Origin of the sequence: Fictibacillus barbaricus, assembly GCF_014635025.1 — a bacterium.
Classification (GTDB): Bacteria; Bacillota; Bacilli; order Bacillales; family Fictibacillaceae; genus Fictibacillus; species Fictibacillus barbaricus.
Genome location: NZ_BMCE01000004.1, coordinates 57672 through 152292 on the forward strand (window position 1 = coordinate 57672; position 94621 = coordinate 152292).

The 94621-nt window shown below is 38.2% G+C and carries 70 protein-coding genes and 5 pseudogenes (1 of these 75 running past the window's edge); 16 read left to right on the forward strand and 59 right to left on the reverse strand.

The features are described from left to right. From IEV52_RS19685 to IEV52_RS22415, 5 genes and pseudogenes are all read right to left on the reverse strand, one after another. Positions 1–215, reverse strand: partial view of an MOSC domain-containing protein gene (locus tag IEV52_RS19685; RefSeq protein ID WP_229754391.1) — the 5' end (the start) only. Its footprint begins 586 nt before the window's first position; the window shows 215 of its 801 coding nt (coding positions 1–215); the start codon lies at positions 213–215; its stop codon lies beyond the left edge, outside the window. 160 nt (positions 216–375) lie between these two features. Continuing rightward, positions 376–963, reverse strand: a complete 588-nt coding sequence (locus IEV52_RS19690) for an RNA polymerase sigma factor (RefSeq protein ID WP_229754392.1) — start codon at positions 961–963, stop codon at positions 376–378. 13 nt (positions 964–976) lie between these two features. After that, positions 977–1153 carry an aspartyl-phosphate phosphatase Spo0E family protein gene (locus IEV52_RS19695; RefSeq protein WP_188404296.1) on the reverse strand — a complete coding sequence of 59 codons (177 nt, stop codon included), beginning with the start codon at positions 1151–1153 and terminating at the stop codon, positions 977–979. Between the two features lie 36 nt (positions 1154–1189). Beyond that, positions 1190–1813 (reverse strand): NAD(P)-dependent oxidoreductase, encoded by a 624-nt coding sequence (locus IEV52_RS19700; protein ID WP_188404297.1) that lies wholly within the window; start codon positions 1811–1813, stop codon positions 1190–1192. A 395-nt stretch (positions 1814–2208) separates the two neighbouring features. Then, positions 2209–2304, reverse strand: a pseudogene (locus IEV52_RS22415) (nucleoside hydrolase); the annotation flags it as partial. A gap of 336 nt (positions 2305–2640) precedes the next feature. On the opposite strand from IEV52_RS22415, the gene IEV52_RS19705 reads away from it, so the two are divergent. After that, on the forward strand, positions 2641–3510 hold the full coding sequence (locus tag IEV52_RS19705; protein ID WP_188404298.1) for a L,D-transpeptidase: 870 nt from the start codon (positions 2641–2643) through the stop codon (positions 3508–3510). A gap of 247 nt (positions 3511–3757) precedes the next feature. On the opposite strand, the gene IEV52_RS19710 is transcribed toward IEV52_RS19705, so the two are convergent. The 5 genes from IEV52_RS19710 to IEV52_RS19730 form a co-directional block, all read right to left on the reverse strand. Continuing rightward, complete coding sequence (locus tag IEV52_RS19710; protein WP_188404299.1) at positions 3758–4972, reverse strand: MFS transporter; 1215 nt, start codon at positions 4970–4972, stop codon at positions 3758–3760. 198 nt (positions 4973–5170) lie between these two features. After that, on the reverse strand, positions 5171–6079 hold the full coding sequence (locus tag IEV52_RS19715) for an EamA family transporter (RefSeq protein WP_188404300.1): 909 nt from the start codon (positions 6077–6079) through the stop codon (positions 5171–5173). 76 nt (positions 6080–6155) lie between these two features. Then, the gene (locus IEV52_RS19720; protein WP_188404301.1) at positions 6156–7160 is read right to left on the reverse strand and encodes an SLAC1 anion channel family protein; all 1005 of its coding nucleotides are present in this window, start codon (positions 7158–7160) and stop codon (positions 6156–6158) included. A 213-nt stretch (positions 7161–7373) separates the two neighbouring features. Further along, positions 7374–8291, reverse strand: coding sequence for a LysR family transcriptional regulator (locus IEV52_RS19725; protein WP_188404302.1), 918 nt, complete (start codon positions 8289–8291; stop codon positions 7374–7376). A 235-nt stretch (positions 8292–8526) separates the two neighbouring features. Beyond that, on the reverse strand, positions 8527–8817 hold the full coding sequence (locus tag IEV52_RS19730; protein WP_188404303.1) for a HesB/YadR/YfhF family protein: 291 nt from the start codon (positions 8815–8817) through the stop codon (positions 8527–8529). A 243-nt stretch (positions 8818–9060) separates the two neighbouring features. Between IEV52_RS19730 and IEV52_RS19735 the strand changes: the two genes are divergently transcribed. Together IEV52_RS19735 and IEV52_RS19740 are read left to right on the forward strand one after the other, a co-directional pair. Beyond that, complete coding sequence (locus tag IEV52_RS19735) at positions 9061–10662, forward strand: spore germination protein (protein ID WP_188404304.1); 1602 nt, start codon at positions 9061–9063, stop codon at positions 10660–10662. Between the two features lie 40 nt (positions 10663–10702). After that, positions 10703–11863, forward strand: coding sequence for a Ger(x)C family spore germination protein (locus IEV52_RS19740; RefSeq protein WP_188404305.1), 1161 nt, complete (start codon positions 10703–10705; stop codon positions 11861–11863). Here IEV52_RS19740 and IEV52_RS19745 read toward each other — a convergent pair. Beyond that, positions 11853–12950, reverse strand: coding sequence for a GerAB/ArcD/ProY family transporter (locus IEV52_RS19745; protein ID WP_188404306.1), 1098 nt, complete (start codon positions 12948–12950; stop codon positions 11853–11855). The two genes, IEV52_RS19740 and IEV52_RS19745, sit on opposite strands and share 11 nt — an antisense overlap. A gap of 167 nt (positions 12951–13117) precedes the next feature. Here IEV52_RS19745 and IEV52_RS19750 point away from each other — a divergent pair, with 167 nt between their 5' ends. Further along, complete coding sequence (locus tag IEV52_RS19750) at positions 13118–13429, forward strand: iron-sulfur cluster biosynthesis family protein (protein ID WP_188404307.1); 312 nt, start codon at positions 13118–13120, stop codon at positions 13427–13429. Positions 13430–13545: 116 nt separating this feature from the next. On the opposite strand, the gene fumC is transcribed toward IEV52_RS19750, so the two are convergent. From fumC to IEV52_RS19785, 7 genes are all read right to left on the reverse strand, one after another. After that, positions 13546–14931, reverse strand: coding sequence for a class II fumarate hydratase (gene fumC / locus IEV52_RS19755; RefSeq protein WP_268234793.1), 1386 nt, complete (start codon positions 14929–14931; stop codon positions 13546–13548). A gap of 379 nt (positions 14932–15310) precedes the next feature. After that, positions 15311–16666 (reverse strand): N-acetylglucosamine-specific PTS transporter subunit IIBC, encoded by a 1356-nt coding sequence (nagE, locus tag IEV52_RS19760; protein ID WP_188404308.1) that lies wholly within the window; start codon positions 16664–16666, stop codon positions 15311–15313. Positions 16667–17193: 527 nt separating this feature from the next. Next, positions 17194–18600, reverse strand: coding sequence for a polysaccharide deacetylase family protein (locus tag IEV52_RS19765; protein ID WP_188404309.1), 1407 nt, complete (start codon positions 18598–18600; stop codon positions 17194–17196). A gap of 366 nt (positions 18601–18966) precedes the next feature. Continuing rightward, entirely contained in the window at positions 18967–19734 is a 768-nt protein-coding gene (locus IEV52_RS19770; RefSeq protein ID WP_188404310.1) for a pirin family protein, read from the reverse strand. Between the two features lie 18 nt (positions 19735–19752). Further along, on the reverse strand, positions 19753–20130 hold the full coding sequence (locus IEV52_RS19775) for a DoxX family protein (protein WP_188404364.1): 378 nt from the start codon (positions 20128–20130) through the stop codon (positions 19753–19755). 111 nt (positions 20131–20241) lie between these two features. Continuing rightward, positions 20242–21312, reverse strand: a complete 1071-nt coding sequence (locus tag IEV52_RS19780) for a nuclear transport factor 2 family protein (RefSeq protein WP_188404311.1) — start codon at positions 21310–21312, stop codon at positions 20242–20244. Between the two features lie 255 nt (positions 21313–21567). Further along, positions 21568–21966 (reverse strand): MarR family winged helix-turn-helix transcriptional regulator, encoded by a 399-nt coding sequence (locus IEV52_RS19785; RefSeq protein ID WP_188404365.1) that lies wholly within the window; start codon positions 21964–21966, stop codon positions 21568–21570. A 534-nt stretch (positions 21967–22500) separates the two neighbouring features. Here IEV52_RS19785 and IEV52_RS19790 point away from each other — a divergent pair. Next, positions 22501–26823 (forward strand): S8 family serine peptidase, encoded by a 4323-nt coding sequence (locus tag IEV52_RS19790; protein ID WP_188404312.1) that lies wholly within the window; start codon positions 22501–22503, stop codon positions 26821–26823. Between the two features lie 188 nt (positions 26824–27011). Here IEV52_RS19790 and IEV52_RS19795 read toward each other — a convergent pair whose 3' ends face one another. The 9 genes and pseudogenes from IEV52_RS19795 to IEV52_RS22420 all read right to left on the reverse strand — a co-directional run. After that, a complete protein-coding gene (locus IEV52_RS19795) occupies positions 27012–28901 on the reverse strand; it encodes a serine hydrolase (RefSeq protein ID WP_188404313.1) in 1890 nt (629 codons plus the stop codon). Positions 28902–29249: 348 nt separating this feature from the next. Beyond that, positions 29250–29951 (reverse strand): ABC transporter permease, encoded by a 702-nt coding sequence (locus IEV52_RS19800; RefSeq protein WP_188404314.1) that lies wholly within the window; start codon positions 29949–29951, stop codon positions 29250–29252. Then, positions 29944–30867, reverse strand: a complete 924-nt coding sequence (locus tag IEV52_RS19805; protein ID WP_188404315.1) for an ABC transporter ATP-binding protein — start codon at positions 30865–30867, stop codon at positions 29944–29946. The genes IEV52_RS19800 and IEV52_RS19805 overlap by 8 nt, the downstream gene beginning before the upstream one ends. 134 nt (positions 30868–31001) lie before the next feature. After that, positions 31002–31958, reverse strand: coding sequence for a sensor histidine kinase (locus IEV52_RS19810; RefSeq protein ID WP_188404316.1), 957 nt, complete (start codon positions 31956–31958; stop codon positions 31002–31004). Between the two features lie 4 nt (positions 31959–31962). After that, positions 31963–32655, reverse strand: coding sequence for a response regulator transcription factor (locus tag IEV52_RS19815; protein WP_188404317.1), 693 nt, complete (start codon positions 32653–32655; stop codon positions 31963–31965). A gap of 491 nt (positions 32656–33146) precedes the next feature. Next, positions 33147–33602, reverse strand: coding sequence for a hypothetical protein (locus tag IEV52_RS19820; RefSeq protein WP_188404318.1), 456 nt, complete (start codon positions 33600–33602; stop codon positions 33147–33149). 204 nt (positions 33603–33806) lie between these two features. Then, positions 33807–35009 carry a serine hydrolase domain-containing protein gene (locus IEV52_RS19825; protein ID WP_229754394.1) on the reverse strand — a complete coding sequence of 401 codons (1203 nt, stop codon included), beginning with the start codon at positions 35007–35009 and terminating at the stop codon, positions 33807–33809. Between the two features lie 237 nt (positions 35010–35246). Beyond that, positions 35247–36443: pseudogene (locus tag IEV52_RS19830) on the reverse strand (erythromycin esterase family protein); the annotation flags it as partial. A 66-nt stretch (positions 36444–36509) separates the two neighbouring features. Further along, positions 36510–37553: pseudogene (locus tag IEV52_RS22420) on the reverse strand (serine hydrolase domain-containing protein); the annotation flags it as partial. Between the two features lie 584 nt (positions 37554–38137). On the opposite strand from IEV52_RS22420, the gene IEV52_RS19835 reads away from it, so the two are divergent. Then, the gene (locus tag IEV52_RS19835) at positions 38138–39568 is read left to right on the forward strand and encodes an aldehyde dehydrogenase family protein (RefSeq protein WP_188404319.1); all 1431 of its coding nucleotides are present in this window, start codon (positions 38138–38140) and stop codon (positions 39566–39568) included. A gap of 1 nt (position 39569) precedes the next feature. Next, on the forward strand, positions 39570–41237 hold the full coding sequence (locus tag IEV52_RS19840) for an acetolactate synthase large subunit (RefSeq protein WP_229754395.1): 1668 nt from the start codon (positions 39570–39572) through the stop codon (positions 41235–41237). Positions 41238–41338: 101 nt separating this feature from the next. Here the strand turns inward: IEV52_RS19840 and IEV52_RS19845 are convergent, their stop codons facing one another. The 5 genes from IEV52_RS19845 to IEV52_RS19865 form a co-directional block, all read right to left on the reverse strand. Next, the gene (locus IEV52_RS19845; RefSeq protein ID WP_188404321.1) at positions 41339–42421 is read right to left on the reverse strand and encodes a nuclear transport factor 2 family protein; all 1083 of its coding nucleotides are present in this window, start codon (positions 42419–42421) and stop codon (positions 41339–41341) included. A gap of 402 nt (positions 42422–42823) precedes the next feature. Then, a complete protein-coding gene (locus IEV52_RS19850; protein ID WP_188404322.1) occupies positions 42824–42949 on the reverse strand; it encodes an FbpB family small basic protein in 126 nt (41 codons plus the stop codon). A gap of 411 nt (positions 42950–43360) precedes the next feature. Next, positions 43361–43966 (reverse strand): NAD(P)H:quinone oxidoreductase type IV, encoded by a 606-nt coding sequence (gene wrbA, locus IEV52_RS19855; RefSeq protein WP_188404323.1) that lies wholly within the window; start codon positions 43964–43966, stop codon positions 43361–43363. Between the two features lie 145 nt (positions 43967–44111). Continuing rightward, positions 44112–45179, reverse strand: coding sequence for a nuclear transport factor 2 family protein (locus IEV52_RS19860; protein ID WP_188404324.1), 1068 nt, complete (start codon positions 45177–45179; stop codon positions 44112–44114). A 235-nt stretch (positions 45180–45414) separates the two neighbouring features. Then, positions 45415–46074, reverse strand: coding sequence for a DJ-1/PfpI family protein (locus IEV52_RS19865; RefSeq protein WP_188404325.1), 660 nt, complete (start codon positions 46072–46074; stop codon positions 45415–45417). Positions 46075–46519: 445 nt separating this feature from the next. Between IEV52_RS19865 and IEV52_RS19870 the strand changes: the two genes are divergently transcribed. The 4 genes from IEV52_RS19870 to IEV52_RS19885 all read left to right on the forward strand — a co-directional run bounded on the left by IEV52_RS19870 (position 46520) and on the right by IEV52_RS19885 (position 51608). Beyond that, positions 46520–47215: a response regulator transcription factor gene (locus IEV52_RS19870; protein ID WP_188404326.1), complete on the forward strand. Its 696-nt coding sequence runs from the start codon at positions 46520–46522 to the stop codon at positions 47213–47215. Next, complete coding sequence (locus IEV52_RS19875; RefSeq protein ID WP_188404368.1) at positions 47205–48209, forward strand: sensor histidine kinase; 1005 nt, start codon at positions 47205–47207, stop codon at positions 48207–48209. The genes IEV52_RS19870 and IEV52_RS19875 overlap by 11 nt, the downstream gene beginning before the upstream one ends. A gap of 136 nt (positions 48210–48345) precedes the next feature. Continuing rightward, positions 48346–49029, forward strand: coding sequence for an ABC transporter ATP-binding protein (locus tag IEV52_RS19880; protein ID WP_188404327.1), 684 nt, complete (start codon positions 48346–48348; stop codon positions 49027–49029). Beyond that, a complete protein-coding gene (locus IEV52_RS19885; protein ID WP_188404328.1) occupies positions 49026–51608 on the forward strand; it encodes an FtsX-like permease family protein in 2583 nt (860 codons plus the stop codon). The genes IEV52_RS19880 and IEV52_RS19885 overlap by 4 nt, the downstream gene beginning before the upstream one ends. 247 nt (positions 51609–51855) lie before the next feature. On the opposite strand, the gene IEV52_RS19890 is transcribed toward IEV52_RS19885, so the two are convergent. Beyond that, entirely contained in the window at positions 51856–55836 is a 3981-nt protein-coding gene (locus tag IEV52_RS19890) for a S8 family serine peptidase (protein ID WP_188404329.1), read from the reverse strand. Between the two features lie 667 nt (positions 55837–56503). Between IEV52_RS19890 and IEV52_RS19895 the strand changes: the two genes are divergently transcribed. Both IEV52_RS19895 and IEV52_RS19900 read left to right on the forward strand, forming a co-directional pair. Beyond that, entirely contained in the window at positions 56504–57355 is an 852-nt protein-coding gene (locus IEV52_RS19895; RefSeq protein WP_229754396.1) for an endonuclease/exonuclease/phosphatase family protein, read from the forward strand. Between the two features lie 995 nt (positions 57356–58350). Further along, complete coding sequence (locus IEV52_RS19900) at positions 58351–61977, forward strand: S8 family peptidase (RefSeq protein ID WP_188404330.1); 3627 nt, start codon at positions 58351–58353, stop codon at positions 61975–61977. 378 nt (positions 61978–62355) lie between these two features. Here the strand turns inward: IEV52_RS19900 and IEV52_RS19905 are convergent, their stop codons facing one another. From IEV52_RS19905 to mntA, 12 genes are all read right to left on the reverse strand, one after another. Beyond that, a complete protein-coding gene (locus IEV52_RS19905; RefSeq protein ID WP_188404331.1) occupies positions 62356–63648 on the reverse strand; it encodes an MFS transporter in 1293 nt (430 codons plus the stop codon). Between the two features lie 76 nt (positions 63649–63724). Next, entirely contained in the window at positions 63725–64984 is a 1260-nt protein-coding gene (locus tag IEV52_RS19910; RefSeq protein ID WP_188404332.1) for an N-carbamyl-l-glutamate amidohydrolase ErtE, read from the reverse strand. 28 nt (positions 64985–65012) lie between these two features. Then, positions 65013–66416, reverse strand: coding sequence for a dihydroorotase (locus tag IEV52_RS19915; protein WP_188404333.1), 1404 nt, complete (start codon positions 66414–66416; stop codon positions 65013–65015). 25 nt (positions 66417–66441) lie between these two features. Continuing rightward, positions 66442–67509 (reverse strand): YeiH family protein, encoded by a 1068-nt coding sequence (locus IEV52_RS19920; protein ID WP_188404334.1) that lies wholly within the window; start codon positions 67507–67509, stop codon positions 66442–66444. A gap of 42 nt (positions 67510–67551) precedes the next feature. Then, a complete protein-coding gene (locus IEV52_RS19925; RefSeq protein ID WP_188404335.1) occupies positions 67552–68130 on the reverse strand; it encodes a UbiX family flavin prenyltransferase in 579 nt (192 codons plus the stop codon). Between the two features lie 85 nt (positions 68131–68215). Next, the gene (locus tag IEV52_RS19930) at positions 68216–68935 is read right to left on the reverse strand and encodes a cyclase family protein (protein WP_188404336.1); all 720 of its coding nucleotides are present in this window, start codon (positions 68933–68935) and stop codon (positions 68216–68218) included. Between the two features lie 40 nt (positions 68936–68975). Beyond that, positions 68976–69716: an SDR family NAD(P)-dependent oxidoreductase gene (locus tag IEV52_RS19935; protein ID WP_188404337.1), complete on the reverse strand. Its 741-nt coding sequence runs from the start codon at positions 69714–69716 to the stop codon at positions 68976–68978. A gap of 311 nt (positions 69717–70027) precedes the next feature. Then, a complete protein-coding gene (locus tag IEV52_RS19940) occupies positions 70028–71431 on the reverse strand; it encodes a UbiD family decarboxylase (protein WP_188404338.1) in 1404 nt (467 codons plus the stop codon). A 35-nt stretch (positions 71432–71466) separates the two neighbouring features. Next, positions 71467–72228: an IclR family transcriptional regulator gene (locus IEV52_RS19945; RefSeq protein ID WP_188404339.1), complete on the reverse strand. Its 762-nt coding sequence runs from the start codon at positions 72226–72228 to the stop codon at positions 71467–71469. A gap of 24 nt (positions 72229–72252) precedes the next feature. Further along, the gene (locus IEV52_RS19950) at positions 72253–72987 is read right to left on the reverse strand and encodes a cyclase family protein (RefSeq protein ID WP_188404340.1); all 735 of its coding nucleotides are present in this window, start codon (positions 72985–72987) and stop codon (positions 72253–72255) included. 813 nt (positions 72988–73800) lie between these two features. Beyond that, positions 73801–74208, reverse strand: a complete 408-nt coding sequence (gene hepT, locus IEV52_RS19955) for a type VII toxin-antitoxin system HepT family RNase toxin (protein ID WP_188404341.1) — start codon at positions 74206–74208, stop codon at positions 73801–73803. Further along, positions 74198–74602, reverse strand: a complete 405-nt coding sequence (gene mntA, locus IEV52_RS19960; RefSeq protein WP_188404342.1) for a type VII toxin-antitoxin system MntA family adenylyltransferase antitoxin — start codon at positions 74600–74602, stop codon at positions 74198–74200. The genes hepT and mntA overlap by 11 nt, the downstream gene beginning before the upstream one ends. A gap of 367 nt (positions 74603–74969) precedes the next feature. On the opposite strand from mntA, the gene IEV52_RS22860 reads away from it, so the two are divergent. Next, entirely contained in the window at positions 74970–75131 is a 162-nt protein-coding gene (locus IEV52_RS22860) for a hypothetical protein (protein WP_188404343.1), read from the forward strand. Between the two features lie 48 nt (positions 75132–75179). On the opposite strand, the gene IEV52_RS19970 is transcribed toward IEV52_RS22860, so the two are convergent. The 7 genes and pseudogenes from IEV52_RS19970 to IEV52_RS20000 form a co-directional block, all read right to left on the reverse strand. Continuing rightward, the gene (locus tag IEV52_RS19970) at positions 75180–75347 is read right to left on the reverse strand and encodes a hypothetical protein (RefSeq protein ID WP_188404344.1); all 168 of its coding nucleotides are present in this window, start codon (positions 75345–75347) and stop codon (positions 75180–75182) included. A gap of 374 nt (positions 75348–75721) precedes the next feature. After that, positions 75722–76678, reverse strand: a pseudogene (locus IEV52_RS19975) (nucleoside hydrolase). Positions 76679–77105: 427 nt separating this feature from the next. After that, positions 77106–78065, reverse strand: coding sequence for a mannose-6-phosphate isomerase, class I (gene manA / locus IEV52_RS19980; protein ID WP_188404345.1), 960 nt, complete (start codon positions 78063–78065; stop codon positions 77106–77108). Between the two features lie 109 nt (positions 78066–78174). Further along, positions 78175–79320, reverse strand: a complete 1146-nt coding sequence (locus tag IEV52_RS19985) for a glycerate kinase (RefSeq protein WP_188404346.1) — start codon at positions 79318–79320, stop codon at positions 78175–78177. A gap of 55 nt (positions 79321–79375) precedes the next feature. Further along, positions 79376–81976, reverse strand: a complete 2601-nt coding sequence (gene mngB / locus IEV52_RS19990; RefSeq protein WP_188404347.1) for a mannosylglycerate hydrolase — start codon at positions 81974–81976, stop codon at positions 79376–79378. A gap of 16 nt (positions 81977–81992) precedes the next feature. Further along, positions 81993–83912: a PTS 2-O-a-mannosyl-D-glycerate transporter subunit IIABC gene (gene mngA, locus IEV52_RS19995; RefSeq protein WP_188404348.1), complete on the reverse strand. Its 1920-nt coding sequence runs from the start codon at positions 83910–83912 to the stop codon at positions 81993–81995. A 128-nt stretch (positions 83913–84040) separates the two neighbouring features. After that, a complete protein-coding gene (locus IEV52_RS20000) occupies positions 84041–84319 on the reverse strand; it encodes a MurR/RpiR family transcriptional regulator (protein ID WP_188404349.1) in 279 nt (92 codons plus the stop codon). Between the two features lie 137 nt (positions 84320–84456). Here IEV52_RS20000 and IEV52_RS20005 point away from each other — a divergent pair, with 137 nt between their 5' ends. Both IEV52_RS20005 and IEV52_RS20010 read left to right on the forward strand, forming a co-directional pair. After that, complete coding sequence (locus IEV52_RS20005; protein ID WP_188404350.1) at positions 84457–84783, forward strand: hypothetical protein; 327 nt, start codon at positions 84457–84459, stop codon at positions 84781–84783. A 318-nt stretch (positions 84784–85101) separates the two neighbouring features. Continuing rightward, positions 85102–85266: a hypothetical protein gene (locus IEV52_RS20010; RefSeq protein WP_188404351.1), complete on the forward strand. Its 165-nt coding sequence runs from the start codon at positions 85102–85104 to the stop codon at positions 85264–85266. 459 nt (positions 85267–85725) lie between these two features. Here the strand turns inward: IEV52_RS20010 and IEV52_RS20015 are convergent, their stop codons facing one another. The 7 genes and pseudogenes from IEV52_RS20015 to IEV52_RS20045 form a co-directional block, all read right to left on the reverse strand. After that, positions 85726–86883, reverse strand: coding sequence for a M20 peptidase aminoacylase family protein (locus IEV52_RS20015; RefSeq protein WP_188404352.1), 1158 nt, complete (start codon positions 86881–86883; stop codon positions 85726–85728). Between the two features lie 22 nt (positions 86884–86905). Continuing rightward, positions 86906–87721 (reverse strand): GNAT family N-acetyltransferase, encoded by an 816-nt coding sequence (locus IEV52_RS20020; RefSeq protein WP_188404353.1) that lies wholly within the window; start codon positions 87719–87721, stop codon positions 86906–86908. Further along, positions 87699–88052 carry a hypothetical protein gene (locus IEV52_RS20025; protein WP_188404354.1) on the reverse strand — a complete coding sequence of 118 codons (354 nt, stop codon included), beginning with the start codon at positions 88050–88052 and terminating at the stop codon, positions 87699–87701. The genes IEV52_RS20020 and IEV52_RS20025 overlap by 23 nt, the downstream gene beginning before the upstream one ends. 36 nt (positions 88053–88088) lie before the next feature. Beyond that, positions 88089–89219, reverse strand: a complete 1131-nt coding sequence (menC, locus tag IEV52_RS20030; RefSeq protein WP_188404355.1) for an o-succinylbenzoate synthase — start codon at positions 89217–89219, stop codon at positions 88089–88091. A gap of 324 nt (positions 89220–89543) precedes the next feature. Beyond that, the gene (locus IEV52_RS20035) at positions 89544–90404 is read right to left on the reverse strand and encodes a MurR/RpiR family transcriptional regulator (RefSeq protein WP_188404356.1); all 861 of its coding nucleotides are present in this window, start codon (positions 90402–90404) and stop codon (positions 89544–89546) included. Positions 90405–90622: 218 nt separating this feature from the next. After that, positions 90623–91570: a thioredoxin-disulfide reductase gene (trxB, locus tag IEV52_RS20040; protein WP_188404357.1), complete on the reverse strand. Its 948-nt coding sequence runs from the start codon at positions 91568–91570 to the stop codon at positions 90623–90625. Between the two features lie 221 nt (positions 91571–91791). Beyond that, positions 91792–91982: pseudogene (locus tag IEV52_RS20045) on the reverse strand (YbxH family protein). Between the last annotated feature and the right edge of the window lie 2639 nt (positions 91983–94621).

The following is a 94621-nucleotide window of genomic DNA, read 5'->3' on the forward strand; positions in this document are numbered from 1 at the left end:
ACCTTTGGTGGTTCAACAAAATTCGCTCGGTATTGAAACATGTTTGGCCATTTTAGGGGATTCTTTGCGTTCGCAAGCATACCGGTTGCCTGGTCGATAACACCGTAAGCTCGGTCTCCCAACAAACCATTCTTCGTTAGATCACTTGCATTCAGTTCTTCTCCCATCATGGATTTAACTGGATATCTCCATAACGATACAACCTTAGCTCGCATAATCGATCCCCTCTCTTAGGAAAAGAATTCATTTAAGTCTAATCTTAAAGTAGAACTTATAAATAATTCTATGATAAACATAATGATTCATCAATATTATAAAATTTATACTAACAATAGATTTAGTCTATAATTAGCTCAATAATAATCATTAAAGATATTATCTTCCTTTCAAGTATTTTTTTGACCTGTACAACCGCACCTTAACGTTGGCGACGGAAATATTTAATATTTCAGCGATTTCCTTAAGTGAATATCCATAGTAATATTTTAACAGGATTAAGTTTCGTTCTTCCTCGCTAATATTCATAAAAAGATCATTCAGATCTAAAGATACGGCAAGATTACTATCCACTTTCTTTATGAATTCTAACTTTTGATTATCTAGTGGGACGGTATACTTCTTCGCCCGGATAAATTCAATGGAAACATATACTGTTATTTTTTTGATCCATACTTTAAAATGGTGTGGCTCGTTTAAAGTATGTAAATAACAAAAGGCACGATATGCTGTTTCCTGAACGATATCTTCTGCGTCCTCTTTGTTTCGTACATATCTGTAAGCGACATTAAAAAGTAGCCGTTCATGTTTTTTGATTAACTCTGAAAAGGCAATTTCATTTCCTTTCTGAGCTTGTTCGACTAAGTTACTAATGAAAATTCCCCTTTCTCCGCAGTTCATTCTAGATAAGATCGTCTTTTGTATACATATTTTTACGGTTTCACTTATATAAAAAAGTTTAATCATACAAAATAGGGTTTTATTTGACTGATTTTGAATCATCTATTTTTGACTTTTGTATCTCAAGGATGAGAAGATCTAGTTCTTGACTAATTTTTACAATTCTTGGATCAGAGAAACTGTTGATTTTTTTGCTCACTTGATCTAGTTTTTTCTTCAGTCTTGAAATTTTTCGATCAATTATTGGTTGTCTCATCAACATACCTTCTTACTTTGGATTAATTCTTATTGTTTAGTATGCAATACCTACACAAGTATTAATGAAGGTTTTAGATATGGTCTGCTTATATGCGAAATCTGCAGTATCCATAAAAGATATACACGTTCCATTAACCGGCAAAAAATTCTGTTCTACACGATACTCTAAAGATTCTGCTTCATTTACTAACTTAGTTGGACAAACTATTGTCCAGTCTAGATTCGACAACTTTAGATAGCTGTATACCTTATGGTGTTCTTCTGCAGCTCTTGTCGATTTACGTATGGTTCGGTGGGATTGATAACGTAATTTTTGGGATTGGGAATTCTCTTGTAATATTCCCGCCGTTCCTATAGTAATAAATCTTTTTATGTTGAAATAATCCATATATTTAGTAATGAGAGGAATCGATTCAGATAATGTATTACTCCCATCAGTGCTTAATGAACTGATAACCACATCCATACCTTCCATCGCTTCTTTAAGATTTGATTCATTCAAGACATTACCTTCGTAGACCAGGAGGTTGTAGTGTTGGATACCTATCTTTTTTGAATCCCTAACGAATGCCCTCACTATATTCCCACCCTCTAATGCCTTCATTACGATGTGAATCCCTACTCTGCCTGTAGCACCTAGCACTAAGATTTTATTCATGGAAATATCGTCCCCTTTTTTTAAATAGCAACTTTACTTAAGATAGTAATCTTTACGAATAGCAGTATCAATGCAATATTTTCAATAATAATGATAATAAATATCTATTTACAATATTTTCATATGTAAAAAAACCTGCTCTAATATGGTTTTTTGCATCTAGTTTCTTTTGAATTCAGCTCATCTGTTCTGCTTAATTTGGTTAAAATTTCTGATCTAAACTTATCAAGGTTAATGCCTATAGCTATTGAATGCATCACAAATTCCTCAGAGTGATATCTAAGGCCAAGACTTGTACGATTCCTTCTTATGATGTAGGCTACATAGGAATCTCCGTAAAAGTTGTTGGCCTCAGAAACAGAAGTGTTTAATCGCTCCTTCGAAAACAAGAATATCTTTTTCCCCGCTATATTTAAATCATTGACATTCTTTATAACCTTTTCTATTGAAATATTCCCATAATCCGCTACTATACCTATCAGTTCTATATCTTAAATCAGAGCTAAGACATTCCCAAATACGCAAAAAAAATAACTTTATCTTCATTACTTCCCTCCCTCAGATGCTACGTGTAAATGTTTATGATTAAAAAAAGTAAAACTCCCCAAATATTCATAAAGGTAAAAAATATTATTTTGATAGATATTTCTTATCATTTTAATAGAAACAATTGCATTGATTAATCATTATTGTGAAATTATAATTTGTTTGTAACTTGAATTTTTTAGGAGGTGAATGGATAGAAAGATTGGAAGTAAGTTTTTTGGATTTTGATATTAAGCTTAAATTGCTATTTATATAGAGAAATACTATGGGGGGATATTAACTTGAAAACAAAGGTAATGATTTTATTATGTATTTCAATGTACGTGTTAGTATTTAACTCACAACCGGTTAGAGGAGATCTGCTCGAGAAAAAAGAGAATGTAAAAGTTGAGGTTGTGAAAAAGACATCTTCTATAACTTTAGAGAATGGAATAAAACAAAAAACTATCCCAAATCTTGAACAGAAACAAAAACAAAGTAATATGGAAAAAAACGTGTCAACTTCTGTGGTTCCTCAAGCAACCCCAAAAGTTACAAGCGGAGTGGTATATGCAAAGACCACTTCTGCGGTTTATGGAATTCCTAAATATTCTACAGTAGAAATTCTTTCAGACAGAGGCAACGGAAAGTATTACTATATCAAATATAAGGGTAAGACGTACTACGTTACAAAGCGCTATTTGTCCATTCCGCCAAATCCTAAAACAGATAAATCCATAATGACGAACGAGCAAGTAATCGCTTACATTAAATCAAGGAAGGTTACTTCTAAAACAAATTTTATCATTTTTACTGATATTAACAGGCAGAAAACGTATTTTATTCAGAAAAACAGCTCAGGAGCGTATAAAGTTATTAAAACCACATTAAGCGCTACCGGAAACAATGTTACTCCTACTATAAGGGGACAGTTTGCAATCCAGTCTAAGCGGACACACTTGAATAAAAAGGGTTCTGCGATTAATGCGATGTATGCCATGAAGATTACAGGAGCTTATTATTATCATAGTGTACTCACTAATAAATACGATAAGATCATCAATAATACGGTCGGAAGAAGAGCTTCACACGGTTGTATTAGAAACCCGATGGATGTTGCTAAATGGGCATATCAAACCATTCCAATCGGAACCACAGTATTAATCGTATAGAGATACCATCAAGGGAAGACAAGCTGTCTTCTCTTTTTTCTTTATACATGTGTATATCCTATGAAAAAGAAGCAACCCCTCTATCCAAGGTTACTTCAAATAATCTCTTACTAATTTTCTCAAAATAGACTTCGGCAAAAACATTGATGGTCATAGATCGTAAAGCGCTCTACTGTACGGATTATATTAAGTGTTCTTTTCATATAGAAGATACCTCTAGAAATATACCTTCAGATCTTTTGAATAATCAAGAATCTAATTTTTTACTTATCGTTATTGGGCTTCTTTTTCCTGAGAAGCTTAGATACAGGCTGAAGACCAAAACTGCTGCTCCAAATACATTAGGTGCATTTATGCTAAATCCATATAAAGTACCTGCAACTGCTGGTCCAAATATATTACCGAGGCTCATGTAAGCGTTGTTCATACCTGCTACGAACCCTTGCTCAGCTTCTCCTACTGATTTAGAAAGTAATGTATTGATCGCAGGTCTCATCATAGAAGTAAAACTAAAGAATAGTACAGTCAGCACTAGGATGTAATAAAAGTTTCCTGAAAAGAGCATGAGTATTAAAGATAAAGCAGAAAGTAATAACGTCAAATTAATCAAGGATTTTTCACCAAAATGTTTAAATAAAGTTCCCATGAGAGTCATTTGGATAAAGCTTCCGATAAGAGCACCGACTGTAATCATTATAGAAATTTCTCTAGTCGTATAATTGTATTTCTCATCAACAAACATAGGGAAAATTGCTTCAAAATTGGCAAGTCCAAACGTCATCGAGAACACGAGTACTAACAAAATGAAATAAGGAGCTCTAATTGATCTGCCAAATTGGATTATAACACTTTCCATATTTCGGTTTGCTTCTTTCGCAGATAATTGTTTTTCTTTGGTTAATGACTCAGGCAGAAGAACCATTGAACTTATGACGGCTATTGCAGCAACCACAGCTGATACATATAATGGGGTGCGTAGTCCAAATTCAGCTAGAAAACCGCCAAATCCCGGTCCAATGGCAAAACCAAGAGACATTGAAGCGGCCATGAGGCTCAAACCTTTTCCCCTGTTCTCCGCTGTTGTAATATCCGCTACATATGCCAACATTGAAGGAATCATTGCTGCAGCTCCGATACCAATTATTAATCTGGAAATAAAAAGGAGGGATACATGTCCTGCAAGAGCAAAAATGAAATTCGAAATTGCAAATAATAGTAGACCTACAATTATCATGATTTTCCGCCCATACTTATCTGACATTCTCCCTGCAATAGGTGAAAATATGAATTGGGTTAAACCGAATGCAGCAACTAGATATCCTGCCGTTTGTCCTCCTGCGTTAAATTCCTTTAAAAAGTCAGGAAGGATAGGAAAAATCAATCCAAATCCCATCATGGCTATAAACATATTAAACATCAGTAAAAAAAATCTTGATTGTTTCATCAAATACTTACTCCTCATTTCTTTTGTTAAGTACTAAAAATCAAACCCAAGGTTATTTCAAAGAGCATAGACAATCTACATATTGAAAAAAGAGGATTTAGGAATCCTCTTTGGGTAAACATCTTTTAATTTTAAATTTTTGAACAACAACAAGAATACACTTATATCCTGGGTAAATAAATAAATGTTGAAATAACACTTTTTATTCAATCTAAATCATCCCTTGGACACTGGTATATTCACCCTGCTCTTTAAACCTTCACTAATAAAGATCCCTACAAGTATTAAAAGAACACCTAACCATCTCATCCATGTAACCTCTTCTTTGAGAATAATTAGCGCGAAGAATACGGTAGTAGGTAGTTCTATGGAACCTAGGATACCTGCCATTCTTCCTCCGATTCGAGGTATAGAAATAAGCATGAACAGTAATGGAACAACTTGTCCAAAGACTGCCATTATTAACCCCCATTTAATAAACCTGGCCTCCGTTAAAATACCCGAAGTGAGATATGTGGGTGGGTATAAAATATGGATAACGATCGCAGCCACGGTTAAAGTGATAGCAGCCCTTAATAAAGAAGAGGAATCGTCGCTTATATATTCAGGCAGATATAAACTAAGTGCGAAAAGAACCGCAGCGAGTAGTCCCAACCCGATAGCATTTAACGGAATGTTTGAAAGGTCAATACCAATTAACTCTACTGCGAAGATTGTCCCAATGAAGATGAAGAGGATACCAATCCATTTTTCAAACGAGGGCATTTTCTTCTTAATAATGATATCAATGACAGTGATAATCCATGAGAACTGGAACAACAGTATGATGCTTAACGATACAGGGATCATCGTTAGAGACTGAAAGTAAAAAAATATAGCGGAAGCCCCTGTTACACCTGTTCCTATTAAATACATCCATTCCCTGCCATGAGGAGACCTAAGTTTATTAATTTTGGGAAGAACCAATAGCCAAATGATGATAAGACCGAATCCGTATTGTACGTTTGTAAGGTCTTGTATGAGATATCCATCTTTAAATAAATAATTAACGATTGTTGCTGTAAGCCCTAGAAAAATTGCTGCTAATAACATCATTGCCTTGTATGTTAATGTAGATTGCATCATTTCTATCACATCCTTCTAACTTGGAGTTGAAATAACAAAAATAGGAGCATCCCACTGATGCCCCTACTAACAAACCCTATCCCTTTAACAGTTCACCTCTAAAGAGGTAAGTCAACGTACGAACGAAGATGACTGCTAGAACGATTGTGAGTACGATCAGTGAGATCGCGGCTATTGCTTTAAGCGGCCAAGTATTTACGTAGTTGGCATATTTGAAGGCAGCATTCACAACGGCAGCCATAGGAAAACTTACGGCCCACCAAGATGCACCGAACGGAAGGCCTTTCTTGAATACTTGACCAAAAAGGATGATTGCTAAGAAAAGACCGAAATAGAACAGGATCGAAGCGAACATATCCACACCTTTAATAATGTTTGTATAAGATAAGAAACCTACACCAAAAGGTGCGATTAATACCATCAAGGATGGTGTCATTTTATCTGGTAGCGGATCATGATGCATCAACCTTGAGAAAATCAAAGTAAAGAACACTAATGCAAGGATCCCCCCTACCGCGAAACCAAAAAGGTTAATCTCATTTACCCATGAAAAAGGCATTGTACCACCAGCTACAGCTATATCTAAGGTACCTACACCAGGAATCAACCAGGCAGGTGTAGCATGATGTATGTCTTGCTTATGAACCAATAACCGGTGTACGATGATACACGCTAGAATAATGGTAGCTATAGTACCTATAATCCATACGATCTCAGACAATCCTTTATGATATGGTGCTAAAACTGAAGAAAGTAAAAGTATTGCGATCGTGATCGTACCAAAGAAGTTTCCGACAATCGGGTTGTTAAATTCCTCACGTACTTTATGAGGAAACTTGATCCATTTGGTGATATAAGACACAGCCAGAATGATAAATACGATAATTGCAATTGCTCCAATTAACTCACCAACGATGGAGTAGGTTCCAAACATTTCATGAGACCATCTCCATGCAAGTGCGAGTCCTGATAACCCCATAACGGATCCAAATAAGTTGACAGGCAAGAATTGTAGAGAACTCGTCTTCTTCATCTCTAACGTTTCACCTATAGGTTGAACATTGCTTGCTCGTTTACTCATTTTCTCCACTCCTTACTTTATCTCATATCGATACCACTCTCTTTATATTGTCCAAAATATTGTATCGAGTATGTAATTGAATTATAAATCGCATCGTATCATTGAACAATATTATCTTTTCGATAATAACAATAGATGTTTTCTATTAAAATCGAAAATAAAACCCCTCAACGATGTAATACTGTCGTTGAGGGGATACACTTAACTCCATTATTATAATTGCGAACAATTTATTGGTTCTTCCAATTCCATGCTTTTTATGTGATCAGTTAATAAGGATATAAAGCGCTGTGCTGCAAAACTAATGTATTTATCCTTATGATAGACAATCCCTACTTGACGGCAGATTGTAGGGTTTTGTATTCTAATCACTTTGAGTTTGGAGGTATCGTTCAAACTTAATAGCGTTTTTGAGAGGATTGTTGCACCTGCACCTGCTCGGACAAGGCTGATGATCGAATCCACCGTATTGGTTTCGATCCGTGGCTTGAGCTTAAATCCTATCGAATTGCACGTAACATCAACTAATTTTCGACACTGATGATTCTGCGGGAACATAACAATTGAATTTTGGTTGATTTCTTCAAAATCGATCGAATCTTTAGCAGCAAGAGGGTGATCTTGAGATACAGCAAGATAGAATTCTTCTCTATATAGCGGGATCGTTGAGACCCTCTCATCTTCATTTAAAGGTAAGATTGTAACGGCTAAATCGATTTCATTCTTTAAAACCCTTTCAAAGAGATCGTCAAGTCCGACCAGTCTAATCTTTATCTCAGGATAAAGATGATGAAAATCTAAAAGTTGTAGGGATACCAGTTGGTTTATTTCACCGGGTAGAGCACCTATAGAAAGATTCCCTCTCTCAATACTTTGAAGTTCCCTTATTTTCTCGGATGCACCTTTTAAATTACTGAATATTTTAGCTACTTGTTCACGTAAAACGTTCCCCGCTTCAGTAATTGCGATTCTCTTCCCTACTCGGTCGAATAACGGCATTCCGATTTCATCTTCGAGAGCCTTAATCTGGTGACTAAGTGTAGGTTGAGTTATTCCAAGTTTTTCAGCCGCTCTCGTGAAATGAAGTTCTTCACAAATCGCCATAAAATATTCTAATTGCCTAAACTCCATGAAATTCACCCACTTATATATAGACGTTATATATCAAAACGGAAAATACAATTCTTTTTACTAATGTTATTGTATCACTTTTGTTTTTGAATTATTTAGATTATCTATAATAAATGTTCATTTTTATTCAGGTATTTATAAACAAAAAGAAGTGATCTTCTCTTTATGAGAAGATTACTTCTTTTTTCATGTTCATCGTCTGCCTTACTTTACATTCAAACATCATGGGTGCTTGTCATTTAGAATAATAAAAACTTAGAGTACCGTCTCCTTGATCAATATCTACTTTAAGGTCATGTTGATCAAAAAACCAAAGATCTTTATTTTCTATAAAAAAAGTAATCCCATCTTTATCTAAAGACGTTGCCACGTCTTGTGCAGTTTCTTTTGTAACACCTAGTGAAAATCCACTCTGAACTGGACTGTTTCCTCCGTATCTAACGAAAAACCTAAAGGTATCTCCTTTTTCTGCATCCATCTCATCGTTGAACCAATTTAGAGCATTATCGGTTACTTCTAATTTCATTTTCTTTTACCCCCTAACATAATCATGATGCAATGTATAAGTTTTACTATTTTAAGTTAAAGTATTACATCTAAATTAAGGTTTTTTAGATTGTGTCATATTTTTATTCTAAGTAAGAAGATTTCATCCATCAATGCTGTTTATTCTATTGGAATAATAGTTTTTATCTATTGTCTGATTCGAATATTAATAAGAAAAATAGGTGACTATAACCTTTATCAGGCTGGAAAAGGAGAATAAAACATGTCACGAAATCGATTCAGCCGATTTTTTCAAAAAAGGAAAGAACCAAGAAACATTGACCCCCTTCAAGTGAAAAATGATTCTCTAGGAATCAAAGGCCTTTTAAGTTCAGAGCTTACTGTAAATACAACTTTGTTCAAAGATACCTTTCAAAATTGTAGTGACATCGTTCACCGCGAGCTCTTGCTAGGAACAGAAGGGGTTGTAAGGGCACAGATTATTTGGATGGATGGCCTGGTAGACAAATATGCTATAAATGATAATATTGTAAATCCATTACTCCAAGAATATCGTTTACTTCAACCTAATGATGTAAAAAATCCTCATGAAATTTTCTCCAGGATAAAGGATAACCTTTTGAGTGTGTCTGAAATCAAGGAGCAAAATCGTTTTGAGGATATCATACTTTCCGTTTTGAGCGGGGAAACAGCAATCCTTATCGATGGTGTCCCTTTATGTATAATCGCGAGTACAAAAGGTGGAGAAATACGCCCGGTTTCTGAACCTGCTACAGAATCCGTTGTTAGGGGACCCAGACAAGGATTCACTGAAAATTTAAGGACCAATACATCACTCGTTCGAAGAATCATAAAGACTACCGACCTTAAGATGGAAAAACTCATTTCTGGTGAAAAGACCAAAACAAACATTGTAATTTCTTATATTGAGGGTGTGGCAGACGAAAAAGTAATAGATGAAGTAAAGGATCGTATTAATAAAATAAAGGTGGACTCTATCATCGAAAGTGCCTATGTAGAGGAACTAATAGAAGATCACCCCTTCTCTCCCTTCCCACAGATCGCACATACGGAAAGACCTGATAAGGCAGCAGCTGAATTACTGGAAGGTAGAGTTGTGATCTTTGTTGAAGGGAGCCCTTTCGTTCTAATCGTTCCGAGTGTTTTTGTTCAATTTCTTCAATCAAGTGAAGACTATTATGAACGGTATTTATTCTCGTTCGCTGTTCGGGTAGTTCGTTATTTCGTGTTTTTGGTTGCCCTTGTTCTTCCTTCTGCGTATATAGCGATAACGACCTACCATCAAGAGATGTTACCAACCTCCTTACTGATCAGTGTGGCGGGAGCACATGAGGGGGTACCGTTCCCTTCATTTATAGAAGCGCTTATGATGGAACTTACGTTTGAGGCTTTACGTGAAGCCGGTGTTCGACTCCCTAAACCAGTTGGTCAAGCAATCAGTATTGTTGGAGCACTAGTTATTGGTGAAGCAGCGGTAACTGCGGGTATTGTTTCACCACCGATGGTCATCGTGGTTGCTATTACAGCTATTGCCTCTTTTGCTATTCCTGCTTTTAACATTGCGATCAGTGTGAGAATGCTAAGGTTCCCGTTGATGATGATTGCGGCTATTCTCGGGTTCTATGGGATTATGTTAGGCCTAATGGCAATGCTCATACATCTATGTTCAATGCGATCATTTGGGGTACCCTACTTTACGCCAGTCGCTCCATTCAGTTTGAGTGGGATGAAGGATACGATAATTCGTGCTCCCTGGTGGCTGATGAAAAAAAGGCCGGAACTGATAAGTCCTAAAAATAAAAAAAGACAGGAGACACCTAGACCAGATTCTTCTAATAAATAATCGGTTTTTAAAAGTAATGGTTGTTCTATCTGGAGGATTTATGAAGAATAAAATAATCTTGAATATGTTGGCTTTTGTAATTTTGTTCACTACGACTGGTTGCTGGGACCAGCATGAGGTCGATGAATTGGCCATTGTTATAGGATTAGGTGTAGACAAAGTATCTGGGAATAATCCTGTTCAAATTACTGCACAAATCGCTAATCCAGCATCTGCAGTTAAAACGGAATCAACTACAGGGAAACCCTATGTAGTTATGACAGCTAAGGGAAAAACCGTTTTGGATGCGGTACAGAACTTTACAAAAGAATCGCCTAGAAAAATATTTCTTTCTCATAATTATGTCGTCGTTTTCGGGGAGGAGATGGCACGAAATGGTATTGAAGGAGTTCTTGACTATTTTGAAAGAGATCCTTTATTCCGTCGAACTTCTTGGGTCCTCGTGACAAACAAAACCGGAAAGGAAGTCATGGAAACGGAGATTCCCTTACAAAAATTCCCTGCTATAGGAATAAAGAACATGATCAAACAGAGTAAGGACGAATCGCTTGCCAAAGTCATTAATTGGGAGGACTTTATAAGTACATTTGAAAACAGACCGACTTGTGCAGTTGCAACAAGGATTGACATAACAGAAAACAAAGCTACAAAAAAATTAGAAATAAATGGAACAGCTCTTTTTTATAAAGATAAACTCAAAGGATTTTTAAACGCTCACGAAAGTGAGGGGCTGTTATGGGCACTAGGTGAAATAAATATAGCAAAAGCAGGTGTGAACTGTCCAAACAACAATAAAGGTAGTGTAATGTTTCAAGTCCAGGAGACAAAACATTCAATCAATCCTTACTATAAAGAAGATAAGTTACTTGTAGATCTCAATGTTCAAACTGAGTCTACCATCGCTGAGATTAACAAATGTAAAAACTTAAACATATCAGATCAACAAATTCTAAATCAATTGGAGAGGATGCAAGAAAAAGCTTTAGAGAAACAAATCAAGGATTCAATAAAAAAAATACAGGGCCTCGGGACTGATCCTCTAGAATTCGGGGAGGCTTTTCGTAAAAAGGACCCACAGAAATGGAAACTGATTAAAGATGACTGGACGTCTCATTTTAAGGAATTAAAAGTCAATATTCAAGTTGACAGCAAAGTCAAGTTCACTGGTACAAAATCAGAGCCAGTTATTATCAATGACTGATTTTCTGATCTCCTTTTCTCTTTTTCACCTTTGCTAGTATCAATAAAAACAACGGTATACCAAACATAACAATGGGCAGTGCAATTCTTTGCGTTATATAAACTGGATATAATATGTCAGACATAACAACACTTTGTGGCAACAAGGAGATCAGAAAGACAACAGGTGCGTTTATCCAAATCAACCTTCTCCAGTTCTTCACGTTAAAAAATTGTGCTGCCCCATAAGTTGCCGCAAAGAAAATGAGGGCTAACCTCATAAATACACTTGTAAGCCATACAACAATAAAGATAACATCAACGTTCTGTATAAAATCCAAAACTGAAATGACACGGATTAATCTAAAATACGGATACCACATATGTGAAGGCAAAAAGGGACTGAAGGTAGCAATTACAATTAGAGTTGCCAACGCTACGACTATCGACGGAATTGCTGTGCCCCACAACGCAGCCTTTAACCCATCTTTCGGTTTACTTAAAAATGCGATCAACATGAAAACCACGAAGTTCTGGCCAACAAATCCTGCTGTCGGTATGGCTCCCTTTAAAATAGCTGCTGTACCGGTCTCTTCAAATACAGGTGACAGTTTGCTTATATCCATATTGTTAATATTTAAAATAAATGTTACTAGAATACTGATTATGATGATAGGACCGATAAACTCGCTACACCTTCCGATAATCTCGATACCATGATAAGTCGCAAAGACCACGATTAAAAGCATACCGATTATAATAACAAATGTAGGCGTTTGGGGCATCGTTAACTTCATCAGTTCAGAAAACTCACGAAGTATTACCCCGTTCACTGTGTACCACTGTGCAAAATATAGCAGTAGTACAAGTTTTCCAAGTTTTTTTCCTAACAACAACTGCGTATATTCTACGAAGGTCATTTTCGGAAACATCTGACTAAGTTTAACTGCTACATAAACAATCAACAGACTGAAAGCTCCACCGATTAAAACTGATATCCAAGCATCCTGTCTGGAGATAGAAATGGTTTGTCTAATAGTAAGCATCAATGTTACACCAAGAGCGTGTGTGGTTAGTATCCAAAAGATTTGAACATTTGACAGTTTCATCTAAAAACCCTCTCCAGATTGTGCAAATTAAGTATAGGAGGAATAGTGTCCTCATATTAGTTTTGACAGAGAGTGGTATAGATAAACTCCTGAACAAATAATGTTTAAAGCGTGAGCACGTTAATGATTAATACTAGTAAAGAATTAACATGAAGGAGTGCAGAGATTTGAATATCAAAATTACAGATTCAGCAAGAGAGGCAATGAAAGGAGTCAAACCTGACCAGTTGATTCAATTATCGTTAGACAGGGGGAGTTGCGACATTGTTAATAATATTTACGAAATGAAAGTTATCCCACTCCGGCCTGTTAAGAATTACGAAAAAATTTTAAATGTAGATGATTTTAAACTCTTGATTGATGAAGATTTTGAAGAAGTTTATCAGCATGAACTTATGATTGATCATGTAGGGGGGTCTTTTGTTTTTAAGAACAAAAATCAAATTTTTAACAATAAAATTAAGATTAGATTTCTGTAAAAAGCGTTCCCTTTTCATCAAAAATCCTAGTACTATGTGTTTAATATTATTAAATATTATAATTAAAATTAGGACAACTTCAAACGATTCTGAAGTCGTCCTCTTTTGAAGAAATACTATTCGACCATCTTCTCTGGTCTAACATACATCTCAAACTGCTCTTCAGTTAACAGTTTGCTCTTAACAGCAGCCTCTTTTAATGTAATGTTTTCATCAAAAGCTTTCTTCGCGATTTCAGCCGCTTTCTCATACCCAATATGTGGATTTAGTGCTGTTACTAGCATTAATGATTCATTTAAGTACTTTTTAATTACTTCTTCATTAGCAGTAATTCCGGTTGCACAATGTTTATTAAAGGAAAGGATTGCATCAGTGAGTAACCCCACAGACTGCAAAAACGAATGAATGATCACTGGCTTAAAAACATTAAGTTGAAAATTACCTTGACTCGCTGCAAATCCGACTGTTGCATCATTTCCCATCACTTGGCAAACAACCATTGTTAAAGCCTCACTCTGCGTTGGGTTCACTTTTCCTGGCATGATCGAACTTCCTGGTTCGTTTGAAGGAATCATGATCTCCCCGATCCCACAACGGGGACCACTAGCTAACCACCTCACATCGTTAGCTATTTTCATCAAGTCCCCTGCTAATGCTTTTATAGCACCATGGGTATATACGATCTGATCATGGCTACTAAGCGCATGGAACTTATTGTTTGCTGATAAAAAGCGTATCCCAGTGGATCTACTTATTTCTTCCGCTACGATCTCACCAAATAGAGGGTGGGCATTCAGCCCCGTCCCAACAGCTGTCCCACCGATCGCCAACTCTTTCATTGTGTTCGTGCTGGCTTGAATCATCGAATAAGTTTTCTCGAGCATTGAAGACCAACCGCTGATTTCTTGACCTAGCGTTAGCGGTGTTGCGTCCTGTAAATGGGTACGGCCGATTTTGATCAGGTCTTTGAACTCATTCGTCTTCATTTGCAAGGTTTCCTTTAGCTCATTGATGACAGGTAATAAAGCTTCTTCTACAGCTAATACAGCTGCAATATGCATTGCGGTGGGAAATGTGTCGTTAGAACTTTGAGAACGATTAACATCATCGTTTGGATGGAGTTTTTCATGACTACCCTTTTTTTTAAGAAGCATATTCCCTCTATTTGCAATGACTTCGTTCATGTTCATGTTTGTTTGGGTCCCGCTTCCGGTCTGCCAAACCACTAGAGGAAATTGATCGTCCCATTTTCCTTCAAGGATTTCTTCAGTTACTTCTATAATTACACTCGCTCTCTCTTCAGATATTACCCCAAGACTCAAGTTCGCCTTTGCCGCAGCACGTTTAACATATGCGAGAGCTCTAATGAGTCCGATGGGCATCATTTCTGTTCCGATCTTAAAATTAATTAGGCTTCTCTGTGTTTGCGGTCCCCACATCTTGTCGCTAGGAATATGCACTTCACCCATCGTGTCTCGTTCAGTTCGATATGAATTATCCAATTAAACTCCTCCTGCTCAGATAGAATGTCTTATAGTGTTAATGTGCTCATTTCCCAAAAAACAAAACTAGGCTTGCTTGATCGTTAATTCATTAGTGTCTACCCTTCTAAAAGAGTAATATATACATCTCCCAAAAGTATTTGCTATATACCTTTACTCCTTCCACTGTTTAAAGTTGCAGTGAAAACCGATGTATCAATTTGAGAATTAAACTCTTGTTTCATGCAATTGTGCATTTTTTATTCTGATTAGATACCAAGAAAAGCAGCGCACCATTTGTAATAGGGTTTTCACAGTCAAAATAGGACCTGATTTGAACTTTAATTTGATGAGAAAGAGATGATACCAATACGGTACCATCTCTGTAATGTTTCGTTTTTTACAATTTCTTAAGGTCATTCGCCAAACTCTCTACCTTAGTCCCTACGACAACCTGAAGATCGGTGTTGTTCAGCTTGATGACGCCTCTTGCTCCTAATCGCTTCAGCTGTGCCTCGTCTACGTCTTTCGTATCCTTTACTTTCAGTCGAAGACGCGTCACACAGTTGTCAATGTTGAGAAGGTTCTCTTTTCCGCCTAACGCGTTTAGATATTGAGCAGCCAATCCGTCGTTTTGTACTTCATTCGCTTCAGCCTTTTCTACTGCTGTATCATCTTCACGGCCAGGTGTTTTAATATCAAACTTCTTGATCACAAAGTAGAAAATGATGAAATAAACAATTGCATAACCTACACCGACTACAGCCAGCAGTCCTGGCTTTTGGGCGATTCCAAAGTTAAGGAAATAATCGAGTGCCCCTGCCGAGAAACCGAATCCGTGATGAATATCAAGCGCTGTTGTAAGGGCTAATGATATTCCGGTTAACACCGCGTGAATCCCATAAAGTACCGGTGCGATGAACATGAACAGGAATTCGATCGGTTCTGTAATCCCCGTTAGGAAAGAAGTGAATCCAAGACCTATCAGCATTCCTGTAACGGTTTTTCTTTTTTCTTTCTTAGCAGCGGCAATCATGGCAACCGCCGCGGCTGGAAGACCGAACATCATCACCGGGAAGAAACCAGTCATGAAGGTTCCAGCAGTAGGGTCCCCAGCGAAGAATCGGTTCAAGTCACCAGTTGCCCCGTTGTACTCGCCAAATACGAACCAAACTAAACTGTTTATTACGTGATGAAGCCCTAGCGGAATGAGCATACGGTTTAAGAATCCATAAATGCCTGCGCCAACTGCTCCGGCTCCTGTAATCCATTGTCCTAAGTTATTGATTCCTTCTTGAATCGGTGGCCAGATGTATCCGAACACACCTGCCAGTATTAACATAGCGAGTGAGGTGATGATCGGAACGAAACGTCTTCCTGCAAAGAATCCTAACCATTCAGGAAGCTTGATATCATGAAAGCGGTTGTATAAAAGTCCAGCCACAATCCCGGCGATGATTCCCCCAAGGATTGCCATGTTGATGTCTTTATCGATGGCGACTGTACCTTTTGTCAATACAAGGTACCCGATCGCTCCGGCTAATCCGGCTGCGCCGTTATTGTCTTTTGCAAGACCGATCGCAATCCCGATGGCAAACAACAGGGCCAGGTTAGCAAAGATGGCGTCACCAGCCGCTGCTATGAATGGAATGTCTAATAAATCCTTTTGTCCAAGGCGAAGCAATAAGGCTGCTGCCGGAAGAACAGCGATTGGCAGCATCAGTGCTTTACCGATACGTTGTAAGAATCCTAACATGTTCAAAACTCCTTTTACTTCTGATTTTGATAGTACACAGAAAAATATCTCCCGATAACGGGAACAATTGTAGCTAGTATATAGTAAATGAAGATGGCGGCTACGATTAAGTATAAAGGTACCCAACCATTCATTAGAATGTAAATCAAGTCAACGGGACAGTTTACAAAGACAGTATCCACCCGAAGAAGCAAGAGAATTGTAAATGCGTTTACTAAATGTTCATTACTTTCCTCAAGAATTTTCCTGCAAGTTCTGGAACATGTGTCCCATGTTTACGGACCGAGACCATACTTGTACGATTAATCGTGGACAGCCCCTGTAAATTTACACCCCTACCACATTTACCTCCTCATTGTATTTGTAATCGCTTACAATAACTTACAAATACATCTTAAAGTTATTAAGCATCGACATCAATATCAAAGTTTCTATACAAATGATACATGAGGTAAATCATTGGTTAAAATTGGAATTTAATGTTTAAAGTAAAAGTACTTAACTAATGTTAAGTACTTTTTAAATAATCACTGATATGCTTTTGTGTTTAACAAAGTATCAAGTGTTACTACTTGAAAACCTTTTTTCTGGAGTCCCGTGATGATAGATGGAAGTGCTCTTAAAGTCTCCGCTTTATCTTCATCTGAATGAAAGAGGATTATATCCCCATTGCGAACATTCGTTAAAACATTCTGACTGATATTATGACTTTCTTTTTGAGACCAGTCTAGGGTATCTATCGACCAGAGTACGATCTTTAGACCTTGTTCCTGAGAAGTCGTGATGACATGTCTATTGGTCGCACCATAAGGCGGACGGAATAATGCAGGGCTTTTTCCTATAACCTCTTCGATTGCCACATTGGTCATCCTTAAATCATTTGTTATTTCACCCTTACCCTGTTTACTCAAATCGTTGTGATAGAAACTATGACTGAGGACCAGGTTTCCGGCTTGAAAGGCGGTCTTAACAACATCCTGGTTCTGGCGGACTTTTTCTCCGACAAAAAAGAAACTGCCTCTAACCTGGTACTTCTTTAGGATGTCGATAATTCCTGGAGTGATTTTTCTGTCCGGGCCATCATCAAATGTCAATGCTACCATTTTTTGATTCGGACCATTTAAAATAACCCTTCCCTCATAATCTCTTGCAAGCGTTTTCATCTGTTCCCGAGACTTTAACATATTAGCCCAGGCGGTTCCCGACAACTTTTTTGATGTACCTTTAATATCTAATATATACTTTTCCACTAACTTAGGCGGTACAGTTTTTTCTTGGTTCTCCACTTTGCGATAAATAGAGATGTGATCTACTTTCCCAGTACGTTCAGGAACGATAAACTTTAATTCGATACCATCTTGTAGTCTGTATCCATAGATCAATTCGTTGTTCACGTTTCTACTATATTCAGGTTTTCCTATTGAAGAAGTTATGTCTCCAAAGGTTAATGTTCCAAGCTCCTTGTTATAGGAACGAATATCAAAAATCTCCCCATCTCCGGAATAGCCAAATGTGATGGTTCTATTTGAATAATTTTCGTAAAAATATTCCTTGTAACGATCTGTTTTTGAGGGATCTCCCCATTTGTTATGGACCTCTTTAATATGGTCTGATAGCTTGAAATCACTATCAGGGACCATACCTTTTGAAGCAAGATCCAAGATTCGTCTTATTAATCTAATATTTTTATGATCTTTGTCTTTTTTTATTTCTTTCTCTTTTTCTTTTTCTTTCTCTTTTTCTTCAGATACTTTTGTCTCCTTGCTTAGGGGCACTATTTCTTCTACCTCTCGATTGCAAGCAGTTAACAAAACCGTTAGAAGTAATAAAAAGAAAAACCGGTTTGGACCTTTCATATTAAGTCCTTCTATACTTGTATTTTTAAAAAAAGAACGTATTCTTCCCATAGCACCAGGTAAAATGATTTTGTTCATGAAATGTTTTCCCCTTTATTAAAATAGCTCCTTTACTAAAGATGGTAATCTTAACGAACCGTGGCATCAATATCATATTTTCAATCATAATCATTATTTACATCTATTACCATGTGGTCCCTATACATAAAAAGAACCACCTCATGGGTGGTTTTTTAAGATATCATTCCTTACTAATAATGAAGGATCTGTTAATATTAAATGATTATCTAAATCACTTTTTCAAATCTTCTTTTATTTTACCCTGATAAAGATTTTGATTACTGATTTTAACAGTAAATGCACAGTAATAGGAGAAGGCGACTTGAGTAGAGTCACCTTCTCACCAAAACTAGGTATACTCCAGAAAATGTTAAATGCAAGCTCTTATTTTTGATAGAGAGGATACTCTACGACTGTTGGAACTTCAATAATTACAATTCGCATTCCATCTTTATTACTTTTAAATAAAATTTCAGAGTCCATATCCGCATCGACTACGATAAAATCTTTATGTGCCATTCTTGTTTCTTGATCATTTTTGACATCAACAAGTGAACCATCCCCACGGATCACCAATGCTGCGATGCTGTGGTGGGCTGGAAGGTTATAAAGGTACTTCTTGCCCGGCTCCTGGGTAATGTCAAACATCTTAACTTCAGTCACTAACGTTATTGGGGAGTTGTCGCCTATAACTGTCTTCACCCCATTGCCATTCTCTAATTTATAAGGAAAATCTTCATGTTCAAATTGATGATAAGTTGGTTTCATTCTTATGCTTTCTTTAAGGTTAGGCTCGAACCAGATTTGAAAGCCTTCAACATCTTTACCAAATGATTCCTCTTCATGCTCTATCCCAGTTCCTGTTTGCATGACCTGTGCGCCTCCAGGTCCGACGACACTTCTTGTGCCTAGTGTATCCTTGTGTGCTACGTTTCCATTAATCATATACGACATGATTTCAAAAGCCCTATGGGGATGCTGGGGGACAAGACCCCCAGTTTCTGAGAAACCCCATGCCCAATAAAACAATGGTCCTACTCGTTTCACAGCTGTTTCCTCATGAGGAAATGCTATCGGTTTCAGTTCTGTGATTTTCCCCCCGTCAAATTGTCCTCTTCCTTGTTGTTCTTCTGAAAAAATAGTAATTTTCATGTGTCTTCCTCCTAAAAGTTAAAGTGTATAAATTCCCGGTCCAATTAAAGCTAATCCTATAGCGATCGCAATCAAAATCAAATTGTACTCAAAGCCGTTTGCCTTCATCCAGCCGTTCTTACCATGAACCGTGATGATAGCCCCCAACATGATGATGACAATAAGTGCCGCACCGTAAGGTAGACCCCAGCCGAGTACAAACAATAAGCCTCCTACGATCTCTGCTAAACCAATCAGGAAGGCCATGAAGAGACCTGGTTTAACATTGATGGAATGAAGCCATCCGCCTGTGGCCTTCAATCCATATCCACCGAACCAACCAAACCATTTTTGTGTCCCATGCCCAATCAACGTCAATCCAACAATCACTCGGATAATCAATAATCCCCATGCCATACTCATTATAAATCCCTCCAATTTATTTAATATTTTATCTTTATTTTAAAAATCTTTAATTAAAGATATTATTTAAAAAAATATTATGCCTACACAATAAATTTACTCTAATTACTTAACAGGAGCTGTAAAGAATTTCTCGTACTCATATAAATCTAGCGGGATATCATTTACTTTACGAATTTTTCCGTCTTCGATCTCAAAGTGTAAAATGACTGGAGGTACAACTTTTGCCTCAGAATCCCATTTACGATCCATGCGGATATATTCTTGAACAAAGACTTCTGTAGAGCTTGCAGCCATTGATTCGATTTCTAGCTTATACTTCGTACCTGCTTTTTCCATCAGCTTCCCACGGAATTGCATGAACCCGTCCCAGCCTTTGTAAGTCCCTGCCATATCGCTTTTTCCAGGAATAAAGAACTCAAAATCTTTATGGATCATCTTTTTCATGCCTTCAAGATCTCCAGCCCAAAATTTGTTGTAGAAACTTTGAATCAATTGCTCATTCTTTTTAGAATAGGCTCCTTTAGTACTAGGGTTGCCTTGATACACTGAAGTTTTCTTACTATTAAGGGCTTTTAATGCAACTTTGGATTCTTTCACTGGTGGTGTCCAGTATTCATCATACGTATAAAGATCTTGTGGAATCGTCCATGCTTCTGAGACTTTCCCGTTCTTGATGTTGTACTTCATCATAAAATGTTGTTCAAACATTCGTTCTGGATCGTGTTTACGGTTGAACTTTACAATCTCTCTCGTAAAAGCGACATCTTCCCCTACCGCAAGTTGCGGAACTTCCATGCTAAATTTTCCACCATTGTAGGCCATGATGTTCGACATGAATTGTTGGAGTCCATCTACTCCCCAGTACTCCCCTGCATTTAGCCCTTTACCCGGTACATGCATGATAAAATCACTGGTGATGTGTTTTGAAATTGCTTCCATATCTCCACTTAGGAATGCTGCATAGAAATCTTGAATCAATTTTGCGTTTTGCTTAGTCACCTTTGATTGATTAGTGAACTGTACGGATTCGATTGAAAGAGTCTCCGTTGTTCTGTTGGCTTCCGCTAAAACAACGTCCTTTTCTTTTGGTAATACTTGTGACCCGATCCCAACCAATCCTGCTGCCATTGCAAGCGAAACTGTCATAGCTTTAATACGGTCTTCTTTTCTCATAATTATCTCCTCCAAATTTCTCTTAATAAAATATTTTTTTCTCTGGGTTTATTTGTTACCTCGTCTAGAAAGGGGAAACTTTACGGTTGGACCCTTGGGATACCACCGGCATCATATCATTCATTCCTTTAGTCAGATTCTATAATTAACTTAATTTTATATTTCTTAAATTTAAGATATTTATCAAAAATTTTTTGTTTTATTTTCTTACTTTATGATCTTAGTATCTTTAAATTAAGATTTCTCAAAAAGTTTTTACGAAATTTTTGATGCTTCAATTCCTAGTTTTTTCATCAGAGCAATTGCAATCATCTTTTCTTCATTTGTGAGTCCATGCATAGCATCATGGATTGCTTTAGCGTGATCGGGAAAAATTTTCTTAATAAGTTCCTTCCCATTTTCAGTAATATCCGCATATGTTACTCGGCGATCTTCCACAGAAGGCGTTCGCTTGAGGTATCCCTTTTTTTCTAGTTTATCGATGTTATACGTAATGCTGCCACTTGTAATTAATATCTTATTACCTATCTCTTGAAATGGCATCTTTCCCTTTTGATAGAGCAGCTCCAGAACGGCGAATTCGGTACCAGACATCTTATATTTCTTTATATCCTTTGCTGTACATTCCATTAATTCTTTATGGGCTCTGGACATGACCACGAACAATTTCAAAGACAAATCGTGATCATTAGGAAGGTTATTATCTGATGTCAATTTATTGCCCTCCTCCTTTCTAAAATATATTAATTATAACTTTAATTTTCAAATTTTTTTCTTATATAATTCCTCCTTTTATGTTGCCTCAGCAATCGAATAACTATAATTCATATAGATATTTACACTAGCTGATTCTAAAAATTATATCTTAAAATTAAATATCTTAAATTAAAGATAAATTACTTTTGTTTTTTTGTCAACGATTATTTTAAAACTTAGTGGATTATTTTGATTTCCTTATTTACTCTCACCATACGTCCCCCTTAGGCTTCAAATATTTAAGGAATGAACAGTTCATCTATATAGATTGTATCTATGATTGTAATAGAAAACCACATATTGTTAAATATTCGGAACAGTAATAATATTGTGTAGGTTTATATTCTCGCTGAGAAGGAGGTCAAAAGGTTTCACTATTTTTGAATTAACTAGTTAAATCACAAAAATTAAATAAGTGAGAGGAGTTTTAAGGTGAAGAAAAAAAGTAAAACAAGTCGCCAGTTCACTAATTATGCTTTAACAGGAATACTACTGACCAGCGTGATCTTCCCAAGTACAGCTGTTCCTCAAAAAATCTCTGCGATAGAGGGAAATTTATCAGGCAGGACATCAAAAATCATCATTGAAATGGATGATAATCCAATCATCAAGGCTGTTCCTGAACTCGAAAGCAGCATTCAATCTGCTGGAACAATACATAAATATAAGGAACATAAACAGGTCCTAAGAGAAAAGCAGCAAAAATTATTGAACAGTATAGAAGAAAACGGTATTCAACATAGCAAAGCTAAAGATCACACTCTTCTCTTTAACGGGATCTCTTTAGAAGTACCGTCTGATAAAGTCAACGAGCTTAAATCACTTCCAGGCGTCAAGGCAGTTCACACGGATCAAAAATTTCAAGCGAATCTTGCAGATAGTGTCCCATTGATTGGCGCTCCTGAAGTGTGGTCCCGAAAGGATCAAGCGCAGCAAAATATTACCGGAAAAGGTGTCACAATTGCGGTCATTGACTCTGGTGTCGACTATACTCATCCTGATCTTGGCGGAAAATTAGGACCAGGGAATAAAGTTGTTGGTGGATATGATTTCGTAAATAATGATACTGATCCGATGGATGATAATGGCCACGGTACTCATGTTGCTGGAATCGCTGTGGGTAAAGGAGGAGTTACTGGTGTTGCTCCAGATGCTAATATTACAGCCTACAAAGTTCTCGATGATTGGGGATATGGATATATGTCCGATATTCTTTCAGCAATCGAGGCTTCCGTTTCACCTGATAATCCTCATCGTGCTGACGTAGTTAACATGAGTCTCGGGGGATCTGGAGACGGTAATGATCCTATTTCCAAAGCCGCCCAAAACGCTGTAGATGCCGGAATCGTTGTAGTCGCTGCCGCAGGTAATAGCGGACCTTCACACGGAACAGTGAATGCCCCTGCTTTGGCAGAAGGTGTGCTTTCTGTAGGAGCAAGCACGAGTGGGGTTATAGTTCCTGCTGCTTCTATGGTCTCACCGGTAAAAATGGATCTGGACCCCTCCCACATCTTTTACTCCGCAAATCCACCTGGTACTCCATTTTCAGCTGAAGTAGTTGATGCTGGTGAGGGATGGCCGGATGTTTATGAGGGGCTCGATGTGAAAGGAAAGATTGTTCTTGTTCAAGGAGGTTTAGATCAGGGCATTGAAAAAGCAATGGCAGCCCAAGAAAAAGGGGCTGTTGCTGTTTTATTCTATGAACCAACACCATTGCTACCCCCGATCGGTCCTGGAGCGAACGATGCTGAGAGTCTTCTTCGTCAAGAAGAAAAGGAACATCAATTTAAGGCAGGTTATTTTGATGGTCGTTTAGAATCGTTACTAGCTATGGATATCGCTAGAGAAACCGCAGAAGAAGTGAAGGCACAGCTTGAGAAAGGGGCTGTACAAGTAAAAATAAGCGGGACTCCGATAACTGACACAGTGGCAAATTTCAGTTCAAGAGGGACAGTTGATTATAAGATTGGAACAGACCTTGTGGCACCTGGTGTTGAAATTAAGTCAACTACTCCTAAATGGCTGGATGAAGGTGGTTATTACAGACTCAGCGGGACGAGCATGGCAGCTCCTCACGCCGCTGGTGCAGCCGCGTTGCTTCGACAGCTGCATCCAACTTGGGACTCAACCGACATTACAAGTGCGTTATCCATAACAGCTAAACAGGTTCCTTCACACGATGTCATTGATCAGGCAGCAGGAAGACTTGATCTTGAAGCTGCAGCAAGAACAAATATTATTTCTTCAAAGAGTGGTTTATCTTTCGGATTGGCTGATTTAAAAGAAGAAATGATCAATGAGACATCAACCTTCACTTTAAGCAACAAAGGAAACAAAACCATTGATCTTGATTTATCTGTTAAGAAAGGTAAGCAAACACAGGCAAATGTATCGATTCGTCCGTCTTCTGTATCAATCAAGCCGGGTGAACATGTAGATATCACAGTTGATCTCGCACATGTTACCCCTTCAACTGATACAGATATAACAGGATGGATTGTAGGCCAAGCAGAAGGTGAACCGAATTTAAGCATTCCGTATCATTTGGCAGTTCGGCATTTCCAGGTTACTGTCACACCAGATCCGACCGAATCAGATACAGAGGCGTTTATTTACAGCCCTGTTGATCTAAGTGATGTTCCAAATATGAATGTTATAACACCAAAAGGCAAATCTATTAGTGTTACTCCAGTCGCAGATAAGAGCAGATGGTTTAGAGCTCCGATTGATGTAGAGGAAAAAGGAATTTACAAGGTGGTAGTAAGTTCAACTGTTAAAAATTCCTCCAGTGGAAAAGATGTTTTAATAAATGGAACAGCTAATTTTCAAGCCATCTCTTCTGAGAAAGGCGGAGAGTCTTGGAAGAAGGTGGGTCCTTTATCTAATGCTGGGTATATGAACTTGGATCCTAATAGTTCAAATAATATGATGGTTCTTGACTCAGATGCACCTTCCATTTTTCAAACAGATGATGGGGCAAAAACGTGGGAAGAAAACAGAAATATCCCTGTTGATAATGGTTTACCTGTTGAAATGGTTGCCGATCCAACAAATAAAAAGAAATTGTATGTAATCATAAAAGGAGAACCTAATATAGGAACGTATAAAGGAAAAATCCTAACTAGCGATAACAACGGAAAGAGTTGGGAATTGGTCCCATTCCCACTGGATGTTGAGTTACAAGACATCGAAATTAGCAAGGATGGTAAAACATTAATAACCGTTACACAAGATAATGAGAATTCTGATTACCGTGCGTACATCAGCTTTAATAAAGGGGAAAGTTGGGAATTAATCCAAGTTGGGAAGAACAACATTTCTAATGTACATCTAAAAGGAAATGATTTATATTTAGGCACGCTAGAAGGTCTCAGCGTCATTAGAGATCTTTATTCCAGCAAGATGGATGTTAAAAAGTTGTTTACCCCACCTAATTATTTTGTAAACAGTGTTGTAAGCGATGATCATGTAATCGTTGCTAAAGCACCTATAGACGGAATTTATTTGTCAAAAGATAACGGTCAAAACTGGGAAAAAGCAGATCTTCCATTCAGATACCCATCAAGAGTAGAAATTATAGAAGGAAACATTTATGTTGGGGCACATGATGCTACGGGTGTGTGGGTAAGTAAAGATCAAGGAGAGACTTGGAAAGTATGGAAAGGAGCGTTTAGTCAACCTGTTGATATACTGGACATAGCGAAAGATCCAAAATCTTCCTCTGTTTTTGTCTCCAATTTTGGAGCAGGTATCTATAAAACACAAGACCAAGGAGAATCGTATAAAAGAATCGGAATTCCAGGGGCCAATGTGTATGATCTGGAAATGATTTATGATAAGAATAATAAAAGCAAACTGCTGGCAGGGACTGCAGTAGGTACTTACAGTACCGGAATCCCAACAAACAAAGATATTAATCCTTCCATATTAGAATGGGGACAAGCTGAAGCTGAGGGTGGAGGGATTGGAGTAGGTATTCTTCATATTGCAACTTCTCCCATTAATAAGAACTTAGCCTTTAAGATACGTGAAATCGGTGGAGCTTTTGTTATCTCTAAAAGTACAGATGGAGGAATCACGTGGGAAGAGAAAACAGCTGGAGCGCAGCTGGCGAACTCCATGAGCATCCACCAGGCTGATCCAAATCAAGTTTTTGTATCTTATTCATATATGGTTTATTTGACCGGTAAATTACAAAATGGCTTGATGATTAGTACTGATGGTGGCGACACATGGAAAAAAGTTAAAACCTCAGAACGGTTTACTGTTTTGAAGGGTGATCCTAGTGATCCTAACCGTCTTTGGGCTGGTAGTCCTAATGGTTTATTTTTATCAACCGATAAAGGAATTACGTTTAAAAAGGTTCAAAACGTACCAGTAAATGCTATTGAAATCTCGGCTCAAAATCCAAAACAAATATTCATAGCTGGTAAAGAATTATATTATAGTACAGATGGGGCTAATACTATAAAAAAAGGAAGCTACGAAAGTTTGGGTATCTATGTAACTGATATTCAATCAACACCAAGTAACCCTAACGTTGTATATGCATCTACAGGTAAGTTTTATCAGGCTGGTTTATTACAAGGCGGCCATGGTGTAGTGAGAAGTACTGATGGCGGAAAAACATGGCACAATTTCTCAGTCGGACTAGATAATAAAGATACGACATCTCTGGTTCTGTCCCCTGACCAAGATTATTTGTTCGTCGGGACAGACGGTGGAAGTGTCCATCGTATTAAGATAAAGAATTAAAAAAATTCATTAAAAACACCTATTCCCCTATTCTTAGAATAGGGGAAACTTTTTGTTTATATGTCTGTATATGAGTACACCAAAATAGATTTTCGATATTAGATAGATTCGATCGAACACAGAAAAACCTTTATAATTCAAGGTTTTTTCTGTGTTTCTAGAATGTTATATGAAAATTATCATAACACTTAAAAGAATGTTCCAATTAAATTCCAGAAAATAAGATTTGGGATAAAGATCAATCCTACAATGTTAAGTACAGCATAAACAAATGATGACCCTCGACCGATCAATTTTTCTCTTCTTAGTGCATTGTGAAGGCGGATCAACCATACGTTCAAAAGGAATCCTGCAATAGGAAGTATTATAGCCAACCACAAGGATGGTGCGTCGCTACTGCCATAGTTCAGTTCCTGGAACCAAAGGATCAATAAAAAGTAAGCGGTATAAAGAAAATTCGAAAGCCATGATTTTTTTCGAAATTTAGTTACCAATGGGTTGATTGTCTGTTTTCTTAACTTGCGCACAATCCCGGTTATCGGATATAAGAACACCGATAAAAGAGGGATAAGGACAAGGATTAGGAAAACACTGAGCTTAAAGATAGCGTGGTTACTCCATGACACTTTTTCATAAGCCATCATCGTTAACGAGCTTAGTGTGAAATGAGTATCTCCATCTGGCGTTTTATAAAAATAGATGGTATCAGGTCCGTTTTCCTCTGCAAATAGGTTGGTTTCTTCCTCAAGAAAAATCATCTTCTTCCCTGACAGTGTAAGTTCTATCTTCCCATCATCAATCACATTTACTTTTGACATGGGTTGTTGCAAGAGAGCGATAAGTTTACCTTCTTGATGATGGACATAACGAGTAGAACGATAACCTCCTTCTATTTTATCTTCTAAATCGCTTTTCTTGGTCACCTTTGGACCAAGTTGATGTTCATAAGATTGAGGATAAAAGTCTTTGTGAAATTGGTTAAAGAAATCTGTAAATAATAGTCTCCCCTTGTCACTATTGGTAGAGATGAATATCCCTAACTTTTCGTCTGGGATCAGATAGAGATTTGCCCGAAACCCTTCTAATGTTCCACCATGCATGATGGGCTGGTGTTGGTCCCTCGGCATATCTTCAAAAAAGTTATAGGAGAACCCAGCAATTCTTGGATGGATCGTAAAATGACGTTTCTGCATAAACTTAGATGTTTCTTCGTTCATCAAAACATTTTTGTATTCACCAGACTGCAAGTGCGCCATCATATAATTTGCCATATCTGGTGCAGTAGAAAACGCGGAACCAGCCGGTCTTAAATTGATTTCTTTCGCTTGTTGTTCCACAAATTTACCATCTTTAGCTGCATAGCTTCTGACTGGATTCTTCGGAATAGTTAAAGTTGTGTTTTTCATGTGTAGAGGATCGAAAATATGCTTCTGCATGTATTCCTCATAAGATTGACCTGTAACGTCCTCAATAATTAAACCTAGTAAAGCATACCCATAGTTATTATAACTAGAATCCACACCTGGCTTTTCGATCATTTTAGGCAGGGATTTATGAACGTACTCTCTTAGAGAAATATCTTTTTCACCACTGACAAAGTAGTATAATGTCTCATCAAAACCCGCAGTATGTGTAAGGAGATGATGGACCGTAATGGTATTACCATCCTTTCCTTTTATTTCGATATCTTTTAAATATTTATTGATATCTTCGTTCACATCGACTTTGCCTTGCTCCACTAGTTGCATAATGGCAGTAGCGGTCATGGTTTTTGTAATGGAACCTATTCTAAATGGCATACTCTCTGGGTCTACAGGTGTTTTTTTCTCAACATCTGAATATCCATATCCTTTTGTGAACAGGATTTTACCGTCTTTAACAACAGAAATGGCCACTCCTGGAACGGGGTACTTCTTCATGTTCTTTTCAATTTTTTCATCGACATACTTTTCTAGCCGCTTCGAATCGTTGATATTAAGATTTTGTTGTTCATTGGCATGTGCAATTTCATGAGTTGACATAAAAAACATACCTACCAATAGTAATGGTCCTAATATTTTTTTCAATTTATTTATCAAGATAGCTCCCCCTGTGTTTAGATAAATTCAGTACTTTAAAGTTTTTAGGTGAATGGATAATAGCTTATTGAACTCTAAGATCAAAGAAGTAACTCACTATAAATATCATTGTAAGTTTTTATTTTTTCTTTTTTCTTACTCAATTCTTAATTATTTCTTAAGAAAATTCTTATTAAGCCCATTTATCGAATACGTTTATTGTTTGCATTTATGACATATTAAAACAACTACAATTCGAAGTGGCGAACTTTTTTCACCAATCTAAAATCCTGGAAATCCACATATAGGTCCGTTTGAAAACATTGCAAGAAAAGGACGACCGAGCTTACTCTCGGTCGTCTCATCTAATCACTTAATCAAGTCTACATTTTCAACGTTCTTAATGGAAATATACGCAATGACTAACCCCACTGCTGCAAGTATTACTGGTATAATAATAATTGAGTTTAGTGAAAAACCATTTATTTGACTTCCGAATACCGACACGATCAATAACGAGGTTATAATGGTTGCTGGTACTGAATACTTCCTCATGCCGATGTAAAGCGGGATTAAACTCATGCAGCTAGCTGCTATAGTATTCATAAAAACACTTAAAGAATGTTTTAAGAGAACAGATAATGTTAAATCATTTGGAACTACATGCAAGAAACTATTAAATACAAAATAGACAACGTTAATAAAAACGTTCGACAAAATGATATTGATAAACGTAAAGCCCATTACGATGAGGAGCTTAGCAAAAATTAGCTTCTTGCGGTTGATCGGATACATGAAGAGCACTGTGATAGACTTGGTTTTGAATTCATCTATTACAAAACGTGAAAGAAGTACGGAAGCAAACACAATAAAAGTCACTCTGGCTAATGTATCCATCATAGGCAATAATTCTGAATAACTTTGCGCCGGGGATTGGGTTTCTCCTTCAAATGTCTGCCCCCACGTCACCAAGCACATAAATGCTGCGATTATGAGGTAGATAATAAGAGCAGTTCGGAAATATCCTCTGATTTTAAACTTTTTCATTTCTAATCCGATTAATTTAAGCATGAATACCACCTCCGTTTAGTAAGGATAAGAAATAATCTTCTAAAGAACTACGTTTCGTTTGGATGGATTCAATGTTAACATCGTTTAAAACTAAGGCTTTCGTAATTTCACTCTGAGAGATTTGAGTATCATATATCCGAATGAATTGTTCGTCGATTACTTTGAAATTATTAATGCTTAAATGATGCTCCAAAACATAAGCAATTCTCTTGCAATCGTTTGACATCACTTCTATATATTCCATGTTTTGATCTGTAATTTCATCCATGGATACTTCCTTAATTAATTTTCCATGGTTAATTACGCCAATGGTATCGGCAATCAATTCGATTTCTCCAAGAATATGGCTGGATATGAATATGGTAATACCGAACTCTTTGCAGAGCATTTTAAATAAATCCCGAAGCTCTTTGATTCCAAGAGGGTCTAGTCCATTGATCGGCTCATCCAGGATGAGAAGTTCAGGTTTGGTTGATATGGCTCGTGCGATGCCTAATCGTTGTTTCATCCCGAGGGAAAAGTCCTTAACTGCTTTTCCCTCTATACCTTTTAAGTTGACTAGGTTCAAAGCTTCGTCAATAGCATTTTTGTCATGGTACCCCATATATTCACAATGGAGTTCCAGATTCTCTCTAGCTGTCAACTTATCATAAAAGATGGGATATTCAATGATCAATCCCATTCTTCCTAATACTTGGAAGGATGTGTTGGTCAGTTTTTCGCCAAATAGTTCGATCTCGCCTTGTGTTGGTTTCACAAGGTTCGAGATCATCTTCATGATCGTGGTTTTACCAGCTCCATTGGGACCTAAGAAACCATAAATTTCACCCTTTCTTATATTCAAGCTGACATTGGATACCAATTCTTTCCCTTGTATCGTTTTAGTTAGGTGATTCGTTCTCAAAATGTATGTCATAACTTGCCTTCTCCTATCGTATTTGATAGTTTTCATTTTAAACGGTGAAATTCTCATTTTTCTTAATCAAATCTTACATGTTCCTTAAGTTCAAAAAGCTTATAGAGATTAACACCCTCTATAAGCTTCTGAACTCAAGATATACCATGATCCTTTTTATAAATTACTTTTTTTAGTGTAAGAGAGAATACTGTCTTAACATGGGGTTTACTATCTATACTAATCGTTCCACCTAGTTTCTCTACTAGTCTTTTCGTTATCGTCAGGCCGAGTCCGCTGCCCTGATATGATTTATTTCTTGAATCTTCAAGGGTATAGATCCTTTCAAACACCCGGTTCTTATGCAATTCGCTGATTCCTTTTCCTCGGTCATAAACATCAATATAGATCTTTTTGTGATCACTTTTCACAGAAAGTCCAAGTACTTTTCCGTCCCCACCGTGCTGTATGGCATTTGAAAGTAAGTTCGTTAAAATCCGGTCAAGAGCTTCCTCGTTTGCCCACGCATAAATAGGTTCTTCCGGAATGTCAATATTCACTTCAAATCCTTTACCGTTTAAAATATCGTAGAATTCCAACATGTTTTTTCGGCATACTTCATTTATCTGAACTCTGCTGAGCGGAATATCTTTATCACCCGATTCCAGCTTCGCCAAGTCAAAAAACTTATTAATAAGCTCTAATACCTCGTTTGTTTTATTATTTACTTTCGAAAGTAGTAACATTCTTTCTTCTCTCTTCATGTCTGGCTCTAGATTTATTATCTCGATATACCCAAGGATTACAGTTAATGGTGTTTTTAAATCGTGTGATATATTTGAAAGCATCTTCTTTATTGAATCTTCCATCTTATTGTAATCTGCCATCATTTTTTGGTTTCGATTGAGTAACCGGTTAATTTCGTTTAGGATGGTTATCAGCTCTTTGTCACCCGTCATCAACAACAGCTTTTCCATCGTATTTTCTGTTACGATTTTGCCTAATTTCTCATGTAATTGTTGAAGGTGTCTGCTACGAGTTTGATTCCGTTTGTTTTGAAGATAAATGATAATTAATAAAATCCCTACTATCAAGAGCAAGGCGATATTCATATGATCATCCCTCCCATTTGTAACCAATCCCCCACAATGTCTTTATATATCGGGGGTTAGAAGGATCATCCTCTATTTTTTCCCTCAATCTACGAATATGAACATTAATCACGTTCTCGTCTCCGTAATATTCGTTATTCCAAATGAAGTTATAAATTTGGGCTTTTGTATACACCCTGTTTGGGTGACTAACAAACAGCTTCAAGATATCAAACTCTTTAGAAGTTAGATTGATCTCTATATCGTTTTTGCTCAGTGAAAAGTTAGCCAAATCAATTTTCAGTTTACCGATTACGAGGGGGTGTTCGACTTTCTGTTCAGGTGTCGAATATTTAGTCGCTCGTCTGATAGCGGCTTTAACTCTAGCTGAAAGCTCAATGACTGAGAAGGGTTTCGCGATGTAATCATCTGCTCCGAACCCCAACCCCAATGCTTTATCTACATCACTGTCCTTAGCTGACATGATCAGTATAGGCACCGAGCTTCTTTCTCTTATGAACTTGATCACATCCATACCGTCTAGTTTAGGCATCATGATGTCTACGATTACAATATCAAATGAATCCGTATTAAACGCAGTAAGTCCTTCTTCACCATTAAACGCAGTGGTTACAATAAAACCGTCCTTTGTTAAGCTACTCTGAACCATTTCACTTATCGAGATATCATCTTCAATTAATAATATTTTATGTGGCATAATTTCCTCACACTCAATAATGTATTTTTTGTTTCTCGAAATAGATAATGTTATGCAGTATAGGTAACATCAGTATCCCTTAACCGGTGGTTAAAGAAAAAACAGTCCCTTTGTAGGGAACTGTCTTTATGGGGTGGCCGGTCTTTAGTTGCTATCCCTTTGATGGACCAAACTCATAATATAGATTTGCACATAGTTTAAAAAACATTCCCATAAGTTGGCGAACATTCGCCTTATATATGTTAAGGTGGAATATTACTGCTTTTTACATCACCTACAAGTTCATAGTAACCTATTGAGATAATAGTTCAATATAGCTTTTTTTATCATAATAATAGATTATTTCTATAGCCTTAAAACTTTTTGTCCATTCAGTCCCCTTACCTATTTAATTTAATTGAACATATACACTGTTTACTAAACAGAGCTACCCTGTCCTCCACTGCATCCGTAACAGAATTAAAAATGAAGTTAATCGAATCATAATAAGGTTAAATGCCATCAGCTTTTACAATTTGATAATCTGTTGGCTTGAGAACAGAGTTCTTAAGAGTAAGGTTTATTTTGTAATCCTTATTTTCACGCTTTACGGTAACCACTGCATGGGTTGTCACTTTTTTCTTTTTCTTTGTTAAACCGAAGAATTCACTCTTGTATTTTGCTTTAACCGTAACACTTTTAATTGAGCCGCTATCTTGTGATGCTTCATTGGCAAGTTGTTCTAACGTTTTTGTATCCACCGGTTGGTTCGCTATTGTCGCTTTGGATGCAAACCTTTCTTGAGCTTCTTGATAATCCTCATTTTCCAGGTCTGAGTAATATTGTTTGACAAACTCATCTGCCCCCTCTGCTGAACCAGTTGAAACAAAACCGCAACCCGCAAGTAAACTACCTACAATAAAGATCAAAGCGAGCCCGGAGTATAATTTTCCGTTTTGTTTAGTCATTCCCTTTCACCTCTCGATGCTATATTTCAGTCTTGTTATTGCATTTATGATTCCTATATGAACAATGTATAGGCCGATGGTTTCTTGAGCTCAAAACACTGGTTCAAACTTTGTTTTTTACAAATGCTTCTTAAACCATTTAAAGTAGCCTCATTCTTAAGTTGAACTAATAAGAATGAGGCTTCTAGAATTGCTTTTTATCAATTACCTGGAGAGGGGTGCATAGCTAAATTCTGCTATTAGTGCACTCATTTCAGCCATGGAAGAAAAGTCAGGATCCATGTTGCTTACGTTTGAATAAACCGTCATTACATGCCTACCATCTCTACTCCCTCCTGCCCAAGAGGTCGCTCCAGGAAATCCTCCTCCGTGTCCCCAATAGGGCTCTCCATTCTTAAATCGAACTTCTGCTATACCAAGACCCCAGTTTACGTCTGCAGCCTCTCCTTTAGTAGCTTCCACAGTGTTAAACATCTGTTTCATTTGTTCAGGTTGGAGAAGCACACCTCTAAGCAACAAAGAATAAAACCTATTTAGATCCCGGGTGGAAGAGATCATCTCCCCAGACGCACCAGCCATGGATGGGTTTGTGTTCGTAACATCCACCAATGTCTTCTTATCTTTTAGTTGATAATAACCACGTGCGTGATTTTTACCTTTAAAAGATGTGGAAGTACCAGGTAAGTACGTGTCATGCATTCTAAGAGGCTTTAAGATTCGATTTTCAATTTCTTTTGCATAGGGTTTGCCTGTTGCCTCTTCAATGATCATTCCTAACAGAAGATAGCCCGTACTTGAATATGACCAAGCTTCTCCAGGTTTATTTACCGGTTTATGCGATAGACCTATCTTGATTAAATCAGATGTTTTGTAAACTTTAAGTCTGTCTTTAAGAAACTGTTTATCGGTTTTATCGGTAGTAATATCTTTTTCGTAATCAGCGATACCGCTAGTATGATTAAGCAATTGTCTGATCGTAATTTTATTACCATCAAAACCGTTGCCTTTCACTCTCCCTGGAAGCCATTTGTTTACTGAGTCATCCAAATTCATCCTACCTTCGCCTACAAGCTGTAAGATAACTGTAGCGACAAAAGTCTTTGTAATGCTTCCAATCCTAAATTGAAAATCCTGCTTCATAGGATTTTGAGTCGTTAAATTGGCTACTCCTGCTACACTGGTTTTGAGCTCACCATGATCCCAGGCTTGAGCAATAAAACCAGGTGCTCCAGCCTTAACGCCCTCTTTCAAAGCATCTTCTACAAGAGCCCATTTTTGTGGTTGCTGCGCACTAGCCTTAAACGGTTGTTCTGCACTAACTTTAGGTGCATTCACGCTATTTACGGAAAGTCCTACAATGAGTGTTGTCGCAATCGTACTGTAAGTTAAGAAATTTTTTGTTTTCATCTCTTATTTTCATCTCCATTTCATCTCTATAGGAGAATTGCTATAATCCTTGAACTACTTCCAATTTAGAGCGGAATAGACCTTATAGCTGCCTGCAAGAGCAGTTATTGCTAAGGCTGAAAAAGCTATTGTTATTATAAATTTTTTCTTCATTATTTTTCTCCAATGTACATGTCCTTGATACATGCTACTGTTCCATAGACCTTGTTAAATCAGTTCCACTAAATGATTATTCACTTATCGATTTAGTTGAGAAGGGCTTACCTTTTGAATTTGGACGAGTATGTCAAACGTTTCGCCCAATGAAATATCAACCATAGTGGGAATGCCAGGCCCAACAGTATTTACTCCTGCAAAGATTGGATGTTGTTCGTTTAACCACGTTTTCGTCTCACCCTTAGCTTTACGTAAATCTACAAAAAATTGATCATCACTGACTTTTCCAAGGGTGTAGTTAAAACTATTTGGATCAGATGAATTTACGGTTCCGTGTGGGCCAAATTCACCTTTCGTGTTATTCACGTTATATTGGCCTTCATACACGGATGTACCGATAGAAACATATTTATCACCATAATGTTCTACCAAATGTTGCCCAGCTACTTTCGGGTATACAAAAGGTATCATATTCGTCTTCGAAATGTGTCCATTATGACCCCATACAATGGTTTTTCCTAACTTTTCTTCGGTCCACTTCGCATTTTCATACATAGCAATATCATGTTTCAAATAATGATCGGATGGTTTTTCAGGAAGCGGTGAAGCCATTGTCGTAAACTGCTCAATTACACGAGCGTTTTGCTGGATCCAAACGAACTCTTTCGATTCTCCATTCAGTTTTTCTTTATTTTGTTCTAATAATGCACTGATTTGTTTGGCATCAGAAATGAATTTGTCTTGATCTTCCTGAGGCAGATTAATGAAAGTGTTAAAATCCTTTGTTGCCGGGATAAGATCTTTCATCTTTTCATTCAAGCTAGGTACAAGCTCAGGGCTATATTTTTTCACATAGTCTGTTATCGTGTTGTAAACATCCTCGTTTACCGTTATCATATCCATCCCAATGACGCGTACTTTCTTTTCATGGTCCGCATTATAGTCACGAATCCATTCCAACATACCTACTATCTCTTTCGTATTAAATGCCGGAGAGAGATGTTCACTTGGATTCCCTTCCCCAGTAAGTACATAATGATCAAGTTTTAAAGCTTTGTCCCATCCCTCTTCTAAAACCAGGTTGGTAAAGCCCATTTCGGTTACTAAATATTCAACAAATCGATGTTTCATTGTAAAAATTTCATGGGCTCCGTGCATTGCCTCACCCAAACCTACGATAGAAGCTGATCCTACCATATCCTGAAGTGGTTTAAGGTCATTAAGTGAAGAATTCGGTTCTGTTGTTTTTAATGATTTTGCATGATTCTCTAACCATTTCACATATGCTTGATCGTTATCAATTAGATGAGTTATTTCATTTGCCATCTTCATAACTTCATTTTCAGGTCTTTCTTGATTTGTCAGCATGATCACTTGCATATCATCTTTTTGATTTACGCCGTTGTAGCTAAGAAATCCTGGAATATGTCCGTTGTGCCATTTCCAGTCGGAGGATAGCTTAAACTGCTTCCCGTCTCCCCACCCATAACCGTAATTGGATAAATTTGGAGTGAACATCTTATCGAGTGATTTTTGGGAGATAAGTTCTCCAGACAAGAGCGCTTTGTCAAACTTATATAGATCTCCAACAGTTGAATACATTCCACCTGTCGGACCGAAGTAAGACATGTCGATGTCCCCTAGTTCCCAACCAGACCCAACGGCATGATTAGATTGTACGGGTTCATTGATATCAACTCCAGAGCGATCCATATCTAAAGGTTTAAAGAAATATTCGTTAACGTAGTTATCGTATGTTGTATGGGATACTCGTTCTAGAATGTATCCCAGTAAAGCATATCCTGCGTTTGAATAGCTAAATTTGGTTCCAGGTTCCGATATTAACTTCATTTTAGAGATTTGATCAACGAGTTCTTCATGAGAGACATATTTTGTTGCTTTCTCCGGATCTTTCAATAATTCTTCATCTAAATATTCACCAAGCCCTCCAGTATGCGATAGTAAATGATGAATCGTAATTTTTTCCCCGGAAGGGAAGTCTGGAACATATTTATTGATCGGGTCATCAAGCTTTAGCTTACCTTGTTCAGCTAGTTGCATGATGGCAACAGCAGTGAATGATTTTGTGATAGAACCGATGCGGAAGATAGTATCATCATTGTTTTGAGCATTGGTTTCAAAATTTGATTTTCCATATCCCTGTTTAAAGATGGTTTTCCCTTCTTTGGCTACTAGGATTGAGCCGTTGAACTTGTTCTCTTTCAAATATTGGTCTATCTGTTTAGCGAGTTGATTTTTATTAATATTTATAGGAGCTTTGACTGACACTTCTGTTTTTGGAGCTGCATTCACATACGTCCCGGCTAATGCAGTTAGAGAAATCGCAGAAGCCGCGACTGCCATAACAAATTTATTTTTATTCTTCATAATAACCTCCTGGAGTACTTAATTTTTTTGATCATTCATTTTGTTCTAAATGCTAAATCTTAATATCAAAAATCTTAATCTAAAGATATAAGATAAATTTTTGATGTGCCTTTTCTTAGTAACACCAACTTGTAACCTAAAATATCGATGGGTTATTTCTCCTACATTCTTTAGTTCCTGCTGACATCACCTCTCCCTTATTGGATACTTTTATTGTAAATACTTAAATTCACTTTTTTCTTAACAGTTCCTTACATGTTTCTTAAGTTTCTATCAGAAGTCTATTAATGAAAGAATTTTTGAATGAAAAAAGTTCATTTTTATATAGGTATCTCTAAAGCGTTCATGCTAAAGGCTGGTAGACATAAAAAACACTTATTAGAACATATTAAAGATATTGGAATGCTCGACGAAAGATTAACTGGTTTTAGGCAAAATTAAGATTCTTTTTTGGTCAGAGTAGGACGTTACCTTAGGCATTCAAGTAAGTGGTTGGGTTAAAAACTAAGGACATGCCTTTTAGATGTAAAGTCTAGCTTGATCTAACTCTCTCTCAAAAGTGATTTAGATAAAGGAGATTGGATATGCATACAAAACACCTCTGGATAGATGGTAAATGGGTAGAGACTCAGCGATATGAACCAATAATTTCACCTTTCTCAGGGGAAAAAATTGCTATGATTGCTCAAGCCTCTGTAGAGGATGCAGAAAAAGCGATTGTATCTGCTCAAAATGCTTTTGGACAGTTTAAAAAAGTACCAGCACATAAGCGATCGGAAATCCTAGATAAATTCGTTTCCCTTCTCTATCAACGCAAAGAAGAAGCAGCAAAGATTATTGCTAATGAAGCGGCAAAACCTATTAAGATCGCACGCTCAGAAATCGATCGAACCATTCAGACCTATCGATTCTCCGCTGAAGAAGCGAAACGGATGTATGGAGAAAGAATACCCATGGATGCGGCAGTAGGAGGAGAAGAACGAGTCGGGTTTACGATGCGGTTTCCTATTGGGGTAATATCTGCAATTACCCCCTTTAACTTCCCATTTAACTTGGTCGCTCATAAAGTAGGGCCAGCTATCGCAGCAGGGAATACCATTGTATTGAAACCGGCTGAATCCACCCCATTGAGCGGTCTTTTTCTTGGTGAATTATTTCAAGAAGCAGGCTTACCTGATGGTGTACTCAATATCATTACTGGATTGGGGCCAGAGTTAGGCCCTACTTTAACAGCTCATCCCTATGTTAAGAAGATAACATTTACAGGCAGCCCCGAAGTAGGCAAACAAATTATTGGAAATGCAGGCTTTCGAAAGGTGACCCTTGAATTAGGATCGAATTCTGCCTTAATTATTGATGATGGCATCGATATAGAGAAGATTATCAAACGAATAATAGAAGGTGCTTTCTCGAATGTCGGACAAGTGTGCATCTCCATCCAAAGGATATATGTTCATCGTTCTTTATATAAAAAGTTTCTCGAATTCATGATTCATCAGACAAGAAACCTGGTAACGGGTTCACCCTTGGATGAGAATACAGAAGTTACGGCAGTTATCAGTAAAAAATCGATCGACCGTATTGCCTTATGGCTGGCTGAAGCGGTGGAATTAGGAGCAAATCTTGAATATGGCGGGACCATCGAAGGACAGGTGATGACTCCTGCGATATTGACCAATGTTCCACATCAAGCAAAAATCATACAGCAAGAAGTATTCGGTCCAGTAGTGAGTATTTTGCCATTTGACCACTTAGAAGAAGCAGTTGGATTAATAAACGATTCGCGTTTTGGTCTACAGGCAGGCGTTTATACTAATGATGTGAATCATGCCTTTTATTGTATCAACCATTTAGAAACAGGTGGAGTTCTCATTAACGATATCCCAACCTTCCGATTAGATCATATGCCCTATGGGGGTATAAAAGACAGTGGTATCGGACGAGAAGGAGTAAAATATGCCATAAATGAAATGACAATAGAGAAGTTTGTGAGCTTCCATTGGAATACATTGTGAGGTGAAAGATTTGAAAACAACAGACGTTATGGTTAAATGTTTAGAAAATGAAGGAGTAAAATATATATTTGGAATTCCTGGTGAAGAAAATATTGACCTGATCCATTCCTTATCCTTTTCAGATAAGATTCAATTCGTGGCTGTTCGACATGAACAGGGTGCTGCATTCATGGCTGATGTTTACGGACGGTTGACGGGAAAAGCTGGTGTTTGTTTGGCTACATTAGGACCAGGTGCCACAAACCTGATTACTGGGATAGGGGATGCGAACTTAGACCGTGCACCTTTAGTCGCAATCACCGGCCAAGCAGGTTTGGAACGAATGCATAAGGAATCCCATCAATACATAGATGTGGTAGCCATGTTTACACCTGTAACAAAATGGTCCATTCAGGTTAAACGCCCTGAAACCATTCCTGAGATTGTTCGCAAAGCCTTCAAACTAGCGGAGATGGAGAAACCTGGAGCTGTCCATATTGAACTGCCTGAAGATATAGCTGCTGATGATATAGAGGATACCATTCTCCCGACGACGGCTTTGCCTAAATCCGTGCCCACAGTCGATAACATGGAAAAGGCAATTGAACTCATTCAACAAAGTAAAAAACCGTTCATTATTGCTGGCAACGGGGTTATAAGACAAGAAGCGGCAGTATCTCTACAAAAATTTGCTGAATCGATTAACGTTCCGGTTGCACACACATTTATGGCTAAGGGCGTCCTCCCTCCGGATCATCCTCTTAATATGTATACAGTAGGATTGCAAATGAAGGATTTTGTATTATGCGGTATTCATGAAGCGGACTTGATCATTGCTGTTGGTTATGACTTTATCGAATATTTACCGATGTACTGGAATGAAACAGATCCAAAACAGATTGTTCACATCGATACTCAGGCAGCAGAGGTAGATCTGCATTATCCAGTTGCTTCTGAGTTGGTAGGAGATATCCGATCAACTTTAGAATACTTGACTCAGAATCATAAAGGTACCAAAGGTTGGATGCCTGGCGATGAATTACATCAAAAACTCAAAGAAGAATTAGCAGGCATCAACAAGGAACCGGAGCCTAGAATAACCTCTGACACTACTAAAATAAAGATAAAGACGGTATTGAATCAGTTACAAAAAATCGTGAAAGACAACACAATAGTCATCTCTGATGTGGGTGCACATAAGATGTGGATAGCGAGGAATTACCAGCCTAAACTCCCTAACCGTGTCATTATTTCTAATGGATTTGCCTCGATGGGAATCGCACTTCCAGGAGCAATAGGTGCAAAGTTCGCTTGCCCCGATGACCCTGTGGTATGTATCATGGGTGACGGTGGGTTCTTGATGAATGGAGCAGAGATTGAAACGGCTAAACGGCTCGGATTAGCTTTTACAATCATTGTTCTTAGTGATTCCAAATATGGATTGATTGACTGGAAACTTAAAAATCGTTTTAATGAGAGCTTTGGAATTGATTTTCAAAATCCTGATCTGATTCGTTTGGCAGAAAGCTTTGGCATTGCTGGCATGCGAGTTAATCATCCTTCCGAACTGGAAAGTATCTTAACAAAAGCAGTAAACATGAATGAAGTGGTACTGGTTGAGATCCCTATAGATAATAAAGAAAATTTAAAGTTAAGCAAACATCTAGGAAAACATATCTGCAGACAATAAGTGAAATTTTGTAGTTTTATTTCTAAAGAATAACAAAAGAAAAAACTCCCGATGGGGAGTTTTTTTGTGGCCTAGATATATTTCTTAATAATTAGTTTGTTTTATCTTTTAGGTGATGTAAAGAACGTTTCATATTCGTATAGATTGACTGGAATGTCATTTACTCGTGTTATCTTTCCATTACGGATTTCAAAATGTAAAATTACTGGTGGTACAACCCTAGGAACCGGATCCCATTTTCTATTCATCCGGATATATTCTCTGACAAATACATCATTTTTACTTGCTGCTATTGAATCTATTTCTAATTTATACCTGCCACCCGCGATCTTCATCAGCTTATCACGGAACTGAAGATACCCATCAAAACCTTTATAGCTCCCTGCTAGGTTGCTCTTCCCTGGAACATAAAAAATAAAGTCTTTAGCAAAGTATTTTTTCAGTCCTTCTAGATCACCCTGCCAAAATGTGTTATAAAAATTGAGGACCAAATCACGATTGGTTTTAGAAGAGGCATTATTTACAACCCTATCTGAGATACCTTGTGCTCCTCCCTGAGGTTTCTTAATTCTAGCCTGATTCGGCGCTTTACTAGAAGGAGTCCAATATGCATCATACAAGTATAGATCTTCTGGGATAGTCCACGCTTCGGAAACTTTTCCATTCTTAATTCGGTATTCCATAAAGAAACGCAGATTAAACAAATTGTTAGGGTCATGCTTTCTGTTTATTTGTACGGCTTCTCGAGTAAAAACAACATCCTTGTTTATAGAAAGTACGGGTACTTGCATACTAAACTTTCCACCATTGTAATTCAGGATGTTTTTATAAAATTTCTGAAAGCCTTCAACACCCCAATATTCTCCTGCATTTTTTCCTCTTCCTGGTACGTGCATGATGAAATCAGGGGTTAAAAATTTAGATGCCCCCTCTACATCTCCCTTGCTAAAGGCTGCATAGAAGTCTTGCATCATTTCGGCAGTTTGGGTTGACCCCGTCTGATTCTTGTTTGCGACATTTAGAGGTTTCGGTGTTGATTCATTTGTTGATTGTGGTGTTGGGTTTGTTCGTTCTTGTTCAGCTTCTCTATTTCCATTACCATTCAAATTACACCCAGTTACTGAGAGTATAAGTGCTATCGCGCAGGATAATAAAGCAGATTTCTTAAAAGTTCTTCTGTTCAAATGGTGTTCCTCCTATTTTTATTAAAATTAAACTTTCTATAGTATCGTCCCCATCCCGTTCCAATTTATGAGTGTAAAAATCCACCTGCTGTCTAAAACAAATTAATGGATACTAAATTGTCTTAATCATATTAATCAACGGAAATTTCAATCGATTCGGCTTCGGCCCCATCATCTTAGACAGCATAAAAAAAGCAGCCCTATCATAGATAGGACTGCTTACAGTTTTGTTTCTTTTAAATTATTGGATGCTTGGTTTGATTATAACTCATTGTCAGACCTCAGGGTACATAGACTGGTTTTCCCATCCTGACTAAGGGAATGGCCTGTTTTCATATAGCTAGTGAATTATTTCTAAATTGTTTAAGTTATATTAAAGTGAAAAATTAAATCTTTTGATCATCATTTAGACAAGTGCTTGGTCTCTAATCGTTTTTCAATTCTCTCCAGTAACTGTTTATCCTGAAGCATTTCCTGCTTATTTTCTAACACCAATTCCTTAAAGGATAGAACCTTTTTCTTTCCCATTTTTTCACCTTTCTTTCCTTCCAAAATATGATTTTAAGGAAATTGATAATGGGATGGGAATTGAATCATTTTCAATTTCACTTTCCCGTCTGAGAAAAGTATAAATTTCGCCTCATTTTTTATCCCGGTTAATTTTCGATACAACAACTCTGCCTTAAATATTTTGGACTTATTATTACTGTTCTTTATATAAGGTAGAAGTAACTTCTTTTGTGTTATTCATGAGTTTAATTCTAATAGTTAAAACTGTCATTTCTCTTAATAAATTCTTACTTGTTTCTTAAGGTTAAGTGTAATGTAAAGTAGGACTTTCTAAAATTCACATGTAAATAAAAAAGCAGCCCTATCACAGATAGAGCTGCTCTAACTAGTCATTTTTCTTATAAATAATGAATGTTTGATTCCATTATTTTATAACCCTTGTTTAACCCAACCTGCAACAGTGACCGTACGTTTCGCTTGATGTTTTACTGCGTCTTTTACATCCTCTTTCATACCATCTTGCCCTGTAGTAACACTAGTACCATAAGGGTTTCCGCCTGCAGTAAATGTAACTTGATCTGTGTAACCAGGAGCAGCAATGATTGCCCCCCAATGATACATCATCGTGTAGAAGTTCAGAATTGTTGCTTCTTGTCCACCATGAGGATTTCCGGCACTGGACATTGCACTTACAACTTTATTCGCAAGTTTACCTTGGAACCAAAGTCCACCTGTAGTATCCAAGAATTGTTTCATTTGTCCAGGCATGTTCCCATAGCGCGTCGGGATACTGAAGATTAATGCGTCTGCTTCAACCAAATCATCTAGGGTTACTTCAGGCACGTCCTTTGTTGCTTCTACATGAGCCTTCCATGCTGGATTGCTCTCGATCGCCGCTGCTGGAGCAAGTTCTGGTACTTTTAAGATTTTAACTTCAGCACCAATCTCTTTTGCACCTTCTGCAGCCCACTGTGCAAGTTGATAATTCGTTCCTGTAGAACTGTAATAGATAATATTGAGTTTAACATTTGCCATTTTTTTGTCTCCTTTTTTATGATCTTTGTTTATATTTTGTAATACGGCTCTAATGCATACATTTTGATCAAAACAAGTTATAGATAAATTATTTTTATATTAAGCTTTTTAAATTTAAGATATTTTACAAAAAAATTCCCTAATCTTACTTAACTGGCGCTGTAAAGAATTTCTCATATTCATAAAGATCTAGCGGGATATCATTTACTTTACGAATTTTTCCGTCTTTGATCTCAAAGTGTAAAATGACTGAAGGTACAACTTTTGCCTCAGAATCCCACTTACGGTCCATGCGGATATATTCTTGAACAAATACTTCTTTGGAGCTTGCTGCCATAGACTCGATTTCTAGCTTATACTTTGTACCTGCTTTTTCCATCAGTTTGTTACGGAATTGCATGAACCCGTCCCAGCCTTTGTACGTCCCCGCCATATCACTTTTTCCAGGAATAAAGAACTCAAAATCTTTATGGATCATCTTTTTCATGCCTTCAAGATCCCCGGCCCAAAATTTGTTATAGAAACTCTGGATCAATTGCTCATTCTTTTTAGAGTAGGCTCCTTTAGTACTAGGGTTGCCCTGATACACTGAAGTTTTCTCACTATTAAGGGCTTTTAATGCAACTTTGGATTCTTTCACTGGTGGTGTCCAGTATTCATCATACGTATAAAGATCTTGTGGAATCGTCCATGCTTCTGAGACTTTTCCGTTCTTAATGTTGTACTTCATCATAAAATGTTGTTCAAACATACGTTCAGGATCGTGTTTACGGTTGAATTTTACAATCTCTCTGGTAAAAGCGACATCTTCACTTACTGCAAGTTGCGGAACTTCCATACTGAATTTCCCACCATTATAAGCCATGATGTTAGAAGTGAATTGTTTGAACCCTTCCACTCCCCAGTATTCGCCTGCATTAACTCCATTACCTGGTACGTGCATGATGAAGTCACTCGAGATGAATTTCGTTGCTGCTTCTATATCTCCACGAAGGAAAGCTGCATAGAAATCTTGGATCAATTTTGCGTTCTGTTGAGTCACCTTTGATTGATTACTGAACTGTACAGTATCAATTTTAAAACTCTCAGCACCGTTTGTGGCTGCGGAAACTACGCTTTGTTCTTTTGGGAACACTTGTGATCCGACACCTACCAACCCTGTTGCTACAGCAAGGGAAAGAACCATACTTTTTTTAACACTTGTTTTCTTCATTTTTATTTCCTCCCAATTTATCTTTTATTAAAGAATCTTAAAATTAATTATCTTTAATTTAAGATAAATATACCTGACCTTCTTATTACTGTCAACAATAAATATCAAAATAACGAAAGAATTATTAAGAGGTATTTGTACTTCTAATGTAAAAGGTCACCCAGTGTAATGTTTATTTTATTCCTTAGACTCAAATTCCAATAGTATGAAGGTGTCACACTCTTTTGTTTATCATTTATTTAAAATCAGAATCCTGTTTTGCAAGTTCTTCTATTACCCCTCTTAAGTGTTCTACTAATGGAGCCGGTGCTTTTTTAGGCGAACCTGTATCGAAAGGTGGTTGAGGATCGTATTCCAAAATAAGCTGAGATGCTTTGGCGATGTCTTCTCCTTTTTCCCAAGCGACTAATTGGAGTGCCATATCTATTCCTGAAGAGACACCTGCTGCTGTTACGATTTTTCCTTCGCGAACGACCCTTTCTTCAGTTGAAATTGATCCGAGTGAATTGAGTAATTCAAATGATCCCCAATGGCTTGTTGCTTTAACTCCATTTAGTAAACCTGCTTTGCTTAATATCAATGAACCGTTACAAACACTCGTTGACCACTTTGTAGTCTCATGAATTTTGATAATCCAATTCAACGTTTCTTCGTCATTCATTGGAACCTTATAGTTAGGCGGCTTACAGCCAGGTACAACTAAAATATCAGCGGAATCAACTTCGGAAAAGCTGTAATCAGCATGCAGATAGCCCATGTGTGAGTCTAGCTTAATCAACCCCTTTTTCTTAGCTACGAACTTAACTTCACTGTCCTGTACTGAAGCAAATACTTCGTAGGGCCCAATTGCATCCAATGCTGTGATTCCATCATAGAGCAAGATAGCGACTTTCATTCTGATCTCTCCAATACTATTTTTTATGTTACTTATTTAATTCTAGTAACATTAAATAAATTGTATATCAACCTTCTTAGTTATAGTTAAACTTGTTTGACATATCTGTGAAGTATCAATTTTCCATTAGTTTTGTTAATATTTCTCTTCGTTTATTAATATTTCTTTCTCCAAGGTAATTTCTTTGTAGTAATAACAGAATTTCATCTTCATTTTTTCACAATACTTGTACATTCCATCATCAGAAACTTGAAGCAATTGAAGCAGTGAAAGGACAAACTCTACGCTTCGAAAAAAATAAAGAAGACAAATCTTCATTATTAAAACCGATACTTAAATGATCAGTGTTTTTCTAGCCAACCTATTTGAATTTTTGATAAAAAATATTGGATAAAATATGATAAAAACGTACGAATAGAAAATTACCGACGTTAGGATGTTACATATGAAGATATTACTTGTAGAAGATGATAAAACAATCGCATCGGGGTTAGAATATTCCTTGCAAAAGGATGACTATGAAACGATTCTTTGTTATAGTGCCGAATCGGCGAAAAAGGTACTATACGAAAATTTAGATGAAATCGATTTATGTTTGTTTGATTTATCACTTCCTGATGGCAGTGGCTACGATTTATGTGAGCTAGTTAAAAAGCACAGTGACAAACCCGTCATCTTTCTAACAGCATTTGATGATGAAGTGAATGTTGTCATGGGTCTCGATATGGGAGCTGATGATTACATAACAAAGCCGTTCCGTGTTCGTGAGCTGCTTTCAAGAATTAAGTCAGTCCTACGTCGCTATAACAAGCAAATGCAGACAAAACCGATTATTGAGATTGATGATATTCGTATCAATACACTAGAAGGTAAGGTCTATAAAAAGGGTGAGGAAGTGCCAGTGACGGCTTTAGAGTACAGATTATTTCTGATATTCGCCAACCATATTGGACAAGTACTGACGAGAAATCAGTTATTAGAAAGAATTTGGGATATAGCTGGTGATTTTGTCAATGATAATACGCTGACTGTCTATATAAAGAGGTTAAGAGAAAAGCTAGAGGATGATCCGCAGAATCCAACTGTCATCAAGACAGTACGTGGGCTGGGTTACAAAGTTGGTGAAAAACGTGCTACGTAATCGAGAAATTCAAATCCTATTGGCAATCCTTTTCACTATCAGTTTCGGAGCAACAGCATTAACTGCGGCTATCCTTTCCTATCAAGCGGGGGTAGTAATTATTATCACTTCTGTATTATTAATTGGTTGTACTCTAACTTTTACTGCCTGGCGGTATCGAGAAATTGAAAAGCTTTCTAGTTATTTATTGCGCATTAGTAGTGGTGATTATACCCTTGATGTCCGTGATAACTATGAAGGTGAGCTTAGTTTTTTAAAAACTAACATATATAAAGTAACTATACAGCTTTCTGAACACAGCTCCCTGCTACAACGTGACAAAGTAAAGTTAACCAATGCTATATCTGATATATCTCATCAGCTAAAAACCCCTTTAACGTCAATGATGGTGATGGCTGATTTATTAAACGATACAAAGCTGAATGAATCGAAAAGGTTGGAATTCACCCATAATATTCGCGTTCAATTAGAGAGGATCGAATGGCTAGTTTCTTCTTTACTAAAGCTATCGAAAATTGACGTTGGAACAGTGCCATTCAAAAAAGATAAGGTTGTCGTTAACAAATTGATTAAAAAAGCCGTACAACCTGTTTTGATTCCACTGGATATCAAACAACAATCTTTGATAATAACCGGAGAGGAAAATGTATCGTTTCAAGGAGATCTCGAATGGACGGTTGAAGCAATCATTAACATTTTAAAAAACTGTGTGGAGCATACCCAGGAAGGTGGAGAGATCTCTATATCTTATTCAGAAAATGCATTATTTACAGTTATAACTGTTAGGGATAACGGCAAAGGGATTTCAAAGAAAGATCTTCCGTATATATTCAAACGTTTTTATAAGGGAGAAAATGCTGACCAGAACAGTGTCGGAATTGGTCTTGCAATAGCGTATAGCATTATTACTAGTCAAAATGGAGACATCGAGGTGATTAGTGAAAAAGATAGAGGGACACAGTTTAAGATTAAGTTCTATAAACAGGTGATTTAAAGATTTTTTTAATGAAGATTTGCTGGTCTACTTAACCCCCCCTTTACCTTAAGTGACTAAACTGTCACTTTGGAGTCACTTTATAGTCATTTTAGGCAGATATACTGAACCCAACATCAATTATGGAGGTTTTCAAATGGATATTTTAAAAATAGTGAATCTGTCAAAAGTCTATGGTAATGGGGAAACAGCAGTAAAAGCGCTTGATAACGTTTCGTTTTCCGTTAAAAAGGGAGAATTTGTTGTGATTATCGGTCCATCTGGTTCTGGAAAGTCAACTCTACTCCACTTACTCGGTGGGGTCGATCGACCGACAAGTGGAAAGGTTCTTGTCGATAACACAGATATTTATCAGTTAAATGAAACACAACTGGCGATCTTTAGACGAAGGCAAATAGGTTTAATTTATCAATTTTATAACCTGATTCCTATTTTATCTGTTGAAGAAAACATTACGTTGCCTATACTGCTGGATGAGCACAAGGTAGATAAGAAACAGTTCGAGGATATCATTAGAATCTTAGGCTTGCAAAAACGGTTAAATCACTTACCGAATCAACTATCTGGAGGACAACAACAACGAGTTTCGATTGGAAGAGCTCTCATAAACAATCCGGCCATTATACTCGCGGACGAGCCTACTGGTAACTTAGATAGTAAAAATAGCAGTGAAATTATGGAGCTATTAAAAATGTTTAACAAAACGTTTAACCAGACGCTCATTGTAATTACCCACGATGAAAGAATTGCTTTGCAAGCGGATCGAGTCATTGCTATTGAAGATGGAAGGATCGCCAAGGATGAGGTGATTCGCGCATGAACATCATTTATAAACTAACAGTAAGACATTTGAAAGAGAACAAGAGAAGAACACTTGTTACGATTATTGGCGTCATAATATCGGTCGCTATGGTGACATCTGTTGCAACACTAGGAGTTTCTTTTCTTGATCTGATGAAAAGACAAACGATCGAAAATGACGGAGAATGGCATATCCAATACTTGGATGTCAACAAAGACCAGATAGAAGCGATCGAAAAGGACAAAGAAACTAAGAGACTAATAATTTCAAACGATCGTGGTTATGCCTTATTAAAAAATTCTAAAAATGAAAACAAACCTTATTTATTCATAAAGGAATTCAATGAACATGGTTTTAAGAATTTTCCGATTGAATTAAGTAAGGGACGTCTACCACAGTCACAAAATGAAGTAATCATCTCTGAAGAGATCACAAGTGATGCAGATGTTGATTACGTGATTGGCGACAAAATAAAAATGGATATCGGGGAACGGTTTTTAGTTGGTAATGAACAACCACTATTTCAAAATGAACCGCTTCAGAAGAATGAGGATAAACAAACCGAAATACTTAAAGTGGAAACGACTGAAACCTATAAGGTTGTAGGAATTATCAAACGTCCGACATGGGAACCAACTTGGTCACCTGGCTATACGGTTATCAGCTTTATGGATGAAAAAATGTTGGACGAAACTGATTCCGTAGATGCATCCGTTGTTTTAAACAATGTGAATGACTCTTTGTACCAGCATGCAGAAACTTTTAAGAATCAATATGATATTAAAAAAGTTCTTTTTAACGATAACCTCCTCCGGTACTATGGTGTAACAGATAATAATAGACTAAGGACAACATTCTTTTCCTTAGCAGGAATTATTTTAGGCATTATTATCACTGGTTCGGTTTCCTTAATTTATAATGCCTTTGCAATCAGTGTTTCAGAACGTTCGAAACACTTCGGGATGCTCTCGAGTATAGGAGCTACGAAAAATCAGAAACGAAATTCCGTTTTTTTTGAAGGAGCCATAATTGGTGCAATTAGCATCCCTGTTGGTATTATTGCAGGAATTGTTGGTATGACTGTTACCTTTTGGTTTATTAACTCCTTTATAGAAGGAGCACTAGGCGTGACAGAGAAGCTACAGGTAATTGTCACACCAATTTCGATCTTAGTAGCATCGTTTATTTCAATCCTGACAATATTCATTTCAACGTACCTACCAGCCCGAAAAGCATCGAAGGTATCAGCAATTGATGCGATTCGTCAAACACAAGATGTCAAACTATCAGGTAAAATCGTAAAGACCTCAAAACTGATTCGTAAATTATTTGGGATAGAAGCAGAGATTGGTTTAAAAAACTTGAAAAGAAACAAGAGAAGATATCAAGCTACTATCTTTTCACTGGTCATCAGCATTGTTCTTTTCTTATCGGTAACTTTCTTTATATCAAATCTAACGAAATCAATGGAGCTATCCCATGAACGAGTTAATTTTGATATTCGAGTCTCTAGTAATAGTGAAAATTCAGACGAGCTTAAATCGATTGCAAAATCTAAATATGTAACTGAATCTATTGTTGTTAAACACCTACCGTTAAATACTTGGATTGATGAGTCAATGATCGCTGAAGGTTTGCATGAACAAATAAAGATTGATAAAAATATATTAAAAGATGGGAAATACCCTTATCTCATCTATTTATATGGACTAGATGAGAAAAGCTTTCAGGACTACGCGAAAGAGGTTGGAGCTGATTTAGAGAAACTAGAAAATCCAGACAATCCAACAGCGATTATTATCGATAAGGTTTCCTATGAAGAGCCCAATACGAATAGGTTTATTGAAACGAAGACTATAAATACAGAACCGGGTCTTATGATCGATTTGTATGCAATGAATTATGACACCGAAGAGCAGGTATTTTTAGACAAAGTAAAGATTGGTGCATTAACAGATCGAGTCCCCATGGGTATTGACACATCAGAAATCGGTGGTCTAGATGTTATTGTTACCGAAAGAACGATGGATACATTGATTAAAGAGCAAGACGAAGGTGATGTATCAGCAAATCTGTTTATGAATAGCTCGGATCCAATGGCAACGCAAGAAGAGATTGAAGATCTAAAGCAATCCGATTTGTATGTGCATAATGTATACCAGAATAGACAAAAGGTCCGACAGCTAGTGATGTTGATGTCTGTGTTCACCTATGGTTTTATCGCATTGATTACATCGATTTCAATAGCCAATATTATCAATACGATCTCAACCAGTATTTCTCTCCGTAAGCGTGAATTCGCTATGCTGAAGTCAGTTGGTATGACGCCAAAGGGGTTTAATAAAATGATCAATTACGAGAGCATCTTCTATGGAATGAAGGCCCTATTTTATGGGCTTCCAATAAGTATAGCAATGATGGGGCTGATCTACTGGTCTCTAAGAAACACTTTTGAATATGGATTCGCTCTCCCTTGGATGGGTATCATTTATGCTATAATTGCGATCTTCATTCTAGTGAGCTCAACGATGCTATATTCGATCAGGAAGGTTAAGAACGAAAACATTATTGATGCTTTGAAGCAAGAGAATATTTAGATTTTCCAAAAAAGAAAGATGCATCACTAATTGATGCTCATCTTTCTTTTTTTACTTCATTTAACTTAAAAATGAGCCCCTCTTAGGATTAAGATCATAATGAATATAGATGAAGGTAAACTGTCCTTAGTAATCGATTATGTCGGTCCTATATACCACTAAACTGCTCTTTAGTGCAAAAAGAAAAGCTGCCTGATGTAGCAGCTTCTCCTTTACTTTTATATTGGCTGCTGTTAAACGCAACGTTTTACCTGTTTTGATATTTTGCGAGTTTAAATATTTGAGGTATTGAAGTCACAGTAAATTGGGCTGTCACTTGGATTGATTTTGCCGTTTGATTACCTGCTTTATCTTTCGCCACTACTTTAAGAGTATTTACTCCTTTATCAAGCATCACCCGTACAGAAAAGGTGCCATCTTTGTAAATCTTTGCTTTTGTTCCATTCACTCTCACTGAAAGCAAATTTGCATCATTTACCTTACCAGTGACGGTTGTTGTTTCGCGTTTTATCTTTTCGTGATTTTTAGGGCTTCCAATCGACAATTGCGGCTTGGTTCGGTCGAGTGTAATTTTCACTGTAGTTGAAGGTGCGGTTGTACCGTTTGAAGTAGCAGTTGCAGTAAGCACATTTTCTTTTTCTTGAAGAGTAATAGGAATTAAAAAAGTACCATCTGCTTTTGCCTTTCCTTTTGCCACAACTCTACCTTTGTTCTGAATATTCACCATAACATTTGGTGTTGTATTTCCTTTTACGGATACATTTGCTTTGTTTGTAAAACTCCCGTCAACCGGAGATGTTATAGCTGGTATTTTTGTTTCATAATCCAAAACAGAACGAATCATAACGTTACCGATCCGGTAAGATACTTTAGACCATACCCCTTTGAAATAGGAATAGGAATGACCTGTAAACTTTGAGTCTAGATCCAGATTAATAAATGGAGCCAACGAAAAATCATTGGTCTGCGTATATCCAATGTAAAAATCACCTTTTACCGTAATTTTAAAATCTGCTAAGTCGGCCATGAGCCAATTGCCATCTGCATCAACTGTTAGATCTATCGGACCCGCGATGATTTTTCCTGGATACCCATGAGCCCCCGTTGCATCATATATAGTAACCTTGATTTTTTCCCCTTTTCCTAGCCCACTCTCGAACTTGAAAAGGCTCCCTTTTAGCTTCGCTGTTTGTATTCCTTTTGGTAGTGACATCTTCACAGCAAAACCGCTGCCTCTCACATCCATGGCAGTAGCACTTTCTACCGTACCATCATCGTATCTGATTTCCCCAGGATATCCGACAAACGGTGTCAGTCGGAGATTTTGTTCGATATTCTTGTTACCTTCGATGGTAACCGTACAATCCATATCTTTATAATTCTGTCCATAGACATGAAGAGTGTACGTTCCTTTATACGCTCGGATCGTAAATCTCCCTTTAGCATCCGTTAGAACCGGATTGACCGAAGCGTCTTCGATTAAAGATACAGTTGCGTAGGAGATAGGTTTCCCGGTTGCCTTGTTCAAAACTTGACCACTTACAGTCCCTTTTGGTAATTGTTCCAATTTAAAATCTAGAGTAATTGCTTTATCTTTTTGAATTTTAATCTTCTTATCCGCTGAGCGATATCCGTATGACTCTGCCCGAAGTGTAAAAGTACCAGCATCATGTTTCAATGAAAAACTTCCGTCATCAGTATTCGTCATAGCAGAGCGTCTGGTTTCTAAAACCGTTACTCTGGCTCCTCCTGGCAACGTATAAGCATTAGTTGGTGGTGGACTTGAAGATGTTGGAGCGAGAAGGTTTTCCATTCTAATAGTCTGAAGTTTATTCAATGATTTAGTGGGATTCAAACGTTTATTAATGTTTAATGATGGTAAAGGATTGGAATCCAGAGATATTTCATCGATATACCAACCAATAAACCGTCTATTTTCCGTTGTATAATGGAAACCAATAAAGATTTTCCTTCCTTTATAAGCAGATAAATCAACGCCACCATCAACCCACTGGTCAGCATTCCAGCCTTTATAGTTTGCGATAGGTGACCAGTTCTGCAGATCAGTGGAAACGACTACTATAGCATCTTCAGCAAAGTCTAAAGCATCTATATCGTAAAATTGTTTAAAGTGTAGAAAAGTTGGTTTGTTCGGAACATGTACTGGAGGCATCACCAAAGTAGCATGCTCTGGCTTATAAAGACCCTCGGGATTATGCCCTGTAAAATATGCCCTAGTCGGTTTTGTATTTGGATTCTCAGCTGTTTCCCATCTCCAAGAGTTATTTTCTCCGTAAGAATACCAGCCTTTTGGAGTGGATTCAAAATCCTGTTTATATCCAATAGTAATTGCAGGACTAGGCTTTACCTTATAGCTACTCGTTTTTGTACTGTTGCTTGCTGCATCCGTAAAGATCCAGTGATAATCGATACCGGATGGCTTTACATCTGTATATGGGATGATTACTTGGTATGTCCCACCACGGTAGTTTCCTGAGAGTTGCTTCGCACTAATTGTTTTCCAATTTAGAGTACCTGGTTCCCGGTAGAACAACTCTGCTTTTGCCATTCTTATATCATCTTGTGCTGTAATAATAATCTGGAGTGGAGCACCGACAAAACTTTCAGCTTCCTCCGGCTTATGAAATGATGGTTTTTCTTCATCTATACCTGTAACCTGCACTTGGCCTTTAACTTCACCTACACCACTTTGAGCTGCTAGAACTCCTCGGTATGCATCTACTAATCCATAACCATAACCATTGTTAGGTACCTTGGGATACTTGTCATCAGTAAGCGGCTGAGCCGTATCAATCAAAATCTTCTCAATCTCTTCATTTGTAAGTGAAGGGTTTGCTTGCTTCATTAAAACAGCAACTGCGGTTATATGCGGACTGGACATTGAAGTTCCGTTCCAACCCGATTCATATTTTCCTCCAGGAACGGAAGAACGAATATTAACACCTGGCGCAGATATTTCGGGTTTCATTGTGCCATATGGGGAAGGACCTCTCGAAGAAAAGTAGCCCAGATGGTCATTGCTATCCGTTGCAGCAGAAGAGAAAGATTCAGGATAGTTGGCCGGCACATCAATAGACCCATCGCCCACTATACCGTCATTACCCGCTGCGAAAACAGGGAAAATATCTGCTGCTTTCCAGGCTTTAACCATGGGACGGAACCATTCGTCAAGGCCAGCACCACTGCCCCAAGAGTTGTTTACAGCATCCGGTGCTTTCTCAGGATGGGGGTTGCCTTTGGCATCTTTTGGTGCAAGTATCCATTCTCCTGCTGTTAAAAGGGTTTTCATATCCGAACCATTTGGACCAAGTGCTCTAACCGTGATCCATTTTGCTCCCGGGGCCACACCAATTTGATTGGAACTGTTCGGCTCAGCTCCAACCATGGTCCCCATCGTATGAGTGCCATGTCCAACATCGTCAAAAGGTGTTGATTTTCCATCAACCGCGTCAAACCAGTTAAACGTATGGGTCGGGTGTTTAGGATCAGCAGGATTGTACCCTCGATATTTATCTTTCAATGCAGGATGATCCCATTGTACGCCAGTATCGATATTGGCAATAATCAAACCAGATCCGTTTATTCCCATTTTCCATGCTTTCGGTGCTTGGATTTTATTAATATTCCATTCAAGTGAGGAAGGATTTTGAATGATCGCTTTTTTAACTGTTCTAGGTTCGGGTTGTACCAATTGAATTATTTCATTGGCTATCACTTTTTCGACTTCCCCAAATGATGACAGTTTTTCCATAACATCCCTGGTAGCTGTGACAGCCATTGCGTTAACAATGTAAAAGGATTCGATCTCTTTTACATTGCCCTTATCTTTTTCTTGTTCCAAATACTGTTTTACGCGATTTTGATTCTGTGTAGCAGTATTTCGAAGGGCAGAAACAACAGCTGATTTCTTTTGTAGCTCTGACTGATATGGAGTCAATTTTAAGGACTTCGCTTTTTTTATCGCGGTAGAGGCAACATGCTCAAGATCTGTTTGTTGCTTAAATTTCAATATAAACGTAACATATGTATCATTCTTATATTGGTTCTCTAGTTTCTTACTAATCTTGTTTTTTGTTTGAGTTTCAGAAAGACTGACTAGTGGAAGCTGTTTTCTTGCTACCGTTTGATCTGGTAAAGCAGTACTTATAAGAAGAAGTGCAATTAAGATCAAAATAATGTTAGATGAAAAACGTTTTTTAGATTTCAAACTTAGCTCCCCTTTATATTAAGGAATAGTGGTCATGAATAGTTGTTCAGTCTATTTCAAGTGTATACTCTCACCCCCTTTTTACGATCATTTATTCAAGATGCATAAAGTGTCCAATGATTAATTTGAATCATATGAAATGATTATATAGTCAGAAAATTCAGAATACCAATTGTTTTTATCTATTATATCTATTGTTTCTATCTATTACTCAGTAATCTATTCATGATGTTATAGTGAAAGGTGTGGAGGAATATGCATCTATATCCTCCAACTATTAATCTCAGTTTGGACTCAAACTAAAAACCCCTTGGGTTAAGGGGTTTTAAAAGCTGGCATATACTGAATCACAAACGTTTTGGTCTTGCGCTTCTAATAGTAGGCAACTATGTTCTACTACTACGGAGTTGTACCTTATTTTTCTCCTTTTATTTTAGCGCCAAGTATACTAGTAGATATAATTCAATCTCCCAATGATTTCCTCCTCCTTTCTATCTCATGATCTAACCCTGAATACAAAAAAATTTAATTTTTTAAAATTCCAGCTTTTATGAATATTGTTAAAAATAAGTTAAATTCCCACTTACTATAGACATCAAAAGTTGCTATCTTTATCATAAAGCTTGTCAATAGACCTTGATTAATCTTATTAAAGGAGGAAAAGAACGTGGTAAAAAAAGTGAAGGTAGCAATAATGGTTTTGTTTTTGGCCTTTTTATTTCTACAGCCTGCTTCGTATTCCGCAGAGGGCAATAGCGGAAAATCCGTAAAACTTCGGGTAATGAGCTACAATATCCACTACGGGCATAATATGTATAATCAATATGACTTAGAAGCTATTGCTAATGTTATTCGTGAATCGAATGCAGATATTATTGGCTTACAAGAGGTAGATGTGCATTGGGGAGATCGAAGTCATTATGAAAATGAGGTCAAAATACTGGCAGAAACTCTTAATATGCATTATTTTTTTGCTCCAATCTATAACCTTCCATCAAATCTAGAAGGACAGCCTAATCGTCAATTTGGGGTTGCAATTCTAAGTAAATATCCAATTCTTAAAGCAGAAAATAGGCATATTACCCGTCTTTCCACACAATCAGCCAATCCATTACCTGAGCTTTTACCTGGATTCGCAGAAACCTTAATAAACGTAAAGGGAATTAAAGTAAACGTATATTCTACTCATTTAGATTACAGACCCGATCCAAAAATACGAAAAATGCAAATAGAAGATATGTTAAACATAATGTCTGAAAGCAATAATGAGCAAATCTTAATTGGTGATATGAATGCAAAACCGACATCTCCAGAGTTATCACCGTTGTTTTCAACGTTTAAAGATACATGGAAAGAAGTACATAATCATGATGGTTACACCTTTCCAGCATATGAACCCAAACAAACAATTGACTATATACTAACAACTCATGGTATTCAAACTGAATCATCTGAGGTTATCGATACATTAGCATCAGACCATCGACCTCTCATTTCAGATGTAATTCTCTTTCGATAATAAAGCATTGTGCATCGTTAACTGGATTAAAATTGATTTTTAGAAGAAATTAAATGCAAAGTAAATACTGATCATTGATTCTATGATTCAATTTAGAAGTATTTTTGGAGGATTTTAGGGGGTCCTCCTTTAGTTTTCTCATTTATTTTAAGAAGAGTTGGTAAAGTCAAATTAAGCAGTTCGAATTGTTTGTTTCGTGTCCTTCTCCTTTTTCCCAAAGTCAGTATTACAAACTGTTATTTCAACCTTTTCTTCATTGTTACTTCGTACTCAATCTTCTCCGTTTAAAACAATAAATAACTAGGGAAGATGGCTTGATTAATACAATCTTTCAAATCTATAACCACAAAAAAACTAATCATATGACCTAGCTGTTATAAAAAATCTGAGCTGATAAGCAGCTCTTTTTTTATTGTCCGTGAAGTTTAGAATAAAGTGAAATCTATTAAAGATAACTAAAAACCAGGCATTTGTTTTCTATTTTTTTCAACTGAATCCTTTTAATCCTTGTTGACTCCCCTATGATAGATTTCTTCTATCATTAAGATAGATTAATGAACATTGATAATTTACCAGAACAATCTTAATCTATTCACAATCTCTTGGACCTATTAAAACTTAGAAAGGAGGCAGGATGTTATCTTTCTTTATTTAAAGTTTGCTCCACTTGAAAACCGATGAAAAAATGGAAGTCCAGAGAGATACGGTACTAAAAATAGTAAAAGAACCATTTCAACAAAGAGTTTGGCACATAAGGTTTATTTAACAAAAAGCACCATATTCATCACTTTTGGTAAAACATCACCCCACTCCTCCTAGTTATCCTACATAACAATCAATTCTTTATATCACGGAAGATATAAACTTAACGAAAGGATGAACAAATAATGAAAACAAATCATTTTCGCTTTTCCGCTCTCATAATGTGCTTGTGCCTGTTGATTCCTTTGCTTCTTCCGAACGGAGTAACCGCAAAAACTCAGAGCCCCCACCCTATGATAAAAAAACACCATATCGACATCGTTAAGATCAGCAGCAAACTAAAGGAACAATACAAAAATAAGGAGCAAGTGACATTTCTGATCAAATTAAAGGAGCAGGCAAATACTCTAGAGGCTGCAAAAGAGGCTGATGTAAAGGCAAAAAAACAGAAGCTTAGTTCCTACAAAACAAAACTTAATAAACGATCAGCAGTAGTCTCCTCACTTCGTGCGAAAGCAATTGAAACGCAAACCAATCTTAAACAATACTTAGACGAACAGAAAAAGTTAGGTCATGCAAAAGATATTAGATCCTATTATATTGTAAATGGTATGTCTGTAACAGCCACAAAAGAAGTGATGGAAAAGGTGGCTTCCTTTCCTGAGGTAGAAAAAGTCCTACCAAACGAGATACGACAGCTACACCCCGTTATAGAAAAGGCGATCCCATCTAAAGAACCTACTAAAGCAATAAAAGAGATGACAGATAACAACATAGAATGGAACCTTGAAAGTGTTCATGCTCCTCAAGTATGGGAGATGGGCATTGATGGAACAGGAACAGTGATAGCAAACATTGATACTGGAGTGCAGTGGGACCACCCTGCGTTAAAAACAAAATATCGCGGCTACGATGGATCTACTGGCTCAGTCAGTCATGAATACAATTGGTTTGATGCAACAGCTGGGGAAACTGCACCTTATGATGATTTGGCTCATGGAACCCATACGATGGGAACAATGGTAGGATCTGAACCTGATGGGTCCAACCGGATCGGAGTAGCTCCAGGTGCCAAATGGATGGCGGTCAAAGCCTTCACTAACGAAGGTGGAACAGATACCAATCTACTGTCAGCAGGCGAATGGATCCTTGCACCCACCGATGCTAATGGCAATCCGCACCCTGAAAAAGCACCCGATGTTGTCAATAATTCTTGGGGCGGTGGTCCAGGACTAGATGACTGGTACCGTGAAATGGTTCAAAACTGGCGAGCGGCAGACATCTTCCCCGCATTTGCTGCTGGAAATGGACTTGACCAAGCTCCTGGAACAATCGCAAATCCTGCAAACTATCCTGAATCCTTTGCAGTAGGTGCCACAGATTCCGATGACAAGCTCGCCTATTTTTCATTAGTTGGTCCTTCTCCATATGGCGGGATTCTAAAGCCGGAAATTACAGCCCCCGGTGTGAACGTTCGCTCTTCAGTCCCTGGAGGTGGGTATGAAGGGGGTTGGAACGGTACATCTATGGCCACTCCACATGTTGCAGCAGTGGTCTCCATGCTTCGTCAAGTAAATGCAAATTTAACAGTTGAAGAAATCGATGAAATTTTAAAAAAATCAGCCATACCTCTTACTGACAGTAGATTCCTAGAAAGTCCAAATAATGGGTATGGATATGGTCTTATAAACGCGTATGACGCTGTGTCTTCCATTACAATTGGTCTCGGAACAATCAAGGGGACCATTTTAAAACAAGGAATAGACAACGAGATCCCAACATATACACATGAATCGCCTAAAGAAACGTATGCAGATATGGATACCCCATTGTCAATTACAACTAAGGATAATATCAGCATCCAATCTGTTTTTCTTGAATACCAAGATAAAGATGGTAAACCGGTATCGGTTGAAGCCCAACGCACAAGTGGAAATTATGTCGATGGTACATACTCGGCTGTACTTCCAGGAAACGTGATTGGTATCCCTTCTGTTTCATATCGTTGGAGAATTATTGATTACGGACAGAATGAAGTTATTACTGACACGTATAATATCAACGTTATTCCCGGGGTCACCATAGGATATTCTACTGATTTTGAATCCCAGCCCAATGGCTGGAAGTCATGGGGTACTTTAAGTACATGGGAATGGGGACAACCTATTTCAGGTCCAGGCCATGCGGCATCAGGTGAAAAGGTATATGCCACCAACCTAGAGGGAAATTACGATAATAGTGCAAATATGTCATTAATGATGCCAGCTATCGATCTTGGAGCTGGTACTGCCTTCCTTCAATTTAAGCATTGGTACGACATCGGATACTCTTTTGATAATGATTATGCCCAAGTATTCGTTTCTACCGATCAGCACAATTGGGAGGAAAAAGCTCGTTTTACAGACCAAAGCAATGGCTGGCTTGATGCACAGGTTGACCTGTCGACCTATGCCAACAAGCGCATCTATATTATGTTTAACTTTATATCAGATCAATATCAGCAAAAGCCAGGCTGGTATTTGGATGATGTGAAATTGTCGGCTTCTTCAAATGGAACTAACATCACGGACATGCTAATTGATACAGGCAAAAGCAACAAACCGAATAATCCTGAAGAGAAACCCGTCAATCCTCACAGGATTCAGTCAATCAACCATTTTGATTCCAAGAATATAAATCAATCTGCTCCTGTCGGACTGCCCCTTCCTGCAGAGATTAGTGTTTTAGAGACAGGACGTTCAGTAAAAACAAGTCTTCAAAATGGAACTTACTCTCTGACACATTCAGTTGGAGATTATACTTTAGTAGCAGAAGCCTATGGATATCGTCCCGCCCAAAAGAGTGTGAAAGTTCCGAATGGGGAGATTGTGGAAAACTTTGTGCTCGAAGCACTTCCTAAAGGTACTATCACTGGTAAGGTTATTGATAAACGCACAGGGGGTCCCATCGCAAATGCTACATTGCTTTTAATGGAAGACGCCGTTGTTCAACCGGTACAAACTGATAATAGAGGCCGTTATCAGCTTACAGCTTTTGAAGGGACGTATACTTTAAAAGTCATGGCATCAGGATACGTAAGCCAAGAAATAGAAGTGAGTGTAACCGGCAGTAAAATAGCTAATAAAGATTTTTCTCTAAAACCATTTATTACAATGCCTGGTGAGGAAATTGGTTATGACGATGGCACAATGGAGAGTGCACGTGCTTTTGAAACAGCAGGAAATGCGTTGGGTGTTAAAATGTCCCTGCCACAAGGGAAAAAACAAGCTTTAGTTACTGGTGGACTGTATAAATTTTTTGGTAACGACTGGCCTTATCCGGGCGGTACGGAAATTCAAGTAGCTGTTTATGATGCGAGCGGTCCAGATGGATTACCAGGCAAGAAACTGGCTGGACCGATTGACGCGACTGCTCTTCGAAACGGGGAATGGACAAAGATCGACTTATCGAAGTATGGCATTCAAGTTTATGGGGATTTCTATTTGGTATATATCCAATCTGTCAACTACCCACATGCCCCTGGCCTTGGATATGATGCTAATGGAACAAATGCAGAACGAAGCTGGGAGTTTTTCGATGGTTCTTGGAGACTTGCAGATGTTGAAGAAGGTAACTATATGATACGCGCCCTTCTTGATTATGAACTGCCTTCTCCTGTAATAACATCTCCAACAGATGGCTTTATAACCAATCAAGACACGGCTAAAATCGAAGGTGAGACTACTCCAAATATGAAAGTGACGGTATTAAGGGATGGCAAGCTTGCAGGTACAACAACTTCTGACCAAAGTGGTAACTTTTTTGTAAATGTGGAGCTAAAGCAAGGTACTAATAAGTTAACAGCAATAGTTACTACTGATCGGGGAAGTACCGATGAGTCCGCCCCTGTAACCGTCATATATAATAAGAAGTCACAGTAAGTTTAGATTTTGTTAGCAAACAAAACTGATTTAATTAAAATTCTCTATTATAAAAGCACTCCTCTATTCGAGTGCTTTTTTGTTAGACATGAATTTATTACCTAAGCCTATTCCTCTGTTTGGTAACATGAAAAATCCTTTTAATTTATAGTATTTAGTTATTATTACAGCCCGAGTCACATTACATTAACGATTAAAACAGTCCATAAATCTATATACATTAAACGCTTGTTTAAAATCGTGTTTGCTCCTTATCAAATCAGCGGCTATAAATTAATGTTTATGGATACAAAAAAGAGCACCCATTTAATCGGTTGCTCTTTTTAAATATTTTATGGATGGACTTGTGTGCGGAACATATTACGAATAATATACGTTTTATCCGATACCAACACTTTTATCAATCTTACCAATTAAGAAAATATGAGCTCCGAAACCTAACACTATTGCAATCACCCCTGTTAAAATTAGAGATGATTGGAAACTGCCAGTCCAAGAATAGAGGATGCCAGTGAGAGCAGGAGCAAATGCCCCGCCGATATTCCCACCAAAATTCTGAAGGGCTGAAACGGATGAAACAACACGCCGTGAGGCAATATCCATTGGGAGCGAATTGATATTCGGCGAGGCTATACCAAGTGAACCCATCGATAAGATAAGAAACAAGACTGTAAGATTAGCCGTTGGTGCATATGCCGAGATGATAATAAAAATGGTTGAGAGTATAAAACCGCAGCCTATAAAAGTTTTTCGTACTAAGGATAAATGACCTCCAGACTTAATCCACCAATCCGCTGCCCAACCAGAAGAAATTCCTGCAATAACCGCCAGTAGAAAAGGAACCATGGAAAGGAAACCTGTTTTCAAAAAACCCATCTTCAGTTCAAGAACTAGATAACTAGGCACCCAAGTGATGAAAACAAAGTAAACATAAAGATATCCAGCCTGTCCTAAGATCAAGGCCCATACTGAACGATTTTTTAGTAAAGAAAACCAACTAATTGAGCCTTGTTTTTCATTTTCTTCATTGACTTCCGCGGGAATAACTTCTTTGTTTCTACGATAAAAAGGAAGCCAGATTACTAGCCATAGTAAACTAATAGCACCTGTAATATAAAAGACCCATTGCCAGCCGTATGCAACCATAATCGTTGCTGCCAACGGAGCCCCTAACGTAACTCCTACCTTTGTTCCCGAGAAATAAATACCAACTACTTTTCCACGGTCTTCTTTTTTGAATACTTCAGAAACTATTTTTGCTGCTGATGGAACTAGCGTTGATTCTCCTGTTCCCAACAATGCACGCATTGCTCCTAAAAAAGGAATACTTGTAGTAATACCTGTAAACACGGTTGCTAACGACCATATACCCACACCCAATGGTAACATTCTGCTTGCATGGTATCGATCGATAAGAGGTCCTGCAAAAAGATAGAAGAAGGCCAATGACCAATTAAACATTGAGAGAAGTATCCCGCCAGTTGCTGGGCTTATATTATACTCTTTTATCAAAACTGGCATAACGATAGAGAAATTGATTCTGTCCAAATAGGCTATTACCATTGCCAAAAAAAGTGAGGTTACGATAAACCATTGATACCGGCTCCAACTTGTATGGATTACTACCTCTTTTTGCATAGTAGAAGAAGATGGTTCCATAATGCTTTTCACAGTTATATCCTCCCTATATCATCAGGATTGTTAAACCAATACTGCTATTCCTGCTAACCGTTTTAATAAAAAAGTTTTATTTTATTTCATTTAATTGATCAAAGGCTAAGAGAGCCCTTGCCATTGCTTCAACCCCTAGAGCAACATCTTCATAAGAAGTCCATTCCTCTGGACAGTGGCTCCTTCCATCCTTGCTTGGAACAAAAATCATTCCAACAGGTGAAATTTTAGCTAATTGATTCGCGTCGTGCCCAGCTCCACTTGGAATAAGCAGGGTAGGGGCAGTTTCCTTACAAGCTACTTCTAGAACACTCAGGATATAAGGGGGTACAAGGATAGGTTCAGATTTGGACAGGCAGTCAAAATTAACTGTTAATCCCCTGTATTCTGCAATATTAATAGACTTCTCTTTTAAGTCATTGATGATCTGTTCAAGATTACCAGTATCTAAGGAACGTACTTCCAAATCAAAAATAACTTTACCAGGAATGACATTGGATGCATTCGGTTCAACATTTAACTTCCCTACCGTTCCAACAACTGGTTCCATATATTCCTTCTGGCACAATGTCTCCAGTTCTAATATGATCTGAGATGATCCAGTCATTGCATCAAATCTCATATCCATAGGAGTTGTGCCAGCATGGTTGGGCTTTCCCTCAACGATAACACGGTAACGATGAATTCCAACGATCCCCGTTACTACACCCAACTTATAATTGTACTGTTCTAAAACTGGCCCTTGCTCTATGTGCATCTCCAAGTAAAGGGCGACATCCCCCGACTTTCTTGGAAGGTTACTGATTTCTTCAGGATAGCCACCTGCATCCCGTATCCCTTCTCTTAATACTAATCCTGAAGGATCTCTCCTTTGGAGCATCTCTTGGGATAAATTATCTACCATGCCCCGACTACCGATTGTTGAAATTCCAAATTCACTTGGCTCTTCTGCCGTAAAATCAATGATTTCAAGCGGATGTTGTAAGATTGTCCCCGTTTCTTTTAGCATTCTAGCAATCTCTAATCCACCAATTACTCCTATAATTCCGTCGAATCTACCTCCTCCGGTTACAGTATCCGTATGAGAACCAATTAAAATCGGAGGAAGTTGGGGATTGGATCCTGGAATTCTCCCAATTAGGTTAGATGCTGCGTCGATATTCACTTCCATTCCGATGGCCAGCATTTGATTTTCCAACCATTCTCTCCCTTGATAGTACCAAGGGGTAAAAGGCCTTCTGGTCCACCCTGGTTTTTCCGGATCGGTTAATGTTGCCAGTTTCTCAATATCTGACTGAATTCGTTTAACGTTAGGTGCCAAGGCAAACGTGTTCATCACATGAACTCCTCTCTAATGTTTGATTCTAGACCAATGCATTTTCGTTTTTTGAAACAAGGACCCCATGTCCATGTTTAGCCGGAATAAATTTCCCATCTCCCTGTTCACCGACAACCCGTCCGTTATAAACAATCTTTCCGCGAACCAGTGTATGTGTTAATCGCCCCTGCATTTCCATTCCATGATAAGGGCTCCACCCTGCACTTGAATGCAAGTCTTTTTCATCCAGGACCCATTTGGCCATAGGATCTATAATGACCAAGTCGGCATCTTTCCCTTCCTCGATGCTTCCCTTACAGTAGTCTAGACCAAATATAGAAGCTGGTTTTTCGCTTAACATCTTAGCTAGCTGAAGGATGGTAATTCTGCCTTTAGCCACTCCTTCGCTGTACATTATGGGTAATAACGTCTCTACACCAGGGGTGCCAGAAGCATTATCGAATATGTTTTTATGGCTTTTTCTTTCAATTAACCAAGGTGCATGGTCTGATGTAACGATATCGATCATTCCTCTCGACATTTGACTCCACAACTGTTCCATATCCTTTCGAGAACGCAGAGGTGGATTTATCTTTCCTTTCGCTTTAAGTGATAGCATATCGTTCTCTTCAAATGCCAGATAATGGGTGCAGGTTTCAGCAGTTACTTGTGTTCCTTTGGAACGATAATAATCTACCAATTCAAAGATGCGAGGGAAGGTGCAATGGTATAGGTGTAGTTTTACTCCTGACCAATAGGCCATTTCCATCACCTTCAACGCAGCTGTCGATTCGCTAATTTTAGGTCTGCTCCAGCAATGGGACCTTGGATCTTCGCCTTCATCCTGATATTTTTGAATAAACTTGTGAACAATTTCATTCGTTTCAGCATGTACACCGACTGGACAGCCTGTCTCAGTAATTTTAGTAAAAGCTTCGTATAATTCTCCATCATCAATCCGTGGAAAGCGGTATGAGTCGGTGTTGAACATGGAAACTTTAAAACCGCACGCACCCGCTTTAGCCATTAGAGGGATCTGATTTAGCCCGTTTTTCTTATAGATGGTAGCCAGCAATGCCATATCTACTACGGTTTCTTTATTTAGCCGCTCCATTTTTTCTAAAAACAACTCTTCAGTACACACCATTCCTGTTGCATCATAAGGCATCTCAATAATTGTCGTTACTCCACCTGCGGCAGCGGATCGACTCGCTGTTGTAAACCCCTCATCTAAAGAACTATAACAATGGACATGTGCATCGATCGCACCTGGAAGCACATAGTGTCCGTGGGCATTTATAGTTTCTTTCCCTCTCACCGCGATATTGTCCTTAAATACACCATCGATCTTGCCGTTTTTTATTGCTACGCTGGCATTATAAAGAACGTCATTAGGTAATACGATATTACCTTTAATCACTACATCATAATTGTTTTGATCGTTACCCATTTGCAGCCTCCTTTAATTAGTTTGATTATTCAGATAACTTTAATAACAATGGTCCTAATAAAGATAAAGCCACTGAACCTATCAAACAAATAAGCAATGTCTTTCCTCCAAATTTTTTCATAGACTTGATATCAACGCTTAGTCCTAAACCAGCCATGGCCATAGACAGCAAGAATGCACTGATTAATATTGTTAATTGAATCATTTCTTCAGAAACCAAGTCCAACGTATTAATCACGCTCATCGCCAAAAAGCCCACTATAAACCAGGGAAATGGCAATCTTCCAGACCCACCAATGTCATTTTCTTTTTTATCCTCTTTCCTATATAGGTATCCAAGAATAAGGGCTATAGGTATAAGCATAGCTACTCTTCCGAGTTTTACGATAATTCCAATTTCACTGCTCTTTACGCCGCCAACCTGTGAAGCTGCAATTACATGTGCTAATTCGTGTAAAGTTGAGCCAGACCATAGACCGTAAAAATAAGAATCCATAGAAAGAATTGGATACAGCATGGTATAGATAATCGTACCGATTGTCCCCATTATCGCGATTGTGGCTACTGCGATTGCCGTATGCTCCTTCTTGGAACGGATTAATGGGGCAACTGCTACGATTGCAGCCGCCCCACAAACCGCGGTACCGACTGCGGTCAATACTGATAAATGGGGATCGACTTTGAACCATTTTCCCAATTGGGTAATAACAATCAATGTAACTGTAATTAGAAAGGCATTAATAAGTAGTACTTTCCAACCGACTGCTGCTATATCTGAGAGATTCAACCGTAAACCAATTAAGACAATTCCAATACGTAGTAATACTTTACTGGAAAATGAGATTCCAACATTTGACTCCTTGGTTACCCCCATCAGTCCCCTCCAAGTCATTCCCAAAAGGATAGAGATAACCATAGCACCCATGATAGAAATATAGGGTAGCGTCGCCAAGCCTCTAGCTACAAACGCTAGAACAGCAGTTAAACAGATTCCTTGTAGATACCCCCTTATTTTGGGGTATTGCGGCTCAAGCTGCAGGGATTGAGAAGCAAATAGTTTAGAAGATTCGATTTTTCTTTTTGCTAAACCCATGTTAAATAGTCCTTCCTCGGTGAAAATAAGCGTGCTTCTTTCCTAAAGTTGGGTACCCGACAGCTCCATTCCCTTCCACCTATCAAAAAGGTGAGCATCGATTCCAAATTGATCAAGTACTTTTCCAACGGTTTGGTTAACAATATCATCAACTGTTTTAGGTAAGTGATAGAAAGAAGGCACTGGGGGAAGGATCACACCGCCCATTTGGGTGATTAATGTCATATGATTTAAATGACTAAGATTAAACGGCGTTTCCCTGACTAAAAGAACTAACTTTCTTCTTTCCTTCAACTGAACATCTGCTGCTCTGGTGATTAATTCGTCATTATAACTGTTGGCGATTGAAGATAATGTTTTTATGGAACATGGGGCTACGATCATCCCATCTACTTTAAAAGAACCGCTTGAAATGGCAGCTCCTATGTCTCTTTGATCATAGGAATAGGAAACCAAATCAAGAATATCTTTCAACTTATAAGGGGTTTCATGTTCAATGGTTTGAATCGCTGCATTACTGATGACAACGTGACTTTCTATCCCTAACCGATTCAGTACCTCTAATGTTCTGATTCCGTAAATCGCACCGCTTGCACCTGATATGCCGACTACTATTTTCATGAATATCCCCCTCGGTATATGATCCGTGATTTTTTAAAGAGAGTTTGCGAACCTCAGTAATTCTCTTCTGTGATTCGCTATAAGCTTATTTATTGTTATTTATCAAACCTTCAACTGCAAATACGCGGCAGGGTGCGCCTTCCGTTCCTTTGAGTTTGATTGGTGCACATGCTAAAAATACACGCTCTTCTTTAATTTCAGCTAAATTGGTGCACCATTCAATTAAACAAACATTATTCCCTAAAAAAGTTAGATGGTTAGGGCTCCAATTCGGTTTTCCCCACTCACGTCCAGCAGGTGGATGGAGTGGAGAATCGCAGGTCATAAAATCCTGCACCAACGACTTGACCCCCCTTTCCATAAGCCATTCCGCAGCATCTGTCGATAAATAAATCATTTGGTCCCAAAATTCGAACGTGCCGAACATCTTATCGGTCCACCCAGTTCGGATGATCACGATATCACCCTTCTTCATCTCTACCCCCGTTGCTTCGAGGTCTGCCGCGGTTACACATTCCCCCGCCTTTTTGTGCATCATATCAAAGACGACGGCTTCTCCAACTAACCAGTCAAGGGGCACTTCATCGTTATTTAAACCACCGATGATATAATGTGAAGGTGCATCATAATGCGTAAAATGTTGGGTAGACAACAACACGTCGTGTGAAGATACTTTATTTTCCTCAACAGAAGCCACTTTCGTGATCTTGTTGACTGATTCAGGTTTTCCGTAAACTTTGCTTCTAGGAAAACCAGGATATTTAGTTTCCGGATCGATCGTTAATGTTAGGTCGATAACTCTCATAATAAATGCCCTCCGTTTATATGTTTTTATAATTAAACCTTTATTGAGCGGTATAGCCACCATCCACGATTAGATTAGATCCCACTACAAAAGAAGCATCATCACTAGCTAAGAACAATACAGCCTTTGCGATTTCCATCGGTTCTGCTAATCTTCCAATGGGGTGGTTTTTGATAAGTCCATCAATGAAATCCTGAGGTTTAGAAGTAATGATAGGAGTTAAGGTATAACCTGGGCATACAGAATTGATTCGAATGCCTTTTGAAGCATAGTTCACACCTAAAGTCCTCGTTAAATTGGCGACACCTCCTTTTGCGGCCGCATTAGCCATTACAGAAGCCTGACCGACAAAACTTAAGACTGACCCGTTGTTAATGATTGCTCCACCTCCTGAACTAAGCATCGTTTCTATCGCATATTTATTGCTTAAGAAAACGGAGTTCATGTTCACATTGATTACTCTTTGCCAATCCTGATAGCTCATTTCTTCAATCATCGTAGCTTCACCGATACCTGCATTTGCGAACAAAATATCTAGTTTTCCGTATTGTTTAACGGTTTCATTGACCAAGTGCTTTATATCCTCTTCATTAGTCACATCTGTTCGAATAAAAGTACAATTTGTTTCAGGTTTTGATAATGCTTTTGCCAATTCAATACCGTTATCATCCATATCCCCGATTACTACGTGTGCCCCTTCTTGAATGAGTAGCTCTACTGTAGCTTTACCAATCCCCTTTGTACCCCCTGTAATGATTGCAACTTTATCTTTCAGCCTCATATCCTTTACCACCTTCCTCTACGTTTTATATTAATTCTCGTATAATGGGAATATTGTCTCGATATATATCAAAAAAAATTTCTTCTAGATGTGAACTAAGTTTTGGTACTACATTTGAAAACAATGTACAGGTAGTTAGTCATCTATATATAAAGCTTTAGATGCTACCATCCGCTAACCTGTCCGTTAATACCCAGCCTAATTCAACTATAGTTCTCTATCTCAATGTTTCATCTAGAAAAATGTTAGGGTTGAATATCAAAATTCAGTGTTGGACGTACCACCGTCAATGGTTGGTAAATAAGAAATAATTATTTAATATAGGAAAAGCTTCTATCAACATATTTATCTCCCACTTGTACCTGATAGTGTTTCCACTCACTTTTCACTTTTTCTATTATTTCTTTTGGTATCTCGGCTTTTGGTAGGGCAGTAGGTTCACGTAATGCAATTATTCCTACTTTCGATACTGTTCCTTCCTTCACCAAAGGATCAGCACGGTCCGTTCTAACCCCAGGTATAATCATTATATCTCGTTCGGCTCGCATTCTTGTTCCAATAGCCCATTCCACATCAATAGGATCATCCACTTTGATATCATCATCAACCACCGTGATATGTTTAATCAGGTTACAATGGGCAAATGCAGCAAAGATCGCTTTTTGCCCTTCACCCGGTCGAGGATCGGATATGGAAGTAACCAAATGGCTCCTGCCCATACCACCTTCAGTTATATAGGCGGCTTTTACCCTTGGAACAGCTGTCCTGATATGGCGCAATGCAGTTGTTTCGATTGCCATCGCTCCAATAATGAAATGTTCATGGAACCTTCCAGGTAAAATGATTTGGAAAATAGGATCTTTACGATGGGTAATTCCCTTCACTTGAAGAATAGGACTTTTCCCATAGTCTACATACATCCCGTGAAACTCTGATACTAACCCTTCTTCATGCAACTCACCTGGTATGAACTCGGCTTCAATCACAAACTCAGCTCCCGCAGGAACTTCAACATCCACCGCTATTCCAGGAGACAATTCTAGCGGCTCTCCAAACATACCCCCTGCAATTTCAAACTCATCAAACCCCAGATCAACATACGCATTGGCTGCAACCAAAACAGCAGGATGATTACCTATGGCGATTGATACCTCTAATGTCTTCCCTAACTGCATAGCCTTTTCCAATAGACGATATAGATGATGACTCGGCGACATCCCGATCATCAATCGATCAGGACCCAAGACTAATAATCGATTCATAGATACGTTACGTTTGCTGGTTTCAGGGTCTTTTGCAACGACAATAGCGGACATGATATAAGGTCCTGCTTCCTTTTCAAAAAAAGTCGTAACAGGAATCGTTTTCATCACATCGATATCCTCTGTGATCACGATTTCCCTGCAAGGAGCATTGTTTATCATTACGGGTTCGATCGGATTTGTTATTCCACGATCAATATATTGAAGTGATGCTTCTATACTCGATTCAATTCCGCAAGTAAGGGCAAAATTCTCACGATCGACCAAATTTCCTACCACAGGAACAGAGTAACCTTTCACTTTTTCAAAGATCACTGCAGATCTGTTTGGACTTTGTGCCAATACGGCAGGTAGTTCAAATTTTGGGTCAACCTCACCCTGTACTCTTGTAATTCTGTTTACCCCATCCAATATATCCAGCGCTGATCTCATATCCTGCTTCTTTTGGGACATTAGTGGTTCCTCCTGAAATTACTGAATTTCTTCTGTTAAATAGTATCAATCTCCATCAACTTTATTTTTTCGTTTAGTTCTTCTGTAAATGAAATTAATTTTTCGATAATTTTCGTCTCTTTTTTATCATCGATCCGGAATTTTGGTCCAGCAACCGTAATTCCAGCCAAGATATTACCCGAGACCCCAAATAAGGGAGCAGCAGCAGCCCAAGCACCTAAATCGATCTCTTCATTACTTATGGCATATCCATTCTCTTTGATGGTTGACAGTTTTTGTTTATACTCATTCCTGTCGACAATCATTCCATTTCTCCATAGCTTATCTATGATGTCCCGTTGTTTCTCCTCATCCAAATAAGCCAATAGGATTTTTGCAGAAGCTCCAACATGAAGCGGCTGTACCCTTCCACGTTCAAACGTTAACTTGATAGGTTGAGTGCTTTCTATTCGGTCTATGCAGATCGCACGATCATCTATGAGACCAGTCAATATAACCGTTTCATCTGTTTCTTGAGAGAGTTCCTCCATCGTTGAAAGCGCGAGGTTGACTAACTCCATACCTACAGTAGCTACTTTTGCTAACTGAAGGATACTTAGTCCGAGACGATAACGTCCAGGACCACTCTCTTGGATTAATTTTTTATTTTTCAACGTCTCCAATAGACGGTAAGCCGTACTTCGGGGCAAATCCAATTCAGCAACCATATCCTTCACCGACAATACCGGTGTTTGTTCTGTAAATTCAAATAACATGTCAAGCCCTTTTTCTAATGTACGATTTGAATCTGATGCCATCTCTCCAGTTCTCCTCTCTAACCGTCAACTCGTTTTTGTTTCTAGTTTTCCCTTCAATAATCCTTCCACTGCAAATGCTCGACAAGGGGCACCATCAGTTCCCTTCAATTTAATCGGGACACAGCCGAACAAAAAACGCTTTTCTGTGATTGCCTCTAAATTTGTAAGCCATTCAAGCATAACAACGTTCCTTGTCAGAAAAGTAAAGTGATTCGGACTCCAATTGTCACTTCCCCAATTACGCCCTTCTGGTGGATTGAGAGGGGAATCACATAGCATAAAATCTCCTGCCACTGACTTTATCTTTTTCGAGATGAGCCATTCTGCAGCGCAAGTGGATAAACCGATCATTTCCTGCCAAAAACGTAAGGTTCCGAACGCCTTGTCTGTCCACCCAGTTCGAATAACTGCTATATCTCCTTCCTGCACTTCAATCCCTGCATTTTTAAGGTCGCTTGCTGTTATATAAGAACCGGGCTCTTTATGCATCATGTCAAACATAACCGCTTCACCTATAAAGGAGTCGATAGGCACTTCGTCATTCTTCAATCCATCTTCTAAAAAATGAGCAGGTGCGTCATAGTGTGTGAAATGCTGGGTACACATGGTGAAATTGTGAGATTGAACTTTGTTTTCCTTTAAAGAAGCCACTTCCCATATCTTTGTACTAGATTCTGGTTTCCCATAGACCAGACTCCTTGGAAATCCTGCATAAAGTATATCCTCTGCTATTGTTAAAGATAAATCTATTACTTTCATTTTATCCTCCTTTATAAATAAAAGTTTTTTTATCGAATATGAGTTAAGGCAACAAATATAGTTTTATATTTCAGGACATCGTTCCCTTATTTTAAGAATGAAAGCGCTTAAAAGCATTATATACTATCGGTGAAATATTATCAATATTCTGAATAATTTTATTTAATTATCGCGAATTTCCTATTTTCGAATTAATTTATGAGACTATATTCTTTTTATTTGAGAAAAATAATTCCTCGCTTCATACTTTCATCAAGATAATGTCGATTTAATATGAGTCGAACTAACCCCTTACAAAAACTCTATATATTGAATCTTCTAAACTCTCCTTCAATAACAAAAGCCACCTGTCAGGGTAGCTAAGTCTAAGGTACATATTCGGCTACTTTTTCAAAGTGAAATTTTAGAACTACTCAAAGAGGATTGAATCCGTAACAGCTATTTAATAGTGATTTATAACATATCGATTGGTTTATAAGGACATTCTTCAGTTATTTTCTACTATAAGTACCTTTAGAAATGAAGTGTTCCCCTTATTTTTTGCTATACATATTTTCCTGAATATGGTTAATAATATAGTTGCCTCTTCATTTCAACTCCAACATTGAGGCACACAACCTAAGACACACATTTTCCGAGTCTGTGTGTCTTCCTTCTTTTGTCGATAGAAGTCAGGGTAACCTGGCTTCTTATAATTCTCACTAACGATAAGTTGTTCGCACATTTGTTTAATACAACTCAAATGTGAAAAAGCTCCTGTTAGAAATAAAAAAAAATCACCCTTTAAATAAGGTGATTATAAAGTATTTTATGTTAGTCACTAGATAAGATTTGATTTGTAAAGGTAAGGAAGTCTGAAAGATGCTTTTCGATGATTTTTTGCACGATGACAAGGTTTACTTCTTGGTAATCATGTACAGCAATGTTGCGGAAACCAACCATTGCTTTTAAACCCTTAGCAAGTTCTACTGTTATGATGTTGTTCTTCTCTAACAGATCGAACGTCTCCCGGCTCGTCTGGGGTATACCTAGTTTTTTCTCAGCCACCACGTGCATACCAAGGTCGATCGCTGCTTCACATGCCCGTTGGATGTTTAAGATGATCGAATCCTGTTTCGTAAAGTTATCTAGGTTTTTGGGGTCATCCGCGTATTCTTCCTTGATGCGTTTCAAACACCTTTCAATGATACTGATTTTGTTTAAGATCACATCATTTTTCATAGATCGACCCACTCTCCCCTACCTTTTTTAATACGATATCACGCTCTTCGTTGAGCTTGGCATACATTTTTAGTGTCTTCATCTCAAATTCCATCCTTTTTTTCTCATCCTTGCTAAAAAGAACTCTCCCACTTCCTATGACCTGTACAGCGAACACGGTTGAAGCTTTGTTTAGATCTATAAGATCAACTTCTTTATGGATGAGTGAAGCCAGGTCCTGGCTCAGCATGAAACGATCATAGTCATCCAAATCACGATCACTCAAAAAAGCGATATCGATATCACTGTCTGATCGGTCTGTTCCCTTCGCAGCCGAGCCAAATAAAACCATGAGATAAGGATCTATCTTTTCTCTTAAACAGGTTACAATTCGTTCTTCTATCTTTTTGTTCAAGGAGACCATCTCCTGTTGTTTGGAGTTATATTTATGTACTATTATTCGAAAACATGGTTTCGTTTTCCTTTATACTTTTACAGAAACATCAAAAGTATAACATGTTTTGCTGGGTCTAGAGATTCTACACTCCATGGCTGTTGGATAAGTTATGAAAAAAGATGCTGTATGTAAGTTTAATGAGGGCGTTTCATTGTAAAATGGTAAGGAAAGGTTTATAATATAGCTATAAAGAACATAGTATAAAAAGGGAGCATCGGCCGGTAACCGATACTCCTAACGTACAGCTATTCTGCAAGAAGTGCAGTGGCTCAACTAAGTATATAGGCACCAAAAAAGTAACCTTTTCCTACATTGGCCGTGCAGGGTGGGTTACTTTTTTGTGTTTGTAACCGCGATTACTGCGACGATCAGTGATGCAAAAGAGATCATGAGCGTTAGTGTATCTGTAACAGTAACCATCAGCGACACCCCCTCTCTTACGGGGATTGCCACTGCCCACCCTGCATATGTAGCTGTACCACCCTAGTATAACATAGAACATCTATTCTGTTTTCAATTCGACATTAAAAAAAAATTATACTATGATTTGATATGGCAAGGTCGGATTAACCTCGGGATCTGTCTCCTTCACTTTGAACAAGTTTTGATCATCTGTTTCAAATTGTATTATCTCACTTTCAGAGCCTGTGTCAGGTTCCCATTTAGAACCAATTAAATGACGATACTTCTGTAAGATTCTCATATACCCCCAACTTTCTTTCGGCGAAAAACCTAAATGTTTAACCTAATTGTAGGAGCATAGATACTTAAAGTAAATATAACGATTTTTATAGTGTTTTAAATATCACTTAATATATTATTGAAGTTTATTTATGGCAGATTTAAACATTTGTTTAATCGATTACGTAGGATTGATTTCCTTCATCAAACAATTAATTTCTTCTCATGTGGAACTGAGCGTTACACCCTCCCATTTATTCAGATTAATGAGATATATAAAATAAATTCATCATTAACATTAATTTATACAATATTAATAACATATATTTTTTAATAAACTCATCCCTGCCAGCAGAAAGGGAAAAATTAAATTCAGGTCGGAATAAGACCATTTCATTACCAGCTGAAAGAGTTCCTTTTACTCATCAATGTATGAATAATCTCTGATCTAAACTTATCAAAATTAAAGTTAAAAGCCACTTTATGTTTTACGTAGCCTTCTGAATACTTAAACCGTAAGTCACCCAAACTTTGTCCGAATGCATCTCCTCGTCAACCACCATCTTTATAGGGATCTCTTGTATATCAAACTCACTTTTATTAAAGAGGTACCAAACAGGTAACACATCATGCAGCGGGCTTCCCTTTATACCAGGTACACTTTGTGTATAGAATTTTAAATAGTACGAGAGCAATGGAGAAATAAGTAACCCTAGGGGATCACCAGTACTTTTATGAAACTTATCTATCTGAGCAAATTCCTTTGGTGAGATGATTGCTCTTTGAGTGACATTCAAAGGGATGATCGTAAGGTTTTTAGCAAAGTTGAAAATGATGTTCGCTGCATGAGGATCTCCATAGAAATTAGCTTCAGCAACCGCTATCACTTTCTAGGAAAAAAAAGGCTCCTCCCATGAGTACATATTCTTTAGCATTCCGCATGACTTTAATTCCGAGAATAAACGATGTGGCCAAAGAAGAAAGTCTACCCACATTGATAATAGCCAGTTCGTCAATGAATTTCTCACAAATTTCCTTTACTCTGTGGAGAGGATGAATGGGGTAATCAATAGATGGAGTTATAATAGGTCCCAATCCTTCTGGACCATGGACCTCTGGGTAGTAGACCACTGGGATTCCCGTAAGGGGGCAAGTTGCACCTTCAAAGACAGGGATATCAGGCTTTCAAGCTAGATACTTCAAATAATTTACGTTCTTTAAAACTTTTTCTCTAGAAACATTTCCCTAATCGCCACTATTCCTAAAATATCAATATCATCTTCTTTAAAGAACGTATAGATAAGGCTAGTGAATCATACCAAAATCAACAAATAAGAGGATTTTTTTCTTCATTTTTCTCCCCTCACACAGCTACTTCTGAATGTTTATGCTTCTGTGACCTTAACATTCACTACAGTTTTAGCTAAGAGAGGTACCAGTTACTCGTAACCTCTTAATGATTGAAAAAACATAAACAAGTCTTACGAGTACATAAGTAAGAGGAAAGAACGAAGTTCGCTTCAACCCTCATAAATAGGCTGCATCTCATTCTCCTTGATCTAATAAATCCACTTGTTTAACCTATTTTTAATAATATATGTCAACATATAATTTAATATATACATTGAATACATATTTAATATCTTCTAAAAAAAGAGAAAAGAACCTTAGTAGTTCCTCTCTCTTCAAATCAAGATGTGTTTTTGCTTTTGATACCTCTTGTAGGAAGAATGATAAAACACCTGATCTTAGAGATCTCGATCAGGTGTTTTACTTTCATCTATAGAGTCGGATGTGACACGATGAATCGTGCGTGACCGTTCATCGAAAATCTCTTGACTGAAGAAGGGACGATGAAATGGTCCCCTTTTTTATAGGTGGAGGAAGTTTCTCCTCCTACCGTTAGTTCTCCTTCTCCATCAATCACACTGACTAAGAGATATGATGGGTTCTCTATCTTGGAAACCGTACCATTTAGGCTCCAATGATACACGGTAAAATAATTCTCCCTGACCAGTTTACTTATCTTAAGATCGTCAATTTCCGATAAAACAGGCTCGAAGTTGTTGTCCTCATGTGGAATCATCGCCACTTCAATAGATTTCTCGATATGGAGTTCACGTTTGTTACCGGCATCATCACGACGGTCGTAATCATACACACGATATGTGATGTCGGAGCTTTGTTGAGTTTCTAGGATCATTGTGCCTGCCCCAATGGCATGAATTGTCCCGTTCGGCACGTACACAAAGTCTCCAGGCTTTATAGTAACCTTGCGTAGAAGCTCGTCCCAGCGGTTTTCCGCGACCATCTGACCGAATTGAAGCTTGGTTTTCGCATGATGACCATAAACAAGTTCTGCCTCTGGGCCACAGTCCACCACGTACCAGCATTCTGTTTTTCCAAAAGCTTCACCTTCTACCTTACGAGCATATGAATCATCCGGATGGACCTGTACCGAAAGATCTGTCTTGGCATCTAAGATTTTAACCAAAAGCGGAAATTCTTCACCTTCTTGACCTGCAAAAAGTTCACGGTGCTCGTCCCATACTTGATCGAGCGTCTTTCCTTTTAACTTACCGTTTACGACTTCGCTTGGACCATGTGCATGCGCGGAGATTCCCCAGCATTCACCAGTTGTTTCAGTAGGAATCTTATAGCCGAACTCATCATGGAGTTTCGTCCCTCCCCAGATTCGGTCTTTAAATACAGGCTTCAAAAATAGCGGTTCGTTATACACGTTTTTAACAACTCCTAATGAAGTACTTCATCCCATTTTAAACGTTTGTTTAAAGCTTAACTACAAACGAGCGTTTCTTTTGTATCTAAATGTTCATTAACAGAGTACATTACATCACAGTCTTTAGTTTCGAAATGAGTAGGAACAGCTGTCGGGTTGTCATTCTCAAGTTGTTGAATGCAACATCCGTGTCCATTGCTTTTTCAAGCGTCATTGGTTCATTAACGATTGAAAAAAAGGAAGTGATCCCTGATCGGTTCAATTCGTTCGCCTGATGTGTGACCCCTCCTGCTAATGCGACCACCGGAATCCCACGTTTCGCAGCCAAATTAGCCACACCCAACGGTGCTTTTCCCATCGAAGTTTGGTTATCCAATCTTCCTTCTCCTGTTATCACCAGGTCCACATCAGCCATGTTCTCTTCCATCTTCAACGCCTCAAGTAGAAGACCGGTACCGGATAGTAACTGGCCGTCTAAAAATCCGGCAAATGCAGCCCCCAGTCCTCCTGCGGCTCCTCCTCCAGCCATGTGCTGGATATCGCGATCTAAGTCTCGATACGTAACGTCCGCAAAGTTTCGTAAGCCCGTATCCAACTCCCTTACCATTTCAGGGGTCGCCCCTTTTTGGGGACCAAAGATGTAAGCTGCTCCGTTCTCACCGAATAAAGGATTATCGACATCACATGCTACTCGAAAGTTACACTCTTCCAGCACCGAGGCAACATTCGACACATCGATTTTTCTAATCTTGCTCAGTTCCTTTCCCCCTAGACCTATCTCATTACCCTGAGCGTCTAAAAAAGAATATCCTAGCGCCTGGAGCATGCCGAACCCTGCATCGTTCGTGGCACTGCCCCCTAGACCGATAATGAAATCGCGACACCCTCTACCTATCGCATCCCAAATAAGCTCTCCTACTCCATAGGTTGTCGTTAAGGTGGGGTTTCTTTTCTCTTCAGGAACGAGGGGCAAGCCACATGCTGCCGCTACTTCGATAGCAACCGTATTGTCTCCTAGTATCCCATAGGCTGCCTTAATTTTGTTCCCTAAAGGACCGGTCACTTCTTTTTCGACCAAACTTCCTTGAGTCGCATAAATGAGCGCGTCAACCGTACCTTCTCCCCCATCGGCAAGTGGAACCGTGACTACTTCTATCGCTTTATCCACATCGGATATTCCTTCTCTTATCGCTCTACTCGCATCAATTGAGGAGAGACTGCCTTTGAGAGAATCGATGGCGATCAGAACTTTCATTATCTTTCTCCTCCCAAAAGAAAAGGACACTAATGCAGTGTCCCCTTCCTATTTTTTAGAACAATATTGATTTCACTTGGTTGGGTCGAACTTCTATTCTAGCTTCATTATCTGTTATAGATAAGTCTTCCAAAACACGCTCATTCAGGTTGGCAACCGATGCGTGACGGATGTCACGGTTGAAAGAATACCCTGCAGTTTCTTTTCTTTCAGTTGGATTATAGAACCTGAGCACGAATTGGTTCTCTTTTTCTGCCTTTTTTAACGTACTCAAGACGACATTCGGATGAACCTCTTGCAAGAAACTGAACTCTAGTGGAGTCGTAACATCAGCTTTGTTAAGTCTCATCGCATCGTGTGGGATCTTGTTATAGGTAACCACCGGCGTGAGATACTCTTTAGCAGTCCGAGGAACGTTCGTTTCCTTAGAATGCGTTGCTATGGCGAAGTTTATGGTTAATTCACCTAGCATTTGAGAATCTGGCGTCGGCAGCTTGATACCGGACGGACGGCCAGGTCGTCTGAGCATCTCTTCCTTCCCAAGGAAGCCGATGCTTCTGAAGAGAGTGATCGCGATGGTGTCAAATTCTTCCCCGATGATCTCATACTCTCTCGTGCTGTTCGTCAGCACACTCACCCCGTATGCATCGTCCGACAACCCGACAAAGCTCAGCATCGGATAGATAGGATCCGGGCGCTCGTCCCAGTCCTCTTTTTCCCAAACATGGATAGCAGGATCGATCACGTCACGTTTTATCGTTCCGAATTGGTTGTCAGAGATAGAGAACTTGGCTGCGATACCAGTCGGGATCAACGCTCTTAAGCGATGGTCTTTCGCGAAGTTGTTCACGTTTACTTCCACTTCGATAATCGGTTTATGATTTTGTACCGCAACGACAACATGAACGTCTACATGGCTGTCGATCACCTTGTCTTTTCGCTTTTCAAGATCAGCCGGAACGGAAAGTCTGTATTGAACATCGATTGTTGCCCCGTAACGGTTTTTACGGATCTCTGATCTCGCTTCAACGCGATCGCTGTAGATCAACTCTTCGTTCGGCAATGGTGAGAAATCATACTCGTCCCCATCGTCTCCTCCATTTTCAAGGAGGAGTACGTTCTCAAAACGCTTGTTTAGTTTTTTATCAAAGATGTTTAGAGTACCGTTTTGGTTAACAGATATTTCGTAAAAATCGGTCTCGACCTGGTCCGCCGTTACGAAGGACGGTTGAAGCTTTTCGTCGCTCTCCACAACAAAATAGGTTTTATACCCCATTGATGGCACTGTGTCTTTCAACTGAATCGTATATTTGATAAACGGATCGTAGTTGCCGTAATGAACAATCTGACGGTCGATCAAGCCAGGATCCGTTACCTCACTCTTTAGGATCTCATAATCGATCTCGTTTGAATCCTTATCGACCAGTTTAAAGGATTTCAACTTCGTCATCACACTTGTCGTGATCACTTCCGTACGCTCATACGGCAGTAGGTTAAACGCCGTCAAGCGGTCATGTTGTTTTTCGGTATCCATACTGTCAACGATTTTACGTTTGTAGAATTCGATCAGCTGGTCCACTTTTTCCTCCGCTAAGAAGAAGCGGTTGGCGATTTCTCGGTGCACCTTATCCGAACAACAGCAGCCGATGCTGTCATGTGCGTGGTTCTTCATGATCTCTTTCCAGATCAGCTCGATCAGCCCATGGTGGTACTCAAAACCTAAGCTGTATGCGAGTGAAGCGAGCGGTTCTAGAATATTGGTGATCTTGTTCTCGATCCTCGTGTTCGCGGCTTTGATATCCATACGAGTTGAATAGATGCTGCGGTGGACACGCATGTACTTTCCATCCAGGAACTCACCTTCCAAAGTTGGCAGGTCGCCTTGTTTTTCAAGTTCACTGAAGACGTTCTCGTATTTGCTTAAGAAGAATTCCCGGTCAGGGTATAGTTTTTTTAGCTTCTCCATCACCGTAAAGATGTTCTTTTGTATCGGCATCTGATCATGCCCGTTCGGCAAGATGATATGATCTGTTGTCGCACCACGATCCAGTACCTTGAAATATTTATCGATGCGCTTTTGGAGTGCCTCCTCGTCCTCCGGCAGATACTTCCCTATCGCATAGCCCAGCGGGAACAACTGAACTAGTACCTTCGAGCCGTCCTCTGTTCTCCAGTAGAACTCTGTCTTGTCCGTACCATGGCGCTCCGATGTACCGCGCCAGAAGATGGAGTACGTGATGTCGAATCCGTTTAGGATCATAGGCATCTGAGCGGATTGTCCGAATGAATCTGGAAGGTAGCCGATTCTCATATAATCCCCAAACTCTTCACTGTCTTTTATTCCGTATAAAAGATTACGAACGATGGATTCTCCTCCTACGACCATCTCGTCAGTCTGCGTGTACCATGGACCAATAATCAACCGGCCCTCCTGTACGAGTTTCCTTACACGGTCCTTGTTCTCTGGCTTAACGGCGAAGTAGTCCTCCAGAATGGATGTCTGCCCGTCCAACACGTAGTAGGGATAATCAGGATTGTTCTCGAGCATCTCCATGATCTCTTCCATATTGTTTACCAATAATATTCTGGATTCTTCCGTTGAAAAGTACCATTCTCTGTCCCAGTGCATATGGGGTACAATATGAACGTTTTTCATTTAATTCTCTCCAATCTTAAGCTTCTTTTTGTCCGGCTTTGTTCAGTTTGTTCCTGCGTGTCACAATCAATAAGATCATCGAAATGACCGCACCTACCAAAGCAGCCCCGAGCCAGATACTAGCTGCTGCAAACAATGGCTGTCCCTTTAATAGAGCGAGCGAGAAGATCCCTGCTCCCGGTACATCGAGCCCGATGTTAGAATATGCCACAATGGCACCGGTTACAGCAGATCCCGCGATGAGGGATGGGATCACACGAAGCGGATCGTTGATCATAAACGGGATTGCCCCTTCGGTTATTCCAGCTAGACCTAATAACCAGGTCTGTTTACCGATCTCTTGTTCTTGCTTTGTAAAATACTTTTTTCCAAGGATAGTGGCACCTGTTACCGAGAATGCCGACACCATCTTGACAGATGCGAATGCAGCATAAGGAATGATGTTTCCACTCGCCATCGCACCAATACAGAACGTGTACGCGGCTTTATTTACAGGCCCACCGAGGTCGAACGATACCATGGCTCCGATGATAGCTCCAAGAATAAGGGCGTTTGCACCGCTCAGGCCGTTCAGCCATTCGATCAGACCTGTGTTTAAGAATGCTAGCGGCTTACCAACGACAAACAACATGATCGAACCGACCACTAATGTTCCGATAACAGGATAGAACCAGAAACTTACGAATCCAGCAAATGTGCCTTTTGGCTTTACAGTTTGTTTCAAGTATTTCAAGAAATAACCGGCCAACAGCCCGCCGAGCATACCACCGAGGAATCCGCTTCCGATTAGGTTTGCAGCTACCCCTGCAGCAAAACCTGGTCCTAACCCCGGTTTATCAGCAATCGAATAAGCCATATACGCAGCTAAGATCGGTATCATCAACTGACCTAAAAGAGTCCCTCCGAGCTGTCTTAATAGCCATAGCCATGAGCCTTCTTGGTTGTACAACTCCTGAAGGTCGAAAGCTTGAGCAATAAATACAGCGGCTGCGAGCGTCATTCCACCAGCAACAATGATAGGGATGATATACGAGATACCCGTTAATAGTGAGTCCTTGATTTCGGTTTTGACTGATTTTCCTTCTTTTGAATCACTTGTGTCATCTGTTTCCACATAATCCGATTTTGTATAATTCTCTGCTTTTTGTACGGCTCGCTCCAATATCCCCTTGGCATCCCTCAACGGGCTGGCTACTGATGTCTTAACCTTCGGCAGGTGGATGAAACGTTCTTCGTCCTTCACTGCTACATCTACTGCATAGACAATTGCGTCTGCTTTTTTAAGAAGGTCCTTTGTATGGCGGTCCTCTATTCCATTTGCACCTTGTTTTTCAACATACACTTGGATGCCTAACTCTCTCCCGGCCTTCATAAGAGCGTCCGCTGCCATGTAGGTATGGGCGATACCAGCTGGACAGGCTGTGACAGCTAACACTGTCTTCCCTGTCGCTGGTGCTGTGACCGTTTCAGTCTCTGTTTGAGCAGCATCCAGCGATTCATAAAGTTCATGGTTTGTTTTTGCGTTTATCAACTTATTTTTGTACTCTTCGTTTGACAGCCTTGTCACCAATTCAGCTAGAAGGGAAAGGTGTGTAGACCCTTCTTCACTCTTTGGAATCGCTAACAAAAAAATCAATTCAACTTTATTGTTTGGATCGACGCTCTCCCACGTGTCGATTGGCTTTTCAAGGGTTGCCACAGCAAAAGCTGCCTGGTTTACTGTAGAAGATTTTCCATGAGGGATGGCGAGTCCCCCTTCAAAACCAGTCGGTGAGAGAGATTCTCTTTCCATAACGGTCTGATAGAATTCTTCTTCCGATTGGATCTTACCCTCTGTCGCCAACTGTTTTATTAGATATCTTAAAACCTCTTCTTTAGAGGTAAACGATTTATTGGTGCTAATTAAGGATTCTGATGTTAAGTTCTTCAACAACATGATTGTAACCCCTTTCATTTTAGCTGTGAGTCCATAATAGCAAATAAAAAAAGAGAAACAGTGTTCCTCTTACTTTTACACAGTTTTTCTCTAATAGTGTAATTCTATGTGTATTTATACACATTAAATTACCCATGTGCTTGCCAGTAGTATTCCGCAAGGGCGCGAAGAACCAACATAACCGGTGTCTTATCAGTTACATTGTACTCATTCAGTTTCTTTGCAGGCGAATAGCAATACAAGTTCACTTCAGCATGATCCTGCAGGAAATTGTTGTTAAAGTGGGTGAGCGAGATTAATCTGACACCTCTTTTTTGCGAGTTCTGCGATATCCAAAACTTGTTGAGTTTCGCCGGACAGGGAGATAAGGAAGAGAACATCGTTATGATCAAGAGGGATGACTTCATGAATCATATCATCGCGATGAAGGTAGAATTCCCCATGTTTACAGACAACTTTAAGGTTTTTAATTATAATTTCACAAAAAGGTGCTGTATCTCCAACTGCAAAGAATAAAACGCGGCACAAGTCTCATATTGGTCTAATGACTGAAATTGGATTGATCAAAAGAACTAACATGGTCAACAAAAGAGGAACTATGTATTTAATTAAAGGTACATCATGGGCAGGGAATGATTTCTTAGATGCTGCAAGGAATAATAAAGTGTTGATATGCCAAACAAACAAAGAAGCTAGTAATAAAGAATCTAAGTTTAAAGAATTACCTTTTGAAGTCGCTAAAGCATTACTTATTCAGGCATCAAAAAATTATGTTCGGTTTATAAGTTTAACCTTTTTGTTAAGAAATTATTTTATAAAATTCATTAAGCAGATCTCAATTATAGTTAGCATTAAAAAAGCGTATTTTTAAGGGAACAAAAGTAGGAACGTTATAATTAAAAGAATAATTGATAAAAGAGGAGATAGTGATGATGGAAAAATATCTTATTACTTTTAAATTAATTGATGGTTCTGAGGCGTTTTGAAGAACAATTACCTGATCTTGAAGCTTATAAGCATTCTATAAGAGTAACAGATGCAAAATATGCAACTTTTGAAGGTGGACAAGTTAATTAAGTTTCGTCTAGGTTGTTACATATAAAAAATTATAAAAATAATCAAAGTAGGGAACAAATAACTTGTCCAGTTATTATCAATATTAAATATGGATTATTGGAGTATTCTTAGCATGCTTACGACTTTAATTAAAGCAGGAATAATCGCTCATTTCGGTTCCTCTCTTATAGCAGGAATTGTTTACGCTTTTACTGGAGATATATATCGCTTGACTGCAAACATATTAATCGCCCTTGGTTGTTCATGGCTTTATGAACAAAAACTTAGGGACATTTAAGACTTTAGTAAATTTATCATTTAAAAAATGCCCGAGTTCTTTACCCAGGCATTTTTTTTCAAGACAAGTTTTGACTCATATAATGGACAAACAGAAGGAGAGCGATATGTTTCGTCAAAATAAGATATTAATCTTCCCAAACTCCATCCATAAGTTGCTGAATCTCTTTTTCCAACTTATATGTTTCCTTCCTATCGAGTCTAATTTTTTTCCTTCAATAATAACTACATCACCAGGTTTAGCTTCCTTTGGGTGGGTATTTACAATTGGATTATTCATTGCTGGACTCACCATGTTTTGCTTTCATCTGGTTCTATATTCTATCGAAGAAAGTGGATACTCCATTTTATACTTCTCTCTGCCCAAGTGGTATCCATATTATGGACGGTTTGTTGATTAATAAAAAAAGAGCTCACCTTTTGGTCAGCTCATAGATCCAAACTTAACATTTCATACTAATTAATTATGAAATCTTGCTTTTTCAAACAACAGAATCGTTGAAGCAGCAAGGATAGCAACACCATTTCCTAAGGAGTTCTTATTGAAGTGCATTTTCGGATGATGAAGCCCGGGCTCTAGATCTGTTCCCAGACCTATCATTGTTGCCTGGATGTTTTTCCTTTCCTTCGTGTAGAAATGAAAATCTTCTCCCCCGGGTGTTATTGGTGGTGTTACTGCCGAATTTTTGCCCAGAACCTCACATATCGCCTCATTTATAATGCTTTCCATGAATCTGTTCGGCTCGGCAGCCACCATCTGAGCACGGTTCTCAACAGTTACATCAGCACCATTGGCCTGGCCTGCATATTTAACGGCTGTTGTTACTTTTTCAATCAGGTTTTTCATAGCTGCATTTGTTTGCGCTCTAAGATCAATGCTGAATTCACCTTCATCAGGAATGATGTTTATATTGTCTCCACCGGCTTTAACTTGTGTGACTTTTGCAGAACTCGGAATGGTAGGATCGACTGTGACAGCATTCACAGCAGCAATGATTGCACCCAGGGAATCTACAACGTTAATCCCCATATTCGGCCTCGATCCATGAGCCTGTATCCCTTTTATCCGTCCCTTTAGAAGAGTGGCTGCGCCATGATAAATAGCAGGTGACACCTCTCCAAAACGCATCTCGATTTTCGGGCGTACGTGAATCCCTAATAAGTAATCAATGTCATCTACTAAACCATCATCTATAATCGCTTTTGCTCCTTTTCCTGACTCCTCAGCTGGCTGGAAGATCACCTTAAGGCATCCATCTAAAGGTTGAAAGTTTGTTTCTTTCAAGCAACGTAGTGTATTTAACACCATTGCCATATGGGCATCATGCCCGCAAGAATGATTTGATTTCCAAATCCCGTCTACATTTTGCCATAAGGCATCCATATCAGCACGAAGGGCTATGGTTGGACCTTCGCCTGAAGAACCCTTCCAGGTAACCACAATCCCATAGTGATGTTCAAAGGTTTGGTAGGGGAGATCAATCTTATCTAGTTCGCTGCACAAGAACTCCCTTGTTCTTGCTTCTTTCCAACTCACTTCTGCAAGGTTATGAAGCTTATCGTAAATCTCCAAAAGAAGATCATCGTTTTCGTTTACCCATTTTTTTATTACTAACATACAATAAGCATTCCTTTCAGTTTTAGACAGAATATTTTTCTAAGACGTAATATCCGACCCTGTCACCACGAATCATGCCAGCGACAAAGTAACCAGAAGAAAGAGCTAAACTGAATTGTTTTCGGAGTTTCATCCTCCACTCTTTAACAAGATCAGGGGAATCCATTTTCATCTGTTGAATATTTGGTGGTACCGGCACTAAATAACCGCTATGGTGCTTGGCAGCCTGAGACTCTAGGTATACGTCATCAAAGTCATCCTCGAGCAACTCATAGTTCTCCCATTTATCGGAGTAGTTACGGATCCTCACGGAGGCATTTATTACGTTATTTGAAAAAAGATCCCATTCAACTAAGAACCTGTCCGATGGAACACCCTTGTTTAATTTATCGTTCATGAATCCGTAATAATCTTTGATATAGGTTTTAACATAGCCGCCGAGTTTGCAAAGGTTCAGGTAGCCATTTCTAATTTCTAACGGGTCAAAGGTCCATACCATCTTCTTATAACCATAATGGATGGCCCAGTCTCTTTGTTTAAACTTCAACATTTCACCGATCCCCTGGTTATGGTAATCAGGATGGATCGCCATCATATGAGAGCATAGATAAGGAGCATCACTTAGACTGCTAAATCCAGTAAATCCGTAACAGAAGCCTATTAGTTTTTGGGTTTCAGCATCGAATGCCCCGATGACTACTCCACCGTTATGATTGGCTGCAACCATTTGAGGGAGAGAGGTGATGACCTCTTCTCCCCAGACTAGTTTTTGTAATTGGACAATCTCCGTTAACTGATCGAATTCTGTAACAACATCAAACGAAAATATTCTCTGCATAACTTCTCTCCCGGCGAAACACTTTTCCTGCCGTTGTACCTACGTATTTATTTTCTTTTACAGCCAGTTTGCCATTGACCAAGACATGAGAGATACCGACTTTAATATGATGGATCTCAGATTTAGTACATAGTAAGTCTGAGTGAACATACGTATTAATAAAACCCGGTGAGACCGCTAGTCCCTTTGCATCAATTTCAGTTTCGGCTTGCTCTTGGCTTAGGTCACCAATCTTGCTGATGATTCCATCCTTGATCCCCAGATCCAGCCTGCTCCAAGGGTTTTCAGTCCCATCATAGATTGGGCCGCCTCTAATAATAAAATCGAACACGGTGATTCCTCCCTGGTTTATTAATAGAAATCAAGATTAAAAAACTACTTTTTCGTTTGTAAACGTCTCTCTTTCTACAACATACCGATTAAACGCTTCTTCATTTATTTCATAACCTATGCCAGGGTAATCCGGAACTTCTAGTTTTCCTGGAGAACTTAGTATGACTGCCGGTACAACAATATCTAAGTCCCAATAACGATCTGAAGCAGAAGTGTCCCCAGGAATCATAAAATTATCAAGTGATGTAAGTGCAATATTGTGAGCGCGTCCAATACCCGCCTCCAACATCCCGCCGCACCAAACAGGGATGTTTTTGGATTTGCAAAAATCATGTATTCTTTTTGCTTCCATCAGCCCGCCGACTCGTCCAGTCTTTATGTTAATAATTTTACAGCTTCCGAGTTCGATAGCTTTTCTTGCATCTTCTACCGAGTGAATACTTTCATCTAGGCATATAGGGGTATTTAGCTGTTCTTGAACAAGTGAATGATCGATAATATCATCATGAGCTAGAGGTTGTTCGATCATGAGAAGATTATATTGATCCAATTCTTTTAATACATGCATATGGTCGAGTGTATAAGCTGAATTAGCGTCGGCCATAAGATTAACTGTTTGGCCGAACCTCTCCCTAATCGCTCGGATTGGTTCTATATCAAAGCCGGGTTTGATCTTCACTTTTATTTTTTTATAACCTTCATAAATAAACCGTTCAACCTTTTCGAGAACTTCTTCAACGGTAGGTTCAATCCCGATACTTACACCTACCTCTATTTCCCTTTTATATCCCCCAAGTGCCTTTGCAAGAGAAATCCCTTTTCGTTTGCTGTATAGATCCCATACCGCTCCTTCGAGAGTAGCTTTGGCCATATTGTTCCTTCTTATCGGTTCAAAAGCTTTAGAGACTTCCTCGGGATGGTCAATCTGATCGATAGAGAAAAGTTTTGGAATAAGGAATTCCTTCAGCATGTAGGACACAGTTCCTGTCGTTTCTTCATTATAGATTGGGAAAGGTAATGAAGCACTTTCACCGTAACCAATCAAATCTTCGCTATGAACACTTACTACCAAGAAATCCTTATACGTTAACCTGCCAAAGCTAGTTTCAAATGGAGACTTGAGTGGCATGCGTAACCTATGAACATCAATCTGATTAATTTTCATTTGTCGTATCCTCTCTTTTTGGTGTACCAAAGAGTTTGCCTTAAAGTTAATTTTTGAAGTTATAAATTCTTTTTTATTTACAAACGAAGTCTATACTTCTAATTATGAACAGAGGAATAAAGTAAGTCAAACTATTATCAAAATTTTTAGAATTTTATCTTTAGAGGATATTAACACGAACAGGTGAAAAACACTTTAGGAATTACTAATTCCCATACGAGGAGATTAGCTAAATCTATAGAAGAAAGGATATCAATGATTATAAAAAAAGACTGGACCAGGGAATTAACACCCTTTTTCCAGCCATAGAATTCAAGATCACCACTATTTATCTTCTCCCCCCTCATTGACAAATAAATGGTCGTCCTCAATTAAGTCGTACTGTTCTTTTCTTTTATTAAACTTTTCATGATCCTGAACGGAAACTCCTGCTACTAGGGCATTTAATACAGAAAATAATGCCGGGGTCGCATCGATTGTCGATTCAGAATGATAAATAGAAATAATGTTATCGACATATTTAGAAATCGGTGCGATTGGGGAATCTGTAATTCCAATAATATAAGCACCATGTTTTTTGGCTATTTCTACGAACTTGATTGTTTCTTTTATGTACCTGTGAAAAGAGATGGCAACAACAGTAGTGTTTTTAGTCATTTGACTCATCTGTCTAATAAAGTCATCTGTATCTGGCCTGTAAAGATAGGTATTCCCCCTTACCATGCCTAGCATAAAACTAAACCAATGTGCTGCTGCATAGGAAGTTCTTAGACCGGTTATAACAATCTCATCCGACATCATCAGTCTTTCAATCGCTCTGTTAAATTCATTTTCGTTTATATGCTGTATCGTTCGATTGATGTTGTCTATGTCTTGTTTCATAACCTGCGCATAAAAATGAGGCTGTTTAGCGAGCTTCACTTTTTCTGAATAGTATTTATCTAGACCACTTTGCGATAAAAGGTTTTCTCGAATCCTTTTTTGCAGTTCACTAAATCCACTTAATTGAAGTGCATAACAAAAACGGATAACAGTCGTCTCACTGACTCCGACCTTTTTTCCGATCTCACCCGCAGAGTTCAAGGCAAAGGCTTGCGGGTCTTCTAATAGATATTTGGCTAGTTTTTGCTGCCCTTTAGAAAGATTGTGGAAATGTTGTTTGATATGTGTTCGAAAATCGTACATGCACTAGTCCCACCTTTAATAAAGAAAAAACTTCATAAGAAACCATATCCTCTTCCATTTTAAAAAAGAAGTTAAAAGGAGGCTCCTACATGAAGTTTAGTTGAAAAAGCTATTGACATCAATCCATTGAGGGAATATTTGTTATACAGACTTTAATGCCTAAAAATGAAACTCCATTATTGGGTCTAAAAGAGAATTCGTTCATAATAATCCCACTTTTATAAAGTTTTACTCCAGTCTTGAACAGCACTGCCTTCTAGGTAACGTTCAGTGTCAAGTGCGGCCATACAACCTGTTCCTGCTGCTGTGATGGCTTGTCTGTATTTTTTATCCTGTACATCGCCACATGCAAAAACGCCTGGAATGTTGGTTTCGGTCGTCCCTGGTGTAACAACGATATAACCTGTTTTATCCGTATTGATCTGACCATCTAAAAAGCCTGTGTTTGGTTTATGACCGATAGCTACGAAGATTCCGTTCGTTTCGATGACTTCTTGTTCACCCGTCGCGTTATTTTTTACTTTTAACCCCGTAACACCTTTATCACCTGAGAGGACTTCTGTTGGTGTTTTATCAAGCTGCCAAGAAATTTTCTTGTTCTCTCTTGCACGGTCTTGCATGATTTTAGAAGCTCTAAGTTCATTTCTTCTATGAACAATTACTACTTCATTAGCAAATTTGGTTAAAAAATTTGCTTCTTCCATCGCGGAGTCACCACCACCAACGATGATGACTTTTTTTCCTCTAAAAAAGAATCCATCACATGTTGCACAAGTACTTACGCCACGTCCGATATTTTCTTTTTCTCCAGGTATTTGAAGCAACTTAGCAGATGCACCCGTTGAGAGGATAAGAGACTCTGTCTGAACTTTGCCTAAACCGTCAACTTGTAAGGTAAAAGGTCTTTTTGATAGATCTGCACTCGTGACCCATCCTCGTTTAAACTCAGCACCAAAACGTTCTGCTTGTTTTCTCATGTTATCCATGAGTTCAGGACCCATGACACCTTCTACAAAGCCAGGGAAGTTCTCAACTTCTGTTGTTAAAGTGAGCTGACCCCCTGGCTGATCCCCTTCAATGACGATAGGCTTCATGTTCGCACGAGCTAGATAGATCGCTGCTGTAAGCCCCGCGGGACCTGTTCCAAGTATTATGATTTTTTCCATCGTATTCATCCTCCGTTAAACGTTTTGAACACCACTTAGTTTTTTAACATTTCATATCCTTACACTTCTTCCTTCAACCATGGAATGACGGCACACTGTGGGGGAGTTCGTTCTTTACTTTACGATATTTACAACTATCCCCTCTCCGTTAATTCAATAGAAAAACTTATTCCATATTAAAGTAAGTAATTTTTCCATAAGTCACAATTTACCTTCAAAAATCAAATCCCGTGCTGATTGCAGTATGTATCAATTATGTGTTCAATTTGATCAACATTCGGAAATTCTCCGGAAAAAAAGAATTTTATTTCTTCTAAAAACTCCCTTTTTTATACACATGAATCGCGCCATTTTGTTTGATTACACTATATTCTGGTTCAAACCGATACCCATTCCGTTCTACAGCACCCATTTGCCGAACCTCCTCCTAATCCAAAAATTCTAGTACATCAATTATTATTTCACAAATGTAATTTATCACTCTTAAAATCATATTTTTCTCCTGCCCTTTTATGGTATAACCCAATAGTTGTTTGTATACTCTTTTTGAATTATATTAATCGTGGTTTCAAGCAAACTACGTTGTTCGGTATTCCCAATTTTCGTGAGGGCATGATTATCGGACTTAATAATTGGATACTTCCTTAAGACTGCTGTTCCGTATTAATGACGGTGTCCCCCTTCCTTCAATGGATTGAGATCTAGGTTAGCAGCATATGAATATTACTTCTGCTAGTTTTTTCCTGATCTTGTAAGTCACTGCGTTCAGACCAGTGGTTGTTGTACACTTCTTGCACAACAACGATATCGGTATCCGTAAAAATATTAATCCTCCTAGAGAAAAAGAGCTTGAAACATGCTCTTTTTCTGTCTTTTTACAAAAAATATATAGATGATAATAGGGATAAGAGAGAAGATGAAGGCATTAATTGAATACGTAAGGTGATTTCATTGAACAAAAGAAAAGAATTAAACGAAGAAGGAAAACATCACGATAGATACTATTTTAGATGTCGGGAGTGATACATCAGCAGATATAGCAAAAGAATCAATTTCTAGTTTATAGGGGATATTTTGGTTGATACTGCAAGTTCTTTTATACTTGGGCTTTCCGAAGTAGTACAAGGCTATAAACGTGCTCGTTGTGAGAGGAAATATAACTGTTTTCACAAATGAGTTGTAAGCAAAAATAGAAGACCTTCGTGAAAATTCAGGAGGCACAATTGAATAAAAGTAATCTAAATCTACTTAGAGCGCACGTAATTAGCGAATATTTCAAGTTGCTGAGGCTTATAAAATGTGTTTTGTGAAAAATAAACGTCTTCACCTAACATTTCTGTAAGCTCTAAAGCTAAATCCTCATGGCTGTAGTGGTTTTGCTTAAAACAATTTTTGGTTTTCTTCGCCAATGTAGTCCAACCATCTGCGTTCAATGGTGGAACCAGGCATGATATTGCGCTTGATTTAAGGAGTGGGTCCCAGCTGACACTAACTATTTATCGCGTAATGCAGATTATGTAAAGGCTTCTGCACAGGCACATGCATACCTGGATGCCATAGCACCATTTCATATGCTTCTTACAAAAATTTGGGGCTATTTTCATCTGAATATTCATCCTCAACCTTTCCTCTTTGCATAGGGATAAAACACTTAAATTAAGGGGGTACATAAAGGGGGTAAAGTATGGATTGCTGAAAAATTTTAATCCGTTGGCAGCGTTGCGATTTGCCTTATTTTTCTCTGCCCCTTAGAGGAAAGGTTATAGGGGAAAGGTTACGATGTCCGAAAAGTTATTTATTCGATAGTAGCGTTTAAACCCTTATGCATCCTGTTGTCCTTGTTTATATTACTAAGATCCCAAAGAGATATTACATCATAAAAACCCAAATATAGATGGATACATTAAACCACCCCCATTGCATGTTCGAACAATATCCTTAAATCGTACTTGCTTGCTTCTATGGTTAAAACAACAATTCGAATCCTATTACATTAAAAAGAATACTTTAAGCGATGAACTAGCATATACTCATTAAATTTCCTCATATTCTTATAAATGAGTTAGGATGCCGTTTGTTAAGCGATTGATCAAATCCTTTTGAGCAGCATAGTTGTCAATAAAAGCGAATAAACCCTTAAACAAGGATTCATTCACTGAAAGTTCAGTTTTAATGTATATATGTTTCTTCTTAACTATACGTAGTAACTTAACATTAATAAAAATTCATTTTTGTGGATAGTTATATATTTCCAAAAAATAGTTTTTACAGTAATTTGATAGTAATTTTAAACCCTTCTAATACAACAATTTCCGGTGTAAATATTACCTCTTTCAAGTATTGAAATTGGGATTTTGGTTCTCTGTTTAAATTAGCAGAATTCCAGTATTCATAAGCTTTCAAGTCCCCTTATAGTATGTCTGTCAGAAAGACATACTCCGGCCGACATACCTTTACTATGTCGGCCGGTACTATGAAAAAAAGGTGATTTACACTCAATTTTCATCTAGATATATTTATAATCATATACATTTTGTGGACATCCGATTTCTTACTTTACGAATATAAAACTGATTATAATTATTTATATACCAAAGGTATATATTAGGTATATAAATTGCAAACCCTTGGTATACAATTATCATCGCGCTTTTATATACACCTGTTGATTTGGATCATCTAGATGTGTTGACAGAAGGACTAAATTTGTTGCCAATGATTATTTTGTTGTAAATAAAGATTTTAAGTTTATTGGTTTAAACCAAATGTGCTTTTTATACAGCGTTTTTCACCTTAAGTTCGACATAGCAAAAGATTTCAAAAATCAAAAAGTCCTTTCTTATCCCATAATCTCGCCCTTTTGTGGAATAAGAAAAAGCTGCCATTTAAAAGGCAGCTTTAATCATTTAAATCCTTTTATTTGAATAAAACTCTTGAAAGAAAAAAAAACATTAAGGATATAATTTTGATATATTAATAGGAATTCCATTATTTATTAGCTAATTAATAAATTGTTGTTTAACAACTAAATTTCCCAATTTAAAATTCCCG

What these genes read in the sequence shown, in the direction of transcription:
- IEV52_RS19690 (WP_229754392.1), bottom strand. Translation starts at nt 963, where the DNA reads ATGATTAAACTTTTTTATATAAGTGAAACCGTAAAAATATGTATACAA.
- IEV52_RS19695 (WP_188404296.1), bottom strand. Translation starts at nt 1,153, where the DNA reads ATGAGACAACCAATAATTGATCGAAAAATTTCAAGACTGAAGAAAAAA.
- IEV52_RS19700 (WP_188404297.1), bottom strand. Translation starts at nt 1,813, where the DNA reads ATGAATAAAATCTTAGTGCTAGGTGCTACAGGCAGAGTAGGGATTCAC.
- IEV52_RS19710 (WP_188404299.1), bottom strand. Translation starts at nt 4,972, where the DNA reads ATGAGGAGTAAGTATTTGATGAAACAATCAAGATTTTTTTTACTGATG.
- IEV52_RS19715 (WP_188404300.1), bottom strand. Translation starts at nt 6,079, where the DNA reads ATGATGCAATCTACATTAACATACAAGGCAATGATGTTATTAGCAGCA.
- IEV52_RS19720 (WP_188404301.1), bottom strand. Translation starts at nt 7,160, where the DNA reads ATGAGTAAACGAGCAAGCAATGTTCAACCTATAGGTGAAACGTTAGAG.
- IEV52_RS19725 (WP_188404302.1), bottom strand. Translation starts at nt 8,291, where the DNA reads ATGGAGTTTAGGCAATTAGAATATTTTATGGCGATTTGTGAAGAACTT.
- IEV52_RS19730 (WP_188404303.1), bottom strand. Translation starts at nt 8,817, where the DNA reads ATGAAATTAGAAGTAACCGATAATGCTCTAAATTGGTTCAACGATGAG.
- IEV52_RS19735 (WP_188404304.1), top strand. Translation starts at nt 9,061, where the DNA reads ATGTCACGAAATCGATTCAGCCGATTTTTTCAAAAAAGGAAAGAACCA.
- IEV52_RS19740 (WP_188404305.1), top strand. Translation starts at nt 10,703, where the DNA reads ATGAAGAATAAAATAATCTTGAATATGTTGGCTTTTGTAATTTTGTTC.
- IEV52_RS19745 (WP_188404306.1), bottom strand. Translation starts at nt 12,950, where the DNA reads ATGAAACTGTCAAATGTTCAAATCTTTTGGATACTAACCACACACGCT.
- nagE (WP_188404308.1), bottom strand. Translation starts at nt 16,666, where the DNA reads ATGTTAGGATTCTTACAACGTATCGGTAAAGCACTGATGCTGCCAATC.
- IEV52_RS19765 (WP_188404309.1), bottom strand. Translation starts at nt 18,600, where the DNA reads ATGAACAAAATCATTTTACCTGGTGCTATGGGAAGAATACGTTCTTTT.
- IEV52_RS19770 (WP_188404310.1), bottom strand. Translation starts at nt 19,734, where the DNA reads ATGAAAATTACTATTTTTTCAGAAGAACAACAAGGAAGAGGACAATTT.
- IEV52_RS19775 (WP_188404364.1), bottom strand. Translation starts at nt 20,130, where the DNA reads ATGGCATGGGGATTATTGATTATCCGAGTGATTGTTGGATTGACGTTG.
- IEV52_RS19780 (WP_188404311.1), bottom strand. Translation starts at nt 21,312, where the DNA reads ATGAGAAAAGAAGACCGTATTAAAGCTATGACAGTTTCGCTTGCAATG.
- IEV52_RS19785 (WP_188404365.1), bottom strand. Translation starts at nt 21,966, where the DNA reads ATGTCCAGAGCCCATAAAGAATTAATGGAATGTACAGCAAAGGATATA.
- IEV52_RS19800 (WP_188404314.1), bottom strand. Translation starts at nt 29,951, where the DNA reads ATGCTTAAATTAATCGGATTAGAAATGAAAAAGTTTAAAATCAGAGGA.
- IEV52_RS19805 (WP_188404315.1), bottom strand. Translation starts at nt 30,867, where the DNA reads ATGACATACATTTTGAGAACGAATCACCTAACTAAAACGATACAAGGG.
- IEV52_RS19810 (WP_188404316.1), bottom strand. Translation starts at nt 31,958, where the DNA reads ATGAATATCGCCTTGCTCTTGATAGTAGGGATTTTATTAATTATCATT.
- IEV52_RS19815 (WP_188404317.1), bottom strand. Translation starts at nt 32,655, where the DNA reads ATGCCACATAAAATATTATTAATTGAAGATGATATCTCGATAAGTGAA.
- IEV52_RS19820 (WP_188404318.1), bottom strand. Translation starts at nt 33,602, where the DNA reads ATGACTAAACAAAACGGAAAATTATACTCCGGGCTCGCTTTGATCTTT.
- IEV52_RS19825 (WP_229754394.1), bottom strand. Translation starts at nt 35,009, where the DNA reads ATGAAAACAAAAAATTTCTTAACTTACAGTACGATTGCGACAACACTC.
- IEV52_RS19835 (WP_188404319.1), top strand. Translation starts at nt 38,138, where the DNA reads ATGCATACAAAACACCTCTGGATAGATGGTAAATGGGTAGAGACTCAG.
- IEV52_RS19850 (WP_188404322.1), bottom strand. Translation starts at nt 42,949, where the DNA reads ATGGGAAAGAAAAAGGTTCTATCCTTTAAGGAATTGGTGTTAGAAAAT.
- wrbA (WP_188404323.1), bottom strand. Translation starts at nt 43,966, where the DNA reads ATGGCAAATGTTAAACTCAATATTATCTATTACAGTTCTACAGGAACG.
- IEV52_RS19860 (WP_188404324.1), bottom strand. Translation starts at nt 45,179, where the DNA reads ATGAAGAAAACAAGTGTTAAAAAAAGTATGGTTCTTTCCCTTGCTGTA.
- IEV52_RS19865 (WP_188404325.1), bottom strand. Translation starts at nt 46,074, where the DNA reads ATGAAAGTCGCTATCTTGCTCTATGATGGAATCACAGCATTGGATGCA.
- IEV52_RS19870 (WP_188404326.1), top strand. Translation starts at nt 46,520, where the DNA reads ATGAAGATATTACTTGTAGAAGATGATAAAACAATCGCATCGGGGTTA.
- IEV52_RS19880 (WP_188404327.1), top strand. Translation starts at nt 48,346, where the DNA reads ATGGATATTTTAAAAATAGTGAATCTGTCAAAAGTCTATGGTAATGGG.
- IEV52_RS19885 (WP_188404328.1), top strand. Translation starts at nt 49,026, where the DNA reads ATGAACATCATTTATAAACTAACAGTAAGACATTTGAAAGAGAACAAG.
- IEV52_RS19900 (WP_188404330.1), top strand. Translation starts at nt 58,351, where the DNA reads ATGATAAAAAAACACCATATCGACATCGTTAAGATCAGCAGCAAACTA.
- IEV52_RS19910 (WP_188404332.1), bottom strand. Translation starts at nt 64,984, where the DNA reads ATGAACACGTTTGCCTTGGCACCTAACGTTAAACGAATTCAGTCAGAT.
- IEV52_RS19915 (WP_188404333.1), bottom strand. Translation starts at nt 66,416, where the DNA reads ATGGGTAACGATCAAAACAATTATGATGTAGTGATTAAAGGTAATATC.
- IEV52_RS19920 (WP_188404334.1), bottom strand. Translation starts at nt 67,509, where the DNA reads ATGGGTTTAGCAAAAAGAAAAATCGAATCTTCTAAACTATTTGCTTCT.
- IEV52_RS19925 (WP_188404335.1), bottom strand. Translation starts at nt 68,130, where the DNA reads ATGAAAATAGTAGTCGGCATATCAGGTGCAAGCGGTGCGATTTACGGA.
- IEV52_RS19930 (WP_188404336.1), bottom strand. Translation starts at nt 68,935, where the DNA reads ATGAGAGTTATCGACCTAACATTAACGATCGATCCGGAAACTAAATAT.
- IEV52_RS19935 (WP_188404337.1), bottom strand. Translation starts at nt 69,716, where the DNA reads ATGAGGCTGAAAGATAAAGTTGCAATCATTACAGGGGGTACAAAGGGG.
- IEV52_RS19940 (WP_188404338.1), bottom strand. Translation starts at nt 71,431, where the DNA reads ATGTCCCAAAAGAAGCAGGATATGAGATCAGCGCTGGATATATTGGAT.
- IEV52_RS19945 (WP_188404339.1), bottom strand. Translation starts at nt 72,228, where the DNA reads ATGGCATCAGATTCAAATCGTACATTAGAAAAAGGGCTTGACATGTTA.
- IEV52_RS19950 (WP_188404340.1), bottom strand. Translation starts at nt 72,987, where the DNA reads ATGAAAGTAATAGATTTATCTTTAACAATAGCAGAGGATATACTTTAT.
- hepT (WP_188404341.1), bottom strand. Translation starts at nt 74,208, where the DNA reads ATGAAAAATGATGTGATCTTAAACAAAATCAGTATCATTGAAAGGTGT.
- IEV52_RS19970 (WP_188404344.1), bottom strand. Translation starts at nt 75,347, where the DNA reads ATGAGAATCTTACAGAAGTATCGTCATTTAATTGGTTCTAAATGGGAA.
- IEV52_RS19985 (WP_188404346.1), bottom strand. Translation starts at nt 79,320, where the DNA reads ATGAAAGTTCTGATCGCCATCGATTCTCTCAAAGGCAGTCTCTCCTCA.
- mngB (WP_188404347.1), bottom strand. Translation starts at nt 81,976, where the DNA reads ATGAAAAACGTTCATATTGTACCCCATATGCACTGGGACAGAGAATGG.
- mngA (WP_188404348.1), bottom strand. Translation starts at nt 83,912, where the DNA reads ATGTTGTTGAAGAACTTAACATCAGAATCCTTAATTAGCACCAATAAA.
- IEV52_RS20000 (WP_188404349.1), bottom strand. Translation starts at nt 84,319, where the DNA reads ATGAAGTCATCCCTCTTGATCATAACGATGTTCTCTTCCTTATCTCCC.
- IEV52_RS20005 (WP_188404350.1), top strand. Translation starts at nt 84,457, where the DNA reads ATGACTGAAATTGGATTGATCAAAAGAACTAACATGGTCAACAAAAGA.
- IEV52_RS20010 (WP_188404351.1), top strand. Translation starts at nt 85,102, where the DNA reads ATGCTTACGACTTTAATTAAAGCAGGAATAATCGCTCATTTCGGTTCC.
- IEV52_RS20015 (WP_188404352.1), bottom strand. Translation starts at nt 86,883, where the DNA reads ATGTTAGTAATAAAAAAATGGGTAAACGAAAACGATGATCTTCTTTTG.
- IEV52_RS20020 (WP_188404353.1), bottom strand. Translation starts at nt 87,721, where the DNA reads ATGCAGAGAATATTTTCGTTTGATGTTGTTACAGAATTCGATCAGTTA.
- menC (WP_188404355.1), bottom strand. Translation starts at nt 89,219, where the DNA reads ATGAAAATTAATCAGATTGATGTTCATAGGTTACGCATGCCACTCAAG.
- IEV52_RS20035 (WP_188404356.1), bottom strand. Translation starts at nt 90,404, where the DNA reads ATGTACGATTTTCGAACACATATCAAACAACATTTCCACAATCTTTCT.
- trxB (WP_188404357.1), bottom strand. Translation starts at nt 91,570, where the DNA reads ATGGAAAAAATCATAATACTTGGAACAGGTCCCGCGGGGCTTACAGCA.